Below are 111,339 nucleotides of genomic sequence, written 5' to 3'. Positions count from 1 at the left end.
CGGGCTGGGTGGCCCTCGGGTCAAGCCGAGGGAAGCGCCTGTGGCGGGCAGGGGTATTGTCTTTTCCCTAAATCAAAAAGGCATCCCAGAAACGACAAACGCCGCCCAAAAAGGGCGGCGTTTGCAAATTTGATATCGACCGACGCTTAGGTGCGTGGGGTCGGTGCCGCTGGACGACCGGCCTGGCCGGGACGTGCAGTTGCGGTTGGGGCGGGAAGACCGCCTTCGCGCTGCAGGCGCTTGCGGGCCAGCTTACGAGCGCGGCGAACGGCCTCAGCCTTCTGCCGAGCCTTCTTCTCAGAGGGCTTCTCGTAGTAGTTGCGCAGCTTCATCTCGCGGAAGACGCCTTCGCGCTGCAGCTTCTTCTTGAGCGCGCGCAGCGCCTGATCAACGTTATTATCGCGAACGACTACTTGCAAAGGTCAACCGCCCTTTCGAAGCTTGGACATGTGGGTTTGGATGGAAGCAATGGAGCCAAGTGACCCCACCGCCGACCAGCAGAGCTAGTCACCGTGGCCCGCTCTATAGACCAAGCATTTGGGCTTGTCCACTGTGCGGTTGTGAAAAACCGCGGAAAGGCTTGCTCTCCACAGGGCGAATGCGGACATTCGATGCAGTGATTTTGCGACATGGACGTGACAATGACAAGCGATCTGGTGCTGTTGCCGGGGCTGAGCTGCGATGAACGGCTATGGCGCGACGTGATCGATCAACTGGGCAACGAGGTTCGGCCCTTGGTGGCAGATCTGTTGCAGGACGATTCCATAGCTGCCATGGCGCGGCGGGTGCTGGATGCGGCGCCGCCACGTTTCGCCCTCGCGGGCCTCTCCATGGGCGGCTATGTGGCTCTGGAGATCATTCGGCAGGCGCCCGAGCGGGTTACGCACCTGGCATTGCTCGATACCTCCTCCCGATCCGACACCGAGGCCCGCAAGGAGATGCGGCGGGCGGGCATGGCTGCGGCCACGGGCGGCAAGTTCGGTCTGGTGGCGCGGATGCAGTTGCCTGATGTGTTGATCAAGCAGCATCTCGATACGCCTTTGGCCGATGAAGTTGGGGAGATGACGCTGCGAGTCGGGCTTGATGTCTATCTCGCGCAGCAGAAAGCCATCATGGCCCGGATCGATTCTCGACCGTTCTTGCCATCCATAGCCGTGCCAACGCTGGTTGGCGTGGGCGAGGGAGATATGCTGACGCCCCGCGTGCTCTCCGAAGAGATGGCAGAGCTGATTCCCGGCGCGGAGCTGGTGGTGTTTCCCGACAGCGCGCATGTGCCGACGATGGAAAACCCTGATGCCGTTGTAGCCGCCATGCGGGCGTGGCTGGCCCGCTAGGGGTCAGCTGCGGCGGGTGATCTTGTTGATGTGGCCCATTTTGCGGCCCGCACGGATTTCGGTCTTGCCGTAGAGGTGGGGCTGGGTGTTGCCGTCAATGCCGGTGGGCACCGTCAGCACTTCATCGCCGACGAGATTTTCCATCACGACATCCGCCATTCGAGCGGGATCGCCCAGCGGCCAGCCGAGGACGGCGCGGATGTGCTGCTCGAACTGGTCGGTCAGGCAGACGGCTTCGGTCCAGTGGCCTGAATTGTGCACGCGCGGCGCAATTTCGTTGACCACCAGCGCCTGGCGCTCGCCCGATGGAACGACGAAGAACTCGACGCCGAGCACGCCGACATAGTCGAGGGCCACGACGATGACCTTGGCCAGCATGGCGGCATGTTTTTCAAGGCCTGGGGCAATATCGGCCGGTACGGTGCTGGTGAAGAGGATGTGGTCGCGATGCACGTTTTCGGCAGCGTCGAAGGCGCGCACTTCGCCTGTGGTGTTGCGGGCAACGACGACGGAGATTTCCTTGTCGAAGGGAATGAAGGCCTCGAGCACGAGCGGCTTGGGTTCGAGCGCAGCAAAGGCCGCCGCAGCATCGGCGCGGTCGCGCAGCACACGTTGCCCCTTGCCGTCATAACCCAGCCGCGTGGTCTTGAGCACGGCAGGCAGGCCCAGCGCATCAATGGCGGCTTCGAGGTCCGCGAGCGACTCGACGGCGCGGTGCGGCGCCACGGGAATGTTCTTGGAGGCGAGGAAGCTCTTTTCGGCCAGCCGATCCTGAGAGATGGCGAGCGCATTAGCGCCGGGACGCAGCGGCTTGCGCGCGGCGAGGAACTCGGCTGTTGCCGCCGGAACGTTCTCGAATTCATAGGTGATGACGTCGACCGCATCAGCGAAGGCGGCGAGGGCGGCCTCGTCGTCATAAGCCGCGACGGTCTTGTGCGGGGTGACCTCGAAGGCCGGGCTATTGGCATCCGGGCAGTAGATGTGGGTCTTCATGCCCAGCTTGCTGGCCGCCAGTGACAGCATGCGGCCCAGCTGACCGCCACCCAGAATACCAATGGTGCTGCCCTGGGGCAGCGGAGACAGATCGTGGGGCAAGCGGCTACTCGGTGTCGGACGGAAAGAGGGGAACAGACTCGGTCTGGCGGGCACGGTAGGCATCGAGCCTGTCGGCCAGATTATCGTCGCTCAGCGCCAGCACGGCAGCGGCGATCAGGGCTGCATTGATCGCGCCGGGCTCGCCGATGGCGAGCGTTCCAACAGGAATGCCGCCGGGCATCTGCACGATAGAGAGCAGGCTATCCTGCCCATTCAGCGCCTTGGATTTGACGGGCACCCCGAACACCGGCAGCGGCGTCATGGCAGCGATCATGCCCGGCAGGTGGGCAGCGCCTCCGGCTCCGGCGATGATGACCTTGAAGCCTTCAGCGCGGGCATTGGTGGCGAACTCGACCATGCGTTCGGGTGTGCGGTGGGCAGAGACGATGCGCGCCTCATATTCCACTTCGAGCGCTTCAAGCGTTTCGGCGGCGAGACGCATGGTGGGCCAGTCCGACTGGCTGCCCATGACGATGGCGACTTGTGGTTTTGTCAGCATAGAGCCCCGTTCCCTCAAGCTCTGCAAAGCGCGCAATTAGCCCAGATTTCGCCACAACTCAAGCCGCGATCGGCCTCAGGCGATGATGTCGGGCAGTAAAATGTTCTCAAGTTGGACGATGCGGTCCTTGAGCGCCAGCTTGCGCTTTTTGAGACGCTGGATGAGCATCCGGTCAGCCACGTGCGACTGGGTCAGCGTATCGATTGCCGCGTTAAGGTCCGAGTGCTCCTGGCGTTTTGTAGCCAGTTCCAGCCCCAGTGCGGCTTCGTGTTCCTTGGACAATTGCAACATAAAACCAGGGGTCCTTGACGCCGCGATATTACCCTTGGTTAACCGATCACAAGGTGTTTTGCACCAGATTTCCAGCGGGTCCGGAATGTCAGTCGACAAGACGTGAATTATTTGTGACGATCGATTCGTCCACTTATGCTTCAAGGAGTTGTTATGACGACTGAAGGTCACGTTGCGGCGCTTGAACGGCGCCACCAGGAGTTGGATCGGCAGATCCAGACCGAGATGCAAAGCACCCGGTATGATGATCTAGCGGTCAGCGCCCTGAAACGAAAAAAGCTCGAAGTGAAGGACGAACTCTCGAAATATAGTAGCGGCAACTAACAAAGCAGACGCCCGTAAGGGATTGAGGGTCACAGCATTTGCTGCGGCCCTTTTTTGTTGCCTTTCGCACTGGGTCATCCCGGCGCAAGCCGGGATCCATGCTGAAGGCCACCCTGGAGCTGGGTGGTGCTCTGACCCACGGACATGGATTCCGGCCTGCGCCGGAATGACCCTGTGGTGGATTGGTCGTCCGGCTTTATATGCCGAAAACGCCGCGCACGCCGTCCCAGATCAGCTTGATGGCGAGCAGGAAGACCAGCCAGTAGGCGATGCGGTAGAACAGCACCATGGAGATGCGGCGCACGAGATAAATGCCGATCAGGACGCCGGCAATGCCCACCGGGATCAGGGCGGCCGAGAGCGTCAGATTGTGGACATTGAGCTGACCCAGGAAAAAATAGGGGATCAGCTTGGCCGAGTTCACCGCGGCAAAGAAAATGGCCGATGTGCCAGCAAAGATGGCAGGCGGCAGGCGCTGGGGCAGCACATAGATCTGGAACGGCGGGCCACCGGTGTGGCTGACAAAGCTGGTAAAGCCGGCAAAGCCGCCCCAGAACCAGCCCCACGGGCGCGATGGCGGCAGGCCTTCGAGCTTTTTGCGCAGCGGCAGAATGGCGTCCAAAATGAACAACAGAGTGATGATGCCGACAAACAGCAGCACCATGGCGTCGGACACGAAAGACCACAGCGCCCAGCCGATCAGCGTGCCGACAGCGGCCCCCGGCAGCAGGATTTTCAGATTGTGCCAGCTGAATTCCTTGCGATAGGCGTAGACGGCGATCGCGTCCATCGCCAGCAGCACGGGCAGCATCATGCCGGCAGCGTCACGCGCGGGCATGATCAGGGTCAGCAGCGGCACCCCCACAACCCCAAGGCTACCGAGTAGACCCGCCTTGCTGAGGCCGACAAGCAGCACCGCAACCACGGCAATGGCGACGAAATAGGGATCGAACATGGTGGGGTCCGGAAAGATGACGCGGCGGGATGGGCAGCGGCGTGCCCAGGCAAAGTGATATTGCCTTAATCGGCTCTTGGCGAGTCCCGCTTGTCGGGTGGCGTAGGGGGCTGGTCGCCGCGCATGGCCTCGTTGAGAAGGCTCATCGAGTGGCGAACCATGCCGACATAGGCGTCCTCGTCGGCGCGCACTTCATAGGAATCCTGCAGCAGCTGATTGTCATGCCGCTCAAAGGCTTCGGCCATGTGGTGGGCGTCGTTGGGCGCTACGCCGAGCTGTACCAGAACCTTGGAGCCAAGGCTGATGGCTGAGAGGAAGGTCTCGCGCTCGAACAGCTCAACCCCCAGCTCCATCAGCTCATGGGCATGGCCGCGATCAACCGCCCGAGAGGCGATGACGACATTGGGGAAGTGGCGGCGCACATTGCGGGCGATATCGAGAATGCGTTGGCGCCCGCCGACAGCGATTACCACCAGATTGGCCTGATCCACCCCGGCGGCATGCAGCAGATTGATGCGTGAGGCGTCGCCGTAAAACACCTTCACGCCGAAGCGACGGACGGTCTCGATCTGCGCCGGGTCATCGTCGATCAGTGTCATTTCAAAACCCTGCGCGCGCAGCATGCGGGTCACGATCTGGCCGAAGCGGCCATAGCCGAGAATGACAATCTTCTGGTGGCTGTCGATCGTATCATTGGCGCGCGGCTCGCTACGGGCATCAAGGCGCGGCGCGATCAGCTTGTCGAAGGCGAGTAGCAGGAGGGGTGTGGTGGCCATGGACAGGGCCACGGTGACGCTGAGGATATCGTGTTCGGCGTCCGCAATGGCGCCAGCGCTCTGGGCGAATTGCAGAACGACGAAGGCGAACTCACCGGCCTGACTCAACAGGATTGCCAGCAGCAAGCGGTCGGCCAGGTGCATGCGGAAAATGGTGGCGAGCGCAAACAGCACCGCGATCTTGATGCTGATCAGCCCGATGACCAGCGCAGCGATGCGGATGGGGTCGGACACCAGCACGGTGAACGAAATCGACATGCCGACCGAGATGAAGAACAGGCCGAGCAGCAGGCCCTTGAACGGGTCGAGATTGCTCTGGAGCTCGTGGCGATACTCGCTGTCTGCCAAAAGCACGCCGCCGACAAAGGCGCCAAGGGCAGGCGAGAGGCCGACATACTGGGTGATGAGCGCCGCGCCGATGACCAATGCCAGCCCGACTGCCGTAAAGGCTTCGCGGAGGCCCGTGCGGGCCACATAATTGAGCAGCGGGCGGACGAGGAAGCGCCCGGCCAGCAACGTCGCCAAAAACACGCCCAGCAGGGCTAGCGGTGTCAGCCAGTCGATAGGGTTTTCGACGGCGGCAACGACATGGTCAATGTTGACCTCGTTTTTGAGCCGACTGCCGAGCGCCAGCAGGGGGATGGCGGCCAGAATGGGGATGACCGAAACATCCTGCACCAAAAGCACCGCGAGGCTGGCGCGGCCTGTATCGGTCTGGGTGATGTCGCGCTGGCCGACCGATTGCATGGCAATGGCGGTGGAGGACATGGCAAAGGCAAGCCCGATAATCGCCGATGCGCCCCAGGTCAGCCCGGTTAGCTTGATGACGAGGGCGATGATGGTGGCGGTGACGACAACCTGGGTCACGCCGAGGCCGAGGACCTTGTGGCGCATGCGCCAGATTTCGGAGGGTTGCAGCTCCAGCCCGATCAGGAACAGCATCATGACGATGCCGAATTCCGAGACTTGGCGGATGGATTCGCTGTCGGAGACGAGGCGGAGGCCGTAAGGGCCGATCAAAACGCCTGCGGCGAGGTATCCGAGCACGGTGCCAAGGCCGAGGGCCCTGGCGAATGGCACCAGTGCAACACTTGCTGCCAGGAGAACGAAGATGGCCAGCAGGATGTTGTTTTCCATTCCGCTGGCCGAGGCCTCTTAGTTGTCGGTATCGCTCTTGAGCGACTTGAGCTTGGCGAACACGGAGTCCGCGTCGAACTCTTCCTGAGCTTCGCTCGGGCGGTGATCGCCGTGGGCGAACTCGCTGCCTTCTTCATCCGAGTGGCCGCGGCTGCCGGCACGGGCCAGCGCTTCCTCGGCGGTCATCAGGGTCGTGCCTTCATCGGCCTCATCTGGGCCAACGGTGCCCTTGGAGGCGCGCTTGACTTCCAGGTCGAGGTCGATCTGGCTGCACAGGCCGAGTGTGACGGGGTCCATTGCCGTCAGGTTGGCCGCATTCCAGTGGGTGCTCTCGCGCACCGAGTCGATGGTCGACTTGGTGGTGCCGACCAGACGCATGATCTGGGCGTCCTTGAGCTCTGGATGGTTGCGGACCAGCCACTTGATAGCGTTGGGGCGCTCGTTACGGCGCGAAATTGGCGTATAGCGGGGACCCTTGCGCTTGGCAGCAGCCACGCGGACCTTGGGTTCGCTGAGCTTGAGGCGATAGTTTGGATCGCCTTCGGCCTTTTCGATCTCTTCGCGGGTCAACTGACCGTTCTGGATCGGGTTGGCGCCCATGATGCCGCCAGCTACGTCGCCGTCAGCAATGCCCTGGACCTCAAGGGGGTGCAGCGTGCAGAAGGCGGCGATCTGCTCGAACGACAGCGCAGTGTTGTCGACGAGCCAGACGGCGGTTGCCTTCGGCATCAACAGGGGCTGGGTCATAATAAATCTCTCCTGCAGGCGCGGCCGGTTTTCCTCCGGACCGCTCCGCCTCTTTGCTTCATGCTGAGGGGGAACAGCTCACAATATATGGATTTTTAGGGACGTTCGCAATCACAATATGGGCAGTTGCTGCCTGCCATGGGGGGTGATCAGCACGATTTTACCAATGTGACCACGCCCTTCCATCAGCCGATGCGCCTCCGACGCGTCCGCCATATCAAAGCTGGTGACGCGTGGGCGGGGAAAACCGGGCGCTGTCAGCGCAGGCAGAAGTGTCGCTCGGATATGGCTGGCGATCTCGGCCTTGGTGGCGGCGGTCTGCGGGCGCAGGGTGGAGCCAGACAGGGTCAGCTGCTTGGCCATGATGGTGCGCAGCGACAGGTTGGCATTGCCACCATCAAGGGTTGAGACCTGCGCGATATGGCCGCCGCGTGCCGAGGCTGCGATATTGGTTTGGGCCATGCTGCCGCCGATAATGTCGAGCACGCGGTCGACACCTTTGCCGTCGGTGAGGTCCAGCGCGCGCTGGACGATGTCTTCCGAGGTGGAGTTGATCGTGGCAACCGCGCCAAGCTGGCGGGCGTAGTCGGCTTTTTCGGCTGATGACACCACAGCAATCGGCAGGGCGCCCAGAATGGCTGCGATCTGGATGGCTGCGCCACCGATCCCTCCCGCCGCGCCGTGGATCAACACGCTCATGCCCGGCTGCAATTGTGCCCGCATCACCAGTGTCTGGGTGACGGTGAACCAGGTTTCGGGCAGGGCTGCCGCATCAGATAGCGTCCAGCCCTCTGGGACGGGCAAGACCTGACCTGCCGGGACTGATGCATATTCCGCGTAGCCGCCCCCATTGGTCAGGGCCATCACCCGGTCACCGATGCGCCAGTGTGTGACCGCGCTGCCGACTGCCGCGATCTCCCCGGCGATTTCGAGCCCGGGCAGGGGCGAGGCGCCGGGTGGTGGATCATAATGCCCCCGCCGCTGGGCAAGGTCGGGGCCGTTCACCCCGGCGGCAGCAATCCGCACCAGCACATCGTTTGGGCCGAGCGCGGGCAGGGGAGCTTGTTGCGGCTCAAGGGTTTCGGGGCCACCGGGGCGGGCAATGGCGATGACGGTCATGGAATCTGGCAGGGTCATGGACGCATGCTGGGGGAAGTGGGCTTGCCCTGCAAGGTGTGCACGTTAAGCTGAAGCCATCACCACATTAGCCGGGAGGTTTGGCCATGAACGACGATGAGATCAGCAAGCCCAAGGCGCATGAAGTGGGCATGGCGATCGATACCATGTCGATTGAGGAGTTGAGCGATCGCATCGGCCTGCTCGAAGCCGAGATTGTGCGGCTAAGGGCTGCAATCGACGCGCGGGGCAATACGCGCAAGGCAGCGGACGCCATGTTCAAGTTCTAAAACTCTGGCAGGCCACAGAGTAAGGAAATAGCAGGGTTAAGAATTCGACTCCTGTTAACCGGCAATTAAACATTGTCCGGTAACCTCATGTTATTCAGATTTTTCTGAATTTTGCAGAGTGGTTTCTCCCTCTGTTTGACGCCTCCCTGTTGACTTCGAGAGCGGTTTCGACCGCTCTTTTTTTGTTTTCGGGCTAATTTTCGTCACTATCGCTCTGATATTAAAGCTCTTTTCAGTTTGATCGCAGGCAACGGATGACGGCGCCAGGCTTTGCGCCTAGCATGTTCATCGCACAGGGGAGGCGTTTGGTGGCGGAACGAAATGAGATGGGGTCTGCGATTTCCATCGGTCCACGTATCGTGGCGTCCGGCGGATTCGACCTGCTCTACCGTGAAGGCATGGCCCTGATCGAAGAAGTTGCCGCCTATCTTGATGGGGATGGGCGCATCGATAGCCGCATCCTCAACCGCGAAGCCTCATTCCTTTACGCCACCGAATCCATGCGCCTCACCACACGGCTGATGCAGCTGGCGTCGTGGCTGCTGTTGCAGCGCGCGGTCAATGAGGGTGAGATCACCAAGGAAAACGCCCGCTCCGAAAAGGAGAAGGTGAAGTTTTCCGCCACGCCGTCGGAGCGTGGTGGGCCCGGCTACGAGCAATTGCCTGATTCATTGCGCGGTTTCATCGACAAGGGTGACCGCCTGTTCGATCGCGTCATGCAGTTCGATACGCTTGAACGTGGTAAGATGCCCGAGCTGGACGCTGGCGTTGCCAATGGCATTGCCGACCAGCTTGCTCGCCTCAAGGCGGCATTCGGCCGGGCTTAAAACCTAGCCCCCCACTTTCCCTTACGCAGGCGCTTCCCGAGGACTTGATCCTAGGGTCTCTCGTCACGCCTACTGAGTTGTGGGGAGGGTGACGGTCTGCGGCGCGAAAAGCGGCCAAACAAACAAAAAACCCGGCACAAGGCCGGGCTTTTCGAATTCTGATAAGGGTTGGCTTAGATGCCGAGGCCCTTGAAGCGCTCCTTGAAGCGCGAAACGCGACCACCGCGGTCGAGCAGCTGGCCCGTGCCGCCGGTCCATGCTGGATGGGTCTTTGGGTCGATGTCGAGCTGGAGCGTATCGCCGTCCTTGCCGTAGGTCGAACGGGTCTCGTACTTGGTGCCGTCGGTCATTACCACGGTGATCGTGTGGTAGTCCGGATGGATATCAGCCTTCATAGCATCGCCTCAAATCAAACGGGCGCCGTAGCGCCCGGAGAGCATCTAAAACTTGTTGTTGGCGGCTTCATACAGAAACCCGGTCCAGTCTGCAAGGGCATGGGCGCGGCAAAATTGCTCCGGACAAAGCTGTTGCGGGGCTTTCCCCCAGTCCCTATATCGAAGCACCAGCACGGCCCGGGCTTTTCCGGACCACGACTCTACCAAAGTGGCGTTACCGAGCGATGACAGATCAGGCAGCTTCGAACGAAAACGAAGCCGAAAAAATCCTCGAAACTCCCAACGTCAACCCGCGCAAGCTGCAGCCATTGGCGAAATTAGCGCCATTTATGCTGCGCTATCCCGTACGGCTGGTCCTGACGATTGTCTTCCTTCTTGTGTCGGCTCTGTCCTCTTTGGCGATTCCCGCCGTCATGGGCGGCGCGATTGACGAAGGCTTTCTGCAGCAGAACCTGGACAATGTAACCCGCTATGGCTGGCTGATCCTGGGGATCGCCGCCATTATGGGTCTGGCCAGTGGTGCGCGGTTCTATTTCATCGCGAGCCTTGGCGAAAAAGTTCTGGCCGATCTGCGCGAGGCCGTGTTCGGTCATCTGTTGCGACTCGATACCCACTATTTCGACACCAATCGTGTTGGTGAGCTGACCAGCCGACTCAATGGTGACGTCGGCGTCATCCGTTTTGCTGTCGCCTCCAGTTTTTCTCTGGCCCTGCGTTCGCTGGTGACCATCATTGGTGCGCTGGTGATGATGATGCTGACCAGCCCCGTCATGACGATTGCTGTCGTTGTGCTGGTACCGTGCATCCTGTTTCCGCTGATTGCCTATTCGCGCCGTCTGCGCGGCATGTCGCGCAAGACTCAGGATGCGTTGGCAGACTTGTCTGCAATGTCCACCGAGATGCTGGGCGCCACCCGAACGGTGAAGGCCTTCACTCAGGAAGGTGTTCAGTCAGACATCTATAATCGTCATAGCCGTGAGAGCTATCGCGCTGAAGTGCAGCGCCTTGGTGCGCGAGCCGTGCTCGTCGGTATGGCAATTTTCCTCGGCACCGCCGCTATCGTTGGCCTTGTCTGGTGGGGCGCGCGCGCGGTCTTCGAGGGTTCGGTGTCGGCGGGCGAGCTGGCGCAGTTCATGGTCTATGCATTGATGGCCTCGGGCGCGCTGACCAACATTAGCGATGTACTCGGCACGTTGCAGCAGGTGGCCGGTGCGACCGAGCGTCTGACCGAGATTCTCGACACCGAGGCGACCATCGACGATCCCGCTGTTCCAGTTGTGCTGCCAACGCCGCCCTTGGGCACCGTGAGCTTCGACCATGTGGCCTTCGGCTACGACAAAGTTGGGTTCGAGCGTGTGCTGAGCGACATCAGCTTTGATGTGGCCAAGGGCGAGACAGTGGCGCTGGTCGGCCCCTCGGGCTCGGGCAAGTCCACCATGCTGTCGTTGCTGCAGCGATTTTATGATGTCCAGGGCGGCTCCATCCGCGTCGATGGTGTCGACATCCGCGACGTCCGGCTGATGGAGTTGCGGCAGCGCTTTGCCTATGTCGAGCAGGAGCCCACGATCTTCGCGGGCACGATTGCCGACAATATCCGTTTCGGCAAGCCCGATGCCAGTGACGTCGAAGTTGAAGCGGCGGCTCGTGCGGCGCTGGTGCACGACTTTGTCGTCGAGATGCCCCTTGGCTACGGCACCATGGTTGGTGAGCGCGGTATTACGCTCTCAGGCGGGCAGAAGCAGCGGTTGGCGATTGCTCGGGCGATTTTGAAGAATGCGCCGATCCTCTTGCTCGATGAGGCGACCAGTGCGCTGGATGCGCAGAGCGAGCAGCTGGTGCAGAAGGCGCTCGAGCATCTGATGACCGGCCGCACCACGCTGGTGATTGCCCACCGTCTGGCGACCATTCGCGATGCCGACAAGATCTTGGTGCTCGATGCCGGTCATATCATTGATCAGGGCACCCATGATGAACTGGTGGCCAAGGGTGGACGATATGCCGAGCTGGCGCGCCTGCAGTTCCGGCTCGACGACATTCACGCTTAACTGACGCGCGCGTGCTCGGCGAGAAAGTCGAGCAATACCCGGACGCGGGCGGGCAGATGCCCGCCTTGGCCGAGATAGACGGCGTGTACTTCCTCAAGATAGCCCGTGTCGCAGTGCTGCAGCAGCGGCACAAGACGCCCGGCCGCAATGTCCGCCGTGACCGTGTAGCTGGCCATGCGCGTCAATCCCACTCCATTGATCGCAAGCAGGCGCAGTGCCTCGCCACTATTGGCCTGCACATTGCCGTTGGGGATCATTAAGACTGTGTCTCCGCTGTCAAGCAGCGGCCAGCCGTCGACCTGGCGGGAGTAGCTGAAGCCGAGGCGGTTGTGCTGTTCCAGCTCTGCGATCGTGGTGGGGGTGCCATGGCGGGCCAGGTAGGCGGGCGAACCGACGATCAGCATCGGTGTGGCGCCGAGCTTGCGGGCAAACAGTCCCGAGCTTTTGAGCGCGCCCGAGCGGATCGCCACGTCAGTCCTCTCACCCAGCAGGTCGATCACCGCGTCGGTGTGGACGAGGTCGATGCTGATGTCCGGATAGGCCTCGAAAAACTGCGCCAGAACTGGGCCCAGGACATGGGTCCCAAAAGAAGCGCTGGTGTTCAGACGCACGCGCCCCGCCGGGCGTTCCCCAGCGCTCGCGGCGCGCTCCGCTTCGTCGAGGTCGGCGAGCACGCTGGTGGCGCGATCATAGAAGGCCGAGCCTTCTGCGGTGAGCTGCAATTTGCGTGTGGACCGATTGAGCAGCCGCACATCGAGCCGCGCTTCCAGTCGCGAGATGAGCTTGCTGACCGCCGACGGGGTCATGCGCAGCGCCCTCCCGGCTGCGGAAAAGCCGCCGCGCTCCACCACCTGCACGAAGACGGCCATCTCACCAGAACGGTTCACGTCGTGTCGCATGTGATTTCAATTCACAAATGATGTGCTTGAGTGATGTCTACAGCAAGTCGATGCGCTGGTCCATTTAGGAGCCAACTTATCGAGGATGGTTCATCATGCCGCTTGCGCTGTTTGCTCTGACCGCGGGTGCCTTTGGCATCGGCGTTACCGAATTTGTTATCATGGGCCTGCTGCCCGAGGTTGGCGCCGACCTTGGCGTGACCATTTCCATGGCAGGTCTGCTCATCTCCGGCTACGCACTGGGCGTTGTGGTCGGGGCGCCGGTGTTGACCGCGCTCACCGGGCGCATTTCGCGCAAATGGGTGCTGGTTGGCCTCATGGCCATTTTCACCCTCGGCAATATCGCCTGTGCCATTGCGCCGACCTATGAACTGCTGATGGCAGCGCGTGTGCTGACGGCGCTGGCCCATGGCACGTTCTTTGGCGTTGGGTCGGTCGTGGCGACTGGCCTTGTGTCTGCCGACAAGAAGGCGTCGGCCATCGCCATCATGTTCACCGGCCTGACCGTGGCAAATGTGCTCGGGGTGCCGCTTGGCACGTGGCTGGGCCAGGCCTTCGGCTGGCGCTCCACATTCTGGGCGGTGGCGCTAATCGGCGTTCTGGCGCTGGCGGTGATCGCGCTGCTGGTTCCGGCGGACAAGGAACAACCAGAGGCGTCGGACTGGCGCGCCGATCTGCGCGCCATGGGCCGCACGCCTGTGCTGCTGGGGTTGCTGACGACCGTGCTGGGCTATGCCGGGGTCCTTGTGGTGTTCACCTATATCGCCCCGATGCTGACTGACATTGCCGGATTTGGTGCTGGTGCCGTCTCGCCCATCCTGTTGGTCTTTGGTGGTGGTCTCGTGCTCGGTAACCTTGTCGGCGGCAAGTTGGCAGATCGAGCACTCGCCCCGACTGTTCTGGGCACTTTGGCCGTGATGGCGATCGCGCTGGCGGGCATGGGTGTGGCTCTGCACAATCCGGTTATGGCCGTCATCGCTGTCGGCCTGCTCGGAGCGACGGGGTTTGCCACGGTCGCACCGCTGCAGATGTGGGTTCTGTCCAAGGCAGAGGGCGCGGGGCAAAGCCTGGCATCAAGCTTCAACATCGCCGCGTTCAATCTGGGCAATGCGCTGGGCGCCTGGGTGGGCGGCGTGGTCATCGAGCAGGGCCCCGGCCTAGAGGCACTGCCCATCGTTGCTGCGGCCTTTCCCTTGATCGGTCTCGCGATCGCTGGGGGCGCCATGTGGATCGAGCGTGGTCGGGCTATCCCTCGGTCAGCTTGAACTCGATGCGGCGATTGCGACGGTAGGCTTCATCGCTTGTGCCGGGATCAAGGGGGGTGAATTCGCCAAATCCGGCGGCGACCAGCCGGTTTGGCGAGACGCCCTTGCTGACCAGATACTGCGCCACCGAAATGGCGCGCGCTGCCGACAGCTCCCAGTTGGAAGGGAAGCGCGCGTTCGAGATCGGGCGGCTATCGGTGTGGCCGTCGATGCGCAGGACCCAGTTGATGTCGGGCGGGATCTCTTTTTCCAGCTGCAGAATGGCGTCGGCCAGAGCGTCGAGGTCTGGCAGGCCGCCGGGTTGGACATTGGCCTGGCCCGGATCGAACAGCACTTCGGACTGGAACACGAAGCGGTCGCCGACGACGCGAACGTCGGCACGGCCTTCGAGAATTTCCCGGAGACGGCCAAAGAAGTCCGAGCGGTAGCGGGACAGGTCCTGCACGCGCTGAGCGAGGGCCAGGTTGAGGCGGCGACCAAGATCGGCGATCTGGGTGCGCGATTCCGTGTCCCGGCTCTCAGAGGCTTCGAGAGCGGCTTCCAGCGCGCCAATCTGGGTGCGTAGGGCAGCCAGTTGCTGGTTGAGCAGTGCAACCTGCGCATTAGCCTCGTCGGACAGCTCCTGGGCGGCCAGCAGGTCACCCTGAAGGCCCGCGATGGCCTCATCTTTGCCGTCGATGCCCGCGCCGATGCCGGAGAGCTGGGAGTTGAGGCTGGCGTTTTCCGCCTGTGCGCTGCCAAGGGTCGCGGTGAGCGTGGCGATCTGGGTGCTCAGGTCGTCCGAATTGGCGCGTTCGAGCTGCAGCAGATCGGTCAGTTCGGCGATCTGGCTGTTCAGGCGCGCCAGTGCGGTGTCGCGACCCTGAATTTCCTGACCCAGAAAGAACTGGGTCAGCATGAACAGGCTCAGCATGAAAATGATGACGAGCAGAAGGCTCGACAGGGCGTCGACAAAACCGGGCCAGTAATTGGCCTCTACGCGCCGACGCGAGCGGGTTCCGGCCATTAGGATCGCCGCTCGTTATCGGCTTCGTTGAGCATGGCTTCGATCAGGTCGCGCAGCTTTTTGTTGGTCTCGCCCTGCTCGGTGATGTGGCGGCGCAGGTCGTCCTGTTCGACGCGGATATGCTTGACCAGGCCATCGATGCCCCGCGCCAGCTCGGCCATGGCGCGGATGGCGTTCTGGGATGAGTTCTGGTTCTGCATGCTGTCGCCGAGCTTTTCGAACATAGCCTGCATTTCGGGGCCACCGGCATTGGCCTGCATGGCGGTGACCGGGTGGTCGAGTTCGGTCATCGAGGTCATCCAGTCCTCGAGATCGGTGTAGAAGGCGTTCTGCGCCTGGCTGGTCTGCAGATCGAGGAAACCCAGGATCAGCGAGCCGGCAAGGCCGAACAGCGATGACGAGAACGCAGTGCCCATGCCGGCCAGAGGGGCCGCAAGGCCTTCGCGAAGGCTGGCAAACTGGGAGGCGCTGTCGCCGGCGGTGACGTCGAGTGCATTGATGACGCCCGCCACCGAAGTCACGGTTTCGAGCAGGCCGTAGAACGTGCCCATCAGGCCGAGGAACACCAGAAGACCAGTGAGGTAGCGCGAGGTGTCCTTGGCTTCGTCGAGACGATTGCCGACCGAGTCGAGGATTGAGCGCATCGAGGACGGCGTGATGACAGCTTCGCCAATGCGTTCACGCAGGATGCCGGCGACAGGCGCCAGCAGGATAGGTGGACGCACGGTCGATACAGTGCCGTCCTGCAGCGAGTTGACCCATTTCACCTCGGGAAAGAGGCGGAAAATCTGGCGGAAGCTGAGGAAAATACCGACGCCCAGGGCGAAGAAAATCATCGAGTTGATGAAGGGGTTCGCCCAGAAAAAGGTGATGATCGAGGTGAGCAGAATTGCGCCGACCAGAGCCACCAAGACCAGAAAAATCAAGATCTTGATGAGGTAAACGGTTGGGCTGGCCAAGTGGTAGGGGTCGTAGCCTTGCGTCATCTATGCTTTCTACCTTGCCCAAAGGCGCAAATCAGATGCGCGCAAGACTAGTCAGCGCGATGGAGCGTGACAATCACAAAGGTTAACACTGCGCAATGATGGGCGCCTGTCACTGAAACTTCGCGTGAAGGAGGTACCCGGCACCCAGTTTTGCAGCCGGATAGACCTTATGCCACTCGATCTCGCCACGCTGGCCCAGCACTATGGCCGCTCCCAGCATCCCGCGCCACCCTACCATCTGGGCACGCGCTACAATGGGGCAGGCGAGTTCCTGCCCGAGCCGGGCAATACCATTGTGTCCCATCTGGTGGCCGGCTCGGAAACCGAGAAGGCGCTGATCGAGGCCCAGCAGAGCCTTCTCGCCATGCCCGAAGCGCATAAGCTCGCCTTCACGCCTATCGAAAGTTACCACATGACCCTGTTTCAGGGCATTCTAGAGGGCCGCCGCAAAGCGCCTTACTGGCCAGAGGACGTGGCGGAAGACACCGCGATTGCGGAAATGACCGCGCTGTATCAGCAGCGGTTGGTGGGTTTTGAAGGTGGTCCGCGCTTTTCGGTCGAAGTGACGGCAGTGCTGCCGACCGGGCTCATCGTTGACGGGGTGAGCGAGACGGATCGGCGGGTAATGGCCGCTTGGCGGGACAAGCTGGCCGAGCTGTTCGGCTATCGCCATCCCGACCACGACAGCTACAAGTTCCACATCACCATGGCCTATATGGCCGACTGGCTGGATGACGAGGGTCTGCCGGGGTGGTGCGACACGCTCAACGCAATCGCCGAGGACATTCGCGCCCGCGCACCCGTTCTGGAATTGCGCGCACCGGCCTTTTGCAGCTTTGCCGACATGAAATGGTTTGAGGAGCTTGTTGTGCTCCAGCCAAAGGGCTGACCCCTGCCCAAACGAAAACGCCAGCGATCCGAATTGGATCGCTGGCGCAGATTTCATCGGCACTGCGGTGACTACTGAACCGAACGCAGCTGCTTGAGAAGGATTGGCTGCAGGGTTTCGTTGCCCGCAACGATCTGGCCGTTCCAGACCGAGCCAATGGTGCCAGCGTAGTCGGTCACAAAGCCACCGGCTTCTTTCACCGCGAGCAGACCCGGCGCCACGTCCCATGGAGCAAGTCCGGCTTCCCAGACGGCGTCGTAACGACCAGCAGCAAGCCAGGCCATGTCCATCGAGATCGAGCCCGAGCGGCGGATGCCGGCAACAGCTGGATTGATGTGGGCCAGCTGGCGCAGCTGCAGGCTGTCATTGGACGTGCCCTGGGTCTTGATGCCGGTGGCGATCACCGCATCGGCCAGCGAGCGACGACCAGCAATGCGCAGGCGCTTGCGATCGTTGAGCCAGGTGCCACCGCCCTTTTCGGCGGTGTAGAGCTCGTCCAGGATTGGGTTGTAGATCACCGAAGCCACGATCTCATTGGCGCGTTCGAGCGCAATGGCTACCGCAAACAGCGGGATCGAGTGCAGGAAATTGGTGGTGCCGTCGAGCGGATCGACGATCCAGCGGTGCTGGCCATCGGTGCCGGCAACTTCCCCGCCTTCTTCCATCAGGAAGGCATAGGTGGGGCGGGCCTTTTGCAGCTCTGTGAACACGATCTGTTCAGCGCGCAGATCGGCCTTGGAGACGAAGTCAGCAGGGCCCTTGCGGGAGACCTGCAGGTTTTCGACTTCGGAAAAGTCCTTGGTCAGCGATTTGCCTGCCTTGATGGCAGCGTTGACCATGACATTGAGAAGAGCAGAACGTGCCATGGATTAGTCCGCCCGACGCATATAGGTGGCTTCAGTGGTGTCGACGACAATGCGTTCACCGACGGCAATGAAAGGCGGCACCATCACGCGCAGGCCGTTCGAGAGAATAGCGGGCTTGAACTGGCTGGAAACGCTCTGGCCCTTCTGCACCGGGTCTGCCTCGGTGACTTCAAGCACGACGTTGGCCGGGAACTTGATGCCGAGAGGGGTCTCTTCGTGCATTTCAAGCGTGATCTTCATGCCGTCCTGCAGGAACGCGGCGCGTTCGCCGACGAAGTCCTTGGGCAGTTCGACCTGCTCGTAGCTGTCCTGATCCATGAACACGAGGCTATCGCCCTGCTCATAAAGATAGGTGAAATCGCGGAATTCGAGTTCGACCTGCTCGACGGTTTCAGCGGAGCGGAAACGCTCGTTGAGCTTGGTGCCGCCCAGGATGGCCTTGAGCTCAACCTGTGCATAGGCGCCGCCCTTGCCTGGCTTGACGTGATCAACCTTGACCGCGACCCAGAGGCGGTCCTGGTGGTTGATGACGAAGCCGGGGCGGATTTCGTTGCCGTTGATCTTGGCCATACGTGTTGCTTTCAGGTGAGCACATTATTGGCTCGGGCCGAACGCGCCGTTGCGGCCGGCCGAAGGTTGATATGCTTGATTGGGCGTGGCGGGCTTATTGCCTCAGAATGCCCGCCGGTTCAAGGCTTTTGCCGCTGAGCTGGCACAGGCGCTGTTTTTCCGGTGCTGGTTGTGGGCTCTGCTGCTGGTGGCTCGTCCGTCTCGACCGGTGTTGATGCAGGGGCCGCAGCGGGTGCTTCGCCATCATCTGTTGGTGCGGGCAGTGCTGCAGGCGCAGGAGTTGCAGGGGTGGTTGGCGTTGCATCTGCCGCACGCGGCGGCACCGATGGCCAGAAACGAGCACGTTCTTCGGCCGCGGCAAGATCAGCTGCCGAGATCGACACCAAAAGGCGATCGAGCGAAGGATCGGACAGACCCTGACGGCGGGCGAGGGCGCGCCACATCGCTGATTCCTGCAGGTTGAGCGAAACGCCTTCACCCACAGCGAGCAGCTTGGCGTAGCGGTTCTGTGCCACGGCATTGCCGGCTTCGGCGGCGCGCTCATACCAGCGCGCGGCTTCGGGCACATTCTTTTCGATGCCCTGGCCCATATAGAGCAGGGTGGCATAGTCGATCTGCGCGGCGATGAGATCCTGATCGGCGGCCAGGCCGATATAGCGGGCGCCTTCGGCATCGTTGGGCGCAATGCCCGCGCCTTCGATCAGCATTGTGCCGTAGTCGTATTGCGCTTCGGGCAGTTCGGCGTCCGCTGCCTCTTTCATCAGCTCGGCTGCGGTGACGAGGCTGGGCGGGGCATAGATGCCTTCAACATGCAGCAGCGCCATATTGTACTTGGCCGGAACGTAGCCAGCTTCGGCTGACTTTTTGAACAGATCAGCGGCGCGCGCGCGGTTTTTGGTGACGCCGGTGCCATCCTGATAATAGGTGGCCAGTTCGAACATGGCGAGGCGATCGCCATTATTGGCGGCCAGCTGGTACCAGCCGGCGGCGCGCTGTTCGTTCTGCGCGATGCCAAGGCCCTTGGCGTAAATCTCGGCGATCAGGGTTTGCGCTGCTGCGTCACCCTTTTCAGCGCGCGGCAAAGCATATTCCAGGGCCGTCAGGTAATAGCCGCGCTGAAAAGCGCCATAGGCATAATCGGCCGCTGCGCGCGGCCCGAAGATTTCATTGCTGATCGACTCTGCGGGATTCTCCTGCGCCAGAACGGGCAGCGGCAACAGAGCCAGAACAACAGCCAGAGCGCGCAGACGAAGGGTCATGCGGTTTCTCCGAGAGCGGCAGCTATTGCCGCCATGGCGGCGACCGGGTCCTTGGCGGACCAGATCGAGGCGGACAGCGCAAGGAATTCCGCGCCACGGGCGTCAGCGGTTTCAGGCGTTGCAGTGGCGTCGCTGAAGACGGCTGGAATTTCGAACGTATCGGCCCACCATTCAGCCAGCTCGCCAGCCTGCGTATCGGCAGCGCCGTCGATGGGGCCAAAAAACACGTAGTCGACGTCCATTTCGCCGAAGGCCATGGCGTCGTGGCGGGTTTCGGCCTTGCCGGCGCCAACGATCAGGGCGGGCTTGAGCGCGCCAATGGCATCCTTGAGCGCCTTGGCGCCGCCGGTGATATGCACGCCATCAGCACCGAGGCGCTTGGCCAGTGCCACATCATCTTCGAGCAACACGGCGCAGCCTGCGCCTTGGCCAACGTTGATGACGGCAGCTGCCAACTTGGCATAGGTGGCCTCGTCGGCCGCGCCACGATGGACCAGCAGCGCCGAGACTTCTGCGGCATTGAGCACGGCCATAAGCGTGGCCGGGAAGGTCGCCGGGTCGGCGGCAGCAGGGGTAATGAGATAAAGCTGAGGTGCCATTGGGCTTCCGGATACTCGACGCAGCAAACTCTATGTCGCGGCATTTAGGCGACAAAAGGGACGCCTCTCCAATAGGCGATAGCGTCGGGTGGGCGCAATGGCTGGTGTGGGCACACAAAAAAGGCGCGCCCCTGGGAAGAGAGCGCGCCACAGTGCGACGTTGGGCGTCGGATAATTGTCAGATCAGGCGGCCTTGTCGAGCTCTCCCGACCAGGTGCCGAGCGCTGCCAGCGAGTTCATGTGGGCGCGATGGGTGAAGGCGGCCTGCGCGGCTGGGAAGTTCTCGCGACGACCAGCCCAGGTGCGTAGCGCTACATTTTGCAGGGCGCGGCCATAGGAGAAGGTCAGCGGCCATGGTTTGCCGGCAATCTGGTTCATGGCCGACAGATGCGCCGTGGCTTCCTCATCGGTCTGACCGCCTGACAGGAACGCAATGCCGGGAACGGCCGCAGGAACATGCTCGCGCAGCACGGAGACGGTGCGCTGGGCGACTTCCTCGACGGTTGGGCGCTCGCGCGAGTTGACGCCGGGCAGCACCATGTTTGGCTTGAGCAGCATGCCGGAAAGCTCGACGCCCGCGAGGCGGAGTTCTTTGAAGACGTTTTCCAGCACTTCGCCGGTGACGGCGGCGCAGCGTTCGAGCGAGTGATTGCCGGGTTCGCCGTCGCCGACGACCTCGGGCTCAACCACGGGGACGATGCCCGCTTCCTGGCAGAGAATGGCGTAGCGGGCCAGCGCATGGGCATTGGCGCGGATATTGTTGCGGGTGGGAGCAACGTCATTGATGGTGATGACGGCGCGCCATTTGGCAAAGCCTGCACCGAGATCTGCATAACGCGTCAGGCGCTGGCGCAGGCCATCAAGGCCCTCGGTGATCTTTTCGCCGCTGTCGCCGGGCATGGGGAACGCGCCGCGGTCGACCTTGATGCCGGGGATAACGTCGGCGTCGGCGAGAATGGCGCGGAAGGCGGTGCCGTCGGCGGCCTGCTGCTCAAGCGTCTCTTCGGTGAGGATGACGCCAGAGATGTAGTTCTGCATGGCAGTGGTCGAGCGGAACAACATTTCGCGATAGTCGCGGCGCAGGTCGAGGGTGTTGGGCAGGTTGATCTTGGCGAAGCGCTTGGCGATCGTGCCTTCGGATTCATCGGCGGCAAGAATGCCTTTGCCGGTTTCCATGAGCTTCTGGGCAATGGAATTGAGCGACTTCGCCATCTGTGTACCTCGGCCTGAATGTTAGCGTGCAGATTAGACTTTCGTTTTCGCGTCGACGATTAGACCTGCGTTTATTAGACGAAAGGTGGTCGAAAATAGGTGGAACAAAGAAAAAGGCCGGATCGTTGACCCGGCCTTCTGCATCTTACTTTTTCAGCGCTTCGACGCCGGGGAGGGGCTTGCCTTCCATCCATTCGAGGAAGGCGCCGCCAGCGGTCGAGACATAGGTGAAGGCGTCCTTGACGCCGGCATGGGCCAGTGCGCCAACGGTGTCGCCGCCCCCGGCGACCGAGATCAGCTTGCCCTCATGCGTGCGCTTGGCGACGTGCTTGGCTATGGCGACCGTGCCAGCGTCGAACGGGTTCATTTCAAACGCACCCATGGGGCCGTTCCAGACGACGGTGTGCGCGTCGTCGATGGCGCCGGTGATACGCTCGATGGAGGATGGGCCAATGTCGAGCACCATGCCATCCGGATCGATCGCGTCTACGCCATAAAGACGGGTCGGGGTGTCGGCCTTGAAGTGCCAGGCGACGACCGCGTCAATTGGCAGGATGATGGCACAACCGCTATCGACGGCCTTGTCCATGATGCGCAGCGCGGTTTCCGCGAGGTCCTTTTCGGCCAGCGACTTGCCGACGCCATGGCCCTGCGCATGCAGGAACGTATTGGCCATGCCGCCACCGATGACCAGGCCATCGACCTTGGTTACGAGGTTTTCCAGCAGATCGATCTTGGAGGAGACCTTGGCGCCGCCGACGATGGCGATCACGGGCTTCTTGGGCTTGCCGAGGCCGGATTCCAGCGCTTCGAGTTCGGCCTGCATGGCCAAACCTGCCGCCGCAGGCAACAGACGCGCCAGCGCTTCCGTCGAGGCATGGGCGCGGTGAGCTGCCGAGAAGGCGTCGTTGACATAGACGTCGCCGAGGCTGGCCATGCGCTTGGCGAGCTCAACATCGTTGGTTTCTTCACCGGGATGGAAGCGGGTGTTTTCCAGCACCAGCACGGAGCCGACGGGTGCTTCGTCGATCGCCTGCTTGGCGGCGCTGACGTCGTTCCAGTCGGTGGCGACAAAGCCGACCGGATGGCCGGTTTCATTGGCGACGGCTTCGCAGACCTGCTCGAGCGAGAACTCGGGATCGACCTTGCCCTTGGGGCGGCCGAAATGGCTAAGCAGGATCACTTTGCCATCGTGCTTGACGATTTCGCGGATGGTGGGAACCAGCCGCTCGATGCGGGTGGCGTCGGTGACCTTGCCATTGGCGACCGGAACGTTGAGATCGGCCCGCAGCAGGACGCGCTTGTTGGTCAGGTCGAGTTCGTCGAGGGTCTTGAAGCTGTCGGTCACTGGGGCCTCCGGAGGTCGGTGTTCGCCGCTGGCGTAGCAGAGCGGCGCGAACGGGGGAAGGGGGGAGCGCTGCTGCCAGCGCCTGCTTTTTCATTGCGTGGCAAGCTGCGGGGAGGCTAGGCATGGCCGATCAAATCCAACATCAGGATGGGCCATGCTGGGCTGGGGTATTGTCGGAACGAGCTTTATCTCCACCACAATGGCCGATGCCATCAAGGGCAGCCCCGGTTCGCGCATTGCGGCGGTGACCGGGCGCGACGCGGGACGGCTGGCGGCGTTCGCCAGCCAGCACGACATTGCGACCACCTATGGCAGCCTTGACGAGCTGCTCGCCGATCCGGCGGTGGATGTGGTCTACATCGGCACGCCCAATCACATGCATCATGAAGGTGTTATCGCCGCCGCCAAGGCGGGCAAGGCGATCCTCAGCGAAAAGTCGCTGACGCGAACACTGGCGCAGGCAGGAGCGCTGGCTGAGGCCGTGCGGGACCATGATGTGCTGTTTGTGGAAGGGCTGATGTATCTGGCCCACCCGATGTACAGGCACCTGCCCGAAATGCTGGCCGATGTCGGCACCATCGCCTCCATCAGCGGGTTCTATGCCGCCGATATCTGGGACGTGGTCAATCCGCAGGGCGGCGGCACGCTGTACAATATCGGATGCTATCCCGTCTCGTTGCTGCAGTTCGTGATGCAGACCGCGTTTGGCGATGCAGCCTTTGCAGACCGCGTGGTGACCGGGTCCGGAGTGCGCTCGCCCAAGGACGGCAATATCGGCCATGCGGCGATAAGTGTCCGCTTCGGCAACGGCGTTCTGGCCACGCTGCAGTCCAGCGATATGGTCGGCATGGCGCATGACTTTGTCATTGTTGGAGACAAGGGCACCTTGCGCTTCCTGACCAATCCATGGCTGCCGGGGACGAGCAATAGGCTGCAGTTCCAGGCCTATGGTGAGACAGCCGAAATCACCCTGCTTGAGGACAGCCATGATGCCTTCCACCATCAGGTTTTGCTGATGGAGCGCTGCGTGGCGCAGGGGCTAACGCAAGCCGCGCGCCCCTCGCCCCGGCTCAAGGATTCGCTGGAGATCATGGGGCTGCTTGCCGAGTGGGAAGCCGCCTGCGGCTGAGTTCTCAGGCGCGCGTGAAGAGACCGGGATAATCCACGACCAACATATCGGCGTCGACTTCGATGACGCGCTCGAAATCAGCTGACTGGAAGCGGAAATGGGTGGCGTCGAGCTGGGTGTAGAGCTGCTCGGCGCGCTGAACCGTCATGGAGTCCGTATCGATCCAGGCCATGGCAAAGCGTTGCGGCTGGCCGGTCACCCATTGGCAGCGCCAGAGCGGCAGCGAATTGGTCAGCGGGCTGGACGATATGTCGATGTCGATGCAGCCTTTGAGCTGGGAGAGCGGCTCGGCGCGGTCGTCCGACCAATTGCCGGCGCCATCGGAAAACAGCTCCAGCACGGTGCCATCGGTGCGCTCGATCTTGACCGTGCGCACATGCTCGGTGTCATCGAGTTTGATGCGGTAGAACAGCCCATGCTCGGGCGTGATGGTCGTCGAGCGAATGCGCGTATCGCGGGCGGTCGAGATGACATGGCAATGTTCGATGCTAACGGGATCAAGCCCATGCCAGCGGACGGATCGATCAAGGCTCATGAGTCGTTCGCCATAACTATCGCGCGTGCAGTTTGCGCTCTTGGTAGTTCACAATAGAGCACCGCGTCATTCCCGCGAAAGCGGGAATCTCTCTTGCTGACGGAGGGGGATTCCCGCTTTCGCGGGAATGGCGCCGAGACTGGCAAAAAAAGGGCGCCCCGAGGGAGCGCCCTTAAATTCTTGCGGTGCCGACAGCTTAGAGCGTCTTGCCCAGTGCAACGGCGGTGTCGGCCATGCGGTTGGAGAAGCCCCACTCGTTGTCGTACCAGCTCAGGACCGACACGAAATTGCCGTCCATCACCTTGGTCTGGTCGAGAGCCATGGTGGAGGAGTGCGGATCGTGGTTGAAGTCGATCGAGACGTTTGGCTGGGTGGTGTAGCCCAGAATGCCCTTGAGCTCGCCATCGGCATACTTGCGCACGGCAGCGTTGATCTCGTCGGCGGTCACATGGCGCTTGGCGATGAACTTGAAGTCGACGCAGGACACATTGGGGGTTGGAACTCGGATCGAGATACCATCCAGCTTGCCCTTGAGATCAGGCAGCACCAGGCCGATGGCCTTGGCAGCGCCGGTCGAGGTCGGGATCTGGCTCAGGGCCGCAGCGCGGCCGCGATAGAGATCCTTGTGCATGGTGTCGAGCGTTGGCTGGTCACCAGTATAGGAATGGATGGTGGTCATCATTCCCTTTTCGATGCCGAATTCCTTGTGCAGCACATAGGCCAGCGGAGCCAGGCAGTTGGTGGTGCACGAAGCGTTCGAGATGACCAGGTCGTCCTTGGTCAGATCGTGGTGGTTGATGCCATAAACGATGGTCTTGTCCGCGCCGTCGCCGGGAGCCGAGATGATCACCTTCTTTGCGCCGGCCTTGAGATGCGCGCTGGCCTTTTCCTTGGAGGTAAAGATGCCGGTGCATTCAAGCGCGATGTCGACGCCCATGGCGGCGTGTGGCAGCTCGGCCGGATCACGCACGGCGGTCACCTGGATCGGGCCGCGACCAACGTCGATGGTGTTGCCATCAACGGTCACGGTGCCGTTGAAGCGGCCGTGAACGCTGTCGAAGCGGAACAGGTGGGCATTGGTTTCGACCGGGCCGAGGTCGTTGATCGCAACGACTTCGATATCGGTACGGCCAGATTCGATAATGGCGCGCAGAACATTGCGGCCGATACGGCCAAAACCATTGATGGCGACGCGGACTGCCATATGAGGCTCCTTAAGGGGTCTAGGAGGAGAAAGAGAGCGAGGCTCTCTTACAACTGTGCGGTGGCGGCTTCAACAACGGCCTTGGCTGTGATGTTGAAGTGCTCATAGAGCTCTTCAATCGGGCCCGACGCGCCAAAGCCGTGCATGCCGACGAAGCGACCCTTGTCGCCCAGCAGCTTGTTCCAGCTCATTTCCGTGCCGGCTTCGATAGCGACGCGGGCCTTGGCATTGCCCAGCACCTCGGCGCGGTAAGCGTCGGACTGCTTGGCAAAGAGTTCCATGGATGGAACCGACACGACGCGGGCGCTGATGCCCTTCTCGGCCAGCAGCTTCATGCCGTCCAGCGCGATGGCAACTTCCGAGCCGGTCGCGAAGATGATGACCTCTGCGTCAAGTTCACCGGCAAGGGTGTAGGCGCCCTTGGCCGAGAGGTTTTCCGTGGTGTGCTGGGTGCGGACCGTTGGCAGGTTCTGGCGCGAGAGCGCGAGAATGGACGGTGCACTGTCGCTTTCGAGCGCAAGCTGCCAGCATTCGGCAGTTTCCACGGCGTCTGCAGGACGGAACACCAGAAGGTTCGGAATGGCGCGCAGGGCGGACATGTGCTCGACGGGCTGGTGGGTCGGGCCGTCTTCGCCCAGGCCAATGGAGTCGTGGGTCATCACGTAGATGACGCGCTGGTGCATCAGCGCCGACAGGCGGATGGCAGGGCGCGCATAGTCGGTGAAGCACATGAAGGTGCCGCCGTAGGGGATCAGGCCGCCATGCAGCGCAATGCCGTTCATGGCCGCAGCCATGCCTTGCTCGCGGATGCCGTACATCATGTAGCGGCCGGAATAATTGTCCGCCTGGAAGGGCAGGGTTTCCTTGGTGTTGGTCAGGTTTGAGCCGGTGAGGTCAGCCGAGCCGCCCTGGGTCTCGGGAACGATGGCGTTGATGACCTCGAGCGCCATCTGGCTGGCCTTGCGGCTTGCAACCTTCGGCAGTTCGGCGCTGAGCTTCTGCTTGTAGTCGTTGATCGCGTTGGCAAAGCCGGCTGGCAGCTCGCCTGCGGTGCGGCGCTCGAACTCGGCCTTGCTGGCCGATGCGGCCAGACGGGACTGCCATTCGCCACGCACGTTCTGCGAGCGACGGCCAGCGGCGCGCCAGGCTTCCAGCGTGTCGGCTGGAACCTCGAATGCGGGGTAGGTGATGCCGAGGGCTGCCTTGGCGCCAGCCAGTTCTTCGGCGCCGAGAGGCGAGCCGTGAACCTTGTTGGTGCCGGCCTTCTTGGGCGCGCCAAAGCCGATGGTGGTCTTGGCAGCGATCAGGGTTGGCTTGTCCGACTTCTTGGAGTCGAGCAGAGCCTTCTCGATGGCGGCCTGATCGTGGCCATCGATCTCAATGGTGTTCCAGCCCGATGCCTTGAAACGCGCGATCTGGTCGGTGCTGTCGGAATTGGACACAGCGCCATCGATGGTGATGTTGTTGTTATCCCAGATCAGGGTCAGCTTGTGCAGCTTGAGGTGTCCGGCAAGCGCGATGGCTTCCTGGGAGATGCCTTCCATGAGGCACCCGTCACCAGCCAGGCACCAGGTGTGGTGGTCGACGATGTCGGAACCGAACTCGGCAGCCAGCTTGGCTTCCGCGATTGCCATGCCGACAGCATTGCCCACACCCTGGCCGAGTGGGCCGGTGGTGGTTTCGATGCCCTGCGCATAACCGTACTCTGGGTGGCCAGCCGTCTTGGAGCCGAGCTGACGGAAATTCTTGACCTGCTCGATGGTCATGTCCTCGTAGCCCAGCAGATAGAGCGAGGAGTAGAGCAGCATCGAGCCATGGCCGGCCGACAGGACGAAGCGATCGCGGTCAGCCCACTTGCTGTCTGCGGGATCGAACTTCATCACTTTTGTGAACAGCACGGTCGCAATGTCTGCGCAGCCCATGGGCAGGCCTGGGTGACCAGAATTGGCTTTTTCCACCGCGTCCATGGACAGGGAGCGGATCGCATTGGCCAAATCATTCTGCTGGGCTGTATTTGTCATCGGGCTTGCGCTTTCATTGGGCGTGAAATCTGGGGAGAAGAGAGGCCGTAAGCCTCCTCCCAAAGGCGGGTTCGAGGCATAACAGGTTGGGATTGCCTGTCAATGACAGGGTAGGCTTCCTTGGTTGCATTGCGGCTGGGTGTGAGGCACCCTGTAGAGCGTGAACGTCGCGCGTAAAGGACCGTAACGGTAATGAGTGAGACGGAACTTGAAGATGGGATCGGCGCCGCCAATGCGCGGTTTGATCGCGCCATGGCGCGGCTGGATCAGTCGGTAAAAAATCTGGCGACGCGGATGCGGCAGCATAATCGCATCGAGGTCGATACGCAGCGCCTCGTGCATGAGCGCGCGCGGCTGGCGACGGAACTCGACAAAACCGCAGCGCGGGCCAAGCGCCTTGATGACAGCGCCCATGATGTGTCGCGCCGTTTGGTCGAGGCCATGGAAACGGTCCGCGAAGTGCTGGCAAAGACGGAGTAGCGCGGTGCCTGAAGTCAATGTCGAGATCAATGGCCGCAAATATCGCATGGCCTGCGAAGAGGGCCAGCAGAAGCATCTGATCGGCCTGGCTGATCGGTTTAACAAGCAGGTAGAAAGCCTTAAGGGCGCCGTCGGCGAGATTGGCGACAACCGGCTGACCGTGATGGCGGGCATTGCTGTGGTCGATGAGCTTGCCGAGGCCGAGCGCAAGATCAAGGCGCTCGAAAAAGAAGTTCTGATCCTGCAGCGCGCCGGGCAGGAAGTGGCTGCCGAAATCGAGGCGCTCGAAGAGCGTTTCGCCGGCAAGCTGGTCGAGGCCGCGGTGGCGCTGGACGGCATCGCCAATGTTCTCGACGAGGCCGCCCCGCTGCCGCACAGCTAGTTCAGGGGTCAGGCGGGTTTGCCCCGGCTGTCCAGAAACGCCTGTTCCAGATCCATCTGCTCCAACACGTCGCGCAGCACCGTCTCGTCCAGCACACGCTCGTCGCGCGCGGTGATCAGTCGCTTGCGGCGCGCCGCCAGCATGATGTTGCCCAGCTCAAACGCCTCGTCCTGATCGATCACACGCTCGGGTTGCTCGACCTGTGTCGTCAGCTTGTTGCGCCGGGCCATCATCTCGACCATGCGTCGCGAGGAGGGGCTGTCGTGCGTTTCGCTATATTCCTGCAGCGCCGCATTGGCTGCCTCGCGCGCCAGCTTATGAGCAAGGGCCTCCTGATCGGCGATGTATTTGTCGGCGCGCGGATCGCTGAGGTCGAGGTGTTTGATCAGCCAGGGCAGGGTGAGCCCCTGGATCACCAAAGTGGCGATGGTGACGAGGAAGGCGATGGCAAGGATCGCCTCGCGGCCGGGGAAGGGCAGTCCGCTCACCGTGACGGCGGGCACGCCGGCTGCGGCGGCAAGGGTCACCACGCCGCGCATGCCGGTCCAGGACAGAACGATGTTTTCCTTCCAGCTGAGTGGCGGTTGTGGTGCTTCGGGGCGCGGGCGACGGCGCGCGTTTGGGCCTGTGTCTTGCCGCTGCGGCCGGCGCTTGCTGGCGAACGGGTCCTCGCCGCGGGCGACAGCGGCCGTATATTCGTCCCAACGCTTTTGCCCGGCGCGATAGCGCCAACGACCGAAGATTGCGGTGCCGAACACCCAGATGAAGCGGATCGCGACCGTGGCGAGAAACACTGCGGTAGCCGCCAGCAGCAGCGCGACAAGGCCGATGCCGGCTTCTCCTGCGTCATTGATGACGAAACGCAGTTGCAGGCCGATATAGGCGAACACAAAAGTTTCGAGCAGGGTATCGGCGGTGCGCCAGAATTCGCGCTCCTGCATCCGCTCCTGATAGCTGGATTCCACTGCGTGATGGCCGATGGCGAAACCGGCAGTGACCACGGCCAGAACGCCCGAGGCATGCAGTTCCTCGGCCAGCAGATAGGCAGCGAAGGGCACGATCACCGAAATCACCGTCGACAGGGACGGATTGCCCAGCTTGCGGCGGGCGAACTGGGCGAAATTGCCGATGATCAAGCCGAGCAAAATGCCGACCACGGACGAATAGAGGAAATAGAGCGGCAGGTTGTCGATAAAGGCGTGGGTGCCAGCAACGCCTGCCACGGCAGCCGCAAAGATGGTCAGCGCGGCCGCGTCATTGATCAGGCTTTCGCCCTTGAGCACGGTCATCAAGCCGGTGGGCAGGCCGGCCTTGCGGCCAATGGTGATAGCGGTAACCGCATCGGGCGGCGCCAGCACGGCTGCCAGCACTAGGGCTGCGGGCAGGGTCAGTTCGGGCACGATGGCAGCCGCCACCACGCCAACCGCGGCGGTTGCAGCAAACACCATGAAGACGCCCAGGTTGACGATGGAGCTCAGGCGCTTGGCGAAGCTGGTGAAGGAGAAGTCGCTCGCCGCCGAAAACAGCATCGGGGGCAACACTATGCCCAGGATAATTTCGGGCTCCAGCTCCAGTCGGGGCAGGCCCGGAATGAAGGATGCCGCGAGCCCGACCATGGCGACCAGAATGGCCGGCTGGATGTTCTTGCGTTCGGCGAAGGCGGAAATGGCGATGGCGGCAATAATGACAATCAGAATGTGCGCGAACATGGGCGATCCTGCTTAAGTGGCAAGATATTGGTGAGCCGCGATGACAAGGGCAAGATAGTTGCGCATGCCGAAGCGTGGGGCAGTGCAGATTTAGGTGAAATTGGTGTGTTCGGGTCGCGCTTCCCCTTTGCACTGGCCGGCAAAGCGCCTATATCGGTTCTGCTGCCCGGTGCGTGTTGGATACCATATCCCCGGGGCCTTATCGATCCTAAGGGAGCTGTCCCTGACTGGGCTCCTGGGCTCAGACATACGGCGCCCACCTGCGTAAAGTAGGTTCCCGGGATCGCATATCCCACGGCCAGGGTGGCACCTAATTTCTGAGGCGGATTGTGGCGCTGTATGGTTGACGAGAAGATCGAAGAAGCCAAGGCGGCGCTGAGAAGTCAGGCCCATGCGATCCGTGCCGCCATTCCGCAGGCCGATCGTGTTGATGCTGCCGCTGCCGTGGCCGCTGCCTTCTTCAAGGATGTCGCCCCCGCCGCCAGTGACGTCGTTGCCGCCTATTGGCGCATTCGCGACGAGCTGGACTGCCAGCCGATTCTTGTCCGCCTGATGGACAACAACCACACCGTCATCTTGCCCGTCGTGCTGGGCGCTGAAGAACCGCTCGACCTTCGGGTCTGGGAGCAGGGCGAAGCGCTTTATGAAGCCGGGTTTGGCACGCTCGCGCCCTCCGAACAGGCGCCACGCGCCGAGCCGGATCTGGTCATCATGCCGCTGCTCGGCTTTGACAAGAACGGTACGCGCTTGGGTTATGGCGGTGGGTATTATGACCGCACGCTGGCAAATCTGAGCAAGAAGCCCAGGCTGATCGGGCTGGCCTTTGCGGCACAGGAGCTCGACGAGATCCCGCGCGAGGCCCACGACGTACCGCTTGATGCTGTCATCACTGAAAACGGCATTCGCCATTTTGGCGCAAGCGCATGAAGCTGCTGTTTCTGGGCGATGTGATGGGCCGTTCCGGCCGGGATGCGGTCAATGATCGCCTGCCGGGCATCATCGAGCGCTATGGCTTTGATTTCGTTGTGGTCAATGGCGAAAATGCCAGCCATGGCAAGGGCCTGACCGAACCGCACTTCAATGCGATCCGCAATGCCGGCGCCGATATCGTGACGCTTGGCGACCATGCCTTCGATCAGCGCGAGACCATTTCGTTCATTGAGCGCGAAAACACCCTGATCCGTCCAATCAACATGCCACCTGGCACGCCGGGACGTGGAGCCATGTTCGTCGAGGGCCGCAATGGCCATCGCGTGCTGGTGATCAATGCGCAGGGCCGTGTGTTCATGCCCCCCATCGATGATCCGTTCCGCGCCGTGGAAGCCGCTGTTGCCGCTTGTCCGCTGGGCGAGCAGGCCGACGCGATTGTCGTGGATTTCCATACCGAAGCCACCTCGGAAATTCAGGCCATGGGCCACTTCCTCGATGGCAAGGTCAGCCTTGTTGTCGGCACCCACACCCATATCCCCACGGCCGATCATCGCGTGCTGCGCGGCGGTACGGCGCTGATGGCCGATGCGGGCATGTGCGGGGATTTCGACTCCATTATCGGCACCGATACCGATGAGCCGCTGAACCGGTTTCTGACAGGTATTCCCAATGGCCGGTTCTCACCGTCCGAAGGCGAGGCGACGCTGTGCGGCGTGGCCATTCAGACCGATCCACGCACCGGCCTGGCGACCAAAGTGCTGCCGCTGCGCCTTGGCGGCACGCTGGCCCAGGCTGAGCCCATTTTCGATTGAGGCCCAGCTCGGACAGCTTTGGGCCAAGCGGTTGCCGCTCCGGACGCCCTCCCCCGGGACGCTAGATCCGTGCCTTCACGCGCGGCATTGGCGGTCAGCTTCACAAATGCGCTGCACTTGCCTATAACCCGCGACCATAAACCAGCAGCTTTTATTCGAGGGGAGTGACCTATGGCAGGCCATTCACACGCCAAAAACATCATGCACCGCAAAGGCAAGTCCGACGCGGTTCGCTCCAAGGTCTTCTCCAAGCTTGCGCGCGAAATCACCGTCGCCGCCAAGCTCGGCATGCCAGACCCAGCCTTCAATGCCCGCCTGCGCCTGGCCGTTGTCAACGCGCGCGCTCAGTCCATGCCCAAGGACAATATCGACCGCGCCATCAAGAAGGCGATCGGTTCGGACGGCGAAAACTACGACGAGATCCGCTATGAGGGCTATGGCCCCGGTGGCGTCGCGATCATCGTCGAGACCCTGACCGACAACCGTAACCGCACGGCATCGAACGTCCGCTCCTACTTCTCCAAGAGTGGCGGCGCGATGGGTGAAACCAACTCGGTTGGCTTCATGTTCGACAAGGTTGGCGAGATCACCTATCCGGTCAAGGCCGGCACCGAAGACGCCGTGATGGAAGCCGCTATCGAGGCGGGTGCCGACGACGTCGAAAGCGATGAGGAAGGCCACTACATCACCACCTCGTTCGAGGCGATGGTGGAAGTTGCTGCAACGCTCGAGAAGGTTCTCGGTGAAGCCGAGTCCGTCAAGGCGATCTGGAAGCCCCAGACCAATGCCCCGATCGATGCCGAAAAAGGCGCATCGCTGATGAAGCTGATCGCCACGCTCGAAGAAGACGATGACGTGCAGAACGTCTATACGAACTTCGAAATGAGCGACGAAGAAGCGGCCAAGCTCGACGCTTGATTGCTTGAGCAGTAAAATTCAGAAGGGCAGTGCTGCGGCGCTGCCCTTTTTCTATGCCGACTGTTGCAGTGTGAGGTCTGGATAATCTGTGGCATGCACAATGGCGACGCGATTGCGGCCGGTCTGCTTGGCGCCATAGAGCCGCTGATCGGCAATGCGGAACAATTCTGAGAAGATAGCCGGCCGGTCAAAGACTGCGCCGCCAATGCTGACCGACAGCGCACGCTGTTCCCCGTTTGGCGCGAACACGGCCAGATTGACCGAGCGGCGGATGCGTTCAGCGATAACCTCGGCCCCTGGTTGGCCGACATCAGGCAGATAAACCGCAAATTCCTCGCCACCCATGCGCCCGACCAGGTCGCCCGGTCGCAGCACCGCGCGGATTGAGCGCGCTATGATCGCCAGCGCATCGTCCCCTGCATCATGGCCGAACAGGTCGTTGATGGTCTTGAAGTTGTCCGCATCGATCATCAGTAGCGCTCCGGCAGTCGGACCGCTCTGGGCGAGAATGCTGGTCACCCGATAGGTAAAGGCACCACGATTGAGGCAGGCCGTCAGGCTGTCGGTGCGCGCCACTAGGGCGAGGCGGAAATTGGAAAGAGCGAGCCCGCGCAGGCGCATGCTCATGAAGAAGAACAGGGGGGCGCCCATCAGGGTGGGCAGTACGATGGCGCTGAGGATGGCGCGTTGGCGCATCGCCTCGTCGACCCCCTCAAAGATGATCGCATTGGCAGCGACCGACACCAGAACACAACTGAGCGTGCCCAACAGAGTCCATTTTCCCACGCTGGACCATTTCTGCATGGCGGTAACTCGTTTCGATTCCGGCATCTCGTGCTCTCGCTGTTCAAGGGTTGATGGTCCGGCGAGCCCCTGAGGGCCGCCACTAGGGTGTGTTGGTCCTATGGGTGGTCAGGTGGTCAGTAACTCTATGGTTTGGGCGGCCGACGTCATGACAACGCGGCCGGTGCTCCCGGTTGTGGATGGATGGTGGATTGGAGATGGTGCAGCAGGGTCGCGCCGCCCTGCATTGATGCAGGCAGTCTCGCTCGTGCAAACCGCTGCACGATCAGACCAAAGCACTGCCCGCCCCGGCAGTTCCTGGCATATGCCATTCATGCTGATTGCCCCTCGTTCCCCGCGCAGACGCTAGATGGCGTTTATTGAAGGCGGGGTTTGCAAAACCGTTCGGATTTTATTGATCCTGTCATTTTTACCAGGTTGTTTCGGGTTTGTTCACATTGGGCTTGGTACGGTTCGCGCCGCGCACTAAGGATGAATGCATGAACTCGGCAACGCGAATCATCGGTATCGACCCAGGGCTGCGCCGTTGCGGCTGGGGCATTATCGAAAGTCTGGGCAATCGGCTGACCTTTGTCGCCGCCGGGACGGTCACCCCGCCGGTGGATGGATCGCTGGCCGAACGGCTGGCCATCCTGTTCGCCGGGCTCGGTGAGGTGCTGGATCGGTTCGGACCCAGCGAGGCGGCGGTTGAAGAGACCTTCGTCAATGCGGGCGTGCGCTCGGCGCTGATCCTGGGGCAAGCGCGCGGGGTAGCTCTGCTCACCCCGGCAGCACGCGGCCTGCCGGTGGCGGAATATGCGGCCAATCTGGTCAAGAAATCCGTGGTCGGCACGGGCCACGCCGATAAGGGACAAATTCAATTGATGGTCAAAACGCTGATGCCTGCGGCAGATTTCAAGGGTGCTGACGCCGCCGACGCGCTGGCGATCGCCATCTGCCACGCCCATCACCGCGTCTCCAATCAGCGATTAAAGGCATTGGCATGATCGGCAAACTCAAAGGTCTCGTCGACAGTTTTGATGATGACCACGTTCTGATCGACTGCGGTGGCGTCTGCTATCAGGCGTTCTGCTCGTCGCGCACGCTCCAGAGCCTGCCCCGCGTTGGCGAGGCGGCGGTGGTGTTCATCGAGACCATCGTCCGCGAAGACATGATCCGGCTCTATGGCTTTTCGTCCGATAGTGAGAAGGCATGGTTCAATCTTTTGATGACCGTGCAGGGCGTTGGTGCGCGTGTCGCGCTGGCGATCTTGTCGGCGCTGTCGCCTTCTGAGATTTCGAGCGCCATTGCGCTCCAGGACAAAGCCATGATCGGCCGCGCCAATGGCGTGGGGCCAAAGCTCGCCGTGCGTCTGGTGACCGAACTCAAGGGCAAGGTGCCGACAACCGGCGCGGTTGATGCGGGCACGCTGGGCCTGCAATCGGCCTTGGGCGAGGGCATTGCCTCGAGCGCGATTACCGATGCGGTTTCGGCGCTGACCAATCTGGGCTATTCGAGCGCACAGGCCTCGGCTGCTCTGGCGCGCGTCGTGGCGCGCGAGGGCGATGATGTGCCGACCGAAAAGCTGATCCGGCTGGGCCTGCGGGAGTTGAGTAGTTGAGTGGTTTGACGTCCCCCGAGGCCGGTCGCGACGATAGTCTGGATGTGTCGCTACGCCCGTCGGGCTTTGCCGAGTTTGTCGGGCAGGCAGCGGCACGCGCCAATCTAGAAGTGTTCATCAAAGCGGCCAAGCAGCGCGGTGCGGCGCTTGATCACGTGCTGTTCGTGGGCCCTCCGGGGCTGGGCAAGACTACGCTGGCGCAGATCATCTCGCGGGAGCTCGGCGTTGGCTTTCGCGCCACCTCTGGTCCGGTCATCGCCAAGGCGGGCGATCTGGCGGCGCTGCTGACCAATCTCGAAGATCGCGATGTGCTTTTCATCGACGAAATCCACCGGCTTAATCCGGCGATCGAAGAAGTGCTCTATCCCGCGATGGAGGATTTCCAGCTCGATCTGATCATCGGGGAGGGGCCTGCGGCCCGCTCGGTGCGTATCGATCTGGCCAAGTTCACGCTGGTGGGAGCGACGACGCGGGCGGGTCTTTTGACCACGCCACTGCGCGACCGCTTCGGTATTCCGGTGCGGCTTAATTTCTATACGCCCGAGGAGCTGGTGCAGATCGTCCAGCGCGGGGCGCGCCTGCTTGGCATGCCGATGGCGCCCGATGGGGCCATGGAAATAGCCCGCCGTTCGCGCGGTACGCCGCGTATCGCGGGTCGCCTGCTGCGCCGCGTCACCGACTTTGCGTTGGTGGAGAATGCCGGCGAGATCACCCGCGCCATCGCCGACAAGGCGCTGCTGCGGCTTGATGTCGATGCGCGCGGGCTCGATCAGCTCGACCGCCGCTATCTCACCACCATTGCTGACTTCTACAATGGCGGCCCGGTGGGTATCGAAACCATTGCGGCTGCGCTCAGCGAGCCGCGTGACGCCATTGAAGAGATCGTCGAACCCTACCTGATCCAGCAGGGCTTCATCCAGCGCACGCCGCGCGGGCGCATGCTGACCGGCGCTGCTTTCCAGCATCTGGGCAAGATCGTGCCGCAGGGCTTTGTCGGCCTGCAGCAGAGCCTGTTCGAGGAGCCCGAGGAATGAGCGAGCGGGTGATGATCAGCTTTCCCATCGGGGATACCTGTTTCAACTACCGCGTTGCCGGTGCCGCCATTCGTGATGGTCACCTGCTGGTCTGCACCGAGGACGATGACGATTATTGCATGCTGCCCGGTGGCCGCGTCGAGCTGGGGGAACAGAGTGACCTCGCGCTTGAGCGCGAAGTCGCCGAAGAGCTGGCCATGCCGTGTACAATTGGTCGGCTGCTGTTCAGCTACGAGAGCTTTTATGGCCGTGGCGGCGAGCGCTTCCACGAGATGGGCCTGATCTATGCCATCGCGCTGCCGGACGCTGTGCGTCCCAATGGGGAGCAGCCCTTTCTCGTCCGCTTCGACGAGGGCCACGAGCTGCATTTCTCATGGATCCCCATCGAAAGCGCCGCGCTCAACACGGTGCGGCTACTGCCCGCCTGGCTGGTCGAGCGCCTGCAGACGCTTGGGGATAGCCCCGAGCATGTGATCTATCGTGAGGACGCGGCGTGACTGAGCATCGTTTCCCGGTCCGCATCTATTACGAAGACACTGACTTTTCCGGCAATGTCTATCACGCGGCCTATCTCAAGTTCTTCGAGCGCGGCCGCACCGAGTTCCTGCGCGATCTGGGCGTGCATCACGCTGAGCTGGCCAAGGATGGTGTGGCGTTTGCGGTCCGCGCCATGGATATCCAGTTCGACGGCGCGGCCCATATCGATGACCTGCTGGACGTGCTGACGACAGTTGAAGCCGTCACCGGCGCGCGCCTGAGCCTTAAGCAAACCATCCTGCGCGATGGCGTGGTTTTGACCCGCGCTAGTGTGATGGTCGTCGCCATCAATGCCCAGGGCGCGGCAACGCGTATGCCCAAGGCCATTCGCGACAAACTGGCCAGCGACGCCCCTCAAAGCAAGTCCACTGCCTCTGGCTGAGCTATTGCGCTGTTGTGCCAGCAGTGTTGGCCTGTGATGCCATCCTGCTTCACAAGTTGTTGCATTCGTTCAGCTTGGCGTCAGATGTGAGCCTTTGTTAACCACTCCTTGACCATAATTGCGGCAAAGGGACCGTGATCCCGTGCGCCGGTCCCCCAAAGCCCGGCAAACGGGGCATTTCTCTTAATTTTGACAGATTTCGACCCCATCCGCAGTGGCAGATGGGTCGGGCGGTAGAACCGGGCCGAAAAGGATCACTTCATGGAAGCCGTGGATGCTGTAGGGGCGGTCGCCCCACATGCCGATTTGTCCATCTGGGGCCTGTTCTGGGCTGCAGACTGGATCGTCAAGTCGGTCATGCTGGGATTGCTGGGCGCCTCTGTCTGGTGCTGGGCGATTATTATCGACAAGTCCATTACCTATCGCCGCACACAAGCAGAGATGAACCGCTTTGAGCGCGTGTTCTGGTCGGGCCAGTCGCTCGAAGAGCTGTATCAGCAGCAGTCCGAAAAGACCTCGGGCGGTTTGGGCGTGGTGTTTGTTGCGGCCATGAAAGAGTGGAAGCGCAGCCACGAGCAGAACGCAGCCAGCTTTGTCGGCATGCAGCAGCGCCTCGACAAAGTGCTCGACGTCGCCATTGCCCGCGAAAGCGAGACGCTGGAAAAGCGCCTGGGTTTCCTCGCCACCGTTGGCTCGGCTGGTCCGTTCATTGGTCTGTTCGGTACGGTCTGGGGCATCATGAACGCCTTTACCGCTATCGCCGCCTCGTCCAACACCAATCTGGCTGTTGTGGCTGGCCCGATCGCCGAAGCGCTGTTCGCCACGGCTATCGGCCTTGTGGCCGCTATTCCAGCCGTTATCGCCTATAACAAGCTCAGCTCTGACGCCAATAAGCTGATCGGTCGCCTTGAGGGCTTTGCCGACGAATTCTCGACCATTCTCAGCCGCCAGCTCGAAGCGCGGACCCGCTAAGATGGGGATGGGAACCACAGCCGGTGGCGGCGGAGGCGGCGGACGCCGTCGTCGCGGCCGCAAGAAAGCGGTCATGAGCGAAATCAACATCACGCCCATGGTGGACGTGATGCTGGTGCTGCTGATCATCTTCATGGTCGCAGCGCCCATGATGACGTCGGGCGTGCCGATCGATCTGCCCAAGACGGCGGCCAGCGACATGGCCAGCCAGACCCAGCCGATCACCGTCTCGGTGACGCCTGAAGGCGCGATTTTCGTGGACGAGGACCCTGTAGCCGAAGTCGATTTGATCGGCACCGTGACGGCCATGGCTGTCAACGGCACGGAAGACCGTATCTTTGTGCGCGGCGACACCACGGCCAATTACGGCTCGGTGATGCGTGTCATGGGGCTGTTGTCCGCAGCAGGCTTCACCAAGATCGGTCTCGTCACCCAGCAGCAGGACCGGTAGGCCCAGCCCATGCGCACTGGCGTCATCGTCTCGATCATTGTCCATATCGCGGTGTTGACCATCGGTCTCATCAACCTGGGGTTCCGCGAACCGTTGACGCCAACGGTAGAGTCCATTTCGGTCGATCTGGTGCCGATCGAGGAATACTCCAACATTCGCGCCGGTCAGCTGACCAGCCAGATCGTGGAAACCGATACGCCATCCATAGTTGAGTCCAACCAACCGGCCGAGCTTGCCCAGCCAACGGGCAATACTCAGGAAAACCAGGTCACGCCGTCGCCAGCGGACATTCCAACGCCCGCCCCGGTGACCAATACCGCGCCTGCGCCAGAGGCGATGCCTGAGCCTGCGCCCGAGCCAACTCCGGAGCCGGAACCGGCGCCCGCGCCGACCCCTGAACCGACGCCACCCGCGCCAACGCCAGAACCAACCCCGGCTCCTGCGCCCACGCCGGAGCCTGTTGTTGCGCCTGTGCCTGCGACGCGTCCAACACCGGCGCCAACGCCAGAACCAACGCCTGCGCCAACCCCAACCCCGGAACCCACTCCGGCTCCAACGCCTGAGCCGACGCCCACGCCGCCACCAACTCCGGCCCCGACGCCAACGCCTGCACCAGCTGCGCCGACCGTTGCCGCGCCAGTGCCTGCCTCGCGTCCGTCCAATCTCGACCAGAAGCGCCAGCAGTTTGCGGCAGCTGAAGCCGAGCGCAAAAAGCGTGAGGAAGAGGAGCGCAAGCGCAAGGCAGCGGCTGCCACGGCGACCGCCGCGGCGCAGACTGCGCCCCGTCCGCAGCCCAATGCGCAGCTCGACTCCGCGCTGGCCGATGATATTTCTGCCTTAATCAACAACGATAGAACCACCGGTGCCACCACCGGTAGCGGTGGCACGCCGACGCTGGGTGACACGACTGGTACATCGGCACGGCTCAGCCGGTCGGAAATTGACGGGCTGTCTGGCCGGGTCAAGAAGTACTGGAACCTGCTGCCGAGCGACATCAATAGCGGGATGACGGTGGTGCTGCTGCTCAATCTCAACCGCGATGGAACCCTCAACGGGATCCCGCAGGTTGTGTCGGCGGACCCCTCTCCGGCAGGTGCACAGGTTGCACGCGCGGCGCAACGCGCCGTGGTTGCTGCGAGCCAGGATGGTCCGTTCAACCTGTCTGCTGGCGCATACGATCAGTGGCGACAGCTTGAATTGGAACTGCGGCCGTGATTTTTGAATTGGCGCGTTTGCGGGGCATGATGGTTCCCAAACGGCGAGAATGGAGACTGAAATGACTCTTTTGACTCGGCGCAATGCGCTCAAGCTTGGCCTCGCAGGCAGCGCGGTGCTGGCTGGTTCTTCGATGGCGATGGCGCAATTGCGGATCGTTGTCGAGGGTGCAAACTTCCAGCCGCTCCCCATCGCCATCCCCGATTTTGCCTCGTCTGATCCGGCCTTCGGCAAGGAAATCGCCGAGATCGTGCGCAATGACCTGCGCCGTTCGGGCCTGTTCCTGCCGCTCGATCCGGCATCGCTGCCGATCAAGGTTGGCGACATCAACAACACGCCCGATTTCGCCACGTGGCGCACCGCCAACGTTGCTGCCCTGGTGATGGGTGGCGTTGAGCGCGGCGGTCAGATTTCCTCGTCCGTTCGCGTCTGGGATACCCAGCAGGCCGCGCAGGTTGTCGGCAAGAGCTACAATACCGACGCCAATTCCTCGCGCCGTGTTGCCCACATCATTGCCGACGCGATCTATGAAGCGCTGGCTGGTGGCTCGGGCTATTTCGATACCCGCGTGGTCTATGTGGCTGAGAGCGGCCCCAAGGCCAACCGTGTCAAGCGCCTCGCGATCATGGATCAGGATGGCGCCAATGTGCAGTATCTGACGCAGGGCAATACCCTGGCACTGACGCCGCGCTTCTCGCCCAATGGCGATCTCGTCACCTATATGAATTTCGACGAAGGCAACCCGCAGGTCTACGTGCTGCAGCTCTCGAGCGGTCGCCAGCAGCGTCTGGCGTCACTGGGTGCAATGACCTTTGCGCCGCGCTTCTCGCCAGATGGCGGCACGGTGGCCTTCTCGGTCGAGGCCAATGGCGCGACCAATATCTATTCGGTTGGCGTCAATGGCGGCACGCCGCAGCAGCTGACGTCGGGCGCGGCCATCGACACCGGCCCGTCCTATTCGCCAGATGGTGGCCGGATCGTCTTCGAGAGTGATCGTGGCGGCTCGCCACAGCTCTATATGATGGGGGCAGGTGGCGGAAACGCTCAGCGCGTGTCGTTCGGTCAGGGTAGCTATTCCACGCCTGTGTGGTCGCCAAAGGGTGATTTGATCGCCTTTACCCGCCAGTCGGGTGGTCAGTTCAATATCGGCATCATGAACCCAGATGGTTCGGGCGAGCGCATGCTGTATTCGAGCTTCCATGCGGAAGGCCCAACCTGGGCACCCAATGGTCGCGTCATCATGTTCTTCCAGGATCCGGGCGGCAATGACGGCCCCAAGCTGATGAGCGTTGATATCTGGGGCCGCAATCTTCTGACCATCCCAACCGAGAGCTACGCCTCCGATCCAGCCTGGTCGGGTCTGCGCCGTTAGTTCTCGGCTTTATGAGTTTGTTGAAGGCGCCAGTCCCACCGGATTGGCGCCTTTTTCCTTATCGGACACGGGCCATGGCGATGGAGTCGACATAGGCGCCGTCACGAAACGCATAGGCGATGAAAACGCCCTCGCGCTGAAAGCCAAACTTTTCATAGAGCCCGATGGCAGCGGCATTGTCGGCATAGACGTTGAGCTCCACCCGCTTGAGGTTGAGCCAGTTGTCGGCCACGTCGAGCAGCTCCCCGATCAGTGCCTTGCCGATGCCGCGTCCGACAAAATCGTCGTGGACACCGATGCCAAGGCCGGCGGCATGGGCGCGGCGGCCACCGAACCGGTTGATCCCGGCATTGCCGACAATCCGTCCATCCAGCACCGCCATCAGGTTGACGGAGTCCGCAGACTGGCCATCGAGCCACTTCTGGGTGTCGGACACTTTTGGATAGGGCGGTCGCAATGTGCCGGCACGAAAACCGGGCAGGGCCGTCAACGCAGCCAGTTCTTCGGCGTCGCTGGGGCGCGCAGCGCGTATGGACAGGCCATCGGGCCAGGATTTGGGTGGGAGCGTCATCTGCTGTTCTCTCTTTTGTAAAATGAGGAAGCAGGCGCGTTGAACCCTGCTCGCCTCGCAGGGTTCGTGTGGTGACGGGTGCTAAATCAGCGCAAGACCCATCCCGCACGCCCTGAGGAGCGTACGTTGATGAGCATGGTAATGGTGCGCAGCATGGTCATGCGCAGATGCTAACAGTCTGTGCACACTTGGCAACCCGAATGCTAACGCTTGGGTGGCGGCATTTAACCTTAATGTGATCGTCAGATGGCTTGTGGCCATTCTGCATCATCTTGAAAAAGCCAGTATTCCCGCCACATTCGCGCCGCGATAGGCAAACATTAACCAAGCTCACAAACTCGGCCTTAAGAATAAGCACGGTAAATGCCGTGGCTAAGATTGTTGCCTTTCAGGAGCCCACCGTGGTCATCACCGCACCTCTCAATACCGCGCTGCGCGCTGCCGCGATGCTGCTTTTCATCGTTGTCATCGCCGCGTGTTCGCGTACGCCTAACAACAATGTCGGCATGACCGGCGTCGGCAATACCGGCCCAGGTGGCGGTGCTCCCGGCAGCCAGCAGGAATTCCTCGTGTCCGTTGGCGATCGCGTGTTCTTCACCACCGATTCGTCCTCGCTGACCCCAGAAGCCATGGCAACCCTGGACAAGCAGGCGCAGTGGCTGAACCAGTACGCCAACTACCGCATCCTGATCGAAGGCCACGCCGACGAGCGCGGCACCCGCGAATACAACATCGCGCTGGGCGCTCGCCGTTCCTCGATCGTGGTGAACTATCTGGTGTCCCGCGGCGTCAACGCCCAGCGCATCCAGTCCAAGTCGTTCGGCAAGGAGCGCCCAGTGGCGATCTGTAACGACATTTCGTGCTGGAGCCAGAACCGCCGCGCTGTGACGGTCGTTCAATAATTTGATCCGGTTGCGCGCTGCGCAGCCGTGAAGGATCCAGTGCAAACTGGAGGCAAGAGCGTCCGGAGCCAGTTAAATGGCCCGGGCGCTTTCTTTTGACCAAGATTGGACTTTATTGCCGGGTCCTCAAAGGTCCATGCTTGCACATAGTAGAGCTGAACGGAGACTAAGAGTTTTGAAGACCATCCTTCCAACCAAGGCGAGCCTTTCGGCGATGTTCGCCGCAGCCCTGGCGCTCGGCATTGCCGTGCCCGCCCAGGCGGCCATATTCAACACGCCGCCGGCCAATGTGGGCCAGGTGCTGAGCGACGCCACGCCAGACCGTGTGCTAGTTGCACAGGCACCCGATGCCGCGCAGCTGATGGTGCGCATCCAGCAGCTTGAAGAGCAGCTTCGCTCCGTCAATGGCCAGGTCGAAGGCCTGACCTTCCAGCTGACGCAGATGCAGACGCTGATCGAGCGCATGACCGAAGATAATGAGTTCCGCTTCCAGGCGCTCGAAGGCGGTGCCAGCCCAAAAACTAATGCGGTAACCCAACCGGGCGGCGTGACGCAGCCCGAGGCGTTGCCGCATGACCCGGCCCAGACGACCACCGACGCGCCCGAAGATGCGCCAACAACGATTATCCCCGAGCAGGGCGTCAAGCCATTGCCCGGTGAGGCAGAGTTCGACCCGACTTTTGACGATGGCAGTGCCGCGCCGATGGACGACGTTGGCAATTCCGGCGATCCATTGGTCGGCACCGGTGCCACGGGCGGCGTTGACCTGACGACTGGTCAACCGTTGAACCTCAGCTATGATCCTGCCGCCGCCCCGTCGGGCAATGCAGATGCGGATGCGCAATACGCTGCTGGTCTCGATGCGATTCAGCGGGGTGATTACACCTTTGCCGAGGATCAGTTCAGCCAGTTTATCGAGCTCTATCCCGATAATCCGCAGGTGGCTGATGCAGCCAATTTTCTGGGCGATGCCCTGTTGAAGCGGGCGGCTTATGATCAGGCTGCAGAAGTGCTGCTCAATGCCTTCCAGAAGAGCCCGACCAGCCCGCGCGCGCCCGAACTGCTGCTCAAGCTGGGCATGTCCCTGTCTGGGGCAGGGGAACGTGAAACAGCCTGCCGCACCTTCGCCGAAATCGACAAGCGCTATACGGGCCTAACCCCAGCACTCGTCAGCTTGCTGGCGACGGAAAGGTCCAGGGCCGAATGCCCACCCGCCTAACGCCTGATTTTGATGACGCCAATGCGCTCGATGGCCTGTTTTCCGGTATTGCCGGAGAACGTGCCGTCGGGCTGGCGGTGTCTGGTGGCGCCGATAGCCTTGCGTTGATGGTGCTGGCGCAGCGCTGGGCGGCTGGGCGTCCCGATGCACCAAGGCTGCATGTCTATTCGGTCGACCACGGCCTCCGACCCGAGGCCGCCACAGAGGTGACGATGGTGCTGGCAGCGGCCCAGTCCCTTGGGCTGGCTGCTACGGGCCTGCAATGGCTGGGCGACAAGCCTCTGACCGGTATTTCCGAAGCCGCCCGACAGGCCCGCTATGGTCTGATGGCAGAGGCGATGGCGCGTGATGGCGCAAGCGTTCTGCTGACTGGCCATCACCGCAATGATCAGGCCGAAACGGTCCTGATGCGGCTCGCCCATGGCAGCGGCATCGAGGGGTTGCGGGGCATGGCCAGCTTTGCCGATGTCGAGGGCGTTCGTGTGCATCGCCCGTTGCTCGACATTGATCCGGCCGCGCTTCGGGCGGTGGTCGAAGGGGCAGGGCTGATGCCTGCGCTCGACCCGTCAAATGATGATGAGCACTACGAGCGCGTGCGTTGGCGCAAGGCCATGCCGCAATTGGCGGCGCTTGGGCTCGATGCCCCCGCTATCGCGCTCTTTGCCGAACGCATGGGCGAAGCCGATGCGGCAATTGCCCAAATGGCGGCGGGCTGCTTTGCTGAGATGGTCCGGCTCGATGGCTTTGGCGCGGCGCGCATCGACATGCCGACGCTACTGGGGCTCAGCCCCGCGATTTCCACCCGGCTTTTGGGGCGCGTGCTCAATATTGTCGGCGGCCGCCAGAAACCGCGGGCTTTGGGGCAGGTCGAGCGGTTGCGCGAGAGCATCGCCACCGGCGAGTTGCCAAAATCGACCACCGTTCTCGGCTGTGTCGTCCGCATCAAGGATGGTGCGCTGACCATCGCGCGAGAGCCGGGACGGGCTGTGCCGCCTGATGCCATTTTGGCGCCACATGGCGAGCTGGTGTGGGATGAGCGCTTCCGCATCGTCAACAGTTCGGGCGAAACGGGCCTGATTGCCAGCGTTGCCGACTACCTGCCGCGACATCGCCTGGAAGATTTTTTGGGCTTCAAAGTGACGGCGCCAGCCGAGGCAATTCGGACTGCACCGATTGTGCGCGATGCCGATGGGGGCGTTTTATCCCTTGGTGGCTGGTCATTTGACGACCGCATCACCGTGCAGCTGTTGATCGATTGATGGGCCAAAACAACGCTCTAAAGCGGTCCGGTGACCACCCCATATTAACCGAATGACGACATAATGACTTTACGGGGCGCCCAAAGGGCCGCAGGTCTTGCCCTTGTAACGCCCCATTGCCGGACATACATTCGGCTTACGCGCGGGCAGATTTAGCGCTCGCATCTCCGGGACAGGATTGATGAACGGAAATTTCCGCAACTTCGCCATCTGGCTGGTTATACTTTTCATGCTGATGGGCCTGTTCCAGGTCTTCCAGTCTTCTTCGCGCTCCGTTTCGGTCTCCGACAAGAGCTATAGCCAGTTTGTGACCGATGTGGATGCAGGCCGGGTACAGAGCGTGGTGATCACCAATAACGTGGTCTCCGGTGCGCTCGCCGATGGCACGCGCTTTGAAACCGTGCTGCCTGACGGCGCGGACATTGTCTCTCGCCTTGAGCAGAAGAATGTGTCGATCACGGCGCGTGCGCCCGAATCGAGCCCGTTCTGGTCGATCCTGCTCAGCTCCTGGCTCCCCTTCATCGTCATCATCGGCGTGTGGTTCTTCTTCATACGGCAGATGCAGGGCGGCGGCCGTGGCGGCGCGATGGGCTTTGGCAAATCGCGCGCAAAGCTGCTGACCGAAACCCATGGCAAGGTGACATTCGAAGACGTTGCCGGCGTGGACGAGGCCAAGCAGGACCTTGAGGAAATCGTGGAATTCCTGCGCGACCCTGGCAAGTTCCAGCGCTTGGGTGGTCGTATCCCACGCGGCGTGCTGCTCGTCGGCCCTCCCGGTACCGGTAAGACGCTGCTGGCCCGTTCGGTCGCCGGCGAAGCCAATGTGCCGTTCTTCACCATCTCGGGTTCGGACTTCGTTGAAATGTTCGTCGGTGTCGGCGCGTCCCGCGTTCGCGACATGTTCGAGCAGGCCAAGAAGAACGCGCCTTGCATTATCTTCATCGACGAAATCGACGCCGTCGGTCGCCAGCGTGGCGCCGGCATGGGCGGCGGTAACGACGAACGCGAACAGACCCTCAACCAGCTCCTCGTCGAGATGGACGGCTTTGAAGCCAATGAAGGCATCATCCTGATCGCTGCAACCAACCGTCCCGACGTTCTCGATCCAGCCCTGCTGCGTCCAGGCCGCTTCGACCGTCAGGTCGTGGTGCCAAACCCAGACGTATCGGGCCGCGAAAAGGTGCTCAAGGTTCACGTCCGCAAGGTGCCTCTGGCCCCAGATGTGGATCTGAAGGTTCTGGCTCGTGGTACGCCCGGTTTCTCCGGTGCTGACCTGATGAACCTCGTCAACGAAGCAGCCCTGATGGCGGCCCGCCGCAACAAGCGCTTCGTGACCCATGCCGAGTTCGAAGACGCCAAGGACAAGATCATGATGGGCGCCGAGCGCCGCACCATGGCCATGTCCGAGGACGAGAAGAAGCTGACCGCCTATCACGAAGCTGGCCACGCCATCATCGCGCTCAAGGTTGCCGGTATCGATCCGATCCACAAGGCGACGATCATTCCGCGCGGTCGTGCGCTGGGCATGGTCATGACCTTGCCGGAAAGCGACAGCTATTCGTTCAGCCGTGAGAAGGCTCTGGCCCGCCTCACCATGCTGTTCGGTGGTCGCGAAGCTGAGATCATCAAGTTCGGCCCTGAAAAGGTCACTTCGGGTGCCTCGGGCGATATCCAGATGGCGACCAGCCTTGCCCGGTCGATGGTGATGGAATGGGGCATGAGCGAAAAGCTCGGCCGCGTCCGCTACAAGTCGAGCGAGCAGGAAGTGTTCATCGGTCACTCGATGACCCAGTCGACCAACATGTCGGACGACACCGCAAAGCTGATCGACCAGGAAGTGCGCAAGCTCATTGAGGATGGCGAAGCTTCTGCCAAGCACATCCTGACCACCTATCATGATCAGTGGGAAGCCATCGCTCAGGCGCTGCTCGAATATGAAACGCTGACGGGTGACGAGCTGCGTGCGCTGATGGAAGGCCACCAGCCGGTTCGTCCGGACGACAATGATCACTCTGCGCCCAAGGCGACGGGTGTTCCGTCCGCCGGTAAATCGGGCAAAAAGCGCCCAGAGGCTCCACCGGAAGGTGGCCTTGAGCCCCAGCCGGGCAGTTAGAACCGGAACAACATTAAGGGTCGCCGCAAGGCGGCCCTTTTTCTTGTGCGATTTCTCCGCTATTCCGCCCTAAGTTGATTTTAGTATTGCTGGTGTTCAGTGGGACATCGCGCTGACAATTAGAGGGCACAGCATGGCCAGAAAATACTTCGGCACCGACGGCATCCGTGGCCTGGCCAATGGCGACAAGCTGACGCCGGATCTGGCGATGAAGGTCGGCATGGCCGCCGGCACCAAGTTCGTCCGCGGCGAACACCGCAATCGCGTGGTGATTGGCAAGGATACGCGGCGCTCCGGTTACATGATCGAGACCGCGCTGACCGCAGGCTTCACGGCCGTGGGCATGGACGTCTATCTGCTTGGGCCGATGCCGACCCCGGCCGTGGCGATGCTGACGCGCTCGCTCCGGGCCGATCTGGGCGTCATGATTTCGGCGTCGCACAATCCCTATGACGATAACGGCATCAAACTGTTCCGTCCCGATGGCTACAAGCTCAGCGACGAGGTTGAACTCGATATCGAGCGCCTGCTCGACAGCGACATGTCCAGCCTTTTGGCGCATGGCCGCGACATTGGTCGCGCCTATCGCGACGAAGAAGCCCGTACGCGCTACATCGAATACGCCAAGCGCACCCTCCCGCGGAACATCGATCTGGGTGGACTCCGTGTGGTGCTCGATTGTGCCAATGGCGCTGCATATAAGGTCGCGCCCGTCGCATTGTGGGAGCTTGGTGCAGAGGTTTTCACCATTGGCGCCGAGCCCGATGGCTTTAACATCAACCACAAGGTTGGCTCGACCGCGCCCGAAGCCGTTGCGGCCAAGGTCAAGGAATTCCGTGCCGATATCGGCATTGCACTCGATGGTGATGCCGACCGCGTCATCATCATCGACGAAAAGGGCAATGTAGTTGATGGCGACCAGTTCATGGCCGTCATCGCGCACAGCTGGATGGAGCGCGAGATGCTGCAGGGTGGTGGCATTGTCGCCACTATCATGTCCAATCTCGGCCTCGAGCGCTACCTGACCTCACTGGGGCTGACACTTGAGCGTACCCAGGTGGGCGACCGCTATGTACTTGAGGCCATGCGCGCCAAGGGCTTCAACGTCGGCGGTGAACAGTCGGGCCACATCATCCTGTCCGATTTCACCACGACAGGGGACGGGCTTGTCGCGGCGCTGCAATTGCTGGCTGTGCTCAAGCAGCAGAACCGCACGATCTCGGAAATCTGTGCGCGCTTCACCAAAGTCCCGCAGCTGTTGCGCAATGTGAAGTTCAAGTCCGGCAAGCCGCTGGAGAACAAGCACGTGGTGCAGGCCATCAATGACGGTCAGGCTACTCTCGGCGGCGGTGGCCGGTTGGTGGTCCGTGCATCGGGCACCGAGCCCGTGATCCGTGTGATGGGCGAGGCGGACGATGAGGCTCTGGTGGCTTCCGTTGTCGGCCAGATTGAAGCCGCGATATTAGCAGTCGTCTAGGTCGAAGTTGTTGATACGCGCTGTCCCAGTACTTGGTCGGCGCGTATTCTTGAAAGGTTACGACCTGAACTGGGGCGGTCATTAGGGTTAAGTGTTTAGGTTAAGCGCGTTTTAAGGAAATTGTCCGATATTGGGTGCAATCGACTGATGTCGTGGCAATCAAAGGACGTTTCATATGCGCAAGCTCATCGCTGCGATCTTGGTGGCTGGTGCCGCCGTCATGGGTGGCTCGGCGGTGGCCGCAGACTTCCCGCTCTATCCGCCGGTCATCGAAATTCCCGACGTCAACTATGGCGTTCAGGGCTCCTTCTACCTGCGTGGTAGCGGCGCGTGGAACACGATCTGGTCCAAGGAAGTGTCGGGCTACGACTGTACGCCTGGTTGCGGTGGGACCGTTCAGCGCTTTGATTGGCCACTGGCCCAGCTGGGTTACGGTTACAGCGTAGGTGCTGGTTTCGGCTACGAAACCGGCACTGGCCTTCGCTTCGACGCGACTCTTGACTATGTGAGCAACTCCGGTGCCACAGTTGAGAAGACTGCCGTAGTCGCCATCCCAGGCAAGTACTCGGTCAACCTGCGTTCCACTCTCGCCCTCGCCAACGTCTATTACGATTTCGCTTTCAGCGACTATGGCTATGGCGCCGCTGGCGGCGCGTTCGGTTATGTCGGCGCTGGCGCCGGTGTTGCCGTGAACCATGTTTCGGTGGATGCGCCGTTCGCTATTCCATCTGGCGGCAATACCAGTCTTGCGGCTGCAGCCATGGTTGGCGTTGGTTATGACTTTGGCGCCGTTGTTGCCGATCTCGGCTACCGTGCGGTCTACATCAACCACATCAACAATGGCGCCACCGGCGACACTAAGGTCTGGGCTGACAATGCCTGGTTGCATGAAGTGCGCGGCACGTTGCGCTACCGCTTCAACTAAGCGCCTGGCCTCCAGCATCGAACCCACTGAAATCGGCGCCCATCGGGCGCCGATTTTGTTTATGTCCCGCCTCCGCTTGTGCCTAAACTGAGCGCGCGATTTGCAGGGAGGTTGGCGTGAAGGTTCTGGTTATTGGGGCGGCGGGTATGGTTGGCCGCAAACTTGTCGCGGCGCTGCTTAAGGCAGGGCAGGTGGGTGGGCGTGCGCTTTCGGGGATCACCCTTGCCGACATTGTCGCCCCTCAAATTCCCAAATCCAGCATCACCATAGAGGCGGTCGCTGCCGACCTTTCGGTGGACGGCGTTGCAGAAGGCCTGATTGGCCTGCGTCCGGACCTGATCTTCCACCTCGCGGCCATTGTTTCGGGCGAGGCAGAGGCCGATTTTGAAAAGGGCTATCGGATCAATCTCGATGGTACCCGCCACCTGTTCGAAGCGATCCGGCTGGTTGGCTCCCCCTATAAGCCGCGTTTGGTGTTTACCTCATCGATCGCCGTTTTCGGAGAGCCTCTGCCTGCCGTCATTGGCGATAGCCAGCATCATACGCCGCTCACCAGCTATGGGACGCAGAAGGCCATCTGTGAGTTGTTGCTGGCCGACTATTCACGGCGCGGCTTCTTCGAGGGCGTTGGTATTCGCCTGCCGACTATCGCGGTGCGCCCTGGCAAACCGAACAAGGCGGCATCCGGCTTTTTCTCTGGGATCATTCGCGAGCCTCTCGCGGGTGTCGAGGCCATTCTGCCGGTCGATGACAGCGTGCGCCACTGGTTCGCCAGCCCGCGTGCGGCGGTGGGCTTCCTGCTCCACGCGGCAGCGATTGATACGGCCCTGCTCGGCAATCAGCCCAACCTGACAATGCCCGGACTCGCGGCCACTGTGGGCGAACAGATTGCCGCGCTGGAACGGGTTGCGGGACCCCAGGCGGTTCAGCTAATCCGACGCGAGCGTGATGAAACCATCGCCAAAATCGTGGCTGGATGGCCGCAGGCTTTCGAGGCCCAACGGGCTCGCGCTTTGGGCTTCCGGGGCGAGACAGAATTTGACGATATTATCCGCGTCTATCTCGAAGACGAGTTGGCGCGGGGCAACGGGACGACATGACTACACTGAGAAAATCCACCGCCGGGGATGGCGAGGCAGTTTTGGATATTTGGCGACGCGCGGTTGATGCGACGCATGACTTCCTGTCACCAGAAGACCGGCAGGCCATTGAGGCTGAGGTGGTCTCGTTTCTGCCGCATGTCGAGCTGGATCTGGCTGTGGACGACAACGATCGGCCGTGCGGTTTCATGTTCCTGACTCCGGGACGCATGGAAGCGCTCTTCATTGATCCGGACATGCGCGGCACCGGCATCGGCCGCATGCTTGTGGCTGCCGCCGTTCAGCAGTTCCCCGGTCTGGCAACCGAGGTTAACGCGCAGAACGCCCAGGCAGCGGGCTTTTATCAGCGTCTGGGCTTTGTCGAGACTGGACGCTCCCAGCTTGACGGACAGGGGCGGCCCTATCCGTTGATCCATCTGCGGCACCGCAGCGACTGAAGGCGCAGGTCAGTCGCAGGTATCGGTGAAGTCGAGCGTGTAGGTGGTCTTGCCGACGCCCTGCGGCGGTACTGGGGTCAGAAAAACCACCAGATCGCAGTCCTGGGTCCGTATCGTCCACTCACGGGCGCCATCGTCGCGCGTGCCCGTATTGGAGACGTAGCCAATGGGGGCCTGCCGCAGCGCATCTGCAACATCGCTGTCGCTGAGAATGGTCTGGATCTGCTCGGCGCTATCATAAAATCCTGACAGTGCGGCAAAAGCCGGTGTGGTTCCGACCATCAAGGCAGCAGCGATAAAAAATGCAAATTTCACGACGTGTTCCTCCAACCCTGTCTGCATGTACACCGCAGCCCGGCCACGCGCCAGCGTCGAGGGCGCTATCCCCCAAGCTTGTCCGACAGTGCTCTGGCATGGCCCAGAAGGATGTCCCGAAGGTGTTCGAGCTTGGGGATATCAAAGCGGCTGCTGGGACCTGAGATAGCGATGCCGCCGGGGACAAGCCCACCACGTTCGAAAACCGCCACTGCGACACAGCGCATGTCAGGCGCCAATTCCATGTCGTCAAACGCGTAGCGCTGGGCACGCACCAGTGCCAGTTCGCGCCGCATGGCGTCGGGGTCGGTTATGGTATTGGGGGCGATCTTGGGCAGGCCCTTGGCGATGATGGCATCGGCAAAGCGCGCATCCTGATAGGCCAATATAACCTTGCCGATCGAGGTTGAGGGCAAGGCGGAGCGATCACCGATTTGAAAGTCCACGCTGACGCGCTGAGTGCCCTTAGCGCGGAATAGCAATACGGCGCTTTCGCCTTCCAGCATGGAATAGTGGACAGTCTCGCCGGTTTCATCGGCGATCTGGCGGATGCATGACAGGATCTGCAAGGCACGGTCGTCTTCGCGGATCAGGTTGCGCGTCAAAGACAGCACTTTCAGACTCAGCGCGTAGTTTTTGGCGCTTTCGTCGCGCGTGACGTAGCCAGCCTGCACCAGAGTCATCAACATGCGGTACGCGGTTGCTCGATCGGCTCCGATGCCTGTGGCAACCTCGATGACCGATAGAGGTCGCCGTTGCTCTCCCAGAAAGTCCAATACAGACAATGCCTTGAGCGCTGTTGCGCTAATATTCGTATCTAACGTGCTCATGTCTTTCCGGCGAAGCTGATCGTTCATTATTCGTATAGTTCAGTTGATATGTATCCGCAAGATCATTTTTCGTTGACTCATTTCAACTGTTGAACTACCTCAAGACCAAGCAAGAAAAAACTATGCGGGTCTCGGGGGAGCGATCACCGATGGATATGCTGATCAACAGCATCTGGACGCAGGCGTCCGACGGCACCGTCGATCCGGTGACCAACCCGGCGACCGGAGAAACCATCGACACGGTGCCGCGCGCCACCACAGTTGACGTCGATGCTGCCGTTGCCGCAGCGCAGGCAGGTCGGCGGGCGATGGCGGAACTGCCAGCCTATCGGCGTTATGAAATTCTTGAGGCCGTGGCACGGCGTATTGAAGCCAATCAGACCGAGCTGGGTGCGCGCCTCTGCCGCGAAAACGGCAAGCGGCTGGCCGAAACCACCAGCGAAGTTGGCGTCGCGGCGCGGATTTTCCGCGGCTATGCCGAAGAAGCCAAACGCCTGTTTGGCCGTACCTTTCCGCTCGATACCATTCCGGGCCGCGAAAAGTCGCTGGCGCTGACCACGCGCGAGCCAGTAGGTGTCGTTGTGGCTATCGTGCCGTTCAACTATCCGGTCGAGCTGTGGAGCCACAAGGTCGCCGGTGGGCTAGCCGCCGGCAATGCCGTCATCACCAAGCCGCCCGAAGATTGCCCATTGGTGATGCTGGAAATCGCCCGCTACCTGGAAGAAGCCGGCCTGCCAAAGGCTGCTCATCAGGTGGTCACTGGCGGTCGCGAGGTTGGCGAAGCGCTGGTGCGCTCGCCGGGCGTGCAGATGATCACCATGACCGGCAGCACCGCCGCCGGTATCCGAATTCTCGAAGTTGCTGCCAAGACGCTCAAGAAGGTTCACGTTGAACTCGGCGGCAATGACGCGACCATTGTGTGTGAAGACGCCGATATTCCCGCTGTCGCGGCGGCGCTGGTTGCCGGTCGCTTCACCAGCGGCAACGGCCAGATTTGCTGCGCGGTGAAGCGGGTCCTGGTGCAGCGTTCCGTCTATGCGCCATTGCTGGAAGCGGTCACCACCATCACCAAGACCCTGCGCGTCGGTGACCCCACCAATGACGACATCGATATCGGGCCATTGATCAACCGTCGTGGCGCCGAGCGCGTCGAAGCCCAGATTGCCCAGGCCGTCGCTGATGGCGCAACCGTGGTCACCGGTGGCACGCGGCGCGACAATTTCATCGAGCCCACCATTCTCACCGGCGTTAAGCCCGGTACGCCTGCCTTTGCCGAAGAAACCTTCGGTCCCGTGCTGCCTATCCTTGCCTATGACGAATTCGAGGATGCCTTGGCTCTGGCCAACGACAGCCCCTATGGCCTGCAGGCGGCGATTTTCACCAATGACATGCGCCGCATCATGCGCGCCTATGAAGTGCTCGATGTGGGCACGGTGGTGGTCAATCACACGACGGCTGTGCGCGTGGAGACCCTGCCATTCGGCGGCAATCGCGGCAGCGGCAATTCCCGCGAGGGCATGCATGACACGCTGCATGACATGACCAAGCAGAAGACGCTGCTGCTCAGCGAAGTCTTCGGGGCGATCTGAGATGGCGCGGCTTGAAGTCAGCCACATCGCCAAAAGCTACGACGGCAACAAGGCGGTGCGCGACATCTCCTTTTCCGTCGATGCCGGTCAGGTGCTGGCGTTGTGCGGTGAAAATGGTGCTGGCAAATCCACCCTGATGAAAATGCTGTCCGGCGCCGTTATTCCCGACGAGGGCGATATCGTCGTTGGTGGCGTGGCGGCCAATATTGCCCGACCCGCCGACGCCATGGCGCTGGGCATTCGCACCGTCTATCAGGAACTCAGCCTGCTCCCCCACCTCAGCGTGGCAGAAAACCTGCTGCTTGGCCGTATGCCGCAGCACCTCGGCTTCGTCGTCGACTGGCCTGCGGCAAATGCCCTGGCACAGAGCGTTCTCGCGGGCTTTGGCTTTGAGGCAATCAATCCGCGGACGCTGGTCAGCGAGCTCAGCGTGGCCCAGCAGCAGATCGTTGAAATCGCCAAGGCGCTGGTCGCCGATCCGCGCATTTTGATCCTTGATGAACCGACTGCAGTTCTGTCGGCGTCGGAAACCGACAAGCTCTTTGCCAAGGTGCGGGCGCTGGCAGCGGCGGGCACGACGGTGCTCTATATTTCGCACCGCCTCGAAGAGATTTTCGAGATCGCCGACCATGTCGTGGTGCTCAAGGATGGCCAGAGCGTCATGTCCGGGCCGATTGGCGCGCTGACGCAGGACAGCCTGATCGAAGCCATGGTTGGCCGCCCGCTCGAGACGATCTTTCCGCCGCGCAATCGCACCCCGGGACACGCGGTGCTCGATGTTGCTGGCCTCACTCGCGAAGGTGACTTCGCTGATATCAACCTGACGCTGCATGCCGGCGAAATCCTCGGCATGTTTGGGCTTGTCGGCAGCGGGCGCACCGAAATCGCGAAGTCGATTTTTGGCGCACTCCCGGCCCAGAGCGGGCAGATCAGCCTCGATGGCCAGCCCGTCCGGTTCAGCTCGCCGGAAGATGCGGTGCGGCACGGTCTCGCCTTCATCACCGAAGATCGCAAAGGCGATGGCCTGGCGCTCGATGCCAGCGTGCTCGACAATGCGGGGCTGGCCTCGTTTGATCGCGTCTCCCAGTTTGGGGTGCTCAATATGCGCGAGCGGCGGCAGTTGGTGGACGAAAAGATCGCCCAGCTCTCGATCCGGCCCAAGGGCGTCGAGCGCCCCGTGCGCCAGCTGTCGGGCGGCAATCAGCAAAAGGTGGTGCTGGCCAAGTGGCTTCTGGTGCGCGGCACCAAGCTCTTCATTTTTGATGAGCCAACGCGCGGCGTTGATATCGCCACCAAGGTTGAGATCTACCAGATGATCGCCGATCTGGCCGCCGCCGGCGCTGCCGTGCTGCTCATTTCCTCGGAAATGCCCGAAGTCCTCGGCCTATCCGATCGCCTGCTGGTGCTGCGCGAAGGGAGCATCGTCGCCGAATTGGCGCCACAGGATTTCAAAATGGAAACCGTATTCATGCATGCCGCCGGGATTGATGTTCCGGCCAACACGACGGAGCGTCTGCATTGACCCTGGCCACTCAAACCCTCCCGGACAAGCCGGCCTTCTGGCAGCGCTTCAGCCGCGCCGATCTCATCTTCGTCGTGGCGATCATCGCGCTGATCATCTTCGCCTCGATTGCCTCCGAGGCTTTCCTCACCCAGCGCAATATCGTCAACGTCTCGCGCCAGATTGTCACCAATGGCTTCCTCAGCCTGGGTATGCTGATGGTGATCCGTACCGGCGGCATTGATCTGTCGGTGGGCTCAGTGCTGGCGTTTGCCGGTTTGCTGGCGACGGGCCTTCAGGCCGAAATGCATTTCTCGCTGGCGATCCTGATTGCGCTGGCGATGGGCGGGGCAGTGGGGTGGGCCAATGGCACGCTGATTTCGCGCTTCAACCTGCAGCCGTTCATCGTCACGCTTGCCACCATGGGCAGCCTGCGCGGCCTGCTCTACGTCTATGCCGATACGCCGCGCTATCCGACCGATGAACTGTTCCGTTCCCTGCTGGGTGGTGCGTTTATAGGTCCGGTGCCGGTCAATTTCATCCTGTTTGCGCTGGCTGTGCCGCTGGTGTGGTTCTATCTCGAGCGCACCGTTTCGGGGCGCGCCGCCTATGCGCTGGGCGTCAACAAAGAAGCCGTGCGCCTCGCCGGCATCAATGTCGGCAAGCATCTGACGCTGGCCTATGTGCTGTGCGGTGTGTTCGCCGCCATTGCCGGTGTGCTGCTGTCGAGCCGCCTTGGCATTGCCCAGCCCAGCGTCGGCGTTGGCTATGAACTCGACGCCATCGCGGCCGTGGTTATCGGAGGCGGTCTGCTCGGCGGTGGGGGCGGTACGGCGCTCGGTGTGCTGGGCGGGGTGCTGGCGCTCGCCGTGGTCGACAACGTGCTCAATCTCTTCAACGTCGACTCCTACTACCAGCAGCTGGTGAAGGGGATGATCATTCTTGTTGCGGTGCTGGCTCGCCGAAAAAAGGCCTGACCGCGCATCAACCGCGCGGAACCCATAAAGGGCCGCGCACCAAAGGGAGAAGAACCATGAATACCAAGACGACACGGAACCTGCTGGGGGCAGCAGTCTTCGCAACGGCCATGCTTGGATCGGGCGCCCTGCGCGCACAGGAAGAGATCAAGATTGGTGTGGTCAACCTGTCGCTGTGCTGTGCCTACTTCGTGGGCATGGATGCGGCGGTCAAGGATGAGGCCAAGACCTATTCCAACGTTCGCCTGCTCTCCACCGATGCCGATGGCGACGTCGCCAAGCTGACCTCGGACGTCGATGATCTGCTCAACCAGGGCGTCAAGGGTCTGATCGTTTCCGGTGCGTTCATCGAAGCTGCACCCGCTGCGCTCGAAGCCATTGCCGAAGCGGGCGTGCCGGTGGTCATGGTCGATCGTCTGCTCAAGGGCGGTGACTACACCAGCTGGGTTGGCCCGGATAACCGCGCCATCGGCGAAGGTATTGGCGACTACATCGTCAATCGCCTCGATGGCGCCGGCAAGGTCGTCATCATCCGCGGCGGCCCGGCCGACAACACCATCGGCTCCAACCGCTCCGACGGCGTCAGCGCCAAGCTAGCAGCCGCCAATCTGACCGCTGTGGTCGCACCCGGCTGGGGTGACTGGAGCGCCGATGGCGGCTTCCGCCAGATGGAAGACATGCTGTCCAAGGAAACCGATATCTCGGCAGTGTTCTGCGAAAACGACTCGATGTGCCTGGGCGCTCAGAAGGCCATCGCCGACGCTGGTCTTTCCGACAGCATCTTCATCGCCTCGGTTGATGGTGAAGCTGGCGCTCTGGCCGAAATCGCCCGTGAGGGCAGCAATTACGGCGCGACCGGGCTCAACAGTGCCGACCAGATCGGTCGTGCTGGCTTCAATCGTCTGATGGCCATTCTGGCTGGTGCTTCGGCGCCCAAGGATACCGCGCTGCCGTCGCCGATCATCACCAATGAGAACGTCGTTCGCTTCATCAACGCAGACAGCGTGTTCTAAGCTTCAATCACGTCTCACAAAGAGAACAGCCGGCTCGCGCCGGCTGTTTTTGTTTGGGGATCAGGCCGCCACGGTCTGGCGGTAGTGATCGAGCGCGGCCGTGCTGTTGACGCCGATGCAGATCTTTTGGGCCGGGCGTTCGGCCCAGTCCGGGTGCCCACCGACGCGGCTGGCTGGCATCTGGATGGTCTGGCCAACCGCAATGCCGTCGCAGACGACGCGGATAGGGCCGTCGCGGGTCTCAAACCATTCTGGCTTGAGCACATAGGTCACGGCCAGCAGATCGTGGCCGACCACACCCGCAATGCCCATCACGTTGTTGTAGAACTCGGCATAGTGATCCGACATCTGGCGCAGCAATTCGCCATTCTCGCCGACTTCGGCAGCCAACGCGGCCAGATAGTCGGTGTCGAGGATGATGTCGTGAGTGACGTCGAGGCCGACCACGACTACGGGCCATGCGGCAGCGAAGATCTCGTCCGCGGCCACGGGGTCGCCATGGATATTGGCTTCGGAGGCGGGGGTGATGTTGCCGCTGCGGCCCTGATAGCCGAAAGCGCCGCCCATGATCACCACCTGGCGCGCCAGCTTGGCGATTTCAGGGTCCTGACGCAGGGCCAGCGCCAGATTGGTCATGCGACCGACGGCGATGATCGTCACTTCGCCTGGATTAGCGCGCAGCGTGTCGATGATGAACTGGCTGGCCGTACCAGCCAGCAGGCCGCTTTCGTCCACGGCAGGAATGTCGATATTGCCCAGACCATTGTCGCCATGCACCGCAACGGGCTCTGGCTTGACGACGCCGTCGAGAGTTTCCCCGGCGCCACGAATGACAGGTGCGGTCAGGCCGAACTGCTGACGCAGGAACAGGGCATTGCGCGTGGTGGTTTCAATGTTGGCATTGCCCACCACGGTGGTGATGCCCAGCAGATCGATCTCTGGCAGCTTGCTCAGGTAGAGCAGGGCCATGGCGTCGTCGATGCCGGGATCGGTGTCGAAGATGACCTTCATGGTTTTTCTTTCGGTTATGGCGTTGCCGCCGTCGCGGCTGCGCGACGTGGTGGATGCCATTGGGGGGATCAGGATCGGCGCGAGACCGCCTTGGCGGAACGTGGTGCCCGCATTTGAGCGGCAAATCAACCGGGCGCCGCGCAATCCAAGGGAAATTGCGCGCTCTTGGGGGGGCCAAGGCGATGATTTCAAGGCGAAGACGACCCTCCGGCGTCAGTCGAAAGATTGAGTTGGAAACTTCCGCAATTGTCTTGCGCGGTTTTCTGGTTTTCGCTACTAGCTTGTCTCAGGACACCTCGCCCTAACGCGAGGCGCATAGACCTGGGAGGGTCGCTGAAGATGGCTGAGATGCCCCATACCGCACCGGCGGTGAAGCCGGCTAATCCAAATTTCTCGTCGGGCCCATGTGCCAAGCGTCCTGGCTGGACGGTTGAAGCGCTTGCCAATGCGCTGGTCGGTCGTTCGCACCGCTCCAAGCCCGGCAAGGCCCGCATTCAGCGCGCCATCGATCTGACCCGCGAGCTGCTTGAAGTTCCAGCAGACTACCGCATCGGCATTGTGCCTGCGTCCGATACCGGCGCAGTGGAAATGTTCCTGTGGTCGGCGCTGGGTGCCCGTGGCGTCGATATGCTCGCCTGGGAAAGCTTTGGCGAAGGCTGGGTCACCGATGTGACCAAACAGCTCAAGCTCGACGATGTCCGCATCCTCAAGGCGCCTTATGGCGAGCTGCCAGATCTGGCCCAGGTCGATTTCAACCGCGACGTGGTGTTCACCTGGAATGGCACGACCTCGGGCGTGCGCGTTCCCAATGCGGACTGGATCCCGGCTGACCGCCAGGGCCTGACCATTGCCGACGCAACCTCGGCTGCCTTTGCGCAGGACCTCGATTTTGCCAAGCTCGATGTGGTGACCTTCTCCTGGCAGAAGGCGCTGGGTGGCGAGGGCGCGCATGGCGTGCTGATCCTGTCGCCACGCGCTGTCGAACGTCTCGAGAGCTTCAAGCCTGATCGCCCATTGCCCAAGATTTTCCGCCTGACCAAGGGCGGCAAGCTGCTGCAGGAAGTGTTCGAGGCAGCGACCATCAACACGCCATCGATGCTGTGCATCGAAGACGCTGTCGACGCTATGGAATGGGGCCTGCAGCAGGGTGGTCTCAAGGCCCTGCAGGGCCGTGCCGACGCCAATTTCAAGGTGCTGGCCGATTGGGTCGCGCGCACTGATTGGGTAGACTTCCTCGCCAAGGACGCTGCGTTCCGCTCGAATACCTCGGTGTGCCTGTCCATCGTTGATCCGGCCATTGCCGCGCTCGATGCCGACAAGCAGGCCGCATTTGCCAAGGCCATCGTTGCCCGCCTCGACAAGGCTGGCGTTGCCTATGACATCGGCGCCTATAAGGACGCACCGTCGGGTCTGCGCATCTGGGCCGGTTCGACCATCGATGCAGCAAATCTCGAGGCGCTGACGCCTTGGCTGGATTTTGCGTTTGCCGAAGAAAAGGCCGCGGTTCTCGCCGCCTAAGGCGTTTTCCAACCGTCGCCGACCCATTTTGAACCGTCATTGCCCGGCTTGTCCGGGCAATCCATGGACCATCCGGACAAGCCGGGTGGTGACGAGGCGGATGGATCGGTGAGTTATCTCATTCATGTGGGCCCGCAGGCTCAGCGCCTGCTCCCGCAATCAAGATCAGGGAATTCCCATGCCTAAGGTTCTCGTTTCCGACAAGCTCAGCCCAACCGCCGTCCAGATCTTCAAGGACAATGGCGTCGAAGTGGATTACCTGCCCGATCTGGGCAAGGATAAGGACAAGCTGTTCGAAGTCATTGGCCAGTATGATGGTCTGGCGATCCGTTCGGCGTCCAAGGTCACCGAAAAGATCATTTCGGCCGCAACCAACCTTAAGGTGATTGGCCGCGCTGGCATCGGCGTCGACAATGTCGACATTCCGGCTGCCACCAAGAAGGGCATCATCGTGATGAATACGCCATTCGGCAATTCGATCACGACCGCCGAGCACGCCATTGCACTGATGATGGCGCTAGCCCGCCAGCTGCCAGAGGCCGACGCCTCCACCCGTGCCTCGAAGTGGGAAAAGAACCGCTTCATGGGTGTGGAAGTCACCAACAAGACGCTCGGTCTGATCGGCGCTGGCAATATCGGCTCGATCGTTGCTGATCGTGCATTGGGCCTGCGCATGAAAGTCATCGCGTTTGATCCATTCCTGAGCCCTGAGCGCGCCCAGACCATGGGCGTCGAAAAGGTCGAGCTGGACGAGCTGCTGGCGCGTGCCGATTTCATCACGCTGCACACGCCGCTGATCGACGCGACCCGCAATATCCTCAGCGCTGAAGCCCTCGCCAAGACCAAGAAGGGCGTTCGAATCATCAACTGCGCCCGTGGCGGTCTGATCGATGAAGCTGCGCTCTATGATGCGCTCAAGTCCGGTCAGGTTGCTGGCGCGGCGCTCGACGTGTTCCTTGAAGAGCCTGCCCAGAACAATCCACTGTTCGAGCTGCCAAACGTCATCTGCACGCCGCACCTTGGCGCCGCAACGACTGAAGCGCAGGAAAACGTGGCGCTGCAGGTGGCAGAGCAGATTTCGGCCTATCTGATGAGCGGCGAGATCACCAATGCGCTGAACTTCCCATCGATCTCGGCTGAAGAAGCGCCGCTCCTGACCCCATGGGTCAAGCTGGCCGAGACGCTGGGTTCGTTTGCCGGTCAGCTGACCGAAACGGCGATCAAGGGCATCAAGATCGAGTTCGAGGGCAATGTTGCCCAGCTCAACACCAAGCCGATGATCGCGGCCGCCATCAATGGCGTGCTCAAGCCATCGCTGGGTGACATCAACATGGTCTCGGCGCCGCAGATCGCCAAGGATCGTGGGATCACGGTCGAGACGACCAATCGCGACCGTCAGGGCGCCTACGAGGGCTATATCCGCATCACCCTGATCACCGAGCGTCAGGAGCGTGCTGTGGCCGGTACGCTGTTTGCCAATGGCAAGCCGCGCATCATCCAGGTCAAGGACATCAACATGGAAGCCGAGTTGTCGCCATCCATGCTGTACGTCACCAACGAGGACAAGCCAGGTCATATCGGCCGTCTGGGCACGCTGCTCGGCACGCTGGGCATCAACATCGCCAACTTCAACCTCGGCCGTGCCGATGTCGGCGCCGATGCTATCGCTCTGGTGTCTATCGATGGCACCCTGACCGACGCACAGCTGGGCGAGATTGCTGCGCTCGAGGGCGTCAAGCAGGCCAAGGCCCTGCGCTTCTAAGGAAGACCAAATACAAGACACGAAAGGCCGGTGGATCATCCACCGGCCTTTTTCTTTAGCGAAGCGTCTTAAGGCGTGCGGCGCCCTTGGGGGAGATCTCGTCCAGCGCCGCAATCGGCGTCCACTTGGCCGCGTGCACTTCTTCGGCCTGATGCACCAATGGTGCGCTGGGATCGGCGACGAACAGATATTGCAGGTCGTGATGGATGTGCGGTGGCTCATTGCGCGAGGGCTTGCCGGGCACGTCGTGGCTGTCGATGACGAAGGGGCGGTCCTGCCCCAGATGCCAGGGGTGCAATGTCAGTCCGGTGACGCCGGTCTCTTCCACGGCCTCGCGCGCCGCGGACTGATAGAAGTGCTCCGCCGGTTCGTAGTGTCCGCCGGGCTGCAGCCAGCGGCCGATGGTGATGTGGTCGATCAGCAGAATTTGGCTATGGTCCGGGGCGACAATGAAGGCGCTGGTGGTCAGGTGGCCCGGCAGTGTCGTGCGCTGATCGAGGGCATGTCCCTCGCCAATCTGCCAGCGGAGCAGCGACAGCATTTCGCGCGACGTCGCATCCTCGCTGAGATAGCGCGAGACGATCTGGGTCAGATCCCCAAGAAAATCGGCTGGGCTGGGCAATGCTGTGATCCTTCAAGAGGTGAGGGGGCTCGTCCCGATGCTGTTCGAGATTACTGCGCGTGCCGTCGCGCGGCCCATTCGGCCAGCACGATGCCGCCGATGATCAGCAGGGCGGCGAGGTAATGGTAGAGCTCGAGGCGTTCGCCCAAAATGAGGACGGAGCCGAGTGTACCAAATACCGGAATGAGATTGTGGCTGGGCGCTGCGCGGTTGGCGCCGAGCAGTTCAACGCCGCGCGCGTAACACACCTGGCTGACCATGGAGGGGAAGGTCATCACATATAGGAGCACACCCCACACCATCGGCGACATGCTGCCCAGCTTGGCGAATTCGCCGATGCCGCCGCCGAACAGCGCGAGCATCAGCACGCCGGTCAGGGCCGCGCCGAGAAAGGCCACGGCAAGGAAACTCATCAGATGCATTTTCGGGCGGAAGCGCAGCGCCAGCGTGTAGCCGGTATAAGCAAAGCAGGCGAGAATCACAAAGAGGTCGCCGATATTGACATCGAGCGTCAAAAGCCGCCCGAGATCGCCATGCGTGGCGGTCAAAATCACCCCGGCAATGGCGACGAGAACGCCGACAATCTGCAGCGCGCGGGCGCGGACGCGGAAAATCACAAAATTGGCGGCTAGGATCATCATCGGCAGGGCAGCCTGCTCGATCGATGAATTGGCCACCGTCGTGGTCTTCAGCCCGATATAAAGCAGCACATTGAAGAGGGCATAGCCCACCGCGCCGCAGGCCAGCAGAAGCGGTAAATTCCGCCGGATTGCGGGCCAATCGCCGCGCAAATGTGGCCAGGCGAAGGGCAAGATGAACAGCGTTGCGCCCACGCAACGCGCGGCCAGTAGCAGGAAGGGATCGATTTCTCCGATCACCAATTTGGCCGCCACGCTGTTTCCGCCCCAGAACAGGGGGGCCAGAATGAGCAGTAAGTAAGGCTGATTGAGCAGGCGGGCGTAAATGCCGCGATTTTCGGTTCGGTGCGGCTTTGTCATCGTGGCTCGGGTGATGTAAGGACAGTCGGACCTATCAGTTATTCGGCCGCCCTTAAACTGTTACAAAGGCGATCGGGGAGCAGACGTCCTAATTGGAGAAGGGTATGACGGTAGACGTCAGGGCCCTTTATGTCGCGCCTATCCTGGAGTGGAAATTCAATGGCTAATGTGGTTGTCGTCGGCTCGCAGTGGGGCGACGAGGGCAAGGGCAAGATCGTCGATTGGCTGAGCGAGCGCGCCGATGTCGTGGTGCGCTATCACGGGGGCCACAATGCCGGCCATACCCTGGTCATTGACGGTGTCAGCTACAAGCTGGCTTTGCTGCCTTCGGGTCTGGTTCAGGGCAAGCTGAGCGTGATTGGCAACGGCGTTGTCGTTGATCCACACCACTTCGTGGCCGAAATGGCCAAGCTGCGCGCCCAGGGTGTCACCATCACTCCGGAGATCCTGCGCATTGCTGACAATGCACCGTTGATCCTGTCGCTCCATCGTGAGCTGGACGCGATCCGCGAAGATTCCAATTCCGGCCTCAAGATCGGCACCACCAAGCGTGGTATCGGTCCGGCCTATGAAGACAAGGTTGGCCGTCGCGCCATCCGCCTGATCGACCTGTCCGAACCCGATACGCTGATGGTCAAGATCGAGCGTCTGCTGGGCCACCACAATGCGCTGCGTCGCGGCATGGGCCTTCCAGAAATCGAAGCACAGGTCATCTATGATGAGCTGACTTCGGTTGCTGCCGAAATCTTGCCCTTCATGGATCAGGTCTGGCAGGTGCTGGACGACAAGCGCAAGGCTGGCGCGCGCATCCTGTTCGAAGGTGCGCAGGGCGCATTGCTCGACAATGACCACGGCACTTATCCGTTCGTTACGTCGTCGAACACCGTTGCCGGCCAGGCTGCCGCTGGTTCGGGCCTTGGCCCAACCGCCATTGGCTACGTGCTGGGCATCACCAAGGCCTATACGACCCGTGTTGGCGAAGGTCCGTTCCCCTGCGAGCTCGACGACGAGATCGGCAAGCATCTTGCGGTTGTCGGTCGCGAAGTGGGCGTCAATACCGGTCGTCCGCGCCGCTGCGGCTGGTTCGATGCTGTTCTGGTGCGCCAGACGGTCAAGACGTCCGGTATTACAGGCATCGCTCTGACCAAGCTCGACGTTCTTGATGGCCTCAAGGAAATCAAAGTGTGCGTCGGCTATGAGCTTGACGGATCACGAATTGATTATTTGCCTGCCTCAATGGGGGCGCAAGCCCGCGTTAAGCCGATATACGAGACACTTGAGGGCTGGTCGGAAACCACTGCGGGCGCCCGCAGCTGGGCCGAATTGCCCGCTCAGGCCATCAAATATGTCCGGTTTATCGAAGAGCAGATTGGTGCGCCGGTTGCTATGCTATCGACCAGCCCGGAACGACTGGATACGATCCTTGTCGTTGACCCATTCCAAGACTGATAATTTTTGATACAAGACGTCGCTGCAATTGTGAGTACCAAGTAACCAATGGCGGACTACAAGGAGCTGTTGCGCCGGGCAATCTCGGCGCTTCCGGAGAATAACGGGGCCGCACGCCGTGCGGTTTATGAGAAGGCGCGTTCGGCTTTGGTCGGACAGTTGCGCGCCATCACGCCCCCGCTACCGGCGCGTGACATTACCCAGCATCGCCTTCAGCTCGAAGACTGTATTCGTCAGGTCGAACAGGAAGCCAGCGAAGCCGTGATCTCGCTTGGGCGCGAAAGTGCCCTTGCGCCACGGGTGCCAACCTCGGCAAATCCCGTACCGCCTCATATTCCCGTGCCGCGTCCGGCGCCGGTGCCCCCTGCTGCCCCAGTTGTTGCCAAGCCAGCCCCTGAGCCCGAAGTCAGAGTGGAGCCCGAACCCATTCCGGCGCCACTACCGGAACCCGTTGCTGAAGTTGAGCCAGAGCCTGAGGCCGCCGCGCCAGAGCCGAAAGATGTGACCTCGATCGAGGACATCATTTCCCAGGCTGCTGCTGCCGGCAACGTCAAGGTCACTGCGGTGGCCGATGAGCAGGCAGAGCCTCTCGCGTTCGATGCCAAGCCATTCCCTGGTCTGGTTTCGCGTGCTGAGGCGGGCAAGAGCGGGCCCAGCTCGGCGATCCCGCCGGCCATTAACCTGCATCCTGTCGAGACGCCGCTGAAGGCGCCAAGCTTTGAGCCGCGCCGCGAACCAATTCCATTTGCTGCCAATGCCAGTGTCGAGCCCACCCGCGCGTCGAGCCGGATTGAGCCATCGCTTGGCAATCAGGCAGTAGCCCGCCAGCAGGCCATCGAGCCGCTGCTGGTTGCCGATCCGACCCCGGTTGAAGCCGCGCTTTCGAGCGTGCGCGAGGTTGAGGTTGAGCCCGTCGTCGCAGAACAGCCCGACACCAGCGAAGCAGAAGGCGCGATCGAACGCGCTATCGAAACGCTGGATCGTGAGGCACGGGGCGAACCGACGGCAACTCTACCCGAGCGTCCCTATAGCGAATTCGCGCAAGCGCAGACCGACGCGTCCGACGACGATTCCGGCTTTGTCGCCGTGTCGAGCACGCCGCGCTCCGGCGCTGGGCTAACGATTTTCCTCATCGTGTTTGCAGTGCTTTTGGCTGGTGCCGGTGGCGCGGGCTTCTGGGCCTGGCGCGAAGGCTATGTCGATCTCGACCAGATGTTTGGCCAGGCGCAGACCACCACAACCGAAGTTGCCACTCAACCGGATGCGAACGCACCTGCTGCGGCATTGCCGGGGCAGGATGGTGACATTGCTGCGGGCCCCGGTAATACCGCGACCACGACTGCAACCGAGCCAACGAGTGCGCTTGAAGGTCTTGAGGGCGACGATCGCCTCGTGCCAACGCCAGTGCCGGTTGTGCCCAATGGCACCGAAGCCACGCTGCCAAGTCTTGGTGGCGATGAAGTGAAGGGGGAGGAACGCCTGCCCGGCGAAGCTGCCTCGACGGCTGCGGCCAACGATCTGGCGTCCTCGGTTGATCCGGCCGTGCTTGCCGGCAGCCAGTCGCTGCTGCTTGAGGCGTCTGCCGATGGCCGCACGGGCGCAGTGCCCTTCTCAGGGACCGTCGACTGGACCTCCGGCGTTGACGATGTCGGTCTGCCGACCCTTGTCGGCAAGGCCAGCATTCCGGCGCGTAATCTGGGCGTGACCATCACCATTCGCAAGAATTCTGATCCGAGCCTTCCGGCCAGCCATCTGATGGAAGTCGACTTCCAGGTCAGCGACACTTTCATTGGCGGGTCCATCGCCAATCTGCCCGGGGTGTTGCTCAAGGATCAGGAACTGGTTCCGGGCACGCCTCTGGTGGGTGCGTCGGCGCGCGTGGTGGGGAACTCGTTCCTCTTTGCGCTCAGTGCATCCCCTGCCGATGTCACGACCAACAAGGGCCTGCTTGAGAACCGCAAGTGGATGGATCTGGCCGTTGTCTACGGCACAGGCCGCAACGCCATCATCACCCTCGAAAAGGATGAGGCAGCGCAGGCTCTGTTCGATAAGGCCTTCGCTGCCTGGTAACAGGCGGCGATCAGCCCTCGACCAATCGCCCATCTGCCAGCCGATACCGTCGGCTGGCCAAAGCCTCGACATCATCGGCATGGTGCGTCACCAGCAGCGTGTGCCAGCCATGCTGAATGGTCAGCGTGCGCACCAGCTCGCGGATCGTGCCCCGCGTCTCGTCATCGAGTGCCGAAAACGGTTCATCCAGCAGCAAGATCGGACGATCCCGTAACAGCGTCCGCGCCAGCGCCACGCGCTGCTTCTGGCCACCCGAGAGGGTCGACGCCGTCTGATCCCCAACAGTGTGCAGGCCAACTTCCGCCAGCGCCGACGCGACGCGCTGGCTAACCTCAGGCTTCCTGGTTTCCGGCGGCAGGCCCAGAGCGACGTTGCGAGTAGCGGTCAGATGCTCAAAGAGGCTTTCGGACTGCAGCAGCAGTGACACTGGCCGCTGCTCCGGTGGCAAGGGCAGCAAGTTGGTCCCATCGAGCGTCAGGCTGCCCGCAACAGGCTTGAGAAATCCCGCGATCAAATCGAGTAGCGTGGATTTACCGGAGCCGCTGGCGCCGGAAATGGCGGTGATCTCGCCCGGCGCAGCCGTCAGCGAAAACTCGTAGCTGCCGGTCTGGCCAGGATGAGCGTAGGTCAGGCGTTCAACGGACAGCATGGGCTATTCTTTCGATAAGGCGGGGGAGGCCGACAAACACCACAATGGTGCCGATCAGCAGCAGCGCGGCGATGGCGGCAGCATCATTGGTGCGATAGGCGCCGAGCGCGCGGAACATCATCAGCGGCAGGGTCTGGAAATCCTGCGTGCCGAACAGCGCGATGACGCCGAGGTCACCCAGCGAGAAGCAGAAGGCCAGCGCCAGCATCACGCCGATATCCTTGCCGAGCAGCGGATACTCAATCAGCGAAAACTGCCGCCAGCCGGAGATCCCGAGCGAGCGGATCAGCTTGCCGCGCGTGCGGGCGATGGCTTCCAGTGGCGGACCAAGTGTCGCCATGGCAAAAGGCAGGGCGAGCAGGCTATTGGCCACCACCACCACGAACGGTGCAGCGATAGAGGTAGACACGCCCGCGTCGCGGACCAGTAGGAAGAAGCCGAGCGACAGCACCACGGCGGGCACGGCGAGATAGGCATAGGCGGGAATGCCCAACATCGTCCGGGCTACCCCATTGGCGGTGGCGCCGCGTCCCATAGCGAGCAGCAGGGCGAACACCAGCGTCAGCAAGGCAGAGGCAGAGCCGATCAACAGGCTGCTGAGAGTTGCCCACCAGAAGGCAGGTTGGCTGAGAACGCGCCCAAGACCGTTCAGCAGCCCGTCGAACAAGACGGAGGCCAGTGGCAGGACAAAGCCGATAGTGCAAAGCACCAGAACAATCCATTGGACGATGCTGGCGCCAAGGCGGTCGCTCCATTTTGGGGCGATGGATGGTCCCAGGCTGGTTGGAATGGGAGCAAGCGCAGACGCAGCCGAAATGACCAGTGCGCACACGGCGATTTGCGTCAGGGCGAGACGCACCGCGCCCACGAGATCGAAGTCCTGCCGCACCGCTGCGTAGATCGCGACTTCCAGCGTCTGATTGGCGGGGCCGCCGCCCAGCAGCAGCACGATGGGAAAGCTGGTGAAGGCGAGCAGGAAGATGATCGCCGCCAGCCCCGGCACGGTGCCGCGCAGGGCGGGCCAGTCGATGATGGAAAAGCGCTGCCAGGCGGTGAGGTCAAGCGATTGGCCGGTCTTGAGGCGAGGCTGCGGAATGGCGTCGAGCCGCGCCAGCATGATGCGGGCGGCAAAGGCGCCATCGAGAATGACGTGGGCAAACAGGATGCCCGAAAGGCCAAAGGCCGGATTGCCGATGGAGACGCCGAACAGGGCCTCGCTGGTCTGGTTGATCCAGCCGTTGCGGCCCCAGATCGAGAGCATGCCAAAGGCCACGACCATGCCTGGCGTGACGATGGCGGAGGCAAAGAGGCCGACGATAAGGTCGCGGCCCGGGAAGCGCAGGCGATTGAGCGCCCAGGCGAGCGCCATGCCCACGGCCAGCGAAATGACCGTGGTCAGCCCCGCCTGAATGGAGGTCATGCGCAGCAAATGGGGGATATCGATGCGACTGGGACGCCCGGTTGCCCCGGTCGCCGCGTCGAGAATGGCCCAGAGCACCAGTGCGATCAGCGCGGCGATGGCGATGGCCAGTCCGGTTCCCGCAGCGACGCGCAATGGCCGCTGCGGGAGGGATGTATTGAGGGGGTGTGCCACGAAAGCCTACTGCACCGCAGCCAGCATTTCGTCGATCCAGTCCTGCCCATGCGCCTTGATGTCGGCATCGGTGATGGTCAGGGTCTTGGTCGGCTGTGGCAGGCCCTCGAACGATGCGTCGAGGTCTGCGCCGAGGTCGATGACCGGCAACATCCAGTTGGTGGTCGGGATGATCTTTTGGCCAGCCGTCGAGGTGAGGTAAGCGAGGAATTGCTTGGCCAGCTCGGGGTGCTTGGAAGACTTCAGGATGCCCGCGACTTCGGTCTGGGCCAGGTGGCCTTCCTCGAACAGCGCTGCCTTGATGGTGTGATCGCCATCGGAGACGATGTGGTAGGTCGGCGACGTCGTGTAGGACAGCGCCATATCGGCCTCACCTTGCAGGAACAGGTTGTAGCTCTCGCTCCAGTCGCGGGTAATGGTCAGGATATGGGGCTTGAGGCCCTTCCAGATTTCCGGCGCGCGGTCGCCATAAGCGGCCTTCACCCACAGAACCAGGCCGAAGCCGGGCGTGGAGGAGCGTGGGTCCTGAATGGCGATCTTGAAGCTGGCTGGCTCGGCGATCAACTCCTCAAACGACTTGGGTGGTGTGGTGATCTTGTCGGTGTCGTACATGAACGCGAAGTGCGCATAGTCGAACGGCACGAACTGCTTGTCCGTCCATGGCTCGGGCAGCGTGAGATCGGTCAGCGCAAGTCCGTGATCGAGGAAAAGGCCCGTATCGCGAGCCTCGCCGGCAGTGGCCGTGTCGAGGCCGACGATGATGTCGGCAGGAGTGCTGTCGCCCTCCAGCTGCACGCGGCGCAGCGTGCCGATCGAGCTGTCGGCCGCGATCCAGTTGACGACGCAGCCGCCACATGTGGCTTCAAAGCCAGCCTTGAGGCCGGGGCCGGGACCCCATTCAGAGGCAAAACCGTCATAGGTGTAGATGGTGAGGGTTGGCGCTTCCTCGGCGAAAGCGGGTGCAGCGAACAGTCCGGTTAGGACCGCAAGTGCCATGCGAGTGAATTTGACCATAGTCATTCCCTTCAATGGTTTGCGGCCATGGATGAAGGGATCAGCGTCAATGGTCGGGGCGTCGAGATGCCCTTGCCATCTCGAACTTCCTCCGCCAGCATGACCTGGTTCAGGTTCAATGGGTAACTCTCAGCTCCGCATTTCTGCGGAACACCCCAGCGAGACACCCCAGACTTAGTGAGAGATCGGTGACAGTGCAAGAGACTTCCGGCGGCGCTCCGGATGGGCAAAAGGTCGTATGCGACGGGCCAATGGCCATTGTGGGCGGGGGTTTCGTCGATCAGGGCCTGTTGGTCGAACTGTCTGAGCGGGGCGTTGTTCTGATCGGTGCGGACGGTGGCGGCGACGCCATTGGCGCAGCGGGGCTTGTACCGGCGGCCATCATTGGTGATCTCGATTCGCTGAGCGATCGGGCTGGTTGGGAGCAGCGCACGCGCGTCATCCACATCCCCGAACAGATCACCACAGATTTCCAAAAGGCGCTGTATTCGACCCAGGCGCCAGTGACACTGGCGCTGGGTATGACCGGCAAACGGCTCGATCACACGCTGGCCGCGCTCAGCGCCGTGCTGCAATACGCGCCGACGCGCAAGCTGATGCTGGTGGACGAAGTGGATGTCGCGCTAGCCGTGGTGGGGCCGATTGCGTTTCACGCCGGTGCGCGTGAACGCGTCTCGATCCACCCACTGCTGCCGATCAGCTTCGAGCGTTCGAGCGGGCTGCTCTACCCCATGGACGGTCTGTTGCTCGAGCCCGGCGGGCTGATTGGCACCTCTAATGAGGGAACCGGCGGGCTGGTCGAGATCGTGCCGGAGGATGACACGCCCTGGCTGCTGATTTTGGGCAAGGAACGGCTGTGGGATTTGGTGGAGCAGAATACCCCCACCTAACCTCCCCCTCAAAAAGGGGGAGGAACAGATCGCGTTATGTTGCGCCAATCATCGGCCCAGTTCCTCCCCCTATCAGGGGGAGGCTAGGAGGGGGTACTCCGATCCCCCAAAACAAAAAAGGCGGGCCAAAAGCCCGCCTTTTCTAATTCTCGCAGCACAACTTATGCGGCGCTGGCAGCTTCCCGGACCGCGTCCTGTACCTTTTCAAAGGCACGAACTTCGATCTGGCGGATGCGCTCGCGGCTGACGTCATACTGCTGGGCCAGCTCTTCGAGGGTCGAAGGGTTTTCCTGCAGGCGGCGCGCCTGGAAGATGGCCTTTTCACGCTCGTTGAGCACGGTCATGGCGTTGTTCAGCAGACCCATGCGCTCGTTGTATTCTTCGCTGTCACCCAGCGTGGTTTCGGCGCTTGGGGTGTCGTCCACCAGCCAATCCTGCCACTCAGACGAGCCTTCGTCGGCGCGCATGGGCGAGTTCAGCGATGCGTCACCGGACAGGCGCGCATTCATGGAAACAACGTCGTCCTCGGTCACCTTGAGCGTGGTGGCGATCTGCTTGATCTGGTCGGGGTGCAGATTGCCGTCATCAAGAGCGGCGATCTGGCCCTTCACCTTGCGCAGGTTGAAGAACAGACGCTTCTGGGCAGCAGTGGTGCCGATCTTGACGAGGCTCCAGCTGCGCAGCACGTATTCCTGAATGGCTGCACGGATCCACCACATCGCGTAGGTTGCGAGGCGGAAACCCTTATCGGGCTCGAAGCGCTTGACGGCGTGCATCAGACCCACATTGCCTTCCGAAATGACTTCGGAGATGGGCAGGCCATAGCCGCGATAGCCCATGGCGATCTTCGCCACGAGGCGCAGATGGCTGGTGATGAGCTTCTGGGCGGCGCCGGGATCTTCGTGTTCTTTGTAGCGTTTGGCCAGCATGAACTCTTCATCCGGTTCCAGCATTGGGAACTTGCGGATTTCCTGAAGATAGCGGCTCAGCCCGCCTTCGGCTGAGAGGACTGGCAAATTGGTCTGGGCCATTTATGCACCCCTTTCGTGTTCCCCCACGCTAGGGGCGCTGGCTTGCGGCAACATTACGCTGTTCGCTCCGGCGCCCGGCAAGGGCAGATATTCTCACCGATGTCCAAATTGGACCATCGGTGGAATACGATGGATATATATGCCGCATTTTGTCGAATGTAAGGGCATCCACGCGCAAGAAATGCATATGCGATGCACTTCGTTCCGCAAGGCCCCTTCACGCTAGCGTGCGAAGGCCTTGTTGTAGTCCTCCAGCGCTTCTTCGAGGGCTTCCAGGTCAGGCGGAAGCGGCGCTTCAAAGAACATCTCTTCGAGCGTCACCGGATGTTCAAATCCAAGTTCGGCGGCGTGCAGGGCTTGACGCCCAAGCGCGTGAATGGGCCCGGCGACATCGTCCGGCAGCTTGTTGACCTTGGTGGCGTAGCCCGAGGCATAGACGGTGTCGGCAACCAGGGGGTGGCCGATATAGGCCATGTGTACGCGGATCTGGTGAGTGCGGCCGGTTTCGAGCTGGCACTGGACGCGCGTAATGTCCCAGCCGTCGCCACCGAAACGGGCTTCGACCATGTAATGGGTGATGGCTTCACGGCCATCCTTGCGCACGGCCTGCTTGAGGCGGTTGTTCTGGTCGCGCCCCAGTGGCGCCTCGACAATGCCCTTGGCCGTTTCGGTCGAGCCCCAGACAAAGGCGATATAGGCGCGGTGCAGCGGGCCGGTGCGGCCATGATCGGCGAACTGTTCGGACAGGTGCTTGTGGGCTGTCTCGGTCTTGGCAGCGACCATGACACCGGAGGTGTCGCGGTCCAGACGATGCACGATGCCGGGGCGGCGAACGCCCCCGATACCTTGCAGGCTATCGCCGCAATGGAACAGCAGCGCATTGACCAGAGTGCCATCGGGCGAACCGGGCGCCGGGTGAACCACCATGCCCACGGGCTTGTTGACGACGATCAGCTGGTCATCCTCATAGAGAATGTCGAGCGGAATATCCTGGGGCAGGGGATCTGCATCTTCAGGGGGTGGGGCAACAAGAGTGATTGTTTCGCCCGCCGTGACGCGATATTTGGGCTCACTGACGGTGTTTCCGTCGATGGCGACCACGCCGGCCAGGATCAGATCCTTCAGGCGGCTACGGCTGAGCACAGGATGTGCCTTGGCCAGGACGGCATCGAGACGGCCACCAGCCAAATCGGCGTCGACGACGATTTCGACTTCTTCGCCCTCGAACTCTAGTGCGGTATTTTCGGCCATGATCGATCCTAACGAGACTGGGCCTAATGGCCCGAATGCGGATGCCCCGCTATCCTCTGAGGCGCAGGCCGTCATCAACAAGGCGCGCCGCTCATTTGGGATATCGATTGGCATCCTGTTGCTGGGCTTTATGGCGATTGCCTTCGCGCTTGTCTATCGCGTGATGCGCGATGCCCCACCTCCAGCTGTGGCTGAAATCGTCAGCGTGCCTGCTGGCGCGCAGATTGTGTCCGCATCGGTCAATGATGGCTCGATCAACGTGACCTATCAGATCGATGGCGTGACCACGCTGTCGCTGTTTGACCAGTCGACCGGTGCGCTCAAGCGCAGCGTGGTCATCGCGACCGAATAACGGCTTAGCGGCCCTGGATTTCCTTAAGCGCGGTCAACCGGTCTGCGACCGAGCCGCGTCGTGTGCCCCGCGTTGCCTTGGGCGGCGGGGGCGCCATCAGGCTTTCCTCATCGGCAAAGCGCTGCACCCGATCGAACAGGCTTTCCTCTTGCGGTGCTGCCGGTGGCGGCTCGGTGTCAGCGGCATAGACCAGACGGCTGACGCTTGAAGCGATTTCGTGGAGGCGGGCGCGCAGTTCGCCCTCTTCGCTCTGATCCATGGTCCAGTCGGCCAGAATGATGGATTCAACACCCTCTACGCGCGCGCGTAGTTTTTCGAGTTCTTCGTCGATTGCTGGCGCCTCGTCCGGTGTCGGGCCGGCCTGGGCGAGCAGCTCGGTCAGTCGCGTTTCGGCGCTGGCAATGCGGGCTTCGGCCGCCACAAGATTTTCAGCGCTGGCATAGCGCTCGCCGGCGTCAGCCGAGATGGCCTCGCGCATTTCGGCGATGGCAGCATTAGCTTCGGCGCTTCGCCGATCCGAGTTTTCGAGGCGGCTGATCAGGCTGCGTGCCTGCTCTTCAAGATAGGCGGCGCGCTTGCGCTCGATGGCGAGGGCGGTGACCAGTCGATCAGTGTCAGCCTCGTAGTCGCCCGAGAGGGTATTACCGTCCAGGTCCGTGCCCTTGGGCAGGCCACCACGCAGTGTGTCACGCAGCTCTTCGAGTTCTTCGTCTCGGACTTCGATATCGCGATCGCGCATGCGCAGACGCTGCGCCAGATCGGTGCCTTCGCGCTCCAGCTCCTGGGTGCGGGCGCGCAATTCGGCTTCCCGGGCTTCCAGTTCGGCGACGATTTCAGCGCGCTGTTGACGCTCGGCCCGCAGGGCGCCGAGATCGCTGCGATCCTGATTGACGCTGCCCAGCTGCTCGGCCAGCCGATTGCGCAGGGTTTCGACGGTGGTTTCGAGGCGGCGGGTATTGAGTGCGAACTGGGCGCGCAGCTGATCCTTGTCAGCGCGGAACTCGGCCATGGTGATCGGCGTCGCGGCTTCGATCCGGCGTTTGGTCAGGCGCGCGGCGCGCTTCCACACGGCGGGCAACACGATCAGCGCCAACAGGCTTGCAGCGAGCAAGCCGAGCGCAAAATACATGATGTTCTCGATGCCCATTGGCAAAGCTCCGGTCCGCAACGGACGCGACCGCTGCAGGCAATTCCTGTGTGCCCAAAATGGCGGCCGCGCGCCACCACAGGGCAATCTTATTCCTAACGCCAGTCACATTGCACGGAGAGTCTTACCACGGAGTTTGCCCGTCAGGGTCAAACAAAGGTGATCGGGGCGATAGAGTGATCGACGGGGAAAGGCGGCGGCGCGAGGGGCGTTGTGTGCCGTCCAAAATCATGGGCATTGTGCTGGTCGGCAGCGCTGCCCTGGAGACGGAAAACGTAGATGATTACCTGTTTCGATATTGGCGGATCGACCATCAAGGCGGCGGTTGCGAACCCTGCGGGAGAGATCGAGCCCATTGAGCGCGTGCCGACGCCGCTGCAGGATTTTGACGCCTTCTGCGCGGCCATTGCGGCGCTGGTCGACAAGGGTGGCGCGCCAGCGGGTAGTGCCGTGGCCATTTCCATTACCGGGGTGGTCGATCCTGAAACCGGCATCGTCACCTGCGCCAATATTCCCTGCATTGACCAGCGGCGGCTTGATGCCGAGCTGGGCGCGCGGCTGGAACGCCCTGTCGTCGTGGCCAATGACGCCGATTGCTTCGTGCTCGCCGAGGCCAAGGCAGGCGCCGGGCGCGGGCATCGCGTGGTGTTTGGCGCCATTCTGGGCACAGGCGTTGGCGGTGGCATGGTTGTCGATGGCGCCATCCATCGCGGCACGGGCGGTTTAGCTGGTGAATGGGGGCATGGCCCGGCCGCTGCGGCCTTTGCTGGCACGCCACCGGTGTCCATTCCCGAATTTGCCTGCGGCTGTGGTCAGGTGCGGTGCATCGACTCTATCGGCGCGGCGCGGGGCATGGAGCGGCTGCACAAGCATCTGCACAATCGCGACCTGCCCAGCACGGCGATCATTGCGGCGTGGGAGGCGGGTGAGCCCGAGGCGGAGCGCACAATCGATTGCATGGTCGATCTGGTCGCCAGCCCCCTGGCGCTGGTGGTCAATATTGTTGGCCCCAGCATCATTCCGGTTGGCGGTGGGCTGGGCAATGTTCCGGCCCTGATCGCGCGGATCGATGTGGCGGTGCGCCAGCGTATACTGCGGCGGCTCGATAGGCCGCTGGTGGTCCCCGCGCAATTGACGGGTGAACCGGGTCTTTTGGGGGCCGCGTGGTTGGCATTGGGGAGCGCAGCATGAGCCGGGTCCTACTTGAAGTCTGCGTCGCCGACGCCGCGAGCCTTGCTGCTGCCGTGGTCGGCGGTGCGGATCGGGTGGAGCTGTGCTCGGCGCTGGAGCAGGGCGGTTTGACGGCAACGCCGGGCCTGATGGCGCTGGCGGCGGCCGCACCGGTTCCAGTGCGCGCGCTGATCCGGCCGCGCAGCGGGGATTTCGTGTTCGATGAGGCTGATGTGGCCTCGATGCTGGCCGACATTGCCTATGCGCGGGCGCTGGGTCTGTCTGGCGTGGTGCTGGGCGCATCCCGTCCGGATGGATCGCTGGACCTTGAGGTGCTTGCGCGACTGGTGCGGGCGAGCGCAGGGCTCAGCCTGAGCCTCCATCGTGCCATTGATCTGGTTCCCGATATTGCTGCGGCAACCGAGGCAGCGATTCAGTTGGGGTTTGATACGGTCCTGACGTCAGGCGGGGCGGCCACGGCGATCGAGGGTGTTGAGAACATTGCAAAGGCCCATGCCGTCGCCGCTGGCCGCGCGACCATCATGCCGGGCTCGGGTGTCTCGCCGGACAACGTTGGTGCGCTGTTGGCCCGTGTGCCGGTGGCTGCGGTGCACAGTACCTGCAGTGTTGCCGCGCATGCGCCGTCGGCACCCGCAGTTCGTCTGGGCTTCGCCAATGACACTCGCCGGGTAACTAGCGCAGCAGTGGTCTCGTCGCTCAAGGCGGCGTTGCGGTAATCGTCCACCGACGCTTTCCCACCCACGATCGCTTCCTGCGGACTTGGTCCGTGGAAAGCGGCAGTGTGCTGGAGGCAATGTGGGAGCCAGCAGGCCCTCCAAAACAAAAAAGGCCCGCCGAAGCGAGCCTTCTCAAATTTTGTGCGTCCAGCTTACTGGTTGCGGAAGCGGAGGCGGCCGATTTCGTCGTAGTCGGCCTGTTCGGCCTTGAGCTGTTCGGCGGCTTCGCGCTGGTGCTCGCGCTGGTCCAGCAGCTCGACCTTTTTCAGGTCCTCGAGGGCCTCGGCGAGGGTGTCCTGCGCGGCTTCGAGTTTGACCCGCATGTCGTTGGCGGAAGCCAACAGATTGTCCCGGCGCGAATGTGCGGCCTTGGCGAAGGTCGAATAGGCAAAGTGTGCCACGTCCGAGATACCGGTCTTGGTGTGCTCGATTTCGATCTGCTGGTCGAGTTCGCTCGCCATGCGCTCGAAGTCGTTGACCATCATCTCGATCTGCGCGACCTGACGGCGCTTCTCGTCCACTTGGAACTTCTTGAGCCGAATGAGGCTCTCGCTGCGCGATTTCAAGACCTGTACTCCTTACACATCAAGTCAGTTCCGGAGCGAAAAACACTCGCTCCATCAGCCCGTCGCTTCCGCCTCGGCAATGATCGCCTCGAGCATGGCATAGCCCTCGGCAACCGTCGTCGTTTCTTCCCGCTGCTGGCTGAGAAAGCCCTCCAGCGCCGGGTTGATGGCGATTGCGCGGTCCACTTTCGGATCTGACCCTTTCCGGTAAGCCCCCAGCCGGATCAGTTCCTCCATGTCCGAATAGATGGACATGAGCTCTCGCGCCTTTTGCAGGACGGGCCGGAAATTGACCGGCACGCACCCTGGCATGGTGCGCGAGATGGACCGGAGCACGTTCACCGCCGGGTATCGTCCCCGCTCGGCAATTCCACGCTCCATCACGATGTGCCCATCAAGAATGCCGCGTACGGTGTCCGCAATGGGCTCATTGTGATCATCACCTTCAACCAAAACGGTAAATAGTCCGGTAACAGAACCGGTCGTAGGCGTTCCTGGGCCGGCTCGTTCCAACAATCGTGGCAATTCTGTGAAAACTGTAGGCGGATAACCCTTCGCCGTGGGCGGTTCGCCGATGGCGAGGCCGATTTCGCGCTGAGCCATGGCAAAACGGGTCAAACTGTCCATCATACACAGGACACGTTTGCCCTGGTCGCGGAAATATTCCGACAGGGCCAGCGACATATACGCGGCCTGCCGACGCATCAGCGCGGCCTCGTCCGAGGTCGCCACGACAACTACGGCATGTTTGAGGCCTTCTTCGCCCAGATACTCCTGGATGAACTCGTGCACCTCACGCCCGCGCTCACCGATCAGCCCGATCACGGCGACGTCCACATTGGTATTGCGCGCCAGCATGGACATCAGCACGGATTTGCCGACGCCCGAGCCGGCGAAGATGCCCAGCCGCTGCCCCTCGCACACAGTGGTAAAGGTATTAAGGCACCGCACGCCCAAGTCGAGCGGCTCGCCGACCCGCACGCGATCATGCGCCAGCAATGGATTTTGGCGGAGCGGGTAGGGGATGGCGCCGCGTGGCAGCGGGCCCTTGCCGTCAATGGGCTCGCCATTGGCGTTGATGACGCGGCCCAGCCATCCCTCGGAGGGGAAGGCGGCGCCGTCATGGCGCTGGAACACGGCTTTGCAGCCCAGCCGCACACCGCTCAGCTGGCCAAAGGGCAGGCAGAGGGCGTGTCCATCTTTAAAGCCAATGATTTCAGCGGCCAGGGACTCGTTATTGACCGTCTCGATCTGGACGCGCCCGCCGACGCGCAGCTCGCGGACGGGACCGACGATTTCGATCAGCAGACCCTGCACGGATTTAACGCGACCAAAGACCTCGATGTCGTCAATCGCTTCGATGGCTGAAATGAGCGCCTTCATGATGCAATTATCCGTTCAGCTACGATGGGCCATGTGTCATGAACATGGTTTCCGGAGTGCTCGACTCGAGGCCGTCTCCGAATCAGATCGTAACCCAACGTTAACGCAAAAGCGCTATTCCAAGAGCTGGAGCCGTCCGTTCGCCGTTTGCCGAGGACCTGTCTCTAAACCCCTGACATAGCCGTAATTGCATGAGTCGAAAGAGTCGCTTAGATCGGCTACTTAAACCATTTTCTTAAGAAAAATTGATAGAATTAACCTATAAATTTCAATGACTTAAACTTAATTCATCTTACCGCCGTTTGCGTATTGCGGAACCGAATTAAACTTTGTTAACTATTTGAGCTTAGGGTTCAGTCATATCCAGTAGGGTTGGACATGAGGCGGCAGCCACCGCCGGGCCTCATGTGTTCCAGCAGGAACGAATGACAAGGGGAATATAATGCGGGTACTCCTTATTGAGGACGATAGCGCTACAGCGCAGAGCATCGAGTTGATGCTCAAGTCGGAAAGCTTCAACGTCTACACCACCGATCTGGGTGAGGAAGGCGTCGATCTCGGCAAACTGTATGATTACGACATCATCCTTCTCGATCTTAACCTGCCCGATATGAGCGGCTATGAGGTGCTTCGCACCCTGCGCGTCGCAAAGGTGCAGACGCCAATCCTTATTCTATCCGGTCTTGCCGGTATCGAGGATAAGGTGCGTGGTCTCGGCTTCGGTGCCGATGACTACATGACCAAGCCATTCCATAAGGACGAACTCGTGGCCCGCATCCACGCCATCGTCCGTCGTTCCAAGGGCCACGCCCAGTCGGTTATCTCGACTGGCGACCTGACGGTGAACCTGGATACCAAGACTGTCGAAGTGCAGACCCAGCGGGTGCACCTGACGGGCAAGGAATACCAGATGCTCGAGCTGCTCTCCCTCCGCAAGGGGACCACGCTCACCAAGGAAATGTTCCTCAACCACCTCTATGGTGGCATGGACGAGCCTGAGCTCAAGATCATCGACGTGTTCATCTGCAAGCTGCGCAAGAAGCTTTCGGTTGCAACCGGTGGCAAGAATTACATCGAGACCGTCTGGGGCCGTGGCTATGTGCTGCGCGAGCCAGATGAGAGCGAAAACTACAGCGAAAACGTCGCTTAAGCCTTTCTAGCTCCAACGTCACGTCACACTGCCCCGTACGACTTCTGTCGTGCGGGGTTTTTGTTTGTCCTTGCCGCGGTTTAGCGGCTGATCACGTGGATGATTGCGATGCGGTGGAAATGCTGGTTTCATCCCTGCCATGAGCAGCCAAGCTGAAACCCATCGCGCCATCACCACGGTCTGGAAAGTCGAGCAACCGCGCCTGATTGCGGGGCTGACGCGCATGGTGCGCGACATCTCGTTGGCCGAGGAACTGGCACAGGACGCCCTGGTGTCAGCGCTCAAGAGTTGGCCCGATGCGGGGGTGCCGCGCAATCCTGGCGCCTGGCTGATGCAGACCGCCAAGCGGCGCGCCATCGACATGTTCCGCCACAACAAGATGGCCGCGACCAAGCTCAACGAGGTTGGCTATGTGCTCGAGACCGACCGGCCCGATGGGGTCGAGGCGCTACACGAGGCGATGGACGACGAGGTGGGCGATGACCTGCTGCGGCTGATATTCACTTCCTGCCATCCCATTCTGCCGCCGGAATCGCGCGTTGCCCTGACCTTGCGGCTGATCGGCGGACTCAGCACCGAGGAGATCGCCCGGGCGTTTCTCGCCGCTGAGCCGACCATTGGTCAACGCATCGTGCGGGCCAAAAAGACCATTGCCGAGGCGGGGATCCCCTATGAGGTGCCGACCGGGCCAGAGCGCGCCGAGCGCCTGGCGTCCGTGCTGGGCGTGCTCTACCTGATCTTCAACGAGGGTTATTCGGCGACGGCGGGCGAGGACCTGATGCGGCCCCAATTGTGCAGCGAGGCCATCCGTCTCGGCCGCATTCTGGCGCAGCTGACACCGGACGAGGCCGAGGTGCATGCCCTGGTTGGGCTGATGGAAATCCAGTCCTCGCGTACGGCAGCGCGCACCGACAGCAAGGGGCAGCCGATCCTGCTGCTCGATCAGGATCGCTCGCGCTGGGATCAATTGCTGATCCGGCGGGGATTGGCTGCGCTGGATCGGGCCGTGCAATTGGGTGGCGCCAGCGGGCCCTATGCGCTGCAAGCGGCGATTGCGGCCTGTCATGCGCGGGCGCGCATGGCAGGGGACACTGATTGGGCTAGGATAGCTGCGCTCTATGCCGTGTTGGCCGAGGTGACGCCGTCGCCGGTGATCGAGCTCAATCGGGCGGTGGCCATCTCCATGGCCGAGGGGCCCGCCGCCGCCTTGGCGCTGATCGATACCATCAAGGACGATCCGGCACTCAAGAGTTATCACCTGCTCTATGGCGTGCGCGGGGATATGTTGAGCAAATTGGGTCGGCACACCGAGGCGATGCTGGAGTTCCGCCGCGCAGCCGAGCTCACGCGCAATGAGCGTGAGCGGAGTTACCTTCTGGGTCGGGCGGAAGCCGGTTAGGCGGCAGCCAGCGGGGTCTCGAATTTGGCTTCGAGAATAGCGCGGTCGAAGGGCTTCATCATGTAGTCGCTGGCGCCCGCGCGCAGGGCCATGGCGATGGCACCGATGTCGTTTTCGACAGTGCAATAAACCACATAAGGGGCCTCGCCGCCGATATAGGCGCGCAGCTGCTTGAGGAATTCGAGGCCGCTCATAATCGGCATCTGCCAGTCGAGCAGGATGGCGTCAGGCATGGCCTGACGGCATTTGTCGATGGCCTCCTGGCCGTCCTCGGCTTCATCAACCGAGAAGTCCATGTCTTCGAGAATACGCCGGGCAACTTTGCGCACGACGGTCGAGTCATCGACGATAAGGCAGGTTTTCATGAAGGCCGCTCCGCAGGCTGACGCGACCCCGATTATGGGGTCGCACATCCTACGGATTGGTTAGCAGACTGTGCACGTTTCAGGCTTCTTTGGCGTCAGCCTCAGGTGCAGGAGTGTCGGCTTCAGGTGCGGGTGTCTCAACCGCGTTATTGTCCGCTTCTGGCGCCTTTGGCGTCGCGGTGAAGAAGAACTGTCCGTCCTCGATGCCGATGGCGATTTCCATGTCGGTCATACGGGCGAGCAGGCCCGTGTAGAACGGCTGGATGCCACGGGCGTCGACAAAGCCCTCATCAGGCGTGCCCGACAGCAGGCCTGCAGCGCCGGATGGGATCAGCGTCTTCTGACGCTTTTCCGGATCGCTCTTGGAGGTGAATTCGAACTTCTCGTTGCCGGCATCGCCGGTGATCGCCGCCGTCACCTGGCCACCGCGTGGCACGGACATGGCTGCAATCAGCAGCATGTTCATGAACAGCTTGGCCTTGTGCTTGGGCAAAAGGATCAGCGGGGCGTTCCACTCGAGGTCAGCCTTTTCGATTTCGAACAGGATGCGCGCAACGCGTTCGCATTCGCGGGTGTCGATATCGGTGCCGGAGGTGGACGACGCACCATAGGCGAGGCGGGCGAATTCGAGCTTGGCGCGGCTTTGCTTGGCAGCACTGGCGATCAGATCGCGTGCGCCTTCGGCCATTTCGCCCTGTGCAGGGTCGGCCAGAACTTCCAGGCCGTTGCCGATGGCGCCGATCGGATTGATCAGATCGTGACAGACGCGGCTGCACAGCATCGCAGCCAGATCGGTTGCCTTGAGCTCGATGATGTCGGCCATTTGGGGAGTCTCCGTGAGGCGAAAGTTCGGCGAGGGAATCATTGGCGCCGACTTTAGAGGGTGATGGTTAACAGTGGACATCATTTTCGCGACTGCAATGGGGCGCGTCGCGGGCGGTTAGTTGGTGGAGAGCGTCTTTTCCAGGGCGGGCCAGTTCTCTGCCGCGGCGCGGGCAGCCGCATCAGGTGCCATCAAGAAGGCCTCGCGATTAGCGGACGAATAGAAAAGATACAGCCGCTGCTTGAACACGGTGTAGGCGCGTGGGTCGCTGTCCGAGAGAAAGCCGCGCGCGATGCCTGTCGTGCCATGACCGCCAAATTGTGGCGCGTAGATTTCAGGGTGACGCTTGAAGATGTCGCGATTGGCTGCGGTGGCGAAGTGCCAGGGCGCGCCCTTCCAGATAAATTCGTAATCCGGCTTGCCCTGCTGGGGCGAGGTTTCGGTGAAATAGCTCACCGGATCGAGACCGCCCAAAGCGATGCCCGTCAGCGGGTCGGTGACGATAGCCGTAACCACTGATTGCGCGTGTGCAGCCTGAAAACCCGCCGGAAACAGGGCGAATAGCGGCAAAACAAAGGCGAGCATGGTTAAGATTTGTTTAGAGGTTTGCTTCATCATGAAACCAATGATTGGCATGTTGGCGAAAGCGAGCCTGCCTCAGAAATGTTAAGATCGAAGCCCTTAACGTGAGGGTAATCTGCGCGATCCTGTTACTCGCCTTGGGAGCTCATCGATGTTCAAGCGCCTCGCCCTTCTCGTAGCTCTGCTGGCCGCTTTCGCTGCTCCTGTTCCAGCCGCATTCGCCCAGGGATCGCTCAGCGACAGCTTCTCGGGCGATGAACTGGTCGAGAGCGGCAAGAATTTCTTTGGCTCCACCTCGCAGGGTCTTGCTTCGCTGGTCGAGCGCGCAGTCAGCCAATATGGCCTGCCCAATGGCTATATTCTGGGTGAAGACGCCGGCGGTGCACTGTTTGCGGGCGCTCGCTATGGCGAAGGCCGCGTCTATACGCGTAATGCCGGGCAGTACTCGGTGTTCTGGCAGGGCCCTTCGATCGGCTTTGACATTGGCGGCGATGGCTCCAAGGTCATGATGCTTGTCTACAATCTCAACCAGATTCAGGACGTGCTGGGTCGCTATGCTGGTGTGGCCGGTTCGGCCTATGTGCTGGGCGGTTTCGGTATGACCGTGATCAAGCGCGGCGATGTGGTGATGGTGCCGATCCGTTCGGGCGTCGGTGCGCGTCTCGGTCTCAACATCGGCTACCTCAACTTCACGTCCGAGCCGACCTGGAATCCCTTCTGATCTCAGGGACTTAACCTAGCCGCGATAGCGCAGCGCCTCGACCAGCAGGGAGAATGCTGGCGAGGGTTGGCGACGGTTTGGATAGTACAGGTGATAGCCGACAAAGGTCGGGCACCATTCTTCCATCACGCGCGCCAACTGCCCACTGGCGAGAGCTGGCCCTGCCAGATCTTCAGGAATACAGGCGAGCCCATGGCCCGCTATGGCGGCGTCGAGGATCGGGCGGCTGGAGCTAAACGTCAGCTGGCCCTCTACTCGTACGTTGAGCCTGCGCCCGTCGCGCTCAAACTCCCATGCATAAAGCCCCCCATAGGTCAGTAGCCGCAAATTGATGCAGTTGTGCGCTGAGAGATCGTGCGGATTGCTGGGGGCAGGGACCTTGGCGAAATAGGTTGGTGCGCCGACGACGGCCATGCGCCAGTCGGGGCCGATGCGCACCGCGATCATATCCTTGGCCACCTGCTCGCCCAAGCGCACGCCCGCGTCGTATCCCTGCGCGATAATGTCGGTCAGGGCGTTGTCGAGATGCACTTCGAGCTTGATATCGGGATATTGGGCGAGGAAGCTGTTGAGGCGCGGCAGCAGCACGGCATTGGTGGCGTGTTCGACAGCCGAGATACGCAGATTGCCAGTCGGGCTCGTGCGCAATGCGGTCAGCGCATTGAGTTCACCTTCGATTTCATCCAGCCTTGGGCTGACAAACAGCAGTAGCCGTTCGCCCGCTTCCGTGGGCGCGACGCTGCGGGTGGTGCGGGCGAGCAGACGAATGCCCAGTCGCGCTTCGAGCCGCCGCACGGTATGGCTGAGTGAGGATTGGGAAATGCCCAGCTTGGCGGCCGCGCGCGTAAAGTTGCGCTCCTTGGCGACCATCAGGAAGGCCTGAATATCGTTGATATCGGAACGGGCCATTTATGAAACCAAACCATAAGATCATGCCAAGCTAGCATCTTATCGCACAGTGCCAAACGGCCTAGTTTACCCAGCAAGAGGAAGACAACCCCATGAAGATCACCCGCGCCGGTAGCCAGAAGTCCGGCAAGGCCTCGCCAGACTGGTTCAGCGGGCAGGTGCGGATCGACCCGCTCTTTGCCGCCGAAAGCCCCGCGCGAGCCGCTGGTATTTCCGTGACGTTCGAGCCGGGCGCGCGCACGGCGTGGCACACCCATCCCTTGGGTCAGGTGCTGATTGTAACGTCCGGCTGTGGCCGTGTGCAGCGCTGGGGCGATGCGATCGAGGATATTCGGCCCGGCGATGTGGTGCATTTCGCGCCCGGCGAAAAGCATTGGCATGGCGCGGGCCCTGACACTGCCATGACGCACATTGCCATCCACGAAGCTTTGGATGGCGTGGCGGTGGATTGGCTGGAATTCGTGACGGACGAGCAATACGGCGCCTAGCCAGTCCCGGTGCCGCGCAGGGATCAACGAGGAACGAGACATGCTGAAACGCAAACTTGGCGGACGTGGTCTTGAGGTGTCGGCGCTGGCATTGGGCTGTATGGGCTACGGACTGACGCGCGATATTCCCGATCGTGCCGAGATGATCGAGGTGATCCGGGCGGCGGTCGAGCGCGGTGTTGATCTGTTCGACACCGCCGAGATTTATGGCCCGCTGACCAATGAAGAGATGGTGGGCGAGGCGCTGGCGCCGCTACGCCGGCAGGTCAAGATTGCCACCAAGTTCGGCTGGAATATCGATCCGGTGACGGGCGAGAATTTTGGTGGGGTCAACAGCAAGCCCGCCCATATCAAGGCAGCGGTTGAGGGGAGCCTCAAGCGGCTCGGGGTCGATCATATTGATCTGCTCTATCAACACCGCGTCGATCCCGATGTGCCGATGGAAGATGTGGCGGGGACGGTCAAGGACCTGATCGCGGCCGGTAAAGTGAGCTATTTCGGGCTCTCGGAAGCGGGCGCCGACTCCATTCGGCGGGCCCATGCCGAGCAGCCCGTCAGTGCGTTGCAGAGCGAGTACTCCTTGTGGACCCGCGAGCCCGAGACCGACGTGTTTCCGGTGTTGGAAGAACTGGGCATTGGCTTTGTGCCGTTCAGCCCATTGGGTCGAGGCTTCCTGACCGGCAAGATCGATGCCGCGACGATGTTTTCAGATAATGACCTGCGCAGCAAAATCCCGCGCTTTTCGCCAGAGGCGCGCGTCACCAATCAGAAGCTGATCGATCTGCTGCGGGTTGTCGGCGAGCGGCACGAGGCGACGCCGGGGCAGGTCGCGCTGGCCTGGATCCTGGTCCAGCGGCCATGGATCGTGCCGCTGTTCGGCACGCGCAAGATCGGGCGGCTGGATGAAAACCTGGGTGCGCTACAAGTGCGCTTGAACAGCGCCGATCTCGCCGAGATCCAGACCGTCGCCGATACCATCAAGGTCGAAGGCGAGCGCTATCCCGCCGAGATGATGAAGCTGGTGGGCCTCTAACCTCCAACCGCCACCCTCAAATTGTGAGTGAGCCATGAGCCTCAACAACAACTCCGCTGCGGCGGACATCGCCTCGTCACGCCCTGCCGGTCGCGATCTGCAACGGCTGGCGATCCTCAGCACGTTGATGGCGTTTGCCGCCATTTCAACGGATCTCTACTTGCCCGCCATTCCAAGCATGAGTGCCGCGCTTCGCGCCCAGCCGGGCACGCTGGAGCTGACGATCTCGGCCTATCTCATTGGGTTCAGCGCCGGGCAATTGTTCTGGGGGCCGATTGGCGACCGCTTCGGGCGGCGCTTGCCGGTGGCCCTGGGGCTGGTCATCTTCGTCATCGGCTCGATGGGCTGCGCACTCTCGGGCGATGCCTGGCAACTGATCGGCTGGCGCGTCGTGCAAGCTTTGGGGGCCTGCGCCAGTGTGGTGTTGGCGCGCGCCATGGTGCGCGATCTTTATGGTCGCGACCGGGGCGCCAGGATGCTGTCGACGCTGATGACCGTGATGGCCATTGCCCCCTTGGTGGGGCCAAGCGTTGGCGCGCAAATCCTTGCCATTGGCACATGGCAGGCCATTTTCTGGACGCTGGCGGTCATTGGAGTGCTGACGCTGGCCGCACTGTTCACGCTGCCCGAAACGCTGGCGCCTGAGCACCGCAATACCGAGCCCCTGGGCAAGGCTTTTGCCGCTTATGGCGCCTTGCTCGGCAATCGGCGACTGCTGGGTTATGCGGGGGCGGTGGGCTTCTTCTTCAGCGGCACCTTTGCTTATATCGCCAGCTCGCCCTTCGCCTTCATCACCTTTCACGGCGTCACGCCGCAGCTTTACGCGATCCTGTTTGCGGTGGGCATTGTCGGGTTGATGGTCGCCAACCAGATCAATGCCCGTCTGGTGGGGCGTTTTGGCAGCGACAGGCTCCTGGCCATCGGCGCTACGGGCGCTGCGGTCACCGGGGTTCTGGTGGCGTTGCAGGTGCTGACCGGGCTGGGTGGTGTCTGGGGCTTTGCGATTGACACGTGGCTCTTCGTCGCCATGAACGGTTTCATCGTCGCCAATGCCATTTCGGGTGCGCTGGCAGACTTTCCGACGCGCGCAGGGGCCGTGTCGGCGCTACTGGGCGCGTTTCAATATGGGTGTGGCGTTGTCGGCTCGGGGCTGGCCAGCGTCTTTGCCGATGGCACGCCCTGGCCGATGGGCTGGGTCATGGCGCTGTCCGGCATTGGATGTCTGGCCTGCGCACTTCTGGTGCGGGCGGACCGGAGCCGGGTGGCGGGCTAGGCCGCCGCAGTGCGGACGGTTCGCTCGAACTCCTCGAGCGGCACGGGCCGGCCGAACAGATAGCCCTGGAACTCGGTGCAGCCATTGTCGCGCAGCAGGCGGAACTGTTCCTGCGTTTCGATGCCTTCGGCCAAGACCGCGATGTCCATGTCGCGGCCGAGCTGGATGATGTTGCGCGCCATGGTGGCGCTGCGTTTGCTCTCGGTGACGTCCTGCACAAAGCTGCGGTCCATCTTGAGCTGATTGATGGGCAGGCGGCGCAGATAGCTGAGCGAGGAGAAGCCGGTGCCGAAATCGTCCAGCGAGATCGACACACCAACGGCGCGCAGGATGTGCATCTTGGCGACGACAACTTCCATGTCCGCCACCATGACGCTTTCGGTCAGTTCCAGCTTGAGCCGGGTGGGGTTGATCTTGTGGACCTCAAGCGCATGCAGCACGCTCTGCTCGAAGTTGTTTTCGAGGAACTGGCTGGCGCTGACATTGACCGACAGGGTCAAATGGCTGGTTTCCGGATGGGTCTGCCACAGGGCCAGCGTCTTGCAGCCTTCGTTGAGCACCCAGGCGCCAATGCGCACCATCAACCCGGCCTGTTCGGCGACGGGCACGAATTCGGCGGGCGAGATTGGGCCGCGCTCCGGCGTTGACCAGCGCAGCAGGACTTCCGCCCCCAGCATTTCGCCACTGCGATTGACCTGGGGCTGATAGGCCAGGGTGAAGCTATCATTCCACAGCGCCACCTGCAGTGCTTGCGCCATCGTATTGGTCCGCTCGAACTCGGTCTGCATGACATAGGCGCCGCCAGCCAGCATGGCCACGGCGACCAGCGCATTGATCCAGGACCCGGAAATGCGGACTTCGTCAGACAGCGGCTGTGCGAACGAGAAGTGCATCGGGGTGCTGGCAAAGGCGACAAAGGCCACGAGACACAGGGCGATAATAACGAGCTGCGGCTTCGAGCGGTGACGCTGGAAGTTCATATAGCCCAGCATGGCCAGCACCAGCAGGTAGAGATGGCTCACCCGTGGCGCTACCTCGCTCGGCACATCGAGATAGAGGCACATGGCGACGGTGATGGCGAGAAAAGCCAGCTGCGACAGCATCAGCGCCAGGGAGAGGCGGCCAGTGTGGGTAAGCCACCAGCTCACCAGACAAACCGCCGCCATCGCGCCCTGTGTGCCCACAAGGCCCCATTGCCGCATGGAGAAGAACACAAGCCCCCAAAACAGGGCAATCGACATCACCACCAGGCAAGCCGTCTTGTAGGCAAAGACTAACCGACGCGAGCGTCGATCGTCGGTTTTACCGGACTGGCTGGCATCGGTAGATGACACTCATGCCCCCCTAGGCTTCGTCAAGCGGTGTCGAACTATAGCCGATCATAACATCGATACATAAATGACACATCCGCTTTAATAGATGGTGATTTTTTTGCTGTCGGTTGTCCATGTCTTGTTGCTGCGCGGCAGACGTGCGACGGATTCATCGTCTTACTTGCTGATGGATAAGAAATTTTCCATGTTCTCGCCGGCTCATTACTAGGGCGTGATCACCATGCGCTGGTTGTCGCCTTCGCCGGGATAGGTATCGGGATTGTATTCGGTCTGTGCTTCGAGCTGGTCCCGCGTGGTGTTGAGGAACAGATAGCGGTTGCCGCTGGTGTCGGTGGAGAAGGCAAGGTTGTCGTAGCCAACTGCAACGGGCTTGGCGCCGAGGCCGAGGAAGCCGCCCACATCGACGATCACCGCGTCGATGGTCCCATCGGAATGGTTGACCACATTGCCGATCGTGCCGATCTGCTCGTCGTTAATCCCATAGACTGGAATGCCGCTAAGCTGATCTGCGGTCAGGCCTTTCTCGTCGAGATTGGTGAAGCCAGTGCGGTCAATCGGGGTGGTGATTGCGGCGCGCTCGGGGGCATCGGTTGTCAGGGTCGGGTCGACGGGTGCGGCGTTGGGATTGCCGGGCGCAAGCTGGGCTTCCTGTTCGGCCGAGGTCAGGGCAGGGGCGCCGGTGTTCTCGACACTATCGGACCAGATGAAGGCGGGGGCAGCGCGCAGGTCTTCGGCGGTGCTTTCCAGCACCCAGCGGCGGCTGCCATCGGGGCGAGTGGCCCAATCGAGCTGGTGGAAGTCGACTGCAACATCCTTGCTGCCGACGCCCAGAAAGCCGCCGACGCTCACCACGACGGCTGAAATGCCGATGCCGGAGCTGACGACGATATCCTTGATGTTGCCGATCTCCTCGGCATTGTCCTCGACAGAGGAATAGACGGTCTGGTTGAGCAGTTTGGTCACCAGAGTGTCTTCGGCGTCATTGGCATAGCCCTGTGACAGCACGGTCGGTGGTGTCAGTCCACTCTGTTCAAGCTGTGTGCTCGCGGGGGCCGGGCTCTGCGCCAGTGTGGGCGCGGCCAGCAGCACGGCGAGGGCAGAGGCAGTGATCAGAGTGCGCAGCATGAATGTCTCCTGTGACGCGGAAGGCCGGCCCTGATGGGCCGGCCTGGTTGATCCCGGACGGGATCGCTTAGTTGGCAACTGGCGCAGGGGCGACCACATCACCAGCTGGCGCTGGGGCGACCACGACGCCTTCAGCTGGCTTGTCGTCCCTCCAGACGAATTCCGGAGCGGCCTTGAGGGCATCAGCTGTGGTTGGAACAACCCAGCGTTCAGTCTGGTCGGCAGCGATCACGAATTCCAGCGAATGGAAGTCAACCGCAACGGACTTCTCGCCAATGCCGAGGAAGCCACCGACGCCGATCACGACTGCGGTGATCTGGCCTTCGGCATCAAAGACGATGTCGGAGATGTTGCCGATGTTCTCGGCGTCATCTGCGCGCGACGAATACACAGGCTGACCAATCAGGTGCGTCCCGAGATTGTCGGTATCAACGGCGGTATAGCCCGCCGAAAGGTCCCAGGGAGCCCGGACCTGTGTCGTCACTGCTGCACCATCGACGGTGGTCGTTACGGCGGGGGCAGCGTCCTGTGCCATCACACCAGCGGTCATCAGAGCGGCGATAGTGGTAGTGGTCAAAAGAGTGCGGATCATTGTAGGCTCCATAGGTTCATCGTTGAGGTGAACAGGGCCGTGCGACACAAAACTTGCCGGTGGAGTGCCGTGCGGCCCATATGACCAGTCAACGCCTCATCATCGCGAGACGTTCCCCGCAATTTTGTCGCGGGGGCGCTGAAGCCGGTTCTTTTGGAATTGAAAAGGCCGGCTCTCAGACGAGGCCGGCCTTCTCCGCCTCCCTGGCGGATTGGTGTTCTTGGAGGACCCGCGCCGCGCATTTCGCGCACAGGGCTCCCAACATCGCAGACCTTAGCGCACCCCGTGAGGCAAGGCACCCGAAGTCGTGCGGCAGGCTTAAGAGGTTCCTAATTGGTTAATTCAGCGGTCTCGCGATCATAGGTGCGCATGGCGCGGTGCGGCATGCCGCCGTCGAAGAATTCCGGGCCGAACGCGGCATAGCCAAGCTTCTCGTAAAAACTGAGCTTGTCCGACTGGGCAGTGAGATAAAACCGATCCCGTCCCTTGGCGCGGCAATGCTCCATGGCGGCCAGCATCATGGTCTTGGCAATACCGCGACCGCGCCAGCTGAGGCGTACCGCCACGCGACCGATCTTGGCGTGTTCGGGCTTGTTGATCACGCGCAGCGTGCCCACGACTTCACCATCGGCAATGGCCACGAAATGGGTCGCGGTGAGGTCGTCGGCGTCGTGTTCTTCCTCTTCAGGAACTTTTTGTTCCCAGACAAAGACCTCGCGTCGGAGGGCGAACGCCGCATTGCAAAGCGTGGAAAAGGGTGGGGCGATGAGAACGGTGATATCAGACATGGCCGCAGAATAGCGCAGGGCATGGGCCGCTTGGAAGGGGCCGGGGCAGGACAATTCTCTCGCTGAGATTTTGTGCTATGAGCAGGCAAACAGGAGCAGGATTTTGAGTTTTCTCTTGCGCATGCGGGTCTTGGCCGAGACCGAACTGGTGACTGAGCGGCTGGTGCTGGAGCCCTTGCGGCCCGACCATGCAGTGGCACTGCTCGCGGGTCTGCAGGACGAGCAGCTCTATAGATTTATCCCTCAGGACCCACCGGCCGATCTGGCATGGCTCACGGCGCGGTTTACGCGGATTTCAACACGCGGTCCGGCTGATGGGAACGCCGTCTGGATGAACTGGGCGATCCGATGCGGCGACGTTTATTGCGGGCAGTTTGAGGCCACGGCGACCGAGAACGGCTCTGTCGATATCGCCTATTTCATCTTCACCGCGTACCAGAGGCAGGGACTGGCCAAGGAGGCGGCGCGAGCAGTGGTTGCGGCCCTGCTCAACGATCCGGACCTGCGAATGATTGGTGCCTCTCTCGATACGCGCAACGAGGCCTCGGCGGGTTTGGTTGAGGCCCTCGGCTTTGCGCGAATTGCGACCGTCAAGGATGCGGACTTCTTCAAGGGCGCGAGTTCGGACGAATATCGCTACGAGCTTACTCGTCCGTCGTGATGGTGTAGTGGCGCGGCAGGCCCTCGGTGACTTTGGCCCAGTCCGAGGCCTGGGCGCGGGTCTGATGGGCGTCAAACGCGGCCTGATCGGTGAACAGTTCCGAGACCACGAAGCGCCCTGCCTCAATATCGCTCTGCTCGACCGCGAAGGCGAGGCAACCCGGTTCGGCTCGGGTGAGGGCGACGTGGGCAGGCAAGGCCGCCACGACGGCTGCGATGCGAGCGTGCGGCACGTCCATATAGCCTTCCAGACGTACCTTGCCGGTCATTTTAGATGCTCCCCACCGTCTTGAGACGGATACGCGGATGGACTTCGTTCTGGCTCATCACCACCGTCTGCGGCCGGAAGCGCTCGATGATGGAGCGGACATGGGGGCGAATGCCGGGCGAGGTGATCAGCACGGGCAGCTCGCCCATCTGGGCAGCGCGCTCATAACCCTGCTGGATGGCGGCGATGAACTGCTGCAGGCGCGACGGGGCCATGGCGAGGTGGCGATTGTCGCCATCGCCGACCATGGCTTCGGCAAAGTCGCGTTCCCACTGGGGCGACAGGGTCATCAGCGGCAGATTGCCGTCGGGGCCGAGATTTGCGGCGCAGAGCTGGCGGGCGAGGCGGCTGCGGACGTGCTCTGCAATCATCTGGATCGAACGGCCGGGTGCCGCGATTTCGGCTACGGCTTCGAGAATGCTCGACAGGTCGCGGATCGAGATGCGCTCGTTGAGCAGCGCCTGCAGCACGCGCTGGAGGCCGGAGACCGAGATCAGGCCGGGGACGATGTCTTCCACCAGCTTCTGCTGATCCTTGGGCAGGCCAGACAGCAACGACTGCACATTAGCGTAGCTCAGGAGGTCGGCGACATTGGCTTTCAGCACTTCGGTCAGGTGCGTTGAGATGACCGTCGATGGATCGATGATCGAAAGGCCACGCAGCTCGGCTTCGTCGCGCAGTGCGGGTTCGATCCAGGTGGCAGGCAGGCCGAAGGTCGGCTCGGTGGTGTGGTGGCCCGGCAGGTCGATCTGGTTGCCATAGGGGTCCATGACCATGAGCTGGTTGGCAAAAATCTGGCCGTGGCCCGCTTCGACTTCCTTGATGCGAACCTTATAATCATTGGGCTCGAGCTGCATGTTGTCGAGGATGCGCACGGGCGGCATGACAAAACCCAGCTCGCCCGCCAGCTGACGGCGCAGCGCCTTGATCTGCTCGGTCAGACGATCGCTGCCGTTCTCGTCTTCCTTGACCAGCGACAGCAAGCCGTAGCCGAGCTCGAGCTTGAGTTCGTCGATCTTGAGACTGTCGGTGATCGGCACTTCGTTCGAGTTGGCGCCTGCAGCGCCGGGCTGGGCAGCGGCTTCGGTGGCAGCCTTGATCAGCGCATCGGCCTTTTTGTCATCCTTGGTGCGGGCGGCGCGCCAGGCCATGTAGCCAACGCCGGCTGCTAGCGCCAGGAAGGTCAGCACAGGCATGCCGGGCAGCATGGCCAGCAGCGCCATGACGGCGGCAGACATGCCCAGCGCACGCGGATAGCCGGTGAACTGGGATGACAGGGCTTTGTCGGCGGAGCCAGTGACGCCGGACTTGGAGACGAGGATACCGGCAGCAGTCGAGACGATCAGCGCCGGGATCTGGGAGACCAGGCCATCACCGATGGTGAGCAGGGTATAGACGCTGCCGGCTTCCTGGACCGACAGGCCCTCCTGCATCATGCCGATGACCATGCCAGCGGAAATGTTGATGAAGGTGATGATCAGGCCGGCAATGGCGTCGCCGCGCACGAACTTGGACGCACCGTCCATGTTACCGAAAAAGGCGCTTTCGCCCTCAAGGTCGGCGCGGCGCTGCTTTGCGGTAGCCTCGTCGATCAGCCCGGCGGACAGGTCGGCGTCGATGGCCATCTGCTTGCCGGGCATGGCGTCCAGATTGAAGCGCGCAGCCACTTCGGCGATACGGCCCGAACCCTTGGTGATGACGATGAAGTTCACGATCATCAGGATGGCGAACACCACCACACCGATGATGAAATTGCCGCGCATCACGAAATTGCCGAAGGCCTCGATGACGTGACCGGCCGCCGCGGTGCCGGTGTGTCCATCACTGAGGATCAGGCGGGTCGTGGCGATGGACAGGCCCAGCCGCAACATGGTCGCGATCAGCAACACGGTTGGGAAAGACGAGAATTCCAGCGGTTTCTGGATGAACAGGGCCGTCATCAGGATCATGACGGAGAAGACGATCGAGACGGCCAGCAGCGCGTCGATGAGCAGCGGCGGCAGCGGCACGATCAGAATAACGATCAGGCCCATCACGCCGGAGGCGAGCGCGATGTCGCCCGAACGCAGCATGTCGAACACCGAACCGGCGGTGGGAACTTTAAAGGGAGCGCGAACGCGGCCGGTTGGGGTGTCAGTCATTAAATCAGTGCACCTGTTTCAGGTCTGCCACTGCCGCTTCCTTGCGGAAGAAGCAGGGCAGGAACCGCTCTACATGTGTTCGCACGATGATCCAACTAGGCCACCGATCTGCGTTCGCCGGGGTCGGGCACATTGGTGCCTTCGTCGGCATATTGGTTGAGCTTGTTGCGCAGGGTGCGGATCGAAATGCCCAGGATGTTGGCCGCATGGGTGCGGTTGCCCAGGGTGTGATCAAGGGTGTCGAGGATCAGATCGCGTTCCACATCCGCCACCGTGCGACCAACCAGGGCGCTCGACATATTGGCGGCGGTCTGGGCCAGCTGTGCCGACAAGGAGCTTGCCGCCGCAACTTCGTTCAGACCCATGCCATCGGGTAGGACAATCGCCTCCGGACCGATCACATCGCCCGATGACAGCAGCACAGCACGGTGCAGCGTGTTTTCCAGCTCGCGCACGTTGCCGGGCCATGGGGCCTTCAGCAGGGCTGCGCGGGCATCGGGGGACAGGATGCGCGTCGGTAGGCCATTGGCCTTGGCGTATTTGGCAACGAAGTGCTCGGACAGCGCCACGATATCGCCGGGGCGATCGCGCAGGGCGGGGAGCTTGAGGTTGACCACGTTGAGACGGAACAGCAGGTCCTCGCGGAAGCTGCCTTCGCGGACGGCTTCATTGAGGTTGCGGTTGGACGTCGCCAGGATGCGGATATCGACCGGCACAGGCTTGCCACCGCCGACGCGGTCGATAAGACGCTCCTGAATGGCGCGCAGCAGTTTTGCTTGCAGGCGCACGTCCATTTCGCTGATTTCGTCGAGAAGCAGTGTACCACCAGATGCTTCTTCGAACTTGCCGATGCGGCGCGCGATGGCGCCGGTAAAGGCACCCTTTTCATGGCCGAACAGCTCGGATTCCAGCAGCGCCTCGGGGATTGCGGCGCAGTTGACCGAGATGAACGGCTTGTTGCCGCGCTTGGATCGCGCGTGCACGTATTTGGCGATGACCTCCTTGCCGGTGCCACTCTCACCGGTGATCAGAATTGAAGCGTCGGAGCCCGCGATCTGGTCAGCCATTCTGACCACGCGTTCCATTGCCGGATCGCGGAACAGGAATTCGGAGCTGTCGCGGGCGACGGCGGCGATTACTGCAGCGATCAATTCAGCGTCGGGGGGAAGGGGAATGTATTCCTTTGCCCCGGCGCGGATGGCATTGACGGCGGCTGCCGCATTGGCCTCGACGCCGCACGCCACCACGGGGATTGCGATGCGTTCGGCTTCAAGACCGGCGATCAGACCGGCAATGTCCATCACCACATCGACCAGCAGCAGATCGGCACCACGGCCCGCACGCAGTGCGGCGAGGGCGATTTCGACGGACGGGGCATGGGCCACCTTAGCCCCGCCGTTCATCGCCATCTTGGTGGCTTCGCTGAGTTGGCCTTCGAGGGCTCCGATGATGAGCAGACGCATCCTGGCCTCCCTTATTGTGGTTTGATGATTTCGGTCATGGTGACGCCGAGCCGGTTTTCCACCAGCACGATTTCACCACGGGCGACCAGACGATCATTGACGAAGATTTCGACGGCTTCGCCGACCTGACGGTCCAGTTCGATGACGGTTCCAGTGTCGAGGCGCAGCAGGTCGCTGACCGGCATCTTGGTGCGGCCAAGCACCACCGAAATGCGGACCGGCACATCGAACACGGCTTCGAGGTCAGCCGCGCTGCGCTCGATATGGGCTTCGGGGCTGTCGGCCTTGCCGGGTGCAGCCATCTCTTCGAAGGTGATACCTTCGCCGTCGTTACCGGGAGTGCTCAATGACCCGTCTCCTGTTGGTTGGATGCGCCACTGCGGGCATTGAGATAAGCTGAAATCTTGCGGTCGATGTCCTGGGATACCGAGCCGATGTCGCGCACCAGCCCGCCATCCACCCATTCCAGGCGCCCGTCACCGAGGCGCTGATCGGGATCGCCCATCACCACCAGGCGGCCGGAAAATCCGGACGTGTGCATGTGGGCGGTAGCGATGTCGCGGATGCCGTCGGCAATGTCGGGGTGGCAGCGCACAACCAGATGCGGCACGCCGGCAAGGCTCTGCATGCATTCCCCGATCAGCGCGTCCAGTTCCGTGGTGGGGAAGCGCGCCAGAAGGTGCAGCGCCAGCTTGCGGCCGATGCTGGCCGCCAGCTCAACGGCTTCCCGGCGGTTCTGCGCGGCGGCATCGTCGAACGCTGCGGCCATTTCTCCGGTCTGGGTTGCCAGCATTGCGGCAGCAGAGGCCAGCGTCTGGGCGGCATTGGCGGTCGCATTGCGCTCACCGGCGGCAAGACCTTCGATATAGGCTTCCTCGCGCGCCTGCGCGACGAGTTCGGCAACCAGGTCTTCGGGCACGCTGGGGCGCGGCACGGCAGCAAGCGTCGGGCTGTCGCCGAGGTCGAGATCGAAGGTGAAGCGGGCGGGTTTTGCCATGTCTTACGCCACCATCTGATCGTCGGATTTGGATTTGACGATGATGATATCGCCCTTGGCGGCCAAATCCTTGGCGGTCGACACCATGCGGCCCTGCGCTTCGTCGACATCCTTCAGGCGCACCGGACCCATGGCTTCCATATCGTCGCGCATCAGCTTAGCAGAGCGGCTCGACATATTGCCAAAGAAGGTTTCCTTGACGCCATCATTGGCGCCCTTGAGCGCCAGCGCCAGTTCCTTCTTGTCCATGCGGGTGAGCAGGGTCTGGATGGATGAAGGCTCGAGCTTGGCGAGATCTTCAAAGGTGAACATCAGCGACTTGATGCGCTCGGCATCTTCACGGCTGTGCTCTTCAAGCGTGGTGATGAAGCGCGCTTCGGTCTGGCGATCGAAGGAGTTGAAGATTTCGGCCATCTGCTCATGGCTGTCGCGACGCTTGGAGTGGTTGAGCGTCGACATGAATTCTGTGCGCAGGGTGCTCTCGATCTTTTCGAGAATTTCTTTCTGCACCTGATCCAGACCCAGCATGCGCTGCACCACATCCATGGCCAACTCTTCGGGCAAAACCGCGAGCACCTGCGAGGCGTGGTCGGTGGCGATCTTTGACAGCACCACGGCGATGGTCTGGGGATACTCGTTCTTGAGGTAGGCGGCGAGCACGTCGGCCTGCACGTTGGAGAGCTTCTCCCACATGTTGCGGCCTGCCGGACCACGGATTTCTTCCATGATCGAGTCGACCTTTTCCTGCGGCAGGAAGCTCAGCAGCAGGCGTTCGGTCGAGTCGGTATTGCCGGCCAGCGAGCCGTTGGAGGAGATCGTGGTGACGAAGTCGACCATCAGGTCATCCAGCATCTCCTGGGTGATCGGCCCCAGGCGCGCCATGGCGCGGCTCAGCTGCTTGATTTCCAGTTCGTCGAGTTCATCGAAGATGGGCTTGCCGTAATCGGGGCCGAGCGCCAGCATCAGCGCGGCAGCCTTCTCGTCGCCGGTCAGCGCGCGCTGGCTGGCATTGCCGCCGACCAACAGCTTGGTGCCACCATACTCGGCCATTTCTGCGGATTGAGAGATCATCGCCATGTCGATTACGCCGCACTACCCAGCCAGTCGCGCACGATCAACGCGGCCTGACGGGGGTTTTCTTCAACGAGACCGCCGACGGTCTTGAGCGTCTGCAGCTGGGTTTCACCCATCGACTTGGCATTGGCGACCCAGGCCGGCGTCTTGTCGTGCGGCTCGGCCGGGGTGTCGGCAACGACGATGCCGTTGGACGATAGCGTACCATGCGAACCCAGCTCAGCGGCGGGTGGCAGGGCCAGCGGCGCGACTTCCGGGGTCAGAACCTTCTTGAGCAACGGACGCATGACGAAGAACACCAGCGCCAGCGCGATGAGCAGGGTCACGCCCATTTCCGCGCCGTTCATGATGTCGTCGCGGGTGAAGTCGAGCAGGTTGCCGCCAGCATCGGTGCCGGGCGCGGCGAGCTGCGGACGTTCGGCGAACTGCATGTTGACGACTTCAACGCTGTCGCCACGGGCCTGCGAATAGCCGATGGCCGAGCGCACCAGCGTCAGGATCTGAGCAACTTCGTCAGCCGAGCGTGGCGCATAGGAGGCGTTGCCCGACCCATCGTCGGTGTAGACGCCATCAACCACTACGGCGACCGACAGGCGCTTGATCGAGCCGGCTTCGCTCACCGCAACCTGGGTGGTCTTGGAGATTTCGTAATTGGTGACTTCTTCGGTGGTCTTGCCCTGCTCGGTAGCACCGGCGGCGCCATTGTTCTGGCTGGCGCCAGGCAGCTCATTGGCCACGGTCACCTGACCATTGGCGCCATTGGCAAGGCTCTCGGTCTCGCGCACCTGGCTGGACCGCACGACCTGGCTATCGGGGTCAAAGCTTTCCGAAGTGGTGGTGGACCGGTTGTAGTCCATTTCAGCGCTGACCTGCACGCGGGCACGGCCGGCACCAACCACATTGGCCAGCATGTCTTCGACGCGGGTGCGCAGACGGTTCTCAAAACCAAGTGTGCGTTCCGCAGCTTCGCCCGACAGTGCGCCCTCAGCGGCGTTGCCGCCGCCCGAGGCGAGCAGGTTGCCCTGATCGTCGACGATGGAAACGCTGGCGGGGGAGAGGCCTTCAATGGCCGAAGCCACCAGGTGCTGGATAGCGCGGATTTCGCCAGCGCCGAGTTCGCCGCGCACGGACAGTACGATCGAGGCCGTTGGGTCCTTGCGGTCGCGACGGAACAATTCGCGCTCAGGCAGCACGAGGTGAACGCGGGCGGTCTTGATGCGGGCGAGCGAGGTGATGGTGCGGGCCAATTCGCCTTCCAGTGCGCGAACATTGTTGATGTTCTGCACAAAGCTGGTGGCGCCGAGCGTCGACTGCTCGTCGAAGATTTCATAGCCGACCTGGCCACGCTGGGGCAGGCCCGAGCCGGCAAGGTTCATGCGTAGGGCAGTGATCTGGTCGCGCGGGACCAGAATCGTGTCGCCTTCGCCGCGAAGTTCGAATGGAACGTTCTGCGTCTGCAGTTCGGTCACAATTGCCGAGGAATCCTCAAGGCTGAGACCCGTGTAAAGCGGAGCCAGATTCGGGGTCTGGGCGCGCATGACCAGGAAACCAAAAAAGCCGAGCATAAGCACAGCCACGGTTGCCATCGCGGCCAGGCGTGGCATGCCTATGCGATTGATCAGCTGGGTAAAATTGTCCACGCCCACACTCGATTCGAGACTGAACGACAGGCGCAAACACGCTTTGTCGGTCGATGGGCAAAAATTACCTACCAGATGGTAAATTTTGTCTTAACTATTGGTGGCACTTTGCTAAATCCGGCAAATTCTGCCGGGTGCGGTTGAAAAAGGATGAACGGAATGATGCGGGTTTTGGGGCGTGTGACCTCGATCAATGTGCGCAAGGTGCTGTGGGGGCTGGGCGAGCTAGGGCTGGCCTATGAGCGGGACGATTGGGGCCTGCCGTTGCGCGACCCCAACGTGCCGGAGTTTCTGGCCCTCAACCCCAATGGCCAGGTGCCGGTGCTGCTCGACGGCGACTTCGTGCTGTGGGAAAGCAATGCGATCCTGAACTATCTTGCCGACAAGGATGGCTCGGGCCATCTGCTGCCGGCCGATCCGCAATTGCGGGCGCGGGCGCAGCAATGGCTGGGCTGGCAGTCATCCGAGCTGGGGCCGTCATGGAGCTATGCCGTGCAGGCGATGATCCGCAAGACCCCGGGTTATGACGATCCGGCCCGGATTGGCGATGCCATGACCAAGTGGACCGGCAAGATGGAGATCCTGGAAGGCCATCTGGAGCAGGGCGAGGCGTTTGTCGCCGGTGACCAGTTCACCATCGCCGATATCGCGCTGGGCCTGTCGGTGCATCGCTGGTTCTCGATGCCGCTGGAGCGCAAGGCGTTTCCGGTGGTGGGCGACTATTATGAACGCCTCAAGCAGCGGCCCGAAGGGGCGCGCTGGATGACCACACAAACGCCATAGGCCAGATATAGCAAAGCCCGCCGGACCGAAGTCTGAGCGGGCTTTGAATTTGGGTAACCGTCCGTCCATCGGACGGTCGGCACTTACCCTTCGCGGTAGTGCTGGATCCAGGTGGTTCGCAAACCGGCAAGCCCGTGCTTGTCGATGGCGGCCTGCCAGTTGAGAAATTCATCGACGCTCAGAGTATAGCGGTCACAGGCCTCTTCGAGGCTTAGCAAACCGCCGCGCACTGCTGCGACGACTTCGGCTTTACGGCGAATGACCCACCTCCGCGTATTAGCGGGGGGAAGATCTGCGATCGTGAGCGGACTTCCGTCCGGTCCGATTACGTACTTAACGCGAGGACGCATTTGTACGGTCATTTTACTCTCTACTCAACCTGACCATATGAGCTTGAGAGTAGGCCAGTGGCCTTAAAATTCAGCTAAGGGGAAACTTACAACAGGTTAAGAATGAGCTGGAATTTCAAGGTATTGAATCGGTGTTCGCCACAGAGCGGGACACTATTGCTCATCACACGGTGACCCCGCCGACGATGCGGCGGGGTGAGACATAAAGACAGAGCCAGATTGGACTTAGGCCTGGTCTTCTTCCTTGTCCTTGTCGTCAGGCGTTGTTGCAGGGGGTGGAGTCGGGGTGGTGGGAGCCACGCGCACGTCCATCACATCCACCAGAGCGACCTTGTTCTGCCCCACGGTCAGCATCGGCACCTTGCCGCTGAAATCCACGGCGGTGACGATGCCCATGGTCGAGGTGCTGACGTTGACGCCGGTGCCCGCCGAGTTCGTTCCCTTGATATCGATGGTGTAGACACCTTCTGGCAGCGGGCTGCCATCGGAGCCAATGCCATCCCAGCGGAACGTGCCGGGGCCGGACTTCAGCGAGCCAGTCTCGGAATAGACGACATTGCCCTGAGCGTTCTTTATGGTCACCGTGGCGTTGGCGATATTGGTGGGCGCGTTATAGGCCCAGAACACCGCTTCATCCTTGGTCAGCGAGCCGGTCTTGCCCGAGGCCGTCACCTGCTTGCCAATATAAGAGACAGCGTCGGCCTTGGCCGAGTTCTGGCCGCTCAGCATCAGCGTCTCGAGAAACTCATTGGTCTTGAGCTGCTGCTCCACGCCGGTGAACTGCACCAGCTGTGCGGTGAACTGGTTGGTGTCGAGCGGATCCAGCGGGTTCTGGTTGCGCAACTGCGTGGTCAGAATGCTGAGGAAGGTGTCAAAGTTCTGCGCGATGGTGTTGCGCGAATTTTGCATCTGCGAACTGGAGCTACCGGAAACGCCATCAACGGCCATGATATCTATCCTTACGCGATGATGTTGACGCCGCTGGCCGAAAGGCTGCCGCGATAGAGGTTAATGGTGGGAGCGGGTGCCTCGTCCGCTTCGGCGTTTGCCCGGCTATTCGACAGGGCATGACGGTTCGAGCCATCCTGCCCCTGCTGCTGGCCGCCGCTAAACGGGTTCTGTTTGAGCGAGAACTCGAGATTGGTCTTGGCGCTATCCAGGCCCGCCTGCTGCAAGGCCTTTTCCAGCCCACGCTGGTCGCGCTGCATCAGATCGAGCGTTTCAGCCTTTTCCACCGTCAGGCGGGCCGTTACCTGGCCGGATTTGTCGATGTCGAGCCGCACGTCGACGCGGCCGAGTTCGGCTGGATCGAGCCGGATCTGGAAGCGCGAGGTGCCTTCGCTGACCTGACGCACCAGTTCAAAGGCGATCTGGGGCAGGTTGAGCTGCTGCTGGCTGGTCTGGTAGCCAGCGACCACAGGCCGCGCCACCACGGCCGCTTCGATGCGCGTTGGCTGTTGCTGGCCAGCGGCCACGGTCGGGTCGACAGTTTCCGTCTTGGGCGTGGCTGGGCCGGCGTCCTGCTTGGACTTGCCCGACTTGTCGTCGCCAGTGGTGTCCTTGCGGGCGCTGTCGCTGCGCGGGGCAAGGCTCGGCTTGGCCTCGAGCGGGGCAGCTGCGGGAGCCGTCTCGGCGGTTTTGCCGGCCAGCACGGGCTCGGTCAGCTTGAGCTCGGGCGTTGCCAGAGGCTGCGCCGTCGCAGCGGTTTCGATCTTGGTGGCGGGCAGGGCCAGTTTGGCCAGGGCGGCCTTGAGCGCTTCGTCTTCGCCGAGCCCGTCCAGTTCCTGGGTCTGGTTGCTGTTCACGGCCTTGAGCAGTGCCGCCAGCTTGTCGCCGACTGATTTTAGCAGGTCGGCATTGTCGCCGTCGGTGACCGCCTGACCGTTGCGCATGCCCTCGGCCAGTGGCCCCAACGCCTTGTTCAGCTGGTCGCCGAAACTGCCATCATCGGGAACGCTTGCCAGCAGGTTTTTGAGATTGTCGAGGCTGGGAACGTCAGACAGATCGATATTGAGCGCGCTCGCCAGGTTCTGCAGCGCGGCGTCGATGCGCTTGAGCAGCTCGGGATCGATCGGCTGGCCGGCATCCAGCGCGCTTTTAAGCTGAGAAAGATTGGCGACCAGATCGGCCATCTCGGCCTGCGGGTCAAACTGGTTCTGGATCGGTGCGCGGGCCTCGACGGGGGCGGCGACCGCTTCGGGGTCTTCGCGTCGCTCGCTGCCCGAGGAGTCATTGCTGACGTCGCTCTTGCGCGCCTCAGAGCTGCGCGGGCTCGGGGGCGCGGCGTTCGATGCGCTGAGCAGATTGGCAAAGTCATTGCCCCGGCGCGGATCGGCGCTGGCCTGACCATTGAGGCCCTTGCTGACAAAGCCAGCGGCAGATGAAACAGTGACAGTCAGGTGAGAGGCCAAGAACGCAGTCCTAGGAAAGACGAATCCACCACCTTCAAATGCAAGCGCCTTGCCAAGTCGGGAATTTTCAAAAAATCACCGCTGAATCAGTGGCTTGGCTTCAGAGTGCTCGGCCCGAGCGGTTTGCAGTGTCGGCCCTGCGGCAAATCCTGCCGGGCAAATCTTGCGAGCGGGGAGGGAAAGGGGTATGCACCGACCCTTATTCGTCCGCTGGCCCTTGAACCCACCCGGATACTGGAACCATGTTGAATTCGCTTGATATCGCCAAGCGTCCCGAAGACACGCGCATTGTTGTGGCGATGTCTGGGGGCGTTGACTCCTCGGTTGTTGCGGGGCTTCTCGCCCGGCAGGGCTATGATGTGGTTGGGGTCACCCTCCAGCTTTACGATCATGGCGAGGCTACCTTCCGCAAAGGCGCGTGCTGCGCCGGGCAGGACATCCACGATGCGCGCCGCGTGGCCGCAACGCTGGGCATTCCCCATTATGTGCTCGACTATGAAGAGCGCTTCAAAAAGAGCGTGATCGCCCCTTTCGCCAATGCCTATCAGCAGGGCGAAACGCCGGTGCCGTGCATTGCCTGTAACCAGTCGGTCAAGTTCGTCGACCTGATGGCGGTGGCGCAGGATCTCGGCGCCGACGCGCTGGCCACCGGCCATTATGTTCAGAGCCGCCTCGGCGAAGACGGACGGCGTCAGTTGTTCCGCCCAGTCGATAGTGAACGCGACCAGACCTACTTCCTGTTCGCCACTACGCAGGAACAGCTCGACTATCTGCGCTTCCCGTTGGGCGGCATGGGCAAGGCCGAAGTGCGTGAGCTGGCCCGTGAAATGGGGCTGGAGATTGCCGAAAAGCACGACAGCCAGGACATCTGCTTTGTGCCGCAGGGCAAGTATGCCGATATCATCCGCAAGATGCACCCTGAGGCCGTCGCCACTGGTGAGATCGTTCATCTCGATGGTCGCGTGTTGGGCACCCATGAGGGCATCGTCAACTACACCGTGGGCCAGCGCAAAGGCCTCGGCGTTGCAGCCGGAGAGCCCCTCTATGTGGTCAAGCTCGAGCACAAGACGGGCCGGGTGATCGTGGGACCGCGTGAGGCGCTCAAGACACATACGGTGCGATTGCGCGATGTGAATTGGCTGGGCGGTCGTCCGCTGGCCGAACTGAGCGCGGGCAATGGCGCGCCGGTTGAGGTCAAGGTGCGCTCGACGCGTGGACCGCAGCCCGCTGTGATCCAGATGCGCGGCGAGGATGTCTATGTGACGCTCGTCTCTGGCGAATACGGCATCTCGCCGGGCCAGGCCTGCGTCTTCTACGCTGACGACACCGGAACTTCTGAAGTCTGGGGCGGCGGCTTCATCGCCGAGGCCGTGCCAGCGGTATTTGCGGCTTAGCCCTCACAACCAATTCCCGCGGACTTGCTCCGCGGGCCTGTCCTCACTCGGCAGTAGACCTCATCCTGAGCCTGTCGAAGGACGAGGTCGTGGCAATATCGGCGCGTGCGACCTCGTGGTTCGACACGCTCACCATGAGGTCTCTTTGCCTATTGAGCGGGGGGCGCCTCAGCCGCACCCTCGGCCGTTGCTTCCCCTGATGTCGCCGCCGCATTGGCTTCGCGCAGGGACTGGTAGGCGTTGATGCCGCCCATTGAGGTCGAAATGGCGATGATGACGAGCAGCACACCGAGTGCCACCAGCATGATGCGGCCGGGTGTCGGCGTGAATGGGCCCAGCTTTTTCTCGTCCATGAGACTGCCTCTTAAAATATCTGCGGATGGACCCAAAGGAGTGGGTGCGCAGCGCCGTCTTACCACTAAGGTGTGGTGATAGGTAAGCACGAGTGCATGCACCGGTGATGGGACTGACTGCCGCAGCGCCAATCGACCCGACGGCCGCGATAACGCGGGCGCTGGTTGTGCGCGCCCAGAATGGCGATGCCGCGGCGTTCGGCGAATTGCTGGAAGATCACTACGATCTCATCCACCGCACGGCCTGGAAATGGTGCGGCAACCGCACCGATGCCGAAGATATTGCGCAGGATGTGTGTGTGAAGCTGGGAAGTGCCATTGCCGGATTTGATGGTCGCTCGGCGTTTTCCAGCTGGGTCTATCGCATCACGCTCAATGCAGTGCGCGACATGCAGCGCGCCTCCAGCCGACGCGGCAAATATGCCAGCGCCTTCGCCGAGGTGAGTCCCGAGGATCACCCGGCCGATCAGGAAGAGGCGGCGACCAACAATCAGCTCTGGGCGGCGGTGCGGCAATTGCCGGAAAAGCAGCGCGACGCGGTGCTGCTGGTCTATGCGGAGGAATTGAGCCACGCGGCGGCGGCCGACATCATGGGCATCAAGGAAGCGACCGTGTCCTTCCATGTCCATGAGGCGCGCAAGACCCTGAGGGGGCTGCTATGAGCGACGACTTCAACGACAACCCGTTCGACCAGCTGAAAGGCGCCAACGCGCCCGATCCGCGCACCGATGCGCGCAAGCGGGCGATGCTGGCTGGCATGGCGGCATTCGAGGCCGCGCAGAAAACTGAAAAAACGACAGCGCCAACCAAAGGATACGGCGCGAGTGGCCGTCTCAGCTCCATCATCTCATCCTTGAAAGGGATCAAGATCATGGACATGCGCATTCCCATCGGCACGGTCGCCATTGCCCTGCTGATCGTGCCGCTCGGCTATCAGCTCTATTCGTCGACCTCGATGACCCCGGCCGACACCTCCGAGCGCGCGCCGATCGTTGTGGCGGATGCTCCAAAGCCCCAGGACGAGCCTATTCCGGACGCCGCCGCGCGCGTTCCCTCAATGGTCTCGCCAGCACCAAGTTCCCGGCCGTCCGCGCCGACGACGAAGGCGCCAGTTTCGCCCGCTCCCGCTGAACCTGTCGCTGCCGAACCGGCGCAGGACGCATCATTGGCCAATCAGGCAAGTGCGCCTGTGGCCGACGCTGCCCAGATGGAGGCGGCGCCAACGATTGACCGTCTCGCCCCTCCAGGAGTGGACACCAAGCGCACGGTCAACTCCGGTGCCGCCGCATTTGGGGGCGCCTCGGCCCCCGCCAGACCCATTGCCCTCAATTCGACGGTGCAGACACAAACTGTTGCGCAGCCCTCCGATCAGTTCGCCAGCTTTGCCGAACAGCGGCTCAAGGTGGCCGCGACTGATCCGGTTTCGACCTTCTCGCTCGATGTGGATACGGCCAGCTATGCCTATGCGCGCCGTCTGATCGAGGGGGGCGAAGTGCCTGCGCCCGACGCGGTGCGCATCGAGGAAATGATCAATTATTTCCCCTATGACTACGCGCCTGCCGAAAGCGCCGCCGTACCGTTCCAGCCGACCGTTGCAGTCTATCCAACGCCGTGGAACGCCAAGACGCAGCTGCTGCAGATCGGCATCAAGGGCTATATCCCACCCGCTGAAGAGACCAAGCCTGCCAATCTGGTGTTCCTGATCGACACATCGGGGTCGATGGATTCACCGGACAAGCTGCCGCTGTTGCAGCGCGCCTTCGGCCTGCTGGTCGATCAGCTGGGTGCTGACGACACGGTCTCCATCGTCGCCTATGCCGGCTCGGCCGGTGTGGTGCTGGAGCCGACCAAGGCCACTGAAAAGGCCAAGATTTTGAGCGCCTTGGGCGAGCTCAAGCCCTACGGGACGACTGCGGGCTCGGAGGGCATCACGCTCGCCTATCGCCTTGCCGAACAGGCCCGGGTGGCCGGTGGCGCCAATAGGGTGATCCTGGCGACCGATGGCGATTTCAATGTCGGTATCGATGACCCCAAGGCGCTGGAAACTTTCATCAAGGCCAAGCGCGAAAGCGGCATCACCCTGTCGGTGCTCGGTTTTGGCCGGGGCATCAACGACTCGACCATGCAGGCCCTGGCGCAGACCGGCAATGGCAATGCCAGCTACATTTCAAGCTTCCGCGAAGCCCAGAAGGTGCTGGTCGATCAGGTGGGCGGCACGCTCCACACCATCGCCAAGGACGTCAAGGTTCAGGTCGAGTTCAATCCGGCCGTCATCAGCGAATATCGCCTGATCGGCTACGAAACCCGCGTGCTCAATCGCGAAGACTTCAACAATGACAAGGTCGATGCAGGCGATGTCGGGGCGGGCACTACGGTTACCGCGCTCTACGAAATTACCCCGGTCGGCTCGGGCGCCGAGCTGGTCGATCCGCTGCGCTACGGTGGAGAAGCGGCCACTGATACCAAGCCTGGCGATGAGATTGCCTTCCTCAAAATGCGCTACAAACAGCCCGACAGTGATGTCAGCCAGCTGATCGAAAAGGCCGTCACGCCTGCCGTCGTCTATGGCGACATCGCCGATGTCACCGACGATATGCGCTTCGCGGCCGCCGTGGCTGCATTCGGTCAAAAGCTCAGAGATAGTGACTATGGTGGCACGATGAGCTGGGAGCAGATCGAAGCGCTGGCGCGCTCCGGCAAGGGGGCAGACGAAGGCGGCTATCGCGCCGAGTTCATCTCGCTGGTGCGCACTGCGTCACTGCTGAAGCCCGATACGGCCACGCCTGCCAACTGACATCGCTGCCGCTCCCCGTAGGGAGCGGCTTTGCTGCGAATCGCGTTCCCCTAGTCGGCGAGGCCCGGCGGCAGGGTTCCGGTCTTAAACAACACCTTGGGTTCGTCATAGGTGTCGGCTTCCACGTCAACTTCGGCCGAATAGGCCCACACGCCAGCACGCGCGGGTGCGATGCGTTCTGCGGCCCGGATAGCGGCTTCGGGGTTTTTGGCTGCCTGTGGTTGGTCGGGCTCAAACTTTTTGCCCTTGGCCCGAAATCCCTGAGAAAAATACAGCGTAGGCATTGCGACCCCTTTGGTTGAGCTCCGGGACTTAGCACGTCCGCCCCCGCCTGTTTGCCTTTTCACTGAGCATCGCTCGGCAAGGTTGGGCACTTGCCCGCGTGGGCGCGGATTTTGGCCGGTAACCGCCGTTTTCCTCCATCCTCTACGCGAGCCGGGGCGCTTCCAGTCCAGTGTGGCTTTAGCGTAACATTTTTCTTGAATGGACAAGGACTTACGGTTGTCTGGCTGGACTTTCAGACGCGAACACGGTGTACCTCCTGCCGACTATTTGGAGGCTCTTATGAATAAAACTGCATTGGTTGTAGCGCTTGCCGCGTTTGGTTTTTCTGGCGCAGCGTCTGCGGCTGATCTCGGCGTCGTCAATACGAATGCGCCTGCGGCTTACCTCGCTCCGGCAGCGTTTGATTGGACTGGTTTTTACGCCGGTGTGAACGGTGGCTACGGCCAGGCTGACGTCTTTTTCGCTGGGAACAAGATGTTTGATGGCGAAGGTGCTTTTGGTGGCGTCCAGGTAGGCTACAACCACGACTTTGGTGGCTTCGTGTTCGGCGTTGAAGCCGATGCGCAGCTTTCAGGGATCAAGAACGAGCGGTTCGGCGGCACGTACGCGCTCGATAACTTCGGTACTGTGCGCGCTCGCGCCGGTTTCGCCGTGGACCGCTTCCTGCCATACGTCACCGGCGGTTTGTCGTGGGCTAACGTGACTGCTAGCAACGCTGCACTGTCTGTACAGGACACTTATGTCGGCTGGGCCGCTGGCGCTGGTGTCGAAGTTGCCGTCACCGACAATATCAGTGTCAAAGGCGAGTACCTTTACCTTGACTTGGGTGGTGCCAAATTTGCTGGAAACATTGCCGCCGACCTGTCCGCTCACATTGCCCGCGTCGGTCTGAACTACAAGTTCTAGTCTTACGACTGAATTCGAGACATCGCTATTGGGCCCCGGCGTTCGCGTCGGGGCTTTTTGCTGACTAGCGGGTCAGGCGAGCTGGATGTCGGTGACGATGTTGACGCCGCCGATCAGTTTGGCTTCGTACATGCAGCGGTCGGCGCGGTTGAGCAGGGTTTCTGCCGTGTCGACGCCGGCGTCGAGATGCGCAGTGCCGATGGCCGCGCCGATGCTGAGTTCGGTGCCATTGACGTCCATTGGCTTGAAGATGGTGTTCATCAGCCGCTGGAAAGCGGGGAAGGCGGCTTCGCTGTCCTGCTGCTTCATGGTGAGCACAACCACGAATTCGTCGCCACCAAGACGCGCCACGAAATCGCTTTCCCGGCAGCCGTCGCGCAATCGCTGGCCAACAATCTTGAGGACGTGGTCCCCGGTCGAGTGGCCAAACGTGTCATTGATATATTTGAAGCCATTGAGGTCGATGAACGCCAGGATCAGGCAATTGCCATTGCTGGTCGCGCTGGCCACGCTGCTGGCGATAAAGTGGTCATAACCGGCGCGGTTAGGCAGGCCGGTCAAGACGTCCGTGCGGGCGGCCGCAATCAAAGCCGCATCCATTTCGCGCTGCAGCGCGGCACGGGCTGAAATATCGAGAATGATTTCGACGTCATAGGAGCGAGCGCCCACTTCGGTGCGCTGCGCGGAAATCAGTGTTGGGATGCGGGTGCCGTCGGCATGGGTCAGCTCGACTTCCTGCAATTCATAGCCGCCCTCTTCGTCGAGCAGGCGGCGGCGCTCCAGGCGCTGTGGTGACAGAAAATCGCCCGAGGTGATCACCCGCTCACCCTTGATATCTTCCCATTTCATGCCGGTCAGCCGCAGATAGGCATCATTGACCTTCACGTAGCGCGAAGCATTGAGGCTGCTCGTGGTAATGGCCATGGCCACCGGCGCAAACTCGAACATGCGCATCAGCATGCCGGACAGGATTTCGGGGGAGATTGGGTCGTCTTCTGTCATGACGTCAGACTTTTCTGGCCAGTGTCTTTCATCGTGCGGTCAGCATCGCAGATTTTAGAGCCTCATCTTACGGTCGGGACCTCCTAATTTCTTGTGAATGAACAAATAAATGCAGCCGGAGACTTTATCCGGCCGCACACGTTGCTGTGTCTTCGAGGTCCTAGATCAGGGGCTTGAGCCCGGCCTCGATGCTGGCGCGGCGGCCCTCAAGGAAGGGTGGCAGCGCAAGGCTTTCACCCAGAGTTTCCATCGGCTCGTCGGCGGTGAAGCCGGGCGTGTCGGTGGCAATCTCGAACAGAATGCCATTGGGCTCGCGGAAGTAGAGCGAGGTGAAATAGAACCGCTCCACTTCGCCGCTCGAGCGCAGCCCGGCCTGGCTCACCCGATCGATCCACTGGCGCAGACTATCCTGATCCGGCGTGCGGAACGCCACGTGATGCACCCCGCCAGCCCCCGGACGGGCCGGGCTCAGGCTTGGATCGACCACCACATGCAGTTCGGCGCCGGGGCCACCGGGACCCATCTCGAAGACATGGGTTTCCGCCATGCCATTGCTGGCTGGGTAGGAGCGGACTTTGCGCATGTTCATCACCTGCGTCAGCACCGCTTCTGTCCGGTCGAGCCGTGGCACCGCCATCGAAATCGGGCCCAGCCCGATAATCTGGCGCTCGGCGGGCACAGGCGACTTTGCCCAGGGCACAGCCTTGTTGACGGCGTCGATCACCATGCGGAAGCGCTGGCCCTCAAAATCTTCGAAATCCAGCGACAGCTGGCCATTGCGATCCTTGATGGCCGATGTGCCGACACTGTGGGACTGCAGATGGTCTTTCCACCAGTTCAGGCTCTCTTCGCTGTCCACGCGCAGACCAGTGCGGCTGACCGTGTGATTGCCGCGCTGCTCGCGGGCTGCGTCGAAATCAAAGAAGGTCAGGTCCGCGCCGGGCGAGGCCACACCGTCACCGTAAAACAGGTGATAGGCGGTGGTGTCGTCCTGGTTGACGGTCTTCTTGATCAGCCGCATGCCCAGGGTCTTGGTGTAGAAGGCAAGGTTCTTCTTGGCCTCGGCGGTAACCGCCGTGAGGTGATGGATGCCTCCGAGTTCGAGCGTCATTTTGCATTCTCCTGAAGTGGCGCGGGTGTCGCGCTCTGTTGACCAAGATGTAGTCCAGTCGAACACGCCAACAAAGCAACCCAATCCCAACAGACTGGTGCCGATATTTGAACGATTGCGGACTCCCGCAGGCGGCTGGAGTCCAGACCGACGGATGCCCTCGATCCAGCCCCCTCTGCCCTGAGGGGAGAGGGTTGGGGTGAGGGGTTCAGACCCGCGGTCGGCAGCATACTCCAACATCCCCGAACTCCCCCCGCGCAATACCCCGATCACAAAGCGTCCCCTCAAGTCTTTTTGACATGCACCTGATCGACGATTGCGATACGAAGGATGTGAACATAAAGGGAACAAAATGGCCACGCTCACGCTCCGCCGAAAGCTGGCAGTCTTGTCCGATGCCGCAAAATACGACGCATCCTGCGCCTCGAGCGGCTCGGAAAAACGCAGTAGCGCTGGCACCAAGGGG

114 protein-coding genes, 1 other RNA gene and 1 riboswitch (1 of these 116 cut by a window edge) are annotated in these 111,339 nt (G+C 61.8%); of the genes, 56 read left to right on the top strand and 59 right to left on the bottom strand.

The features are described 5' to 3' along the window. Positions 1–146: 146 nt before the first annotated feature. A complete protein-coding gene (gene rpsU / locus WH87_RS02120) occupies positions 147–419 on the bottom strand; it encodes a 30S ribosomal protein S21 (protein ID WP_046140030.1) in 273 nt (90 codons plus the stop codon). 222 nt (positions 420–641) lie between these two features. Between rpsU and WH87_RS02115 the strand changes: the two genes are divergently transcribed. Further along, on the top strand, positions 642–1,334 hold the full coding sequence (locus WH87_RS02115; RefSeq protein ID WP_046140160.1) for an alpha/beta fold hydrolase: 693 nt from the start codon (positions 642–644) through the stop codon (positions 1,332–1,334). A 3-nt stretch (positions 1,335–1,337) separates the two neighbouring features. On the opposite strand, the gene WH87_RS02110 is transcribed toward WH87_RS02115, so the two are convergent. From WH87_RS02110 to WH87_RS02100, 3 genes are all read right to left on the bottom strand, one after another. Continuing rightward, positions 1,338–2,429 (bottom strand): 5-(carboxyamino)imidazole ribonucleotide synthase, encoded by a 1,092-nt coding sequence (locus WH87_RS02110; protein WP_281175159.1) that lies wholly within the window; start codon positions 2,427–2,429, stop codon positions 1,338–1,340. 4 nt (positions 2,430–2,433) lie between these two features. After that, positions 2,434–2,928, bottom strand: a complete 495-nt coding sequence (gene purE, locus WH87_RS02105; protein WP_046140031.1) for a 5-(carboxyamino)imidazole ribonucleotide mutase — start codon at positions 2,926–2,928, stop codon at positions 2,434–2,436. Positions 2,929–3,003: 75 nt separating this feature from the next. Beyond that, a complete protein-coding gene (locus WH87_RS02100) occupies positions 3,004–3,219 on the bottom strand; it encodes a YdcH family protein (protein ID WP_455350779.1) in 216 nt (71 codons plus the stop codon). A gap of 153 nt (positions 3,220–3,372) precedes the next feature. On the opposite strand from WH87_RS02100, the gene WH87_RS02095 reads away from it, so the two are divergent. After that, the gene (locus WH87_RS02095) at positions 3,373–3,543 is read left to right on the top strand and encodes a YdcH family protein (protein ID WP_082092463.1); all 171 of its coding nucleotides are present in this window, start codon (positions 3,373–3,375) and stop codon (positions 3,541–3,543) included. Positions 3,544–3,739: 196 nt separating this feature from the next. On the opposite strand, the gene WH87_RS02090 is transcribed toward WH87_RS02095, so the two are convergent. The 4 genes from WH87_RS02090 to WH87_RS02075 form a co-directional block, all read right to left on the bottom strand. Beyond that, positions 3,740–4,498, bottom strand: coding sequence for a sulfite exporter TauE/SafE family protein (locus tag WH87_RS02090; protein ID WP_046140033.1), 759 nt, complete (start codon positions 4,496–4,498; stop codon positions 3,740–3,742). Positions 4,499–4,563: 65 nt separating this feature from the next. Continuing rightward, positions 4,564–6,411 carry a monovalent cation:proton antiporter-2 (CPA2) family protein gene (locus tag WH87_RS02085; RefSeq protein WP_046140034.1) on the bottom strand — a complete coding sequence of 616 codons (1,848 nt, stop codon included), beginning with the start codon at positions 6,409–6,411 and terminating at the stop codon, positions 4,564–4,566. An 18-nt stretch (positions 6,412–6,429) separates the two neighbouring features. Continuing rightward, positions 6,430–7,158 carry a DUF1013 domain-containing protein gene (locus WH87_RS02080; protein ID WP_046140035.1) on the bottom strand — a complete coding sequence of 243 codons (729 nt, stop codon included), beginning with the start codon at positions 7,156–7,158 and terminating at the stop codon, positions 6,430–6,432. Between the two features lie 111 nt (positions 7,159–7,269). Then, positions 7,270–8,295: an NAD(P)H-quinone oxidoreductase gene (locus tag WH87_RS02075; RefSeq protein WP_046140036.1), complete on the bottom strand. Its 1,026-nt coding sequence runs from the start codon at positions 8,293–8,295 to the stop codon at positions 7,270–7,272. 86 nt (positions 8,296–8,381) lie between these two features. On the opposite strand from WH87_RS02075, the gene WH87_RS02070 reads away from it, so the two are divergent. Beyond that, on the top strand, positions 8,382–8,564 hold the full coding sequence (locus tag WH87_RS02070; RefSeq protein WP_046140037.1) for a DUF1192 domain-containing protein: 183 nt from the start codon (positions 8,382–8,384) through the stop codon (positions 8,562–8,564). Between the two features lie 308 nt (positions 8,565–8,872). Beyond that, positions 8,873–9,391 (top strand): protease adaptor protein RcdA, encoded by a 519-nt coding sequence (rcdA, locus tag WH87_RS02065; protein WP_245622285.1) that lies wholly within the window; start codon positions 8,873–8,875, stop codon positions 9,389–9,391. Between the two features lie 173 nt (positions 9,392–9,564). Here rcdA and rpmE read toward each other — a convergent pair whose 3' ends face one another. Further along, a complete protein-coding gene (rpmE, locus tag WH87_RS02060; RefSeq protein ID WP_046140039.1) occupies positions 9,565–9,786 on the bottom strand; it encodes a 50S ribosomal protein L31 in 222 nt (73 codons plus the stop codon). Positions 9,787–10,010: 224 nt separating this feature from the next. On the opposite strand from rpmE, the gene WH87_RS02055 reads away from it, so the two are divergent. After that, positions 10,011–11,831: an ABC transporter transmembrane domain-containing protein gene (locus tag WH87_RS02055; protein ID WP_046140040.1), complete on the top strand. Its 1,821-nt coding sequence runs from the start codon at positions 10,011–10,013 to the stop codon at positions 11,829–11,831. Here WH87_RS02055 and WH87_RS02050 read toward each other — a convergent pair. After that, a complete protein-coding gene (locus tag WH87_RS02050; RefSeq protein WP_197410702.1) occupies positions 11,828–12,730 on the bottom strand; it encodes a LysR family transcriptional regulator in 903 nt (300 codons plus the stop codon). The two genes, WH87_RS02055 and WH87_RS02050, sit on opposite strands and share 4 nt — an antisense overlap. 95 nt (positions 12,731–12,825) lie before the next feature. Between WH87_RS02050 and WH87_RS02045 the strand changes: the two genes are divergently transcribed. Beyond that, on the top strand, positions 12,826–13,995 hold the full coding sequence (locus WH87_RS02045) for an MFS transporter (protein ID WP_046140042.1): 1,170 nt from the start codon (positions 12,826–12,828) through the stop codon (positions 13,993–13,995). On the opposite strand, the gene WH87_RS02040 is transcribed toward WH87_RS02045, so the two are convergent. Then, complete coding sequence (locus WH87_RS02040) at positions 13,976–15,001, bottom strand: peptidoglycan -binding protein (RefSeq protein ID WP_046140043.1); 1,026 nt, start codon at positions 14,999–15,001, stop codon at positions 13,976–13,978. The genes WH87_RS02045 and WH87_RS02040 overlap by 20 nt on opposite strands. Next, complete coding sequence (locus WH87_RS02035; RefSeq protein WP_046140044.1) at positions 15,001–15,987, bottom strand: hypothetical protein; 987 nt, start codon at positions 15,985–15,987, stop codon at positions 15,001–15,003. Before WH87_RS02035 ends, WH87_RS02040 begins: the two co-directional genes overlap by 1 nt. A gap of 169 nt (positions 15,988–16,156) precedes the next feature. On the opposite strand from WH87_RS02035, the gene WH87_RS02030 reads away from it, so the two are divergent. Continuing rightward, a complete protein-coding gene (locus WH87_RS02030; protein WP_046140045.1) occupies positions 16,157–16,876 on the top strand; it encodes a DUF1868 domain-containing protein in 720 nt (239 codons plus the stop codon). 71 nt (positions 16,877–16,947) lie between these two features. On the opposite strand, the gene WH87_RS02025 is transcribed toward WH87_RS02030, so the two are convergent. The 6 genes from WH87_RS02025 to WH87_RS02000 all read right to left on the bottom strand — a co-directional run bounded on the left by WH87_RS02025 (position 16,948) and on the right by WH87_RS02000 (position 22,730). Further along, on the bottom strand, positions 16,948–17,742 hold the full coding sequence (locus WH87_RS02025; protein ID WP_046140046.1) for an inositol monophosphatase family protein: 795 nt from the start codon (positions 17,740–17,742) through the stop codon (positions 16,948–16,950). Between the two features lie 3 nt (positions 17,743–17,745). After that, positions 17,746–18,312 (bottom strand): elongation factor P, encoded by a 567-nt coding sequence (gene efp, locus WH87_RS02020; protein WP_046140047.1) that lies wholly within the window; start codon positions 18,310–18,312, stop codon positions 17,746–17,748. Between the two features lie 119 nt (positions 18,313–18,431). After that, entirely contained in the window at positions 18,432–19,571 is a 1,140-nt protein-coding gene (locus WH87_RS02015) for a tetratricopeptide repeat protein (protein WP_052726553.1), read from the bottom strand. Further along, positions 19,568–20,170, bottom strand: coding sequence for a thiamine phosphate synthase (locus WH87_RS02010; protein WP_046140048.1), 603 nt, complete (start codon positions 20,168–20,170; stop codon positions 19,568–19,570). The genes WH87_RS02015 and WH87_RS02010 overlap by 4 nt, the downstream gene beginning before the upstream one ends. Before the next feature lie 183 nt (positions 20,171–20,353). Next, positions 20,354–21,382 carry a class I fructose-bisphosphate aldolase gene (locus WH87_RS02005; RefSeq protein ID WP_046140049.1) on the bottom strand — a complete coding sequence of 343 codons (1,029 nt, stop codon included), beginning with the start codon at positions 21,380–21,382 and terminating at the stop codon, positions 20,354–20,356. Positions 21,383–21,527: 145 nt separating this feature from the next. Further along, positions 21,528–22,730, bottom strand: a complete 1,203-nt coding sequence (locus WH87_RS02000; protein WP_046140050.1) for a phosphoglycerate kinase — start codon at positions 22,728–22,730, stop codon at positions 21,528–21,530. 154 nt (positions 22,731–22,884) lie between these two features. Between WH87_RS02000 and WH87_RS01995 the strand changes: the two genes are divergently transcribed. Beyond that, on the top strand, positions 22,885–23,859 hold the full coding sequence (locus tag WH87_RS01995) for a Gfo/Idh/MocA family protein (RefSeq protein ID WP_052726554.1): 975 nt from the start codon (positions 22,885–22,887) through the stop codon (positions 23,857–23,859). 4 nt (positions 23,860–23,863) lie between these two features. On the opposite strand, the gene WH87_RS01990 is transcribed toward WH87_RS01995, so the two are convergent. The 3 genes from WH87_RS01990 to tkt form a co-directional block, all read right to left on the bottom strand. Further along, positions 23,864–24,394, bottom strand: coding sequence for a putative glycolipid-binding domain-containing protein (locus WH87_RS01990; RefSeq protein WP_052726555.1), 531 nt, complete (start codon positions 24,392–24,394; stop codon positions 23,864–23,866). Between the two features lie 196 nt (positions 24,395–24,590). Further along, complete coding sequence (gene gap / locus WH87_RS01985; protein ID WP_046140051.1) at positions 24,591–25,598, bottom strand: type I glyceraldehyde-3-phosphate dehydrogenase; 1,008 nt, start codon at positions 25,596–25,598, stop codon at positions 24,591–24,593. A 47-nt stretch (positions 25,599–25,645) separates the two neighbouring features. Next, positions 25,646–27,619, bottom strand: a complete 1,974-nt coding sequence (gene tkt, locus WH87_RS01980; RefSeq protein ID WP_046140052.1) for a transketolase — start codon at positions 27,617–27,619, stop codon at positions 25,646–25,648. Between the two features lie 192 nt (positions 27,620–27,811). Between tkt and WH87_RS01975 the strand changes: the two genes are divergently transcribed. Together WH87_RS01975 and WH87_RS01970 are read left to right on the top strand one after the other, a co-directional pair. Further along, positions 27,812–28,099: a DUF4164 family protein gene (locus WH87_RS01975; RefSeq protein WP_046140053.1), complete on the top strand. Its 288-nt coding sequence runs from the start codon at positions 27,812–27,814 to the stop codon at positions 28,097–28,099. Between the two features lie 4 nt (positions 28,100–28,103). Then, entirely contained in the window at positions 28,104–28,481 is a 378-nt protein-coding gene (locus WH87_RS01970; RefSeq protein ID WP_046140054.1) for a cell division protein ZapA, read from the top strand. A gap of 8 nt (positions 28,482–28,489) precedes the next feature. Here the strand turns inward: WH87_RS01970 and WH87_RS01965 are convergent, their stop codons facing one another. Further along, a complete protein-coding gene (locus WH87_RS01965) occupies positions 28,490–30,190 on the bottom strand; it encodes a cation:proton antiporter (protein ID WP_046140055.1) in 1,701 nt (566 codons plus the stop codon). 156 nt (positions 30,191–30,346) lie between these two features. Between WH87_RS01965 and ssrS the strand changes: the two genes are divergently transcribed. The 4 genes from ssrS (at position 30,347) to WH87_RS01950 (ending at position 32,850) form a co-directional block, all read left to right on the top strand. Next, positions 30,347–30,504: non-coding RNA, 6S RNA (gene ssrS / locus WH87_RS19235), on the top strand. 25 nt (positions 30,505–30,529) lie between these two features. Next, complete coding sequence (locus WH87_RS01960; protein ID WP_046140056.1) at positions 30,530–31,117, top strand: 5-formyltetrahydrofolate cyclo-ligase; 588 nt, start codon at positions 30,530–30,532, stop codon at positions 31,115–31,117. Next, entirely contained in the window at positions 31,114–31,932 is an 819-nt protein-coding gene (locus WH87_RS01955) for a TIGR00282 family metallophosphoesterase (protein WP_046140057.1), read from the top strand. The genes WH87_RS01960 and WH87_RS01955 overlap by 4 nt, the downstream gene beginning before the upstream one ends. Positions 31,933–32,103: 171 nt before the next feature. Continuing rightward, positions 32,104–32,850, top strand: a complete 747-nt coding sequence (locus WH87_RS01950; RefSeq protein WP_046140058.1) for a YebC/PmpR family DNA-binding transcriptional regulator — start codon at positions 32,104–32,106, stop codon at positions 32,848–32,850. A gap of 51 nt (positions 32,851–32,901) precedes the next feature. Here the strand turns inward: WH87_RS01950 and WH87_RS01945 are convergent, their stop codons facing one another. Next, on the bottom strand, positions 32,902–33,654 hold the full coding sequence (locus WH87_RS01945; protein WP_046140059.1) for a GGDEF domain-containing protein: 753 nt from the start codon (positions 33,652–33,654) through the stop codon (positions 32,902–32,904). A gap of 479 nt (positions 33,655–34,133) precedes the next feature. Here WH87_RS01945 and ruvC point away from each other — a divergent pair, with 479 nt between their 5' ends. From ruvC to tolB, 9 genes are all read left to right on the top strand, one after another. Beyond that, entirely contained in the window at positions 34,134–34,640 is a 507-nt protein-coding gene (ruvC, locus tag WH87_RS01940) for a crossover junction endodeoxyribonuclease RuvC (RefSeq protein ID WP_046140060.1), read from the top strand. After that, the gene (gene ruvA, locus WH87_RS01935) at positions 34,637–35,254 is read left to right on the top strand and encodes a Holliday junction branch migration protein RuvA (RefSeq protein WP_046140061.1); all 618 of its coding nucleotides are present in this window, start codon (positions 34,637–34,639) and stop codon (positions 35,252–35,254) included. The genes ruvC and ruvA overlap by 4 nt, the downstream gene beginning before the upstream one ends. A gap of 5 nt (positions 35,255–35,259) precedes the next feature. Continuing rightward, positions 35,260–36,288 carry a Holliday junction branch migration DNA helicase RuvB gene (ruvB, locus tag WH87_RS01930; RefSeq protein WP_407060022.1) on the top strand — a complete coding sequence of 343 codons (1,029 nt, stop codon included), beginning with the start codon at positions 35,260–35,262 and terminating at the stop codon, positions 36,286–36,288. Continuing rightward, entirely contained in the window at positions 36,285–36,785 is a 501-nt protein-coding gene (locus tag WH87_RS01925) for an NUDIX hydrolase (protein ID WP_046140063.1), read from the top strand. Before ruvB ends, WH87_RS01925 begins: the two co-directional genes overlap by 4 nt. Then, entirely contained in the window at positions 36,782–37,207 is a 426-nt protein-coding gene (gene ybgC / locus WH87_RS01920; protein ID WP_046140064.1) for a tol-pal system-associated acyl-CoA thioesterase, read from the top strand. The genes WH87_RS01925 and ybgC overlap by 4 nt, the downstream gene beginning before the upstream one ends. 261 nt (positions 37,208–37,468) lie before the next feature. Beyond that, positions 37,469–38,179, top strand: a complete 711-nt coding sequence (gene tolQ, locus WH87_RS01915; protein WP_156167926.1) for a protein TolQ — start codon at positions 37,469–37,471, stop codon at positions 38,177–38,179. A gap of 1 nt (position 38,180) precedes the next feature. Beyond that, on the top strand, positions 38,181–38,630 hold the full coding sequence (tolR, locus tag WH87_RS01910) for a protein TolR (protein ID WP_046140065.1): 450 nt from the start codon (positions 38,181–38,183) through the stop codon (positions 38,628–38,630). 9 nt (positions 38,631–38,639) lie between these two features. Then, the gene (locus WH87_RS19715) at positions 38,640–39,845 is read left to right on the top strand and encodes a hypothetical protein (RefSeq protein ID WP_046140066.1); all 1,206 of its coding nucleotides are present in this window, start codon (positions 38,640–38,642) and stop codon (positions 39,843–39,845) included. A gap of 61 nt (positions 39,846–39,906) precedes the next feature. Beyond that, positions 39,907–41,217 carry a Tol-Pal system beta propeller repeat protein TolB gene (gene tolB, locus WH87_RS01900; RefSeq protein WP_052726576.1) on the top strand — a complete coding sequence of 437 codons (1,311 nt, stop codon included), beginning with the start codon at positions 39,907–39,909 and terminating at the stop codon, positions 41,215–41,217. A gap of 58 nt (positions 41,218–41,275) precedes the next feature. Here tolB and WH87_RS01895 read toward each other — a convergent pair whose 3' ends face one another. Then, a complete protein-coding gene (locus tag WH87_RS01895; protein WP_046140068.1) occupies positions 41,276–41,788 on the bottom strand; it encodes a GNAT family N-acetyltransferase in 513 nt (170 codons plus the stop codon). A 446-nt stretch (positions 41,789–42,234) separates the two neighbouring features. Here WH87_RS01895 and pal point away from each other — a divergent pair, with 446 nt between their 5' ends. The 8 genes from pal (at position 42,235) to WH87_RS01855 (ending at position 51,220) form a co-directional block, all read left to right on the top strand. Further along, on the top strand, positions 42,235–42,690 hold the full coding sequence (gene pal, locus WH87_RS01890) for a peptidoglycan-associated lipoprotein Pal (protein WP_046140167.1): 456 nt from the start codon (positions 42,235–42,237) through the stop codon (positions 42,688–42,690). A gap of 175 nt (positions 42,691–42,865) precedes the next feature. Beyond that, complete coding sequence (gene ybgF, locus WH87_RS01885) at positions 42,866–43,909, top strand: tol-pal system protein YbgF (RefSeq protein ID WP_046140069.1); 1,044 nt, start codon at positions 42,866–42,868, stop codon at positions 43,907–43,909. Further along, a complete protein-coding gene (tilS, locus tag WH87_RS01880) occupies positions 43,894–45,168 on the top strand; it encodes a tRNA lysidine(34) synthetase TilS (RefSeq protein ID WP_052726557.1) in 1,275 nt (424 codons plus the stop codon). Before ybgF ends, tilS begins: the two co-directional genes overlap by 16 nt. 181 nt (positions 45,169–45,349) lie before the next feature. Further along, positions 45,350–47,281, top strand: coding sequence for an ATP-dependent zinc metalloprotease FtsH (ftsH, locus tag WH87_RS01875; protein ID WP_046140070.1), 1,932 nt, complete (start codon positions 45,350–45,352; stop codon positions 47,279–47,281). 133 nt (positions 47,282–47,414) lie between these two features. Continuing rightward, the gene (gene glmM / locus WH87_RS01870) at positions 47,415–48,758 is read left to right on the top strand and encodes a phosphoglucosamine mutase (RefSeq protein ID WP_046140071.1); all 1,344 of its coding nucleotides are present in this window, start codon (positions 47,415–47,417) and stop codon (positions 48,756–48,758) included. 175 nt (positions 48,759–48,933) lie between these two features. Then, on the top strand, positions 48,934–49,683 hold the full coding sequence (locus tag WH87_RS01865; RefSeq protein WP_046140072.1) for a hypothetical protein: 750 nt from the start codon (positions 48,934–48,936) through the stop codon (positions 49,681–49,683). A gap of 116 nt (positions 49,684–49,799) precedes the next feature. Next, positions 49,800–50,783: a D-erythronate dehydrogenase gene (denD, locus tag WH87_RS01860; RefSeq protein WP_046140073.1), complete on the top strand. Its 984-nt coding sequence runs from the start codon at positions 49,800–49,802 to the stop codon at positions 50,781–50,783. Next, the gene (locus tag WH87_RS01855; RefSeq protein ID WP_046140074.1) at positions 50,780–51,220 is read left to right on the top strand and encodes an acetyltransferase; all 441 of its coding nucleotides are present in this window, start codon (positions 50,780–50,782) and stop codon (positions 51,218–51,220) included. The genes denD and WH87_RS01855 overlap by 4 nt, the downstream gene beginning before the upstream one ends. Positions 51,221–51,229: 9 nt before the next feature. Here WH87_RS01855 and WH87_RS01850 read toward each other — a convergent pair whose 3' ends face one another. Both WH87_RS01850 and WH87_RS01845 read right to left on the bottom strand, forming a co-directional pair. After that, positions 51,230–51,535, bottom strand: coding sequence for a hypothetical protein (locus WH87_RS01850; RefSeq protein WP_156167920.1), 306 nt, complete (start codon positions 51,533–51,535; stop codon positions 51,230–51,232). Between the two features lie 65 nt (positions 51,536–51,600). After that, complete coding sequence (locus WH87_RS01845) at positions 51,601–52,365, bottom strand: IclR family transcriptional regulator (protein ID WP_197410701.1); 765 nt, start codon at positions 52,363–52,365, stop codon at positions 51,601–51,603. Positions 52,366–52,514: 149 nt separating this feature from the next. Between WH87_RS01845 and WH87_RS01840 the strand changes: the two genes are divergently transcribed. From WH87_RS01840 to WH87_RS01825, 4 genes are read left to right on the top strand one after another with little or no spacing between them, the layout of a single operon-like run. Then, the gene (locus WH87_RS01840; protein WP_046140077.1) at positions 52,515–53,954 is read left to right on the top strand and encodes an aldehyde dehydrogenase family protein; all 1,440 of its coding nucleotides are present in this window, start codon (positions 52,515–52,517) and stop codon (positions 53,952–53,954) included. Between the two features lies 1 nt (position 53,955). After that, the gene (locus WH87_RS01835) at positions 53,956–55,476 is read left to right on the top strand and encodes a sugar ABC transporter ATP-binding protein (RefSeq protein ID WP_046140078.1); all 1,521 of its coding nucleotides are present in this window, start codon (positions 53,956–53,958) and stop codon (positions 55,474–55,476) included. After that, a complete protein-coding gene (locus WH87_RS01830) occupies positions 55,473–56,432 on the top strand; it encodes an ABC transporter permease (RefSeq protein WP_052726558.1) in 960 nt (319 codons plus the stop codon). Before WH87_RS01835 ends, WH87_RS01830 begins: the two co-directional genes overlap by 4 nt. A gap of 56 nt (positions 56,433–56,488) precedes the next feature. After that, positions 56,489–57,445, top strand: coding sequence for a substrate-binding domain-containing protein (locus WH87_RS01825; protein ID WP_052726559.1), 957 nt, complete (start codon positions 56,489–56,491; stop codon positions 57,443–57,445). Between the two features lie 60 nt (positions 57,446–57,505). Here the strand turns inward: WH87_RS01825 and WH87_RS01820 are convergent, their stop codons facing one another. Continuing rightward, positions 57,506–58,456: a nucleoside hydrolase gene (locus WH87_RS01820; RefSeq protein ID WP_046140171.1), complete on the bottom strand. Its 951-nt coding sequence runs from the start codon at positions 58,454–58,456 to the stop codon at positions 57,506–57,508. Positions 58,457–58,804: 348 nt separating this feature from the next. On the opposite strand from WH87_RS01820, the gene WH87_RS01815 reads away from it, so the two are divergent. Both WH87_RS01815 and serA read left to right on the top strand, forming a co-directional pair. Beyond that, a complete protein-coding gene (locus WH87_RS01815; RefSeq protein WP_046140079.1) occupies positions 58,805–59,974 on the top strand; it encodes a phosphoserine transaminase in 1,170 nt (389 codons plus the stop codon). Between the two features lie 178 nt (positions 59,975–60,152). Then, positions 60,153–61,736, top strand: coding sequence for a phosphoglycerate dehydrogenase (gene serA / locus WH87_RS01810; RefSeq protein WP_046140080.1), 1,584 nt, complete (start codon positions 60,153–60,155; stop codon positions 61,734–61,736). Between the two features lie 55 nt (positions 61,737–61,791). On the opposite strand, the gene WH87_RS01805 is transcribed toward serA, so the two are convergent. Together WH87_RS01805 and WH87_RS01800 are read right to left on the bottom strand one after the other, a co-directional pair. Continuing rightward, positions 61,792–62,358: an NUDIX hydrolase gene (locus WH87_RS01805; protein WP_052726560.1), complete on the bottom strand. Its 567-nt coding sequence runs from the start codon at positions 62,356–62,358 to the stop codon at positions 61,792–61,794. Positions 62,359–62,408: 50 nt separating this feature from the next. Beyond that, positions 62,409–63,356 carry a DMT family transporter gene (locus tag WH87_RS01800; RefSeq protein WP_046140082.1) on the bottom strand — a complete coding sequence of 316 codons (948 nt, stop codon included), beginning with the start codon at positions 63,354–63,356 and terminating at the stop codon, positions 62,409–62,411. A gap of 159 nt (positions 63,357–63,515) precedes the next feature. On the opposite strand from WH87_RS01800, the gene WH87_RS01795 reads away from it, so the two are divergent. After that, positions 63,516–64,805 (top strand): adenylosuccinate synthase, encoded by a 1,290-nt coding sequence (locus WH87_RS01795; RefSeq protein ID WP_046140083.1) that lies wholly within the window; start codon positions 63,516–63,518, stop codon positions 64,803–64,805. A 48-nt stretch (positions 64,806–64,853) separates the two neighbouring features. Next, entirely contained in the window at positions 64,854–66,875 is a 2,022-nt protein-coding gene (locus tag WH87_RS01790; protein ID WP_046140084.1) for a hypothetical protein, read from the top strand. A 10-nt stretch (positions 66,876–66,885) separates the two neighbouring features. Here WH87_RS01790 and WH87_RS01785 read toward each other — a convergent pair whose 3' ends face one another. From WH87_RS01785 to thiB, 3 genes are read right to left on the bottom strand one after another with little or no spacing between them, the layout of a single operon-like run. Next, a complete protein-coding gene (locus WH87_RS01785) occupies positions 66,886–67,524 on the bottom strand; it encodes an ATP-binding cassette domain-containing protein (protein ID WP_046140085.1) in 639 nt (212 codons plus the stop codon). Continuing rightward, positions 67,511–69,079, bottom strand: coding sequence for an ABC transporter permease family protein (locus WH87_RS01780; RefSeq protein ID WP_046140086.1), 1,569 nt, complete (start codon positions 69,077–69,079; stop codon positions 67,511–67,513). Before WH87_RS01780 ends, WH87_RS01785 begins: the two co-directional genes overlap by 14 nt. 45 nt (positions 69,080–69,124) lie before the next feature. Next, on the bottom strand, positions 69,125–70,132 hold the full coding sequence (gene thiB / locus WH87_RS01775) for a thiamine ABC transporter substrate binding subunit (RefSeq protein WP_197410699.1): 1,008 nt from the start codon (positions 70,130–70,132) through the stop codon (positions 69,125–69,127). 67 nt (positions 70,133–70,199) lie between these two features. Continuing rightward, positions 70,200–70,300, bottom strand: a riboswitch (TPP riboswitch). A 26-nt stretch (positions 70,301–70,326) separates the two neighbouring features. On the opposite strand from thiB, the gene WH87_RS01770 reads away from it, so the two are divergent. Next, positions 70,327–71,022, top strand: a complete 696-nt coding sequence (locus WH87_RS01770) for a thiamine diphosphokinase (protein WP_156167917.1) — start codon at positions 70,327–70,329, stop codon at positions 71,020–71,022. Between the two features lie 161 nt (positions 71,023–71,183). Here the strand turns inward: WH87_RS01770 and rpoH are convergent, their stop codons facing one another. After that, positions 71,184–72,053: an RNA polymerase sigma factor RpoH gene (gene rpoH, locus WH87_RS01765; protein ID WP_046140088.1), complete on the bottom strand. Its 870-nt coding sequence runs from the start codon at positions 72,051–72,053 to the stop codon at positions 71,184–71,186. A gap of 222 nt (positions 72,054–72,275) precedes the next feature. Next, a complete protein-coding gene (locus WH87_RS01760) occupies positions 72,276–73,304 on the bottom strand; it encodes an RluA family pseudouridine synthase (RefSeq protein WP_046140089.1) in 1,029 nt (342 codons plus the stop codon). Here WH87_RS01760 and WH87_RS01755 point away from each other — a divergent pair. Then, on the top strand, positions 73,303–73,656 hold the full coding sequence (locus WH87_RS01755) for a DUF6476 family protein (RefSeq protein ID WP_046140090.1): 354 nt from the start codon (positions 73,303–73,305) through the stop codon (positions 73,654–73,656). The genes WH87_RS01760 and WH87_RS01755 overlap by 2 nt on opposite strands. 4 nt (positions 73,657–73,660) lie before the next feature. On the opposite strand, the gene WH87_RS18730 is transcribed toward WH87_RS01755, so the two are convergent. Then, positions 73,661–74,803, bottom strand: coding sequence for a coiled-coil domain-containing protein (locus tag WH87_RS18730; protein WP_052726561.1), 1,143 nt, complete (start codon positions 74,801–74,803; stop codon positions 73,661–73,663). 279 nt (positions 74,804–75,082) lie between these two features. Here WH87_RS18730 and WH87_RS01745 point away from each other — a divergent pair, with 279 nt between their 5' ends. After that, positions 75,083–75,994, top strand: coding sequence for an ROK family protein (locus tag WH87_RS01745; protein WP_046140091.1), 912 nt, complete (start codon positions 75,083–75,085; stop codon positions 75,992–75,994). Further along, positions 75,991–76,710 (top strand): copper homeostasis protein CutC, encoded by a 720-nt coding sequence (locus WH87_RS01740; protein WP_046140092.1) that lies wholly within the window; start codon positions 75,991–75,993, stop codon positions 76,708–76,710. The genes WH87_RS01745 and WH87_RS01740 overlap by 4 nt, the downstream gene beginning before the upstream one ends. A gap of 152 nt (positions 76,711–76,862) precedes the next feature. On the opposite strand, the gene fliJ is transcribed toward WH87_RS01740, so the two are convergent. Beyond that, entirely contained in the window at positions 76,863–77,276 is a 414-nt protein-coding gene (gene fliJ / locus WH87_RS01735) for a flagellar export protein FliJ (RefSeq protein WP_046140093.1), read from the bottom strand. 54 nt (positions 77,277–77,330) lie between these two features. Further along, positions 77,331–78,659: a flagellar protein export ATPase FliI gene (fliI, locus tag WH87_RS01730; RefSeq protein ID WP_046140094.1), complete on the bottom strand. Its 1,329-nt coding sequence runs from the start codon at positions 78,657–78,659 to the stop codon at positions 77,331–77,333. A 442-nt stretch (positions 78,660–79,101) separates the two neighbouring features. On the opposite strand from fliI, the gene ctrA reads away from it, so the two are divergent. Together ctrA and WH87_RS01720 are read left to right on the top strand one after the other, a co-directional pair. Further along, positions 79,102–79,809, top strand: a complete 708-nt coding sequence (ctrA, locus tag WH87_RS01725) for a response regulator transcription factor CtrA (RefSeq protein WP_046140095.1) — start codon at positions 79,102–79,104, stop codon at positions 79,807–79,809. 139 nt (positions 79,810–79,948) lie between these two features. Beyond that, positions 79,949–81,208, top strand: a complete 1,260-nt coding sequence (locus tag WH87_RS01720; protein ID WP_046140096.1) for an RNA polymerase sigma factor — start codon at positions 79,949–79,951, stop codon at positions 81,206–81,208. Here WH87_RS01720 and WH87_RS01715 read toward each other — a convergent pair. The 3 genes from WH87_RS01715 to WH87_RS01705 all read right to left on the bottom strand — a co-directional run bounded on the left by WH87_RS01715 (position 81,205) and on the right by WH87_RS01705 (position 83,014). Next, a complete protein-coding gene (locus tag WH87_RS01715; RefSeq protein ID WP_046140097.1) occupies positions 81,205–81,573 on the bottom strand; it encodes a response regulator in 369 nt (122 codons plus the stop codon). The two genes, WH87_RS01720 and WH87_RS01715, sit on opposite strands and share 4 nt — an antisense overlap. A gap of 79 nt (positions 81,574–81,652) precedes the next feature. Beyond that, positions 81,653–82,396, bottom strand: a complete 744-nt coding sequence (gene chpT / locus WH87_RS01710) for a histidine phosphotransferase ChpT (protein ID WP_046140098.1) — start codon at positions 82,394–82,396, stop codon at positions 81,653–81,655. Between the two features lie 117 nt (positions 82,397–82,513). Then, positions 82,514–83,014, bottom strand: coding sequence for a YHS domain-containing (seleno)protein (locus WH87_RS01705; protein WP_156167914.1), 501 nt, complete (start codon positions 83,012–83,014; stop codon positions 82,514–82,516). A 115-nt stretch (positions 83,015–83,129) separates the two neighbouring features. On the opposite strand from WH87_RS01705, the gene WH87_RS01700 reads away from it, so the two are divergent. After that, positions 83,130–83,699, top strand: coding sequence for a DUF1134 domain-containing protein (locus WH87_RS01700; protein ID WP_052726563.1), 570 nt, complete (start codon positions 83,130–83,132; stop codon positions 83,697–83,699). 15 nt (positions 83,700–83,714) lie between these two features. On the opposite strand, the gene WH87_RS01695 is transcribed toward WH87_RS01700, so the two are convergent. Then, on the bottom strand, positions 83,715–84,608 hold the full coding sequence (locus WH87_RS01695) for a LysR family transcriptional regulator (RefSeq protein WP_046140099.1): 894 nt from the start codon (positions 84,606–84,608) through the stop codon (positions 83,715–83,717). A gap of 92 nt (positions 84,609–84,700) precedes the next feature. Here WH87_RS01695 and WH87_RS01690 point away from each other — a divergent pair, with 92 nt between their 5' ends. Genes WH87_RS01690 through WH87_RS01680 form a run of 3 tightly spaced genes read left to right on the top strand, consistent with a single transcriptional unit; the run spans position 84,701 to position 87,402 of the window. After that, positions 84,701–85,096 carry a (R)-mandelonitrile lyase gene (locus WH87_RS01690; RefSeq protein WP_046140100.1) on the top strand — a complete coding sequence of 132 codons (396 nt, stop codon included), beginning with the start codon at positions 84,701–84,703 and terminating at the stop codon, positions 85,094–85,096. A 40-nt stretch (positions 85,097–85,136) separates the two neighbouring features. Next, complete coding sequence (locus WH87_RS01685; protein ID WP_046140101.1) at positions 85,137–86,129, top strand: aldo/keto reductase; 993 nt, start codon at positions 85,137–85,139, stop codon at positions 86,127–86,129. 34 nt (positions 86,130–86,163) lie between these two features. Beyond that, entirely contained in the window at positions 86,164–87,402 is a 1,239-nt protein-coding gene (locus WH87_RS01680) for a multidrug effflux MFS transporter (protein ID WP_046140102.1), read from the top strand. Here the strand turns inward: WH87_RS01680 and WH87_RS01675 are convergent. The 4 genes from WH87_RS01675 to WH87_RS01660 all read right to left on the bottom strand — a co-directional run bounded on the left by WH87_RS01675 (position 87,399) and on the right by WH87_RS01660 (position 91,241). Then, entirely contained in the window at positions 87,399–88,736 is a 1,338-nt protein-coding gene (locus WH87_RS01675) for a putative bifunctional diguanylate cyclase/phosphodiesterase (RefSeq protein ID WP_046140103.1), read from the bottom strand. The genes WH87_RS01680 and WH87_RS01675 overlap by 4 nt on opposite strands. Before the next feature lie 204 nt (positions 88,737–88,940). Beyond that, complete coding sequence (locus WH87_RS01670; protein ID WP_052726564.1) at positions 88,941–89,861, bottom strand: PRC-barrel domain-containing protein; 921 nt, start codon at positions 89,859–89,861, stop codon at positions 88,941–88,943. A gap of 67 nt (positions 89,862–89,928) precedes the next feature. Further along, entirely contained in the window at positions 89,929–90,453 is a 525-nt protein-coding gene (locus tag WH87_RS01665; protein ID WP_052726565.1) for a PRC-barrel domain-containing protein, read from the bottom strand. A gap of 329 nt (positions 90,454–90,782) precedes the next feature. Continuing rightward, entirely contained in the window at positions 90,783–91,241 is a 459-nt protein-coding gene (locus WH87_RS01660) for a GNAT family N-acetyltransferase (protein ID WP_046140178.1), read from the bottom strand. Positions 91,242–91,344: 103 nt separating this feature from the next. Here WH87_RS01660 and WH87_RS01655 point away from each other — a divergent pair, with 103 nt between their 5' ends. Next, entirely contained in the window at positions 91,345–91,902 is a 558-nt protein-coding gene (locus tag WH87_RS01655) for a GNAT family N-acetyltransferase (RefSeq protein WP_156167911.1), read from the top strand. Here WH87_RS01655 and WH87_RS01650 read toward each other — a convergent pair. The 7 genes from WH87_RS01650 to fliF form a co-directional block, all read right to left on the bottom strand. Beyond that, positions 91,886–92,170 (bottom strand): putative quinol monooxygenase, encoded by a 285-nt coding sequence (locus WH87_RS01650; protein ID WP_046140104.1) that lies wholly within the window; start codon positions 92,168–92,170, stop codon positions 91,886–91,888. The two genes, WH87_RS01655 and WH87_RS01650, sit on opposite strands and share 17 nt — an antisense overlap. Position 92,171: 1 nt before the next feature. Next, positions 92,172–94,310, bottom strand: a complete 2,139-nt coding sequence (gene flhA, locus WH87_RS01645; protein ID WP_046140105.1) for a flagellar biosynthesis protein FlhA — start codon at positions 94,308–94,310, stop codon at positions 92,172–92,174. Positions 94,311–94,405: 95 nt separating this feature from the next. Continuing rightward, entirely contained in the window at positions 94,406–95,773 is a 1,368-nt protein-coding gene (gene flbD / locus WH87_RS01640; protein WP_046140106.1) for a sigma-54-dependent transcriptional regulator FlbD, read from the bottom strand. An 11-nt stretch (positions 95,774–95,784) separates the two neighbouring features. Continuing rightward, positions 95,785–96,075, bottom strand: a complete 291-nt coding sequence (gene fliN / locus WH87_RS01635) for a flagellar motor switch protein FliN (RefSeq protein WP_046140180.1) — start codon at positions 96,073–96,075, stop codon at positions 95,785–95,787. Between the two features lie 41 nt (positions 96,076–96,116). Next, positions 96,117–96,770, bottom strand: a complete 654-nt coding sequence (locus WH87_RS01630; protein ID WP_046140107.1) for a FliH/SctL family protein — start codon at positions 96,768–96,770, stop codon at positions 96,117–96,119. A 3-nt stretch (positions 96,771–96,773) separates the two neighbouring features. Then, entirely contained in the window at positions 96,774–97,820 is a 1,047-nt protein-coding gene (gene fliG, locus WH87_RS01625; protein WP_082092431.1) for a flagellar motor switch protein FliG, read from the bottom strand. 32 nt (positions 97,821–97,852) lie between these two features. Continuing rightward, positions 97,853–99,484 carry a flagellar basal-body MS-ring/collar protein FliF gene (fliF, locus tag WH87_RS01620; protein WP_082092461.1) on the bottom strand — a complete coding sequence of 544 codons (1,632 nt, stop codon included), beginning with the start codon at positions 99,482–99,484 and terminating at the stop codon, positions 97,853–97,855. A 159-nt stretch (positions 99,485–99,643) separates the two neighbouring features. Between fliF and WH87_RS01615 the strand changes: the two genes are divergently transcribed. After that, positions 99,644–100,267: a glutathione S-transferase family protein gene (locus WH87_RS01615; RefSeq protein ID WP_046140108.1), complete on the top strand. Its 624-nt coding sequence runs from the start codon at positions 99,644–99,646 to the stop codon at positions 100,265–100,267. 83 nt (positions 100,268–100,350) lie between these two features. Here the strand turns inward: WH87_RS01615 and sciP are convergent, their stop codons facing one another. From sciP to WH87_RS18725, 3 genes are all read right to left on the bottom strand, one after another. Further along, on the bottom strand, positions 100,351–100,629 hold the full coding sequence (gene sciP, locus WH87_RS01610) for a CtrA inhibitor SciP (protein WP_035102845.1): 279 nt from the start codon (positions 100,627–100,629) through the stop codon (positions 100,351–100,353). 213 nt (positions 100,630–100,842) lie between these two features. Then, positions 100,843–101,565: a flagellar hook assembly protein FlgD gene (locus tag WH87_RS01605; protein ID WP_046140109.1), complete on the bottom strand. Its 723-nt coding sequence runs from the start codon at positions 101,563–101,565 to the stop codon at positions 100,843–100,845. Positions 101,566–101,576: 11 nt separating this feature from the next. Then, positions 101,577–103,028: a flagellar hook-length control protein FliK gene (locus WH87_RS18725; RefSeq protein WP_052726567.1), complete on the bottom strand. Its 1,452-nt coding sequence runs from the start codon at positions 103,026–103,028 to the stop codon at positions 101,577–101,579. Between the two features lie 242 nt (positions 103,029–103,270). Between WH87_RS18725 and mnmA the strand changes: the two genes are divergently transcribed. Beyond that, positions 103,271–104,422, top strand: coding sequence for a tRNA 2-thiouridine(34) synthase MnmA (gene mnmA / locus WH87_RS01595; protein ID WP_082092430.1), 1,152 nt, complete (start codon positions 103,271–103,273; stop codon positions 104,420–104,422). Positions 104,423–104,571: 149 nt separating this feature from the next. On the opposite strand, the gene WH87_RS01590 is transcribed toward mnmA, so the two are convergent. Further along, entirely contained in the window at positions 104,572–104,775 is a 204-nt protein-coding gene (locus WH87_RS01590) for a hypothetical protein (RefSeq protein ID WP_046140110.1), read from the bottom strand. Between the two features lie 107 nt (positions 104,776–104,882). On the opposite strand from WH87_RS01590, the gene WH87_RS01585 reads away from it, so the two are divergent. Continuing rightward, positions 104,883–105,437, top strand: coding sequence for an RNA polymerase sigma factor (locus WH87_RS01585; protein WP_046140111.1), 555 nt, complete (start codon positions 104,883–104,885; stop codon positions 105,435–105,437). Further along, positions 105,434–107,569 carry a VWA domain-containing protein gene (locus tag WH87_RS01580; RefSeq protein ID WP_046140112.1) on the top strand — a complete coding sequence of 712 codons (2,136 nt, stop codon included), beginning with the start codon at positions 105,434–105,436 and terminating at the stop codon, positions 107,567–107,569. Before WH87_RS01585 ends, WH87_RS01580 begins: the two co-directional genes overlap by 4 nt. Before the next feature lie 50 nt (positions 107,570–107,619). On the opposite strand, the gene WH87_RS01575 is transcribed toward WH87_RS01580, so the two are convergent. Further along, positions 107,620–107,853: a hypothetical protein gene (locus WH87_RS01575; protein WP_046140113.1), complete on the bottom strand. Its 234-nt coding sequence runs from the start codon at positions 107,851–107,853 to the stop codon at positions 107,620–107,622. A 280-nt stretch (positions 107,854–108,133) separates the two neighbouring features. On the opposite strand from WH87_RS01575, the gene WH87_RS01570 reads away from it, so the two are divergent. Further along, positions 108,134–108,760, top strand: coding sequence for an outer membrane protein (locus tag WH87_RS01570; RefSeq protein ID WP_046140114.1), 627 nt, complete (start codon positions 108,134–108,136; stop codon positions 108,758–108,760). A gap of 72 nt (positions 108,761–108,832) precedes the next feature. Here the strand turns inward: WH87_RS01570 and WH87_RS01565 are convergent, their stop codons facing one another. Both WH87_RS01565 and WH87_RS01560 read right to left on the bottom strand, forming a co-directional pair. Then, entirely contained in the window at positions 108,833–109,762 is a 930-nt protein-coding gene (locus WH87_RS01565; protein ID WP_156167908.1) for a sensor domain-containing diguanylate cyclase, read from the bottom strand. A 160-nt stretch (positions 109,763–109,922) separates the two neighbouring features. Beyond that, entirely contained in the window at positions 109,923–110,873 is a 951-nt protein-coding gene (locus WH87_RS01560) for a ring-cleaving dioxygenase (RefSeq protein ID WP_046140115.1), read from the bottom strand. 352 nt (positions 110,874–111,225) lie between these two features. Here WH87_RS01560 and WH87_RS01555 point away from each other — a divergent pair, with 352 nt between their 5' ends. Next, a protein-coding gene (locus WH87_RS01555) for a putative DNA modification/repair radical SAM protein (protein WP_046140116.1) crosses the window boundary here: on the top strand, positions 111,226–111,339 show its 5' end (the start). The gene runs 1,122 nt beyond the window's last position; the window shows 114 of its 1,236 coding nt (coding positions 1–114); the start codon lies at positions 111,226–111,228; its stop codon lies beyond the right edge, outside the window.

The sequence above is a fragment of the Devosia epidermidihirudinis genome (genome assembly GCF_000971295.1).
GTDB classification, from domain to species: Bacteria; Pseudomonadota; Alphaproteobacteria; order Rhizobiales; family Devosiaceae; genus Devosia; species Devosia epidermidihirudinis.
Note: the sequence above shows the minus strand (reverse complement) of the source record. Positions and strands in the feature narration are given on the sequence as shown.

Coding starts and splice junctions, on each gene's coding strand:
- WH87_RS02115 (WP_046140160.1), top strand. CDS start 642: ATGACAAGCGATCTGGTGCTGTTGCCGGGGCTGAGCTGCGATGAACGG.
- purE (WP_046140031.1), bottom strand. CDS start 2,928: ATGCTGACAAAACCACAAGTCGCCATCGTCATGGGCAGCCAGTCGGAC.
- WH87_RS02100 (WP_455350779.1), bottom strand. CDS start 3,219: ATGTTGCAATTGTCCAAGGAACACGAAGCCGCACTGGGGCTGGAACTG.
- WH87_RS02095 (WP_082092463.1), top strand. CDS start 3,373: ATGACGACTGAAGGTCACGTTGCGGCGCTTGAACGGCGCCACCAGGAG.
- WH87_RS02090 (WP_046140033.1), bottom strand. CDS start 4,498: ATGTTCGATCCCTATTTCGTCGCCATTGCCGTGGTTGCGGTGCTGCTT.
- WH87_RS02085 (WP_046140034.1), bottom strand. CDS start 6,411: ATGGAAAACAACATCCTGCTGGCCATCTTCGTTCTCCTGGCAGCAAGT.
- WH87_RS02080 (WP_046140035.1), bottom strand. CDS start 7,158: ATGACCCAGCCCCTGTTGATGCCGAAGGCAACCGCCGTCTGGCTCGTC.
- WH87_RS02075 (WP_046140036.1), bottom strand. CDS start 8,295: ATGACCCTGCCAGATTCCATGACCGTCATCGCCATTGCCCGCCCCGGT.
- WH87_RS02070 (WP_046140037.1), top strand. CDS start 8,382: ATGAACGACGATGAGATCAGCAAGCCCAAGGCGCATGAAGTGGGCATG.
- rpmE (WP_046140039.1), bottom strand. CDS start 9,786: ATGAAGGCTGATATCCATCCGGACTACCACACGATCACCGTGGTAATG.
- WH87_RS02055 (WP_046140040.1), top strand. CDS start 10,011: ATGACAGATCAGGCAGCTTCGAACGAAAACGAAGCCGAAAAAATCCTC.
- WH87_RS02050 (WP_197410702.1), bottom strand. CDS start 12,730: ATGCGACACGACGTGAACCGTTCTGGTGAGATGGCCGTCTTCGTGCAG.
- WH87_RS02045 (WP_046140042.1), top strand. CDS start 12,826: ATGCCGCTTGCGCTGTTTGCTCTGACCGCGGGTGCCTTTGGCATCGGC.
- WH87_RS02040 (WP_046140043.1), bottom strand. CDS start 15,001: ATGGCCGGAACCCGCTCGCGTCGGCGCGTAGAGGCCAATTACTGGCCC.
- WH87_RS02035 (WP_046140044.1), bottom strand. CDS start 15,987: ATGACGCAAGGCTACGACCCCTACCACTTGGCCAGCCCAACCGTTTAC.
- WH87_RS02030 (WP_046140045.1), top strand. CDS start 16,157: ATGCCACTCGATCTCGCCACGCTGGCCCAGCACTATGGCCGCTCCCAG.
- WH87_RS02025 (WP_046140046.1), bottom strand. CDS start 17,742: ATGGCACGTTCTGCTCTTCTCAATGTCATGGTCAACGCTGCCATCAAG.
- efp (WP_046140047.1), bottom strand. CDS start 18,312: ATGGCCAAGATCAACGGCAACGAAATCCGCCCCGGCTTCGTCATCAAC.
- WH87_RS02015 (WP_052726553.1), bottom strand. CDS start 19,571: ATGACCCTTCGTCTGCGCGCTCTGGCTGTTGTTCTGGCTCTGTTGCCG.
- WH87_RS02010 (WP_046140048.1), bottom strand. CDS start 20,170: ATGGCACCTCAGCTTTATCTCATTACCCCTGCTGCCGCCGACCCGGCG.
- WH87_RS02005 (WP_046140049.1), bottom strand. CDS start 21,382: ATGGCGAAGTCGCTCAATTCCATTGCCCAGAAGCTCATGGAAACCGGC.
- WH87_RS01995 (WP_052726554.1), top strand. CDS start 22,885: ATGCTGGGCTGGGGTATTGTCGGAACGAGCTTTATCTCCACCACAATG.
- WH87_RS01990 (WP_052726555.1), bottom strand. CDS start 24,394: ATGAGCCTTGATCGATCCGTCCGCTGGCATGGGCTTGATCCCGTTAGC.
- gap (WP_046140051.1), bottom strand. CDS start 25,598: ATGGCAGTCCGCGTCGCCATCAATGGTTTTGGCCGTATCGGCCGCAAT.
- tkt (WP_046140052.1), bottom strand. CDS start 27,619: ATGACAAATACAGCCCAGCAGAATGATTTGGCCAATGCGATCCGCTCC.
- WH87_RS01975 (WP_046140053.1), top strand. CDS start 27,812: ATGAGTGAGACGGAACTTGAAGATGGGATCGGCGCCGCCAATGCGCGG.
- WH87_RS01965 (WP_046140055.1), bottom strand. CDS start 30,190: ATGTTCGCGCACATTCTGATTGTCATTATTGCCGCCATCGCCATTTCC.
- WH87_RS01960 (WP_046140056.1), top strand. CDS start 30,530: ATGGTTGACGAGAAGATCGAAGAAGCCAAGGCGGCGCTGAGAAGTCAG.
- WH87_RS01955 (WP_046140057.1), top strand. CDS start 31,114: ATGAAGCTGCTGTTTCTGGGCGATGTGATGGGCCGTTCCGGCCGGGAT.
- WH87_RS01950 (WP_046140058.1), top strand. CDS start 32,104: ATGGCAGGCCATTCACACGCCAAAAACATCATGCACCGCAAAGGCAAG.
- WH87_RS01945 (WP_046140059.1), bottom strand. CDS start 33,654: ATGCAGAAATGGTCCAGCGTGGGAAAATGGACTCTGTTGGGCACGCTC.
- ruvC (WP_046140060.1), top strand. CDS start 34,134: ATGAACTCGGCAACGCGAATCATCGGTATCGACCCAGGGCTGCGCCGT.
- ruvA (WP_046140061.1), top strand. CDS start 34,637: ATGATCGGCAAACTCAAAGGTCTCGTCGACAGTTTTGATGATGACCAC.
- WH87_RS01925 (WP_046140063.1), top strand. CDS start 36,285: ATGAGCGAGCGGGTGATGATCAGCTTTCCCATCGGGGATACCTGTTTC.
- tolQ (WP_156167926.1), top strand. CDS start 37,469: ATGGAAGCCGTGGATGCTGTAGGGGCGGTCGCCCCACATGCCGATTTG.
- tolR (WP_046140065.1), top strand. CDS start 38,181: ATGGGGATGGGAACCACAGCCGGTGGCGGCGGAGGCGGCGGACGCCGT.
- WH87_RS19715 (WP_046140066.1), top strand. CDS start 38,640: ATGCGCACTGGCGTCATCGTCTCGATCATTGTCCATATCGCGGTGTTG.
- tolB (WP_052726576.1), top strand. CDS start 39,907: ATGACTCTTTTGACTCGGCGCAATGCGCTCAAGCTTGGCCTCGCAGGC.
- WH87_RS01895 (WP_046140068.1), bottom strand. CDS start 41,788: ATGACGCTCCCACCCAAATCCTGGCCCGATGGCCTGTCCATACGCGCT.
- pal (WP_046140167.1), top strand. CDS start 42,235: ATGCTGCTTTTCATCGTTGTCATCGCCGCGTGTTCGCGTACGCCTAAC.
- tilS (WP_052726557.1), top strand. CDS start 43,894: ATGCCCACCCGCCTAACGCCTGATTTTGATGACGCCAATGCGCTCGAT.
- ftsH (WP_046140070.1), top strand. CDS start 45,350: ATGAACGGAAATTTCCGCAACTTCGCCATCTGGCTGGTTATACTTTTC.
- glmM (WP_046140071.1), top strand. CDS start 47,415: ATGGCCAGAAAATACTTCGGCACCGACGGCATCCGTGGCCTGGCCAAT.
- WH87_RS01865 (WP_046140072.1), top strand. CDS start 48,934: ATGCGCAAGCTCATCGCTGCGATCTTGGTGGCTGGTGCCGCCGTCATG.
- WH87_RS01855 (WP_046140074.1), top strand. CDS start 50,780: ATGACTACACTGAGAAAATCCACCGCCGGGGATGGCGAGGCAGTTTTG.
- WH87_RS01845 (WP_197410701.1), bottom strand. CDS start 52,365: ATGAGCACGTTAGATACGAATATTAGCGCAACAGCGCTCAAGGCATTG.
- WH87_RS01840 (WP_046140077.1), top strand. CDS start 52,515: ATGGATATGCTGATCAACAGCATCTGGACGCAGGCGTCCGACGGCACC.
- WH87_RS01835 (WP_046140078.1), top strand. CDS start 53,956: ATGGCGCGGCTTGAAGTCAGCCACATCGCCAAAAGCTACGACGGCAAC.
- WH87_RS01825 (WP_052726559.1), top strand. CDS start 56,489: ATGAATACCAAGACGACACGGAACCTGCTGGGGGCAGCAGTCTTCGCA.
- WH87_RS01820 (WP_046140171.1), bottom strand. CDS start 58,456: ATGAAGGTCATCTTCGACACCGATCCCGGCATCGACGACGCCATGGCC.
- WH87_RS01815 (WP_046140079.1), top strand. CDS start 58,805: ATGCCCCATACCGCACCGGCGGTGAAGCCGGCTAATCCAAATTTCTCG.
- serA (WP_046140080.1), top strand. CDS start 60,153: ATGCCTAAGGTTCTCGTTTCCGACAAGCTCAGCCCAACCGCCGTCCAG.
- WH87_RS01800 (WP_046140082.1), bottom strand. CDS start 63,356: ATGACAAAGCCGCACCGAACCGAAAATCGCGGCATTTACGCCCGCCTG.
- WH87_RS01795 (WP_046140083.1), top strand. CDS start 63,516: ATGGCTAATGTGGTTGTCGTCGGCTCGCAGTGGGGCGACGAGGGCAAG.
- WH87_RS01790 (WP_046140084.1), top strand. CDS start 64,854: ATGGCGGACTACAAGGAGCTGTTGCGCCGGGCAATCTCGGCGCTTCCG.
- WH87_RS01785 (WP_046140085.1), bottom strand. CDS start 67,524: ATGCTGTCCGTTGAACGCCTGACCTACGCTCATCCTGGCCAGACCGGC.
- thiB (WP_197410699.1), bottom strand. CDS start 70,132: ATGGTCAAATTCACTCGCATGGCACTTGCGGTCCTAACCGGACTGTTC.
- rpoH (WP_046140088.1), bottom strand. CDS start 72,053: ATGGCCCAGACCAATTTGCCAGTCCTCTCAGCCGAAGGCGGGCTGAGC.
- WH87_RS01755 (WP_046140090.1), top strand. CDS start 73,303: ATGATCGATCCTAACGAGACTGGGCCTAATGGCCCGAATGCGGATGCC.
- WH87_RS01760 (WP_046140089.1), bottom strand. CDS start 73,304: ATGGCCGAAAATACCGCACTAGAGTTCGAGGGCGAAGAAGTCGAAATC.
- WH87_RS18730 (WP_052726561.1), bottom strand. CDS start 74,803: ATGGGCATCGAGAACATCATGTATTTTGCGCTCGGCTTGCTCGCTGCA.
- WH87_RS01745 (WP_046140091.1), top strand. CDS start 75,083: ATGATTACCTGTTTCGATATTGGCGGATCGACCATCAAGGCGGCGGTT.
- WH87_RS01740 (WP_046140092.1), top strand. CDS start 75,991: ATGAGCCGGGTCCTACTTGAAGTCTGCGTCGCCGACGCCGCGAGCCTT.
- fliI (WP_046140094.1), bottom strand. CDS start 78,659: ATGAAGGCGCTCATTTCAGCCATCGAAGCGATTGACGACATCGAGGTC.
- ctrA (WP_046140095.1), top strand. CDS start 79,102: ATGCGGGTACTCCTTATTGAGGACGATAGCGCTACAGCGCAGAGCATC.
- WH87_RS01720 (WP_046140096.1), top strand. CDS start 79,949: ATGAGCAGCCAAGCTGAAACCCATCGCGCCATCACCACGGTCTGGAAA.
- WH87_RS01715 (WP_046140097.1), bottom strand. CDS start 81,573: ATGAAAACCTGCCTTATCGTCGATGACTCGACCGTCGTGCGCAAAGTT.
- chpT (WP_046140098.1), bottom strand. CDS start 82,396: ATGGCCGACATCATCGAGCTCAAGGCAACCGATCTGGCTGCGATGCTG.
- WH87_RS01705 (WP_156167914.1), bottom strand. CDS start 83,014: ATGATGAAGCAAACCTCTAAACAAATCTTAACCATGCTCGCCTTTGTT.
- WH87_RS01700 (WP_052726563.1), top strand. CDS start 83,130: ATGTTCAAGCGCCTCGCCCTTCTCGTAGCTCTGCTGGCCGCTTTCGCT.
- WH87_RS01695 (WP_046140099.1), bottom strand. CDS start 84,608: ATGGCCCGTTCCGATATCAACGATATTCAGGCCTTCCTGATGGTCGCC.
- WH87_RS01690 (WP_046140100.1), top strand. CDS start 84,701: ATGAAGATCACCCGCGCCGGTAGCCAGAAGTCCGGCAAGGCCTCGCCA.
- WH87_RS01685 (WP_046140101.1), top strand. CDS start 85,137: ATGCTGAAACGCAAACTTGGCGGACGTGGTCTTGAGGTGTCGGCGCTG.
- WH87_RS01680 (WP_046140102.1), top strand. CDS start 86,164: ATGAGCCTCAACAACAACTCCGCTGCGGCGGACATCGCCTCGTCACGC.
- WH87_RS01670 (WP_052726564.1), bottom strand. CDS start 89,861: ATGCTGCGCACTCTGATCACTGCCTCTGCCCTCGCCGTGCTGCTGGCC.
- WH87_RS01665 (WP_052726565.1), bottom strand. CDS start 90,453: ATGATCCGCACTCTTTTGACCACTACCACTATCGCCGCTCTGATGACC.
- WH87_RS01660 (WP_046140178.1), bottom strand. CDS start 91,241: ATGTCTGATATCACCGTTCTCATCGCCCCACCCTTTTCCACGCTTTGC.
- WH87_RS01650 (WP_046140104.1), bottom strand. CDS start 92,170: ATGACCGGCAAGGTACGTCTGGAAGGCTATATGGACGTGCCGCACGCT.
- flhA (WP_046140105.1), bottom strand. CDS start 94,310: ATGACTGACACCCCAACCGGCCGCGTTCGCGCTCCCTTTAAAGTTCCC.
- flbD (WP_046140106.1), bottom strand. CDS start 95,773: ATGCGTCTGCTCATCATCGGAGCCCTCGAAGGCCAACTCAGCGAAGCC.
- fliN (WP_046140180.1), bottom strand. CDS start 96,075: ATGGCTGCACCCGGCAAGGCCGACAGCCCCGAAGCCCATATCGAGCGC.
- WH87_RS01630 (WP_046140107.1), bottom strand. CDS start 96,770: ATGGCAAAACCCGCCCGCTTCACCTTCGATCTCGACCTCGGCGACAGC.
- fliG (WP_082092431.1), bottom strand. CDS start 97,820: ATGGCCGAGTATGGTGGCACCAAGCTGTTGGTCGGCGGCAATGCCAGC.
- WH87_RS01615 (WP_046140108.1), top strand. CDS start 99,644: ATGATGCGGGTTTTGGGGCGTGTGACCTCGATCAATGTGCGCAAGGTG.
- sciP (WP_035102845.1), bottom strand. CDS start 100,629: ATGACCGTACAAATGCGTCCTCGCGTTAAGTACGTAATCGGACCGGAC.
- WH87_RS01605 (WP_046140109.1), bottom strand. CDS start 101,565: ATGGCCGTTGATGGCGTTTCCGGTAGCTCCAGTTCGCAGATGCAAAAT.
- mnmA (WP_082092430.1), top strand. CDS start 103,271: ATGTTGAATTCGCTTGATATCGCCAAGCGTCCCGAAGACACGCGCATT.
- WH87_RS01590 (WP_046140110.1), bottom strand. CDS start 104,775: ATGGACGAGAAAAAGCTGGGCCCATTCACGCCGACACCCGGCCGCATC.
- WH87_RS01585 (WP_046140111.1), top strand. CDS start 104,883: ATGGGACTGACTGCCGCAGCGCCAATCGACCCGACGGCCGCGATAACG.
- WH87_RS01580 (WP_046140112.1), top strand. CDS start 105,434: ATGAGCGACGACTTCAACGACAACCCGTTCGACCAGCTGAAAGGCGCC.
- WH87_RS01575 (WP_046140113.1), bottom strand. CDS start 107,853: ATGCCTACGCTGTATTTTTCTCAGGGATTTCGGGCCAAGGGCAAAAAG.
- WH87_RS01570 (WP_046140114.1), top strand. CDS start 108,134: ATGAATAAAACTGCATTGGTTGTAGCGCTTGCCGCGTTTGGTTTTTCT.
- WH87_RS01565 (WP_156167908.1), bottom strand. CDS start 109,762: ATGACAGAAGACGACCCAATCTCCCCCGAAATCCTGTCCGGCATGCTG.
- WH87_RS01560 (WP_046140115.1), bottom strand. CDS start 110,873: ATGACGCTCGAACTCGGAGGCATCCATCACCTCACGGCGGTTACCGCC.